The 111,306-nt window shown below is 60.4% G+C and carries 109 protein-coding genes, 1 tRNA gene, 2 pseudogenes and 1 riboswitch (2 of these 113 running past the window's edge); of the genes and pseudogenes, 65 read left to right on the top strand and 47 right to left on the bottom strand.

Annotated features, from left to right (window positions below; all coding sequences use genetic code 11):
- The 18 genes from aroE to ACSQ8V_RS15345 all read left to right on the top strand — a co-directional run.
- On the top strand, positions 1–385 hold the 3' end of the coding sequence (gene aroE, locus ACSQ8V_RS15430) for a shikimate dehydrogenase (protein WP_436206257.1). 476 nt of this gene lie to the left of the window's left edge; the window shows 385 of its 861 coding nt (coding positions 477–861); its start codon lies beyond the left edge, outside the window; its stop codon occupies positions 383–385.
- Between the two features lie 59 nt (positions 386–444).
- Positions 445–1,167 carry a monofunctional biosynthetic peptidoglycan transglycosylase gene (gene mtgA / locus ACSQ8V_RS15425; protein WP_213767180.1) on the top strand — a complete coding sequence of 241 codons (723 nt, stop codon included), beginning with the start codon at positions 445–447 and terminating at the stop codon, positions 1,165–1,167.
- 277 nt (positions 1,168–1,444) lie between these two features.
- Positions 1,445–1,768 (top strand): helix-turn-helix domain-containing protein, encoded by a 324-nt coding sequence (locus ACSQ8V_RS15420; protein ID WP_436206256.1) that lies wholly within the window; start codon positions 1,445–1,447, stop codon positions 1,766–1,768.
- Positions 1,768–3,168, top strand: coding sequence for a HipA domain-containing protein (locus ACSQ8V_RS15415; protein ID WP_436206255.1), 1,401 nt, complete (start codon positions 1,768–1,770; stop codon positions 3,166–3,168). The genes ACSQ8V_RS15420 and ACSQ8V_RS15415 overlap by 1 nt, the downstream gene beginning before the upstream one ends.
- Before the next feature lie 9 nt (positions 3,169–3,177).
- Positions 3,178–3,528 carry a hypothetical protein gene (locus ACSQ8V_RS15410; protein WP_436206254.1) on the top strand — a complete coding sequence of 117 codons (351 nt, stop codon included), beginning with the start codon at positions 3,178–3,180 and terminating at the stop codon, positions 3,526–3,528.
- A gap of 343 nt (positions 3,529–3,871) precedes the next feature.
- Positions 3,872–4,783: an IclR family transcriptional regulator gene (locus ACSQ8V_RS15405; protein WP_436206667.1), complete on the top strand. Its 912-nt coding sequence runs from the start codon at positions 3,872–3,874 to the stop codon at positions 4,781–4,783.
- The gene (locus ACSQ8V_RS15400; protein ID WP_436206253.1) at positions 4,780–5,808 is read left to right on the top strand and encodes a 2-dehydro-3-deoxygalactonokinase; all 1,029 of its coding nucleotides are present in this window, start codon (positions 4,780–4,782) and stop codon (positions 5,806–5,808) included. Before ACSQ8V_RS15405 ends, ACSQ8V_RS15400 begins: the two co-directional genes overlap by 4 nt.
- Before the next feature lie 10 nt (positions 5,809–5,818).
- Positions 5,819–6,496 (top strand): 2-dehydro-3-deoxy-6-phosphogalactonate aldolase, encoded by a 678-nt coding sequence (locus tag ACSQ8V_RS15395; RefSeq protein ID WP_436206252.1) that lies wholly within the window; start codon positions 5,819–5,821, stop codon positions 6,494–6,496.
- Positions 6,493–7,263 carry an SDR family oxidoreductase gene (locus ACSQ8V_RS15390; RefSeq protein ID WP_436206251.1) on the top strand — a complete coding sequence of 257 codons (771 nt, stop codon included), beginning with the start codon at positions 6,493–6,495 and terminating at the stop codon, positions 7,261–7,263. Before ACSQ8V_RS15395 ends, ACSQ8V_RS15390 begins: the two co-directional genes overlap by 4 nt.
- A gap of 122 nt (positions 7,264–7,385) precedes the next feature.
- Entirely contained in the window at positions 7,386–8,396 is a 1,011-nt protein-coding gene (locus ACSQ8V_RS15385; protein WP_213767187.1) for an arabinose ABC transporter substrate-binding protein, read from the top strand.
- 91 nt (positions 8,397–8,487) lie between these two features.
- Positions 8,488–10,005, top strand: a complete 1,518-nt coding sequence (araG, locus tag ACSQ8V_RS15380) for an L-arabinose ABC transporter ATP-binding protein AraG (RefSeq protein ID WP_213767188.1) — start codon at positions 8,488–8,490, stop codon at positions 10,003–10,005.
- Positions 10,006–10,032: 27 nt separating this feature from the next.
- The gene (gene araH, locus ACSQ8V_RS15375) at positions 10,033–11,025 is read left to right on the top strand and encodes an L-arabinose ABC transporter permease AraH (protein WP_213767189.1); all 993 of its coding nucleotides are present in this window, start codon (positions 10,033–10,035) and stop codon (positions 11,023–11,025) included.
- Positions 11,026–11,056: 31 nt separating this feature from the next.
- Entirely contained in the window at positions 11,057–11,848 is a 792-nt protein-coding gene (locus ACSQ8V_RS15370) for an SDR family NAD(P)-dependent oxidoreductase (RefSeq protein ID WP_436206250.1), read from the top strand.
- Entirely contained in the window at positions 11,845–12,723 is an 879-nt protein-coding gene (locus ACSQ8V_RS15365) for an SMP-30/gluconolactonase/LRE family protein (protein WP_436206249.1), read from the top strand. The genes ACSQ8V_RS15370 and ACSQ8V_RS15365 overlap by 4 nt, the downstream gene beginning before the upstream one ends.
- A gap of 170 nt (positions 12,724–12,893) precedes the next feature.
- Positions 12,894–14,003, top strand: a complete 1,110-nt coding sequence (locus ACSQ8V_RS15360) for an aldose 1-epimerase (RefSeq protein ID WP_436206248.1) — start codon at positions 12,894–12,896, stop codon at positions 14,001–14,003.
- A gap of 151 nt (positions 14,004–14,154) precedes the next feature.
- A complete protein-coding gene (pyrF, locus tag ACSQ8V_RS15355; protein ID WP_436206247.1) occupies positions 14,155–14,970 on the top strand; it encodes an orotidine-5'-phosphate decarboxylase in 816 nt (271 codons plus the stop codon).
- A 504-nt stretch (positions 14,971–15,474) separates the two neighbouring features.
- A complete protein-coding gene (locus ACSQ8V_RS15350) occupies positions 15,475–15,828 on the top strand; it encodes a hypothetical protein (protein ID WP_436206246.1) in 354 nt (117 codons plus the stop codon).
- Positions 15,829–16,090: 262 nt separating this feature from the next.
- Positions 16,091–16,966: a hypothetical protein gene (locus ACSQ8V_RS15345; protein ID WP_436206245.1), complete on the top strand. Its 876-nt coding sequence runs from the start codon at positions 16,091–16,093 to the stop codon at positions 16,964–16,966.
- A gap of 148 nt (positions 16,967–17,114) precedes the next feature.
- On the opposite strand, the gene miaA is transcribed toward ACSQ8V_RS15345, so the two are convergent.
- Positions 17,115–18,065, bottom strand: coding sequence for a tRNA (adenosine(37)-N6)-dimethylallyltransferase MiaA (gene miaA, locus ACSQ8V_RS15340; protein WP_436206244.1), 951 nt, complete (start codon positions 18,063–18,065; stop codon positions 17,115–17,117).
- Positions 18,062–20,083, bottom strand: coding sequence for a DNA mismatch repair endonuclease MutL (gene mutL, locus ACSQ8V_RS15335; protein ID WP_436206243.1), 2,022 nt, complete (start codon positions 20,081–20,083; stop codon positions 18,062–18,064). The genes miaA and mutL overlap by 4 nt, the downstream gene beginning before the upstream one ends.
- 279 nt (positions 20,084–20,362) lie before the next feature.
- Here mutL and ACSQ8V_RS15330 point away from each other — a divergent pair, with 279 nt between their 5' ends.
- The 4 genes from ACSQ8V_RS15330 (at position 20,363) to ACSQ8V_RS15315 (ending at position 23,462) form a co-directional block, all read left to right on the top strand.
- Positions 20,363–21,022: a VTT domain-containing protein gene (locus tag ACSQ8V_RS15330; RefSeq protein ID WP_436206242.1), complete on the top strand. Its 660-nt coding sequence runs from the start codon at positions 20,363–20,365 to the stop codon at positions 21,020–21,022.
- 480 nt (positions 21,023–21,502) lie between these two features.
- Complete coding sequence (locus tag ACSQ8V_RS15325; RefSeq protein WP_436206241.1) at positions 21,503–22,420, top strand: peptidoglycan DD-metalloendopeptidase family protein; 918 nt, start codon at positions 21,503–21,505, stop codon at positions 22,418–22,420.
- Positions 22,421–22,463: 43 nt separating this feature from the next.
- Positions 22,464–23,018 (top strand): outer membrane protein assembly factor BamE domain-containing protein, encoded by a 555-nt coding sequence (gene bamE, locus ACSQ8V_RS15320; RefSeq protein ID WP_213767199.1) that lies wholly within the window; start codon positions 22,464–22,466, stop codon positions 23,016–23,018.
- Between the two features lie 39 nt (positions 23,019–23,057).
- A complete protein-coding gene (locus ACSQ8V_RS15315) occupies positions 23,058–23,462 on the top strand; it encodes a hypothetical protein (RefSeq protein ID WP_255631629.1) in 405 nt (134 codons plus the stop codon).
- Positions 23,463–23,583: 121 nt separating this feature from the next.
- Here the strand turns inward: ACSQ8V_RS15315 and ACSQ8V_RS15310 are convergent.
- Positions 23,584–23,883: pseudogene (locus tag ACSQ8V_RS15310) on the bottom strand (FadR/GntR family transcriptional regulator); the annotation flags it as partial.
- A 241-nt stretch (positions 23,884–24,124) separates the two neighbouring features.
- On the opposite strand from ACSQ8V_RS15310, the gene ACSQ8V_RS15305 reads away from it, so the two are divergent.
- Complete coding sequence (locus ACSQ8V_RS15305) at positions 24,125–24,457, top strand: DUF4148 domain-containing protein (RefSeq protein WP_436206240.1); 333 nt, start codon at positions 24,125–24,127, stop codon at positions 24,455–24,457.
- Positions 24,458–24,555: 98 nt separating this feature from the next.
- Here the strand turns inward: ACSQ8V_RS15305 and ACSQ8V_RS15300 are convergent, their stop codons facing one another.
- Positions 24,556–24,984 (bottom strand): DUF3293 domain-containing protein, encoded by a 429-nt coding sequence (locus ACSQ8V_RS15300; RefSeq protein WP_436206239.1) that lies wholly within the window; start codon positions 24,982–24,984, stop codon positions 24,556–24,558.
- A gap of 221 nt (positions 24,985–25,205) precedes the next feature.
- On the opposite strand from ACSQ8V_RS15300, the gene ACSQ8V_RS15295 reads away from it, so the two are divergent.
- From ACSQ8V_RS15295 to ACSQ8V_RS15240, 12 genes are all read left to right on the top strand, one after another.
- Positions 25,206–26,351: a glycosyltransferase gene (locus ACSQ8V_RS15295; RefSeq protein WP_436206238.1), complete on the top strand. Its 1,146-nt coding sequence runs from the start codon at positions 25,206–25,208 to the stop codon at positions 26,349–26,351.
- Between the two features lie 261 nt (positions 26,352–26,612).
- Positions 26,613–29,147, top strand: a complete 2,535-nt coding sequence (gene aceB / locus ACSQ8V_RS15290) for a malate synthase A (protein WP_436206237.1) — start codon at positions 26,613–26,615, stop codon at positions 29,145–29,147.
- Positions 29,148–29,172: 25 nt separating this feature from the next.
- Entirely contained in the window at positions 29,173–29,436 is a 264-nt protein-coding gene (locus ACSQ8V_RS15285) for a MoaD/ThiS family protein (protein WP_436206236.1), read from the top strand.
- Positions 29,437–29,477: 41 nt separating this feature from the next.
- A complete protein-coding gene (locus tag ACSQ8V_RS15280) occupies positions 29,478–29,717 on the top strand; it encodes an acyl carrier protein (RefSeq protein WP_436206235.1) in 240 nt (79 codons plus the stop codon).
- A 13-nt stretch (positions 29,718–29,730) separates the two neighbouring features.
- Positions 29,731–30,789, top strand: a complete 1,059-nt coding sequence (locus tag ACSQ8V_RS15275) for an acyl-protein synthetase (protein WP_436206234.1) — start codon at positions 29,731–29,733, stop codon at positions 30,787–30,789.
- Positions 30,786–31,553, top strand: a complete 768-nt coding sequence (gene fabI, locus ACSQ8V_RS15270; protein ID WP_436206233.1) for an enoyl-ACP reductase FabI — start codon at positions 30,786–30,788, stop codon at positions 31,551–31,553. Before ACSQ8V_RS15275 ends, fabI begins: the two co-directional genes overlap by 4 nt.
- 24 nt (positions 31,554–31,577) lie before the next feature.
- Positions 31,578–32,333 carry an SDR family NAD(P)-dependent oxidoreductase gene (locus ACSQ8V_RS15265; protein WP_436206232.1) on the top strand — a complete coding sequence of 252 codons (756 nt, stop codon included), beginning with the start codon at positions 31,578–31,580 and terminating at the stop codon, positions 32,331–32,333.
- Positions 32,330–33,751 (top strand): AMP-binding protein, encoded by a 1,422-nt coding sequence (locus ACSQ8V_RS15260; RefSeq protein ID WP_436206231.1) that lies wholly within the window; start codon positions 32,330–32,332, stop codon positions 33,749–33,751. Before ACSQ8V_RS15265 ends, ACSQ8V_RS15260 begins: the two co-directional genes overlap by 4 nt.
- Positions 33,748–34,974 carry an acyl-CoA reductase gene (locus tag ACSQ8V_RS15255; RefSeq protein WP_436206230.1) on the top strand — a complete coding sequence of 409 codons (1,227 nt, stop codon included), beginning with the start codon at positions 33,748–33,750 and terminating at the stop codon, positions 34,972–34,974. The genes ACSQ8V_RS15260 and ACSQ8V_RS15255 overlap by 4 nt, the downstream gene beginning before the upstream one ends.
- Positions 34,975–35,002: 28 nt before the next feature.
- On the top strand, positions 35,003–36,130 hold the full coding sequence (moeB, locus tag ACSQ8V_RS15250) for a molybdopterin-synthase adenylyltransferase MoeB (RefSeq protein ID WP_436206229.1): 1,128 nt from the start codon (positions 35,003–35,005) through the stop codon (positions 36,128–36,130).
- A 133-nt stretch (positions 36,131–36,263) separates the two neighbouring features.
- Positions 36,264–36,743, top strand: coding sequence for a helix-turn-helix transcriptional regulator (locus tag ACSQ8V_RS15245; protein WP_436206228.1), 480 nt, complete (start codon positions 36,264–36,266; stop codon positions 36,741–36,743).
- Entirely contained in the window at positions 36,740–37,300 is a 561-nt protein-coding gene (locus ACSQ8V_RS15240; RefSeq protein WP_436206227.1) for a nucleotidyl transferase AbiEii/AbiGii toxin family protein, read from the top strand. Before ACSQ8V_RS15245 ends, ACSQ8V_RS15240 begins: the two co-directional genes overlap by 4 nt.
- Positions 37,301–37,724: 424 nt before the next feature.
- Here ACSQ8V_RS15240 and ACSQ8V_RS15235 read toward each other — a convergent pair.
- The 9 genes from ACSQ8V_RS15235 to ydfG form a co-directional block, all read right to left on the bottom strand.
- Positions 37,725–37,800, bottom strand: a tRNA-Lys gene (locus ACSQ8V_RS15235).
- A gap of 160 nt (positions 37,801–37,960) precedes the next feature.
- Positions 37,961–38,710, bottom strand: coding sequence for a tol-pal system protein YbgF (ybgF, locus tag ACSQ8V_RS15230; protein WP_213767215.1), 750 nt, complete (start codon positions 38,708–38,710; stop codon positions 37,961–37,963).
- Positions 38,711–38,737: 27 nt separating this feature from the next.
- Positions 38,738–39,244: a peptidoglycan-associated lipoprotein Pal gene (pal, locus tag ACSQ8V_RS15225; RefSeq protein ID WP_031361343.1), complete on the bottom strand. Its 507-nt coding sequence runs from the start codon at positions 39,242–39,244 to the stop codon at positions 38,738–38,740.
- A 44-nt stretch (positions 39,245–39,288) separates the two neighbouring features.
- Positions 39,289–40,581 (bottom strand): Tol-Pal system beta propeller repeat protein TolB, encoded by a 1,293-nt coding sequence (gene tolB, locus ACSQ8V_RS15220; protein ID WP_158936052.1) that lies wholly within the window; start codon positions 40,579–40,581, stop codon positions 39,289–39,291.
- A 116-nt stretch (positions 40,582–40,697) separates the two neighbouring features.
- Positions 40,698–41,792 (bottom strand): cell envelope integrity protein TolA, encoded by a 1,095-nt coding sequence (tolA, locus tag ACSQ8V_RS15215; RefSeq protein WP_436206666.1) that lies wholly within the window; start codon positions 41,790–41,792, stop codon positions 40,698–40,700.
- Complete coding sequence (gene tolR, locus ACSQ8V_RS15210) at positions 41,792–42,238, bottom strand: protein TolR (RefSeq protein ID WP_213767216.1); 447 nt, start codon at positions 42,236–42,238, stop codon at positions 41,792–41,794. The genes tolA and tolR overlap by 1 nt, the downstream gene beginning before the upstream one ends.
- A 10-nt stretch (positions 42,239–42,248) precedes the next feature.
- Entirely contained in the window at positions 42,249–42,926 is a 678-nt protein-coding gene (gene tolQ / locus ACSQ8V_RS15205; protein ID WP_213767217.1) for a protein TolQ, read from the bottom strand.
- Between the two features lie 193 nt (positions 42,927–43,119).
- On the bottom strand, positions 43,120–43,635 hold the full coding sequence (ybgC, locus tag ACSQ8V_RS15200; protein ID WP_436206226.1) for a tol-pal system-associated acyl-CoA thioesterase: 516 nt from the start codon (positions 43,633–43,635) through the stop codon (positions 43,120–43,122).
- A 110-nt stretch (positions 43,636–43,745) separates the two neighbouring features.
- The gene (ydfG, locus tag ACSQ8V_RS15195) at positions 43,746–44,492 is read right to left on the bottom strand and encodes a bifunctional NADP-dependent 3-hydroxy acid dehydrogenase/3-hydroxypropionate dehydrogenase YdfG (RefSeq protein ID WP_436206225.1); all 747 of its coding nucleotides are present in this window, start codon (positions 44,490–44,492) and stop codon (positions 43,746–43,748) included.
- 320 nt (positions 44,493–44,812) lie between these two features.
- A riboswitch (ZMP/ZTP riboswitch) is annotated at positions 44,813–44,912 on the top strand.
- A 161-nt stretch (positions 44,913–45,073) separates the two neighbouring features.
- Here ydfG and glyA point away from each other — a divergent pair.
- From glyA to ACSQ8V_RS15160, 7 genes are all read left to right on the top strand, one after another.
- Positions 45,074–46,321: a serine hydroxymethyltransferase gene (glyA, locus tag ACSQ8V_RS15190; protein ID WP_436206224.1), complete on the top strand. Its 1,248-nt coding sequence runs from the start codon at positions 45,074–45,076 to the stop codon at positions 46,319–46,321.
- A gap of 3 nt (positions 46,322–46,324) precedes the next feature.
- Positions 46,325–46,807: a transcriptional regulator NrdR gene (gene nrdR, locus ACSQ8V_RS15185; protein WP_047845188.1), complete on the top strand. Its 483-nt coding sequence runs from the start codon at positions 46,325–46,327 to the stop codon at positions 46,805–46,807.
- A 156-nt stretch (positions 46,808–46,963) separates the two neighbouring features.
- A complete protein-coding gene (locus ACSQ8V_RS15180) occupies positions 46,964–47,515 on the top strand; it encodes a GspH/FimT family pseudopilin (RefSeq protein WP_436206223.1) in 552 nt (183 codons plus the stop codon).
- Positions 47,512–47,916, top strand: coding sequence for a type IV pilus modification PilV family protein (locus ACSQ8V_RS15175; protein WP_436206222.1), 405 nt, complete (start codon positions 47,512–47,514; stop codon positions 47,914–47,916). Before ACSQ8V_RS15180 ends, ACSQ8V_RS15175 begins: the two co-directional genes overlap by 4 nt.
- Positions 47,913–48,722, top strand: a complete 810-nt coding sequence (locus ACSQ8V_RS15170) for a PilW family protein (RefSeq protein WP_436206221.1) — start codon at positions 47,913–47,915, stop codon at positions 48,720–48,722. The genes ACSQ8V_RS15175 and ACSQ8V_RS15170 overlap by 4 nt, the downstream gene beginning before the upstream one ends.
- Positions 48,719–49,258 (top strand): pilus assembly PilX family protein, encoded by a 540-nt coding sequence (locus ACSQ8V_RS15165; protein ID WP_436206220.1) that lies wholly within the window; start codon positions 48,719–48,721, stop codon positions 49,256–49,258. The genes ACSQ8V_RS15170 and ACSQ8V_RS15165 overlap by 4 nt, the downstream gene beginning before the upstream one ends.
- Positions 49,255–49,683 (top strand): type IV pilin protein, encoded by a 429-nt coding sequence (locus tag ACSQ8V_RS15160; RefSeq protein ID WP_436206219.1) that lies wholly within the window; start codon positions 49,255–49,257, stop codon positions 49,681–49,683. The genes ACSQ8V_RS15165 and ACSQ8V_RS15160 overlap by 4 nt, the downstream gene beginning before the upstream one ends.
- A 40-nt stretch (positions 49,684–49,723) precedes the next feature.
- Here ACSQ8V_RS15160 and ACSQ8V_RS15155 read toward each other — a convergent pair whose 3' ends face one another.
- The 3 genes from ACSQ8V_RS15155 to ACSQ8V_RS15145 all read right to left on the bottom strand — a co-directional run bounded on the left by ACSQ8V_RS15155 (position 49,724) and on the right by ACSQ8V_RS15145 (position 51,230).
- On the bottom strand, positions 49,724–50,227 hold the full coding sequence (locus ACSQ8V_RS15155; protein ID WP_436206665.1) for a DUF3318 domain-containing protein: 504 nt from the start codon (positions 50,225–50,227) through the stop codon (positions 49,724–49,726).
- A gap of 87 nt (positions 50,228–50,314) precedes the next feature.
- Complete coding sequence (locus tag ACSQ8V_RS15150) at positions 50,315–50,695, bottom strand: phage holin family protein (RefSeq protein ID WP_213767226.1); 381 nt, start codon at positions 50,693–50,695, stop codon at positions 50,315–50,317.
- 232 nt (positions 50,696–50,927) lie between these two features.
- Positions 50,928–51,230, bottom strand: a complete 303-nt coding sequence (locus tag ACSQ8V_RS15145) for a DUF883 family protein (RefSeq protein ID WP_047845181.1) — start codon at positions 51,228–51,230, stop codon at positions 50,928–50,930.
- A gap of 456 nt (positions 51,231–51,686) precedes the next feature.
- On the opposite strand from ACSQ8V_RS15145, the gene ACSQ8V_RS15140 reads away from it, so the two are divergent.
- Complete coding sequence (locus ACSQ8V_RS15140) at positions 51,687–52,325, top strand: peroxiredoxin (RefSeq protein ID WP_213767227.1); 639 nt, start codon at positions 51,687–51,689, stop codon at positions 52,323–52,325.
- Between the two features lie 96 nt (positions 52,326–52,421).
- Here ACSQ8V_RS15140 and ACSQ8V_RS15135 read toward each other — a convergent pair whose 3' ends face one another.
- A complete protein-coding gene (locus tag ACSQ8V_RS15135; RefSeq protein ID WP_213767228.1) occupies positions 52,422–53,612 on the bottom strand; it encodes an acyl-CoA dehydrogenase in 1,191 nt (396 codons plus the stop codon).
- Positions 53,613–53,711: 99 nt separating this feature from the next.
- Between ACSQ8V_RS15135 and ACSQ8V_RS15130 the strand changes: the two genes are divergently transcribed.
- Both ACSQ8V_RS15130 and ACSQ8V_RS15125 read left to right on the top strand, forming a co-directional pair.
- Entirely contained in the window at positions 53,712–54,536 is an 825-nt protein-coding gene (locus tag ACSQ8V_RS15130) for an IclR family transcriptional regulator (protein WP_436206218.1), read from the top strand.
- A 141-nt stretch (positions 54,537–54,677) separates the two neighbouring features.
- Positions 54,678–55,175 (top strand): Lrp/AsnC family transcriptional regulator, encoded by a 498-nt coding sequence (locus ACSQ8V_RS15125; protein WP_213767230.1) that lies wholly within the window; start codon positions 54,678–54,680, stop codon positions 55,173–55,175.
- Positions 55,176–55,206: 31 nt separating this feature from the next.
- Here the strand turns inward: ACSQ8V_RS15125 and ACSQ8V_RS15120 are convergent, their stop codons facing one another.
- Positions 55,207–55,716: a flavin reductase family protein gene (locus tag ACSQ8V_RS15120; protein ID WP_436182654.1), complete on the bottom strand. Its 510-nt coding sequence runs from the start codon at positions 55,714–55,716 to the stop codon at positions 55,207–55,209.
- 255 nt (positions 55,717–55,971) lie between these two features.
- On the opposite strand from ACSQ8V_RS15120, the gene msrA reads away from it, so the two are divergent.
- On the top strand, positions 55,972–56,532 hold the full coding sequence (gene msrA / locus ACSQ8V_RS15115) for a peptide-methionine (S)-S-oxide reductase MsrA (protein WP_436206217.1): 561 nt from the start codon (positions 55,972–55,974) through the stop codon (positions 56,530–56,532).
- 53 nt (positions 56,533–56,585) lie between these two features.
- Here the strand turns inward: msrA and ACSQ8V_RS15110 are convergent, their stop codons facing one another.
- The 3 genes from ACSQ8V_RS15110 to pdxH form a co-directional block, all read right to left on the bottom strand.
- Complete coding sequence (locus ACSQ8V_RS15110; RefSeq protein WP_436206216.1) at positions 56,586–57,815, bottom strand: DUF72 domain-containing protein; 1,230 nt, start codon at positions 57,813–57,815, stop codon at positions 56,586–56,588.
- Complete coding sequence (locus tag ACSQ8V_RS15105) at positions 57,743–58,957, bottom strand: SAM-dependent methyltransferase (RefSeq protein ID WP_213767233.1); 1,215 nt, start codon at positions 58,955–58,957, stop codon at positions 57,743–57,745. The genes ACSQ8V_RS15110 and ACSQ8V_RS15105 overlap by 73 nt, the downstream gene beginning before the upstream one ends.
- A 210-nt stretch (positions 58,958–59,167) precedes the next feature.
- Positions 59,168–59,824 carry a pyridoxamine 5'-phosphate oxidase gene (gene pdxH / locus ACSQ8V_RS15100; protein WP_213767234.1) on the bottom strand — a complete coding sequence of 219 codons (657 nt, stop codon included), beginning with the start codon at positions 59,822–59,824 and terminating at the stop codon, positions 59,168–59,170.
- A 341-nt stretch (positions 59,825–60,165) separates the two neighbouring features.
- Between pdxH and ACSQ8V_RS15095 the strand changes: the two genes are divergently transcribed.
- A complete protein-coding gene (locus ACSQ8V_RS15095) occupies positions 60,166–61,026 on the top strand; it encodes a tRNA threonylcarbamoyladenosine dehydratase (RefSeq protein WP_436206215.1) in 861 nt (286 codons plus the stop codon).
- Positions 61,027–61,149: 123 nt separating this feature from the next.
- On the opposite strand, the gene trxA is transcribed toward ACSQ8V_RS15095, so the two are convergent.
- Positions 61,150–61,998 (bottom strand): thioredoxin, encoded by an 849-nt coding sequence (gene trxA / locus ACSQ8V_RS15090; RefSeq protein WP_436206214.1) that lies wholly within the window; start codon positions 61,996–61,998, stop codon positions 61,150–61,152.
- Positions 61,999–62,111: 113 nt separating this feature from the next.
- Positions 62,112–63,011, bottom strand: a complete 900-nt coding sequence (locus ACSQ8V_RS15085) for a pirin family protein (protein WP_436206213.1) — start codon at positions 63,009–63,011, stop codon at positions 62,112–62,114.
- Between the two features lie 240 nt (positions 63,012–63,251).
- On the opposite strand from ACSQ8V_RS15085, the gene ACSQ8V_RS15080 reads away from it, so the two are divergent.
- Entirely contained in the window at positions 63,252–63,479 is a 228-nt protein-coding gene (locus ACSQ8V_RS15080) for a hypothetical protein (protein ID WP_436206212.1), read from the top strand.
- A gap of 254 nt (positions 63,480–63,733) precedes the next feature.
- A complete protein-coding gene (locus tag ACSQ8V_RS15075) occupies positions 63,734–64,618 on the top strand; it encodes an EamA family transporter (RefSeq protein WP_436206211.1) in 885 nt (294 codons plus the stop codon).
- Between the two features lie 88 nt (positions 64,619–64,706).
- On the opposite strand, the gene ACSQ8V_RS15070 is transcribed toward ACSQ8V_RS15075, so the two are convergent.
- Complete coding sequence (locus ACSQ8V_RS15070; protein ID WP_436206210.1) at positions 64,707–66,263, bottom strand: N-acetylmuramoyl-L-alanine amidase; 1,557 nt, start codon at positions 66,261–66,263, stop codon at positions 64,707–64,709.
- On the bottom strand, positions 66,245–66,808 hold the full coding sequence (gene tsaE, locus ACSQ8V_RS15065; RefSeq protein ID WP_436206209.1) for a tRNA (adenosine(37)-N6)-threonylcarbamoyltransferase complex ATPase subunit type 1 TsaE: 564 nt from the start codon (positions 66,806–66,808) through the stop codon (positions 66,245–66,247). The genes ACSQ8V_RS15070 and tsaE overlap by 19 nt, the downstream gene beginning before the upstream one ends.
- Before the next feature lie 17 nt (positions 66,809–66,825).
- On the opposite strand from tsaE, the gene queG reads away from it, so the two are divergent.
- Together queG and xerD are read left to right on the top strand one after the other, a co-directional pair.
- Positions 66,826–68,070, top strand: coding sequence for a tRNA epoxyqueuosine(34) reductase QueG (queG, locus tag ACSQ8V_RS15060; protein WP_436206208.1), 1,245 nt, complete (start codon positions 66,826–66,828; stop codon positions 68,068–68,070).
- Between the two features lie 35 nt (positions 68,071–68,105).
- Positions 68,106–69,029 (top strand): site-specific tyrosine recombinase XerD, encoded by a 924-nt coding sequence (gene xerD, locus ACSQ8V_RS15055; protein ID WP_436206207.1) that lies wholly within the window; start codon positions 68,106–68,108, stop codon positions 69,027–69,029.
- 39 nt (positions 69,030–69,068) lie between these two features.
- Here the strand turns inward: xerD and ACSQ8V_RS15050 are convergent, their stop codons facing one another.
- Positions 69,069–70,604, bottom strand: coding sequence for a class I adenylate-forming enzyme family protein (locus ACSQ8V_RS15050; RefSeq protein WP_436206206.1), 1,536 nt, complete (start codon positions 70,602–70,604; stop codon positions 69,069–69,071).
- Between the two features lies 1 nt (position 70,605).
- Positions 70,606–71,757, bottom strand: coding sequence for an acyl-CoA dehydrogenase family protein (locus ACSQ8V_RS15045; RefSeq protein ID WP_436206205.1), 1,152 nt, complete (start codon positions 71,755–71,757; stop codon positions 70,606–70,608).
- Between the two features lie 257 nt (positions 71,758–72,014).
- Between ACSQ8V_RS15045 and ACSQ8V_RS15040 the strand changes: the two genes are divergently transcribed.
- Together ACSQ8V_RS15040 and plsY are read left to right on the top strand one after the other, a co-directional pair.
- Positions 72,015–72,506, top strand: a complete 492-nt coding sequence (locus tag ACSQ8V_RS15040; RefSeq protein ID WP_213767246.1) for an aminoacyl-tRNA deacylase — start codon at positions 72,015–72,017, stop codon at positions 72,504–72,506.
- A gap of 82 nt (positions 72,507–72,588) precedes the next feature.
- Positions 72,589–73,212, top strand: coding sequence for a glycerol-3-phosphate 1-O-acyltransferase PlsY (plsY, locus tag ACSQ8V_RS15035; RefSeq protein WP_436206204.1), 624 nt, complete (start codon positions 72,589–72,591; stop codon positions 73,210–73,212).
- A 209-nt stretch (positions 73,213–73,421) separates the two neighbouring features.
- On the opposite strand, the gene ACSQ8V_RS15030 is transcribed toward plsY, so the two are convergent.
- Positions 73,422–73,907 carry a YajQ family cyclic di-GMP-binding protein gene (locus ACSQ8V_RS15030; protein WP_213767248.1) on the bottom strand — a complete coding sequence of 162 codons (486 nt, stop codon included), beginning with the start codon at positions 73,905–73,907 and terminating at the stop codon, positions 73,422–73,424.
- 136 nt (positions 73,908–74,043) lie between these two features.
- Between ACSQ8V_RS15030 and murB the strand changes: the two genes are divergently transcribed.
- Positions 74,044–75,063 carry a UDP-N-acetylmuramate dehydrogenase gene (murB, locus tag ACSQ8V_RS15025; RefSeq protein ID WP_436206203.1) on the top strand — a complete coding sequence of 340 codons (1,020 nt, stop codon included), beginning with the start codon at positions 74,044–74,046 and terminating at the stop codon, positions 75,061–75,063.
- 119 nt (positions 75,064–75,182) lie between these two features.
- Here murB and ACSQ8V_RS15020 read toward each other — a convergent pair whose 3' ends face one another.
- Positions 75,183–76,412 carry an argininosuccinate synthase gene (locus ACSQ8V_RS15020; protein WP_213767250.1) on the bottom strand — a complete coding sequence of 410 codons (1,230 nt, stop codon included), beginning with the start codon at positions 76,410–76,412 and terminating at the stop codon, positions 75,183–75,185.
- A 179-nt stretch (positions 76,413–76,591) separates the two neighbouring features.
- On the bottom strand, positions 76,592–77,521 hold the full coding sequence (gene argF, locus ACSQ8V_RS15015) for an ornithine carbamoyltransferase (RefSeq protein WP_436206202.1): 930 nt from the start codon (positions 77,519–77,521) through the stop codon (positions 76,592–76,594).
- A gap of 675 nt (positions 77,522–78,196) precedes the next feature.
- Between argF and ACSQ8V_RS15010 the strand changes: the two genes are divergently transcribed.
- Positions 78,197–78,529, top strand: coding sequence for a DUF3579 domain-containing protein (locus ACSQ8V_RS15010; RefSeq protein ID WP_213767252.1), 333 nt, complete (start codon positions 78,197–78,199; stop codon positions 78,527–78,529).
- Positions 78,530–78,727: 198 nt separating this feature from the next.
- Here ACSQ8V_RS15010 and rpsT read toward each other — a convergent pair whose 3' ends face one another.
- Positions 78,728–79,003 carry a 30S ribosomal protein S20 gene (rpsT, locus tag ACSQ8V_RS15005; RefSeq protein WP_089166413.1) on the bottom strand — a complete coding sequence of 92 codons (276 nt, stop codon included), beginning with the start codon at positions 79,001–79,003 and terminating at the stop codon, positions 78,728–78,730.
- A 482-nt stretch (positions 79,004–79,485) separates the two neighbouring features.
- Between rpsT and murJ the strand changes: the two genes are divergently transcribed.
- Positions 79,486–81,039, top strand: coding sequence for a murein biosynthesis integral membrane protein MurJ (gene murJ / locus ACSQ8V_RS15000; protein WP_213767254.1), 1,554 nt, complete (start codon positions 79,486–79,488; stop codon positions 81,037–81,039).
- Positions 81,036–81,881, top strand: coding sequence for a SirB1 family protein (locus ACSQ8V_RS14995; RefSeq protein WP_213767255.1), 846 nt, complete (start codon positions 81,036–81,038; stop codon positions 81,879–81,881). Before murJ ends, ACSQ8V_RS14995 begins: the two co-directional genes overlap by 4 nt.
- A 128-nt stretch (positions 81,882–82,009) precedes the next feature.
- Here ACSQ8V_RS14995 and ACSQ8V_RS14990 read toward each other — a convergent pair whose 3' ends face one another.
- The 5 genes from ACSQ8V_RS14990 to lpxK all read right to left on the bottom strand — a co-directional run bounded on the left by ACSQ8V_RS14990 (position 82,010) and on the right by lpxK (position 86,170).
- On the bottom strand, positions 82,010–82,768 hold the full coding sequence (locus ACSQ8V_RS14990) for a 3-hydroxyacyl-CoA dehydrogenase (protein WP_213767256.1): 759 nt from the start codon (positions 82,766–82,768) through the stop codon (positions 82,010–82,012).
- 152 nt (positions 82,769–82,920) lie between these two features.
- The gene (gene adk / locus ACSQ8V_RS14985) at positions 82,921–83,583 is read right to left on the bottom strand and encodes an adenylate kinase (RefSeq protein WP_436182633.1); all 663 of its coding nucleotides are present in this window, start codon (positions 83,581–83,583) and stop codon (positions 82,921–82,923) included.
- Between the two features lie 566 nt (positions 83,584–84,149).
- Complete coding sequence (gene kdsB, locus ACSQ8V_RS14980) at positions 84,150–84,959, bottom strand: 3-deoxy-manno-octulosonate cytidylyltransferase (protein WP_436206201.1); 810 nt, start codon at positions 84,957–84,959, stop codon at positions 84,150–84,152.
- 7 nt (positions 84,960–84,966) lie between these two features.
- Complete coding sequence (locus tag ACSQ8V_RS14975) at positions 84,967–85,173, bottom strand: Trm112 family protein (protein WP_089166407.1); 207 nt, start codon at positions 85,171–85,173, stop codon at positions 84,967–84,969.
- Entirely contained in the window at positions 85,154–86,170 is a 1,017-nt protein-coding gene (lpxK, locus tag ACSQ8V_RS14970; protein ID WP_436206200.1) for a tetraacyldisaccharide 4'-kinase, read from the bottom strand. Before lpxK ends, ACSQ8V_RS14975 begins: the two co-directional genes overlap by 20 nt.
- Before the next feature lie 715 nt (positions 86,171–86,885).
- Between lpxK and xseA the strand changes: the two genes are divergently transcribed.
- The 3 genes and pseudogenes from xseA to ACSQ8V_RS14955 all read left to right on the top strand — a co-directional run.
- Positions 86,886–88,256: an exodeoxyribonuclease VII large subunit gene (gene xseA, locus ACSQ8V_RS14965; protein WP_436206199.1), complete on the top strand. Its 1,371-nt coding sequence runs from the start codon at positions 86,886–86,888 to the stop codon at positions 88,254–88,256.
- A gap of 266 nt (positions 88,257–88,522) precedes the next feature.
- The gene (locus tag ACSQ8V_RS14960; protein ID WP_213767261.1) at positions 88,523–89,104 is read left to right on the top strand and encodes a superoxide dismutase; all 582 of its coding nucleotides are present in this window, start codon (positions 88,523–88,525) and stop codon (positions 89,102–89,104) included.
- A gap of 124 nt (positions 89,105–89,228) precedes the next feature.
- Positions 89,229–89,369: pseudogene (locus ACSQ8V_RS14955) on the top strand (integrase); the annotation flags it as partial.
- Positions 89,370–89,577: 208 nt separating this feature from the next.
- Here ACSQ8V_RS14955 and ACSQ8V_RS14950 read toward each other — a convergent pair.
- Together ACSQ8V_RS14950 and ACSQ8V_RS14945 are read right to left on the bottom strand one after the other, a co-directional pair.
- The gene (locus tag ACSQ8V_RS14950) at positions 89,578–89,982 is read right to left on the bottom strand and encodes a DUF2471 domain-containing protein (protein WP_436206198.1); all 405 of its coding nucleotides are present in this window, start codon (positions 89,980–89,982) and stop codon (positions 89,578–89,580) included.
- Between the two features lie 38 nt (positions 89,983–90,020).
- On the bottom strand, positions 90,021–90,683 hold the full coding sequence (locus ACSQ8V_RS14945; protein ID WP_436206197.1) for a hypothetical protein: 663 nt from the start codon (positions 90,681–90,683) through the stop codon (positions 90,021–90,023).
- Between ACSQ8V_RS14945 and ACSQ8V_RS14940 the strand changes: the two genes are divergently transcribed.
- Both ACSQ8V_RS14940 and ACSQ8V_RS14935 read left to right on the top strand, forming a co-directional pair.
- A complete protein-coding gene (locus ACSQ8V_RS14940; RefSeq protein WP_436206196.1) occupies positions 90,676–91,188 on the top strand; it encodes a DUF6622 family protein in 513 nt (170 codons plus the stop codon). The two genes, ACSQ8V_RS14945 and ACSQ8V_RS14940, sit on opposite strands and share 8 nt — an antisense overlap.
- Before the next feature lie 386 nt (positions 91,189–91,574).
- Positions 91,575–92,681 (top strand): sensor histidine kinase, encoded by a 1,107-nt coding sequence (locus ACSQ8V_RS14935; protein ID WP_436206195.1) that lies wholly within the window; start codon positions 91,575–91,577, stop codon positions 92,679–92,681.
- 196 nt (positions 92,682–92,877) lie between these two features.
- Here the strand turns inward: ACSQ8V_RS14935 and serC are convergent, their stop codons facing one another.
- The 3 genes from serC to ACSQ8V_RS14920 all read right to left on the bottom strand — a co-directional run bounded on the left by serC (position 92,878) and on the right by ACSQ8V_RS14920 (position 97,363).
- Positions 92,878–93,969 (bottom strand): 3-phosphoserine/phosphohydroxythreonine transaminase, encoded by a 1,092-nt coding sequence (serC, locus tag ACSQ8V_RS14930; protein ID WP_436206194.1) that lies wholly within the window; start codon positions 93,967–93,969, stop codon positions 92,878–92,880.
- The gene (locus ACSQ8V_RS14925; RefSeq protein WP_436206193.1) at positions 93,970–95,343 is read right to left on the bottom strand and encodes a hypothetical protein; all 1,374 of its coding nucleotides are present in this window, start codon (positions 95,341–95,343) and stop codon (positions 93,970–93,972) included. It lies immediately after the preceding gene.
- Positions 95,344–95,473: 130 nt separating this feature from the next.
- Positions 95,474–97,363 (bottom strand): DUF3857 domain-containing transglutaminase family protein, encoded by a 1,890-nt coding sequence (locus ACSQ8V_RS14920; protein WP_436206192.1) that lies wholly within the window; start codon positions 97,361–97,363, stop codon positions 95,474–95,476.
- 1,261 nt (positions 97,364–98,624) lie between these two features.
- Here ACSQ8V_RS14920 and ACSQ8V_RS14915 point away from each other — a divergent pair.
- Positions 98,625–98,786, top strand: coding sequence for a hypothetical protein (locus ACSQ8V_RS14915; RefSeq protein ID WP_436206191.1), 162 nt, complete (start codon positions 98,625–98,627; stop codon positions 98,784–98,786).
- Positions 98,787–98,840: 54 nt separating this feature from the next.
- On the opposite strand, the gene ACSQ8V_RS14910 is transcribed toward ACSQ8V_RS14915, so the two are convergent.
- From ACSQ8V_RS14910 to ACSQ8V_RS14885, 6 genes are all read right to left on the bottom strand, one after another.
- A complete protein-coding gene (locus tag ACSQ8V_RS14910; protein WP_436182617.1) occupies positions 98,841–100,115 on the bottom strand; it encodes an EAL domain-containing protein in 1,275 nt (424 codons plus the stop codon).
- Between the two features lie 1,344 nt (positions 100,116–101,459).
- The gene (gene mdtD / locus ACSQ8V_RS14905; RefSeq protein WP_436206190.1) at positions 101,460–102,908 is read right to left on the bottom strand and encodes a multidrug transporter subunit MdtD; all 1,449 of its coding nucleotides are present in this window, start codon (positions 102,906–102,908) and stop codon (positions 101,460–101,462) included.
- A gap of 279 nt (positions 102,909–103,187) precedes the next feature.
- Positions 103,188–103,847, bottom strand: a complete 660-nt coding sequence (locus ACSQ8V_RS14900) for a hypothetical protein (protein ID WP_436206189.1) — start codon at positions 103,845–103,847, stop codon at positions 103,188–103,190.
- Positions 103,848–104,236: 389 nt separating this feature from the next.
- A complete protein-coding gene (locus ACSQ8V_RS14895; RefSeq protein ID WP_436206188.1) occupies positions 104,237–105,688 on the bottom strand; it encodes a mannose-1-phosphate guanylyltransferase/mannose-6-phosphate isomerase in 1,452 nt (483 codons plus the stop codon).
- Positions 105,689–105,714: 26 nt separating this feature from the next.
- The gene (locus ACSQ8V_RS14890; RefSeq protein WP_436206187.1) at positions 105,715–107,640 is read right to left on the bottom strand and encodes a capsular polysaccharide export protein, LipB/KpsS family; all 1,926 of its coding nucleotides are present in this window, start codon (positions 107,638–107,640) and stop codon (positions 105,715–105,717) included.
- 20 nt (positions 107,641–107,660) lie between these two features.
- Positions 107,661–108,815 (bottom strand): glycosyltransferase family 4 protein, encoded by a 1,155-nt coding sequence (locus ACSQ8V_RS14885; RefSeq protein ID WP_436206186.1) that lies wholly within the window; start codon positions 108,813–108,815, stop codon positions 107,661–107,663.
- A gap of 146 nt (positions 108,816–108,961) precedes the next feature.
- Here ACSQ8V_RS14885 and ACSQ8V_RS14880 point away from each other — a divergent pair, with 146 nt between their 5' ends.
- Positions 108,962–110,128, top strand: a complete 1,167-nt coding sequence (locus ACSQ8V_RS14880; RefSeq protein WP_436206185.1) for a polysaccharide biosynthesis/export family protein — start codon at positions 108,962–108,964, stop codon at positions 110,126–110,128.
- 401 nt (positions 110,129–110,529) lie between these two features.
- On the top strand, positions 110,530–111,306 hold the 5' portion of the coding sequence (locus ACSQ8V_RS14875; RefSeq protein WP_436206184.1) for a glycosyltransferase family 4 protein. 309 nt of this gene lie beyond the right edge of the window; only the first 777 of its 1,086 coding nucleotides appear in the window; the start codon lies at positions 110,530–110,532; the stop codon falls past the right edge of the window.

Here is a 111,306-nt window from a genome sequence, read left to right as displayed (position 1 = left end):
GGCATCGAAGGCGCAGCAACTCGTCGATCATTTCTCCGATGCCGCACACGCCGCGCATGTGCGTTTCTCCGGCGGCGGTGCGGATAGCGTAGAAGCGGGCCCGTACGATGTGATCGTCAACGCGACGGCCGGCAGTCTCGACGACTCGCTGCCCGATTGCGATAACGATTCGTTCGGCCCCGGCACGCTCGCCTACGACATGATGTACAGCGCCCAGCCGACCGTGTTCATGCGTCACGCCGATAGCCTCGGCGCGCGTTCGGCCGACGGCCTCGGGATGCTCGTCGAGCAAGCGGCGGAATCGTTTTTCCTGTGGCGCGGGGTGCGTCCCGATAGCGGCGCGGTGCTGCGTGCGTTGCGGCTGGAGTTATCGACGAAGGGTTAGTTCAGCGCGTGGATCAGCGCGGCGTTATGTTCCGATTCGTTCCAAACAGAAGAAGCACGATGACAAGAACAAAATCGCCCGTTCGTCTCGGGCCGGCTCGGTGGATTGTCTACGGCATCTCGGTCATGGCGATTGCCGCCATTGCCACGCAGGTCTACTTCTTCGCGATGGTCGGGATTTATACGTTCGTCAATCCTTCATCGACGGCGTTCATGCGCTCGGATGCGTGGCGGCTTGCGCAAGACCGTCCCGATCTCGCCATTCAGCGCACCTGGGTTCCGTACGACCAGATTTCGCGCAACCTTAAGCGCGCGATCATTGCGTCCGAGGACGCGAACTTCGTCAACAACAACGGTTACGAAACCGATGCCATCCTGCAAGCCTGGGAGAAGAACAAGGCGCGCGGCAAGATTGTCGCGGGCGGCTCGACCATCTCGCAGCAATTGGCGCGCAACCTGTTTTTATCGCGGGAAAAGAGCTACGTGAGGAAGGCGCAGGAACTGGTCATCACGTCGATGCTCGAGCTCTGGATGGACAAGGAACGCATCTTCGAGATCTACCTGAATTCGGTGGAGTGGGGCAATGGCGTTTATGGCGCTGAAGCGGCGGCGCATTACTACTACAAGACGTCGGCGTCGAAGCTGAGCGCGTGGCAATCGGCGCGGCTCGCGGTGATGTTGCCGAGACCGAAATACTTCGATGAACACAGAGGGTCCGCGTATTTGTCGCAGCGGGCAGGGGTGATTACGCGGCGCATGGGGGCGGCGGAATTGCCGCATTGAGGGGGAGGCTCAACCGCTTCCAGAGGCTTCCGGAATCAGCCACGATGGGGGCGAGCGTCCTGTCGCCATCCTCCCACATCGGGCCAGTCGGCGGGCTCAAGCAGGCAATCGGTCCAAGTGATCTGCAATAATTGTGCGGATATGGAAACTATGGGTATCATGTTTACATATAACGCAACTATTTAGCCGACGTGGCTCAATGCCCGATAATTTCCCTAAAGAGAAACTATCGGACTAAACGCTCAAGCCACGCCCATTGTTTCCCTATGGCGCAACTATGGCTCGAACCCTGTCACCACCTAATCCCCACACCAACCCCCTTGCGCGCGACATGGGCGCGCTCGGTGCGCTTGTGCGCAATCGCCGGCTGGAGCAGTCGATGCGTATCGACGACGCAGCCGACTTGCTCGGCGTGTCCTCTAACGTGCTTTCGCGGCTTGAAAATGGCCATCCTGTCGGCTCCGACCGGCTATTGCGCGTGCTCGAGGGCCTCGGGCTGACCATGCTGGTGCTCCCAAAGAGCGAGTCAGCGAACGCGCTGCGGGCGCTGGGCATAACGACGAGCCATCCGAAGGCGCCGCTCTCGACGGGGCAATCCTGATGGCGCACGTGCTCAATGTTTCGACCCAGGACGGTTCGGTAGGGCAGCTCGGGTTCGAGTCCCAGCAGGACATCTACAGCTTTACGTACGATGAAACCTGGCAGACCAGAGAAACCGCTTTCGCGCTTTCGCCACACATCCCGCTATCGGGTGAGCAGCCGAAACTTGGCACGGTGCATCGCTTCCTCGCGAACCTGCTTCCCGAAGGGCGCGCGCTTGAGGTCGCCTCGGTCATGTACCAGATGTCGAAGGACAACACTTTCGGTCTGGTGCACATCCTGGGAAAAGAACCCGTCGGCGCATTGAGTTTTACGGCCACAGCGAAAAAGGCGGTCCCCGTCGCGGACGGCGTCGAACCCGCGGAAGCGGAGTACACGGCCGCCGAAGAGGAAGACGCGCCGCCCGTGCGCCGAATCGTGCCCAATGAAGAGCTGAGCGAGCGTATCCGTCGCCGCGATGAGATTCCCTTTCCGGTCTGGGACCGCAAGCTCCGGCTGTCAGTCGCGGGCTTCCAGGACAAACTGCAGGTGCTTGTCGAGGGAGAGTCACTCTCGCTCGTAGACGGCGGACCCGTCAGCTCGACGCACATCCTTAAGCCGGAGTCTCTCAATCCCGCATCCGCTTTCATGGTTGCGAACGAGCACTACTGCATGACGCTGGCCGCAAGCATCGGGCTGCCCACGGCAGCGGTGGAAATTCGCCGGATTCCGGAGCCGATACTGCTCATCAAGCGATTTGACCGTGAGGTAGAGCTTGATCCTGCCGACAGTCTCACCGCGCTTCGGGTCCGCCGCACGCACGTCATTGACGGCTGCCAGGCGCTGGACCTGCCTGTGAGCCTCAAGTACGAGCGCAACTTCGGTAACGCTCAGGCTGTTCGCGACATCAGGGAGGGCGCGAGCTTCGAAAAGCTGTTCGCGCTTGAGCCGTACCTTGAGAACCCTGCACATGCCCGTCAGATCATGCTGCGGTGGGCGTTGTTTCAGCTTTTCATCGGCAACAGTGATGCGCACGGCAAAAATCTGTCTTTCCATGGGCGTCCTGCCGGCCTGTCGCCCGCACCCTTTTACGATCTTGTGTCCGTCAATGTCTACGGAGACGCCGTCGAGCAGGACATGGCACTGGCCTACGGCGACGCATTCCGTCTGGAAGAGCTCACCGCGTTTGAACTCGCTTGCTTCGCCCAGTGTACGGGCACGCCCAGACCTCTCCTTGCACGCGAACTGACGCGCATGGCGCACGCGATAACGCGCGTCGCGGGGGCCCTGGCGCAATCCGAGGTGTACGTGGGCGAGGAACGGGCCCTTGTGGAACGCATCCGTGATTTCGTGACCGTCCAGGTTGGCAAGCTGATGCAACTGGCGCGAGAGGTGCCCAGAATCGACCGGTCGTTGCTGTAGAACAAAATAGTGGATCTCCAGTCCGTCTGTTCGTTGATGTTCGCGACGAACCCGCCGCTCGGCGGCGGCATTCGCGTGTATCCCGACGACCTATGCAAGCTCATTGACGACGCACTCGAAGCGCTGGGTCCAACCGTCGAGTACACGGCCCACAACGGTGGCTCGCCCGACCGGGCGCTCGCGCTGATGATTTCGGCTCAGACCGCCTGGACTTCGATCGGTTGGCCCGTGCGGATAACGGGTCCGAGCCGCCGTGTTCGGACCCATACGCACGGTAGCGTGGGCGGGTTGGGCCGCAAGACTCCTCTGTTCAAAGTCTATTCAATCTCCCAATATGTGAACACATCAATCACATATTGAATAATTGAGACACCCGGCTCTAAAATCCGATCACAGCCAAAACGGCAGTTACACGCGGCATCGGGGTTTTCCCGGAGACCGTGTGAAACAAAAAAAGCACTCGGAGACACGTCATGCCAACGTCAGCGACATCAGCGCAACCCGCGCGCTCGCATCTGTACCCGCCTCCATGCGTCTCGCACTCCTTATCGATGATTCCCCGCGCCGTATCCCGCGTGATGCTTCGCCGCGTGACATCGGCCCGGTAACTCGCGTCGTGAACGAACGCTCAATCATTCTCAAGCCGCGAACATCGAGTGCCATGACCAAGACCCTGAACCCCACCGTCGAGCATGAATTGTCGATGGACCGCACGGCCGGCAAACCGGCAGCGCCCGAGGCAGATGCAGCGAACGAAGCGAACGACGCAACCGAGCCGAGCGAAGCGCAGGCGTCGGCGGCTGCATTGCTCGACCTCACGCCGCAGCAAGCCGGCACGCAAACCCTGCTGCGCGGCCTCGCGATTCTCGAAGCCGCAGCAGGCGGCGCGCGCGATCTGCGCAGCATCGGCGCGGCGCTCGGCACCACCCGCAGCACGACGCATCGCCTGGTGAGCTCGCTGGTGCAGGCGCGCTATCTGCGCCAGGTCGGCGGTGGTTATCTGCTCGGCCCGAAGCTGATCGAACTCGGCACGATCGCGCTCGAACAAATGCCGCTCACCGCGGTAGCGCGTCCGCATCTGCAAGTGCTGGCCGAGCATACGCACGACACCATTCATCTCGGCGTACGCGACGGCGACGACGTGCTTTATATCGACAAGATTCCCGGCACGCGCGGCCTCGAAATGCGCTCGCGCGTAGGGCACCGGATGCCGCTGGCATCGACGGGAATTGGCAAGGCGATGATGCTCGACCTGCCACCCGAGACTTGGTCGAAGCTGCTGGAAGCGTCGCATCGCGTGCTCGCGAAGGTGAGTTTCAAGCCCGATCATCAGCCCGATACCGATACCTTCGTGCAGCGCATGACGCGCTATTCGCAAGGCGGTTTCACCTTCGATCTCGAGGAGAACGAAGCATCGATCCGCTGCGTCGCGGCGCCGGTGCGCGACGCGTCGGGCGCGATTGTCGCGGCGTTGTCGGTGGCAAGCACGATCCCCTACATGCCGCCTGAGCGCATGGAAGAACTGATTCCAGTCGTGCAGCGCGAAGCGCGCGCGATCTCGCAAGAACTCGGCTGGCGCGTTCCGCAGCCCGCAACACGCAGGATCAAACGATGACGCGGATCGACACATCGGCCGAGACGCAATCAGCCCGCGCTGAAGAGCCGCCGGTCCTGATCGCACTCGACTGGGGCACAACCGCGCTGCGCGCCTATCTGCTCGACGCACACGGCGCGGTGCTGGATACGCGGGCATCGTCGGCGGGCATCATGAATCTGCCGAAACCCGCAGCGCAAGGCGGTTTCGACGCCGTATTCGATGCAACCTGTGGCGCATGGCTCTCCAGCGGCGCGCCGCTGCCGGTGATTGCTGCGGGCATGGTCGGCAGCGCGCAAGGCTGGCTGGAAGCGCCGTACGTGTCCACGCCCGCCGATCCGGCTGCGCTGGTCGCGGGCATCGTGCGCGTGAAAACGCTCAAGGGCATTACGGTTCACATCGTTCCGGGCGTGCTTGAAGACGGTGCGTTGCCCAACGTGATGCGCGGTGAAGAAACGCAGATCTTCGGGGCGCTCGCCAGCGACGCCACGCTGGACCAGGAACCGCACGGCGGACTGATCGGCTTGCCGGGAACGCATGCCAAGTGGGCGGTTGTGTCGAAGGGACGGATCGAACGGTTCTACACCTTCATGACCGGCGAGACTTTCGGCGCGCTGCGCGATCACACCATCCTTGGCCGCACGATGCGCGCGACCGATCACCACGATCTGGGTGCGTTCATTCGCGGCGTCGATACGGCCAAGGACGCCGGCCACGCGGGTTTGCTCGCGACCATTTTCAGCACCCGGACGCTGGGACTGACCGGGCAACTGAAGCCCGAGCAACAAGCGGATTACCTGTCGGGCCTGTTGATCGGCCACGAATTACGCGGTCTCAATGAAGTGCTGGCGCGTGAGCAAGCGGATCTCGCGGGCAAGGCGTTAAGGCTGATCGGTAACGACGCGCTTTGCGAACGTTATCGCCACGCGCTCGCGCGCTTCGGTTGCCACGATGCGCGGACGGTCGCGCACGCGACCGAGCGCGGGTTGCATCGGATCGCGCTGCAGGCCGGCCTGATCCAGTCGACGGCGAGCGCATCTAATTAGGAGCAGGACCATGCAAATCGATATCAACCTCCCCGCGCCTTACGCGCCGCACGCTGGCCTGGCCGCTGCGTTCGGCCTGTGTCCGCTGATCGCGATCCTGCGCGGCGTGACGCCGGCGGACGCCGCTGACCACGGCCGCGCGTTGTATGAAGCGGGTTTCCGGATCGTGGAAGTGCCGCTGAATTCGCCGCAGCCATTCGACAGCATCGCGGCGATTCGCCAGGCGCTGCCCGCCGATGCCATCGTCGGCGCGGGTACGGTCCTGCATCCGGATTACGTCGCGCAAGTGAAAAACGCCGGCGGCGAGCTGATCGTGATGCCGCACAGCGACGGCGATGTCGTGCGCGCCGCGAAAGCGCAAGGTCTCGCGTGTTCACCGGGCGTTGCGACGCCGAACGAAGCGTTTATCGCGCTGAAGAACGGGGCGGACGTGTTGAAGATGTTCCCCGCCGAGCAGCTCGGCGTGCATGTGGTGAAGGCATGGCGCGCGGTGATCGCAGCGCGTGTGCCGCTGGTGCCGGTCGGTGGAATCGCGCCGGACAACATGGGGCCGTTCCTGAGCGCGGGCGCGAATGGCTTCGGTCTCGGCTCGGCGCTGTACAAGCCAGGCCAGAGCGCGGCGACGACGGCCTCGCACGCGAAGGCGTTCATCAACGGATTAGCCGTGGCGCGAGGCCAGAAGAAATGACCCGGCTCGCAGGCAAGGTCGCGGTCATCACCGGCGCCGGACGTGGCATCGGCGCGGCGATTGCCAGCGCGTTCGTGCGCGAAGGCGCGGCGGTGGTGCTGGCGGAACTGGATATTGCGTTAGCGCGTGAAACGGCGGCGCGGATCGGATCGGCGGACAAGGTGCTCGCCGTACAAACGGACGTGACGCAAAGCGCGTCGGTGCAAAACGCCGTGAGCGAAGCAGAAGCGAAGTTCGGGCCGGTCGATGTGCTGGTGAACAACGCGGGCATCAACGTGTTTTGCGATCCGCTGACCATGACCGACGACGACTGGCGCCGCTGTTTCGCCGTCGATCTCGACGGCGTCTGGAACGGTTGCCGCGCGGTGTTGCCGGGCATGGTTGAACGCGGGCGCGGCAGTATCGTGAATATTGCTTCTACGCACTCGTTCAAGATCATCCCGGGTTGTTTTCCGTATCCGGTGGCGAAACACGGCGTGATCGGATTGACGCGGGCGCTGGGTATCGAATACGCGGGGCGGCAGGTGCGGGTGAACGCGATTGCGCCGGGTTACATCGAGACGCAACTCACGCACGACTGGTGGAACGAACAAGCAGATCCGGCCAAAGCGAAACAGGCAACGCTCGATCTGCAACCGATGAAGCGCATCGGCCAGCCGGAGGAAGTGGCGATGACCGCCGTGTTCCTCGCGTCCGACGAAGCGCCGTTTATCAACGCGAGTTGCATTACGGTCGATGGCGGGCGCTCGGCGCTGTACCACGACTGAAGCCCTATGAATACGTAGAAAAGCAGCAAAGGATGACGCACTGGCCGCGGTGCGACGTCATGACAACAAGACGCGGCCAACACCTTCGTACCAACTAGACAGCTCAAGTCAGGAGACAGACCATGAAACGCAGAATGTTCCTCACACTGGTTGCAACGGCCACCGCTGCCAGCGCTACTTTGTTCACGGCGCCGGTGGCGCAAGCCGCCGATGAGGTCAAGATCGGCTTCCTGGTGAAGCAGCCGGAAGAACCCTGGTTCCAGGATGAGTGGAAGTTCGCCGAAATCGCGGCGAAGGAGAAGGGTTTCACGCTGGTGAAGATCGGCGCGCCGTCGGGTGAAAAGGTGATGAGCGCGATCGACAACCTCGCCGCGCAAAAGGCCCAGGGTTTCGTGATCTGCACGCCTGACGTCAAGCTCGGACCGGGCATTGTCGCCAAGGCTAAAGCCGCCGGACTGAAGATGATGACGGTCGATGACCGCCTGGTTGATGGTTCGGGCAAGCCGATCGCTTCGGTGCCGTACATGGGCATCTCGGCTTACAACATCGGCAAGCAGGTGGGTGACGGCATTGCTGACGAGATCAAGAAGCGCGGCTGGAACATGGCTGAAACCGGCGCTATCGACGTGACCTATGAGCAACTGCCGACCGCGCACGACCGTACGAGCGGCGCTGCTGACGCATTGGTCGCAGCGGGCTTTCCGAAGGCGAACATCGTGATGGCGGCGCAAGCCAAGACCGACACGGAGAACGCGTTCAATGCTGCGAACATCGCGCTCACGAAGAATCCGCAGTTCAAGCACTGGGTAGCGTTCGGCCTGAACGACGAAGCCGTGCTCGGCGCGGTGCGCGCAGCGGAAGGCCGTGGTTTCAAGGCGGACAACATGATCGGCGTGGGGATCGGCGGCTCGGATTCGGCCTTGAGCGAGTTCAAGAAGCCGAACCCGACGGGCTTCTATGCGACCGTCATCATCAGCCCGAAGCGTCACGGCGAGGAAACGTCGTCACTCATGTACACGTGGATCAAGGACGGCAAGGAACCGCCGCTCGTGACGCTGACCACCGGCATGCTGGCAACGCGTGACAACGTGGGCGAAGTGCGCGAGAAGATGGGCCTGGCATCGGCCAAGTAAGCTCTTTTCGTATCAGGTATCGGTAGAGCAATACGGACCGTCGCGTTTCAAAATGAAGCGTGACGGTCCGCATGAAACATAAGGAGGCGATGTGTCAGCGACGCTGCGTTTTGACAATATCGGTAAGGTTTTTCCAGGCGTGCGCGCGCTCGACGGCGTGTCGTTCGACGTCAACGCCGGCGAAGTGCACGGCCTGATGGGCGAGAACGGCGCGGGCAAATCGACTTTGCTGAAAGTGCTGGGCGGTGAATATCAGCCGGATTCCGGGCGTGTCCTGATCGATGGCAACGAGGTGAAGTTCACGAGCGCGGCTGTATCGATTGCGGCGGGTGTCGCGGTGATTCACCAGGAATTGCAGTACGTGCCCGATCTCACAGTCGCAGAAAACCTGCTGCTCGGTTCCTTGCCGAATACGCTGGGCTGGGTGCACAAGCGCGAAGCGAAAAAGCATGTGCGCGAACGGCTGCTGCAAATGGGGGTCGATCTCGATCCGAACGCAAAGCTCAAGAAGCTTTCCATCGCGCAACGGCAGATGGTGGAAATCTGCAAGGCGCTGATGCGTAACGCACGCGTGATTGCGCTCGACGAACCCACGTCGTCGCTGTCGCATCGCGAGACGGAAGTGCTGTTCAAGCTCGTGCGTGATTTGAAAGCGGACAACCGCGCGCTGATCTACATCTCGCACCGCATGGACGAGATTTACGAGCTGTGCAACACATGCACGATTTTCCGCGATGGCCGCAAGATCGCGTCGCACGCGAATCTGGCCGAGGTTCCGCGCGATATGCTCGTACAGGAAATGGTCGGTCGCGAGATTGCCGATATCTACGATTACAAGCCACGTGCGCTCGGCGACGTGCGCTTCTCCGTCAGTAATATTGAAGGCCATGCGCTGCGTGAACCGACAAGTTTTGAAGTGCGCCGCGGCGAGATTGTCGGCTTCTTCGGGCTGGTGGGCGCGGGGCGCAGCGAACTGATGCACCTGGTCTATGGCGCGGACCGCAAGAAGGCCGGCACGATCATGCTCGATGGCGAGTCGATCAAGATCCGCAGCGCGGGCGAAGCGATCAAACACGGCATTGTGCTGTGTCCTGAGGACCGCAAGGAAGAAGGCATCGTGGCAATGGCTTCGGTGTCCGAGAACATCAACATTTCGTGCCGCCGGCATTATCTGCGCGCCGGGCTGTTCCTGGATCGCAAGAAAGAGGCCGCGACCGCCGAGCGTTTTATACAGTTGCTGAAGATCAAGACGCCAAGCCGCAAGCAGAAAATCCGCTTTCTCTCCGGCGGCAACCAGCAGAAAACCATTCTGTCGCGCTGGCTCGCTGAGCCGGAACTGAAAGTCGTGATCCTCGATGAACCCACGCGCGGCATTGACGTGGGCGCGAAGCACGAGATCTATAACGTGATCTATCAACTGGCCGAACGCGGCTGCGCGATCGTGATGATTTCGTCTGAATTGCCGGAAGTGCTGGGGGTATCGGACAGGATCGTGGTGATGCGGCAAGGGCGCATTGCGGGCGAATTGCCGCGTGGAATAGCGAACGAACAATCAGTGCTCAATCTTGCGCTGCCTGTGCAATCGGAACCGACTGCGAAGGCAGCCTGAAGCAAAAAAGTGGAGATGGAGGACATCATGGAAGTCAGGGAAAACATTACCAACACGCTGGTGCCAGCGAAAAACGACAAGCAGAAGTGGTGGCAACAGATCACCGAATACAGCCTGGTCGTGATCTTTATCGTGATGTTCATCACGATGTCGCTCTCGGTCGATCACTTCTTCTCCATCGAGAACATGCTCGGCCTGGCGTTGTCGATTTCGCAGATCGGCATGGTCGCGTGCACGATGATGTTCTGCCTCGCCTCGCGCGATTTCGACTTGTCGGTCGGGTCCACGGTGGCGTTCGCCGGCGTGCTCTGCGCGATGGTGCTGAACGCCACGGGCAACACGTTTATCGCGATTATCGCGGCGGTGGCGGCGGGTTCGGCTATCGGCTTCGTGAACGGCGCGGTGATTGCGTACTTGCGTATCAACGCGCTGATTACTACGCTGGCTACGATGGAAGTGGTGCGCGGGCTTGGGTTTATCGTGTCGCATGGGCAGGCGGTGGGCGTGTCGTCGGATACGTTTATCGCGCTTGGGGGCCTGACCATGTTCGGCGTCTCGCTGCCGATCTGGGTCACGCTGGCGTGTTTCATCGTGTTCGGCGTGCTGCTGAATCAGACCGTGTACGGGCGTAATACACTCGCGATTGGCGGTAACGCAGAAGCGTCACGTTTGGCGGGTATCAATGTGGAACGCACGCGCGTCTGGATCTTCCTGATCCAGGGCGCGGTGGCGGCACTGGCCGGGGTGATCCTGGCGTCGCGGATCACGTCGGGACAACCGAACGCCGCTGACGGCTTCGAGCTCAACGTAATTTCCGCGTGCGTGCTCGGCGGCGTGTCGCTGCTCGGTGGCCGCGCGACCATTTCGGGCGTGGTGATCGGCGTGCTGATCATGGGTACGGTCGAGAACGTGATGAACCTGATGAACATCGACGCGTTCTATCAGTACCTCGTGCGCGGCGCGATCCTGCTTGCCGCGGTGCTGCTCGACCAGTTGAAGAATCGTGGCTCACGCGACTAAATTCGACGACTAAATGAGAGGTTAGGAAAAGATGGCCAGTTCAGTCGATAAAACCCTCGCCCGCTATCCAAGCCTTGCCGGCAAAGTGGTGCTGATTACCGGCGGCGCGACGGGCATTGGTGCGGCGTTCGTCGAGCATTTCTTCGATCAGGGCGCGAAGGTCGCGTTCTTCGATGTCGATACCAATGCCGGCGAAGCGCTCGCGGATCAGCTCGGCGCGGATCTGGCCGAGGGCCAATTCCGGCCGATGTTCCTGCGCGTGGACCTGACGAATATCGACGCGTTGCGACAAGGCATTGCCGATGTTCGCAGCACGCTGGGGCTTATCGGCGTGCTGGTGAACAACGCGGCGAACGACAAGCGCCACAAGATCGAGGACGTGACGCCCGAGTCCTACGACGCGGGAATCGCGGTGAATCTGCGTCATCAGTTTTTCGCGGCCCAGGCGGTGATCGACGATATGAAGCAGCTCGGCGGCGGGTCGATCGTGAACCTCGGCTCTATTAGCTGGATGCTTAAGCAAGGTGGTTTTCCGGTTTACGTGAGCGCGAAGGCGGCCGTGCAGGGTATGACGAATGGCCTCGCCCGCGATCTGGGCCCGTTCAATATCCGGGTCAATACGCTCGTGCCGGGCTGGGTGATGACCGACAAACAACGTCGCTTATGGCTCGACGAAGCGGGCAAGCGCGCGATCAAGGAAGGCCAGTGTATTGATGCGGAATTGTTGCCCGTGCATCTTGCGCGTGCCGCGTTGTTCCTGGCGTCGGAGGACAGCAGCATGATGACCGCGCAAGAGGTCGTGATCGACGGAGGCTGGGCATGAAAGCCGATCTGTTGATCGACAGCCAATGCGCGCTGGGCGAAGGCGCGACGTGGTGCGCCGCGACCGGGCGTTTTTACTGGACCGATATTGAAGGCGAGCGTTTGTGGCGCTACGATCCGCGCGACGCCAGCCGCGTTTCGTTCGATATGCCGGAACGGCTTGCATGCTTCGCGTTATGCGCCGATGCTGACGTGCTGCTGCTCGGCCTGGCTTCCCGGCTGGCGTTTTTCGACTTGAAGACCGGCTCGATCGAAACGATCATGCCGGTGGAAGCCGATCTGCCGACGCGTATCAACGACGGCAAATGCGACCGCCAGGGCCGCTTCGTGTTCGGGACAAAACACGACGTGGCGAAGGCGGAGAAGATTGGCGGGTTTTATCGGCTGAACCTGGATTTGTCGCTTGAGCGTTTGCCGCTCGGCGAGTGCGCGATTTCGAACAGCATCGCGTTCAGTCCGGACGGATCGCGCATGTATTTCTGCGATTCCCCGGAGCGCTTGATTCGCGTGTGTGATTACGATTCGTTTGCCAACCAGCGCGTGTTTGTCGAACTGGCGGATGCGAGCGGCGAGCCGGATGGCTCTGCCGTCGATAGCGATGGCGGCTTGTGGAACGCGCAGTGGGGCGGCAGGCGCGTGGTGCGTTATGACGCCGATGGCCGCGAAACAGCGCGCATCGACGTGCCGACGGCGCAGCCGAGCTGCGTCGCGTTTGGCGGTCCACAACTCGACACGGTGTACATCACGAGTGCTCGGGTTGGATTGGATGCGGGCGCGTTGCTGGACGATCCGCACGCGGGCGCGGTTTTTATCGCGACGCCGTCGGCCAGGGGTATCGCCGAGCCGGTGTTTCGCGGGCATAGTCACGCGCAGTGAGCGGGTGAATGCGGCAGGCGTTTTACGCGTCGCGCAGCAAACCTGCGGTATCACGTTGCACGCACAACATGAGGCGGCGCGCACGACGCGCTGCCCGCAATTTCCCGGGCACGCTGGCGCTTCACGCCAGGACCACGGGATCGATCGCCTCTCGTTCGGAGACAGCCACCATGACCGTTGCCCGCCCAGCAGGAAGCTCCACGCCCCCACCGGCGTCGTCCCGTCCTGCCGCGAATACCCGCCGCTCGAAGCTTGCCGCCGCCACGGAGCCGCCGATTCGTCCGGGCCCCGCCACGTCGGTCGTCGCGATGGGCGGCGCGGGTGTCAACGGTTGCATCACGCTCGCCAACGCACAACTACGCCTCGATATCGCGCCGGCGCTCGGCGGCGGCATTACGCGCTTTGACTGGCGCAGCGACGGCGCGCTCGTGCCGATCTTCCGGCCGTGCCTCGCGCCAAGTGCGGCTACGGATCCTAATGAGCTCGCGTGTTATCCGCTGCTGCCGTATTCGAATCGCATCGGCGGCGGGCGGTTTCAGTTTCTCGGCCGCGGTGTCGATGTGCCGTGCAACCGGCCCGGCGAGCCGCTGCCCTTGCATGGCGACGGCTGGCTCGGCGCGTGGGACGTGGCGTCCGAGAGTTCGACGCACGTGCGGCTCACGCTCGATCGACGCAATGGTGCGCCGTATTCGTATCTGGCGAGCCAGTCGTTCATGCTCGAAGCGTCGACGCTGGTGGTGACGCTTTTTATCGAAAATACGGGCCGCGATGCGTTGCCGTTCGGGCTTGGATTGCATCCGTTCCTCACGCGTGAAGCCGATACCGAGTTGTCTGCCGCGGCCGACGGCTTGTGGCTTTGCGGCGACGATTTCCTGCCGATCCGGCACGTTCCGGCCCCGCCCGCATGGCAATTCGGCGTGGCTTATCCCATGCCCGCCGCGATGGTGAACAACGCGTTCACCGGATGGAGCGGGCGTACGAGCGTGATGTGGCCGAAGCGGCGGTTGTCGCTGACCATTTGCGCCGATACCGATTACTACGTGCTCTACGCGCCGGCTGGCCAGAATTTCTTCTGCTTCGAACCCGTCGATCACCCGATCAATGCGGTGAATCTGCCCGGTGGCGGTGCCGCGCACGGCATGACGGTGCTGGCGCCGGGCGAAAGCCTGACGCGCGAGTTCAGCTTTACTGTTGAACGGTCCGGGGAAGCCGAGCGGCGTGGGCGGCCGAAGCAGCCCGCGGGGCAGAAGGCGCGTAAGACGGCGGTGGCGGCGCGGTGAGGCGTTAGGTGTTGGTGGTTCGGCATTGGTGTTCGGCGTTAGCGTTTGGCGTTAGCGGTTCGCGAGTTAGCGCTTAGCCACGTGCCAAGAAACGCCCCTGCGGCGCGTTAAAATGCGGGATCGCTTATTTGCCCTCTCGCCCCGGATGCCCATGTCTTTCATCGAATCGCTCAATGCCGCGTGGTCGCGGACCCAGTCGTTACTCTGTGTCGGGCTTGATCCGGAGCCGTCACGGTTTCCGGGCGCATTCAACGGGCGCGCCGATTCGATCTTCGATTTTTGCCGCGACATTGTTGATGCTACGGCGCCGTTTGCCTGCTCGTTCAAACCGCAGATTGCGTATTTTTCTGCGCATCGGGCGGAGGATCAGCTTGAGCAGTTGATCGCGCATATTCATGCCGAGCATCCGGGATTGCCCGTGATCCTGGACGCCAAACGCGGCGATATTGGCAGCACCGCCGAGCAATATGCAATCGAAGCGTTTGATCGATACAAAGCCGATGCCGTTACGGTTAATCCGTATATGGGGTTTGATTCAGTTCAGCCGTATCTCGAGCATGAGGGGAAGGGCGTGATCGTCTTGTGCCGCACGTCCAATGCCGGCGGCTCGGATCTGCAGTTTCTTAACGTCGATGGAACGCCGCTTTATCAGATCGTCGCGCGGCTTGCGGCTGAGAAGTGGAATGCGAGCGGGCAGTTGGGGTTGGTGGTCGGGGCTACGTTTCCGAGGGAGATCGAAGTCGTGCGGTCTATCGTTGGCGATATGCCGCTTTTGATTCCGGGCATTGGCGCGCAGGGTGGAGATGTTGAAGCGACGGTTCGTGCCGGTCGCGATTCTTCGGGCAAAGGCGGAATGTTGATTAATTCTTCGCGCGCGATTATCTACGCCAGTAAAGGCGAGGATTTTGCCGATGCTGCCAGAGAGGCCGCCAAGCGCACGCGGGATGAGATTAATGCGGTGGGTTGATGTTGCCGCACGCTGAACAGCGCCGGTTTCGAATCATCGCGACCGGCAGCTACCGACCCGAAGCGGTCGGCTACGACGGCAGCGCCAATGTCGGTTGCTCATTCGTGAACAGACATCGAAAGTTTGGTCGACTTTCCGTGACATGAACGACCATTCAATGAGAGTCGCGGCAACGGGCCGTCCGCATAGATAGGGGCATCAGTGCACGGCTACGACTGCCTTGAGCGCGGCGGCCTGACAAGCTCAGATGCGCTCCCATGTTCATAGGAAGCTGCGATGCGAAAAGCCTCCAGCTCTGAGGCGACGTAAATGATGAACGGCAATTCCCCATCATATCGAGTGACCGTGATCCTCGCGAGTTCAGGCGCTGTGCGACGTCATCAACCTAACGGTGTCCGCATGCCCTAGGTTACAGGGGCAACTCCACCACCTATCTTTGTCCGGTCTCGGGAAAGGATAGAATCGCTGTAGCGGGGTCAGCAGAGTCCACAAAAAGGAGGCCAAATGGCGCGTAAATGTCCGAAGTGCGGAAGCGAGAGAGTCGATAGTCGAAGCTACGGTGCGGCAACAGGTACGTCTGTCGGGGCAGTCGCCGGCGGAACGCTGGGCTATATTGGTGCAACGACGGGCGCTGGCAGCGGTGCAAGCATTGGTGCAGCCGTTGGTGTCGTTGGCGGTCCAATTGGTGTCGCAGTTGGAGCGACGATTGGCGGCGTCGCCGGCGCAGTCATGGGTGCACTGACAGGCGGGAGTGGCGGCGCTGCTATCGGCAACAAGCTGGGCGAACTGGTCGACAGGAACGTGCTTGGCAACTACAGGTGCCTTGAAGACGATTGCGGACACACGTTCTCGCAGTAAAAAAATACCGTGTCCGTACTTGCTTTGTGGAAAAGGCAGCAATCACGGACGAGGGACCTCAATCCCACCTTAGCCTTGACCACCGATGCTTTAAAGCAATCTATACGCCGATAGCCGTTACCGACGATAGCGTAGGTCCGAGATCGACCCCAACTCGGATTGTCGATGCATTTGCGCTAATGTCCGCTACGCGTTTAGATACAGCCGCTCGTTACCGGCTATACGAAAGTAAAATACCTGCTTTTACTATCCCAACGCGCCTATGCATTCGACGTTCGCCTTCGCGAAGATTGTCATTATTCAGTCGCTCGAAGAGTGCGAACATCCGACTGGCGAGCGACTGCGAGATGCCCTGGCGGCCCTAAATGGCGAGCTGGGTCAAAGCGTACCCGTTGAACTTCGGACCTGCGAAAGCGCCGTCGGTTTTCGAGCAATCGTCGACGAACTTACCGAGGCGGCGAGCGTTGGTCAGATTCCCCTCCTCCATGTCGAGTGCCACGGAGACGAGCAAGCTGGCCTCATTTTTGAGAACGCGAGCGAGCTACCGTGGCAAGATCTTGCCGCTATGCTGAGCCGCCTGAACGATGCGTGTCAGTACAATCTCTTCGCAGTGTTCGCGGCCTGCTTTGGTGCGCACTTCTTGGGTCAGATCAACGCTTTTACCACCTCCCCGTGCTTCGCAATTGTTGCTCCGACGGAGTTCGTGTTTCCGGACGAGATCGAGGCCGCGTTTAGGCAGTTCTATCGGGACCTGTTCAATGGTTGGGATGCGGCGCTGGCTGTCAAGAAGCTTCGCAGCCGAAGATTGACGCAAGGCCACTGGTTCGCTGAAACGGCTGAAAGATGGTTTGAGCGCGTTGTGATGGCTTATGTGGAGACGAAGTGCACCCGAAAGGAAATGAAACCACGCGTCCGAGCGCTATATCGTCGACTCCTCGCGGAAGGTAACCGACAAAGCATCGGGAGGCTCAAGCGTTGGATTAAAAATAGAAACCAACGGGCATTTCTCGATGAATACTTTGATCGATTTTTCGGGACGAAAAAGTTTCCCGACAACCGGCAGCGCTTTTCCGGCGTGCACGAACGTATGAAGAGGCGCCTGAGCGATATTTGGTGCAAGCGTGAATATAGGCCGTAACAGAATTGAAGGACATCCATCGGCAGTCGAATCCGCGCCCCTAAGGAGACATTCGCCCCCGACATGTCGATGGCTGCTCAATGGCCGATACGCGTCACACGAAGTTCGTCGACTAGTATCGCGCCACCTCGGCTTCGCTTACCACGCACTAAATACGAACCACCCGCTCAATTTCCCCCACCGTCATTTCCATCGCATCGTCGCGGGCGCAATCTACCACTCGCCGCTCCTTGATCCCCCTCAACCATGTCAACTGCCTTTTACACAACTGACGCGTCGCGAAAATGCCTTTATCGCGCATGGTCTTATAGTCGATTTCTCGATCCAGATATTCCCAAGCCTGCCGATACCCCACGCATCGCATCGATGGCATCGCCGGCGATAAATCTCCGCGCGCCCGTAGCCGTTCCACTTCCTCCAGCAATCCAGCTTCAAGCATCAAATCAAACCGCTTCTCGATCCGCTTATGCAGCACGCTTCTATCGGATGGTTCTAGCGCAATCGGCACAAATTCCGGTTCGCCATCCTGGCTCTTCTTCGGGTCTTTCAATATCGCCGATAAAGCCCTGCCGCTCAGCATAAACACTTCCAGTGCGCGCTGAATTCGCTGCGAGTCATTAGGTGCCAACCGCGCCGCGGTTTCAGGATCAACCATAGCCAATCGCGCGTGCATTGCCGGCCAGCCATCTCGTGCAGCTTCTTCATCAAGCGCCGCGCGCATTTCCGGATTCGCCTCCGGCAACTCATTCAATCCGCGCGTCAGGGCCATGTAATACAACATCGTCCCGCCGACCAATAACGGGATTCGGCCACGACCTTCAATGTCGGCCACCAGTTTCAGAGCGTCATTCCGGAATTGAGCGGCCGAATACGATTCGGTCGGATCGATGATATCGATTAAATGATGCGGCGCCAGTGCGCGTTCTTCGTGACTAGGTTTCGCCGTGCCTATATCCATGCCGCGATAAACCAGCGCCGAATCCACGCTGATGATTTCCACCGGCCGTCGTTGCGCGAACGCCAGCGCCGCCGCCGTTTTTCCCGATGCCGTCGGCCCCAATAAACACGCAACCCGACACGCAATCCGCCGCGCGCTCATTGGCCGCGCATGAAAAGTCGATCGAGATCGCCGAGCGTCAACTGGAACCAGGTCGGACGGCCGTGGTTGCACTGGTCGCCGCGCTCGGTGGCTTCCATCTGGCGCAACAGGCCGTTCATCTCGTCCAGCGTCAGCCGGCGATTCGCACGCACCGCGTGATGGCACGCGAGCGTGCCCAGCAATTCGTGCTGACGCTCGGTCAACACCCGTGAGCCGCCATAAGCCTGCAAATCCGAAATCACCGCACGCGCCAAAGACTGCAAATCGGCATCTTTCAGCAGGGCAGGGACTGCGCGAATCGCAATCGAGCCCGGCGACAGAATCGCCAGATCGAATCCCAACGCGTCCAGCACTTCACGCTCTTCCTCGACCACGCCCATTTCCACGGCATCGACGGTCATCGTCACCGGAATCAGCAACGGCTGCACCGCGATTGCCCGGTCAGCCAGCGAGTTCTTGAACTGCTCGTAAAGGATGCGCTCGTGGGCCGCATGCATGTCGACGATGATCAACCCCTGCGCGTTCTGCGCCAGCACGTAGATGCCGTGAATCTGGCCCAGCGCGAAGCCCAATGGCTGCTCGTTGGTACCGATATCCGGTGCACCCGGCATCGCGGCGTAGAGCGGTGCGCTGGGCTGGTTCGGCGAGTAAGCCTCGGAGGAATTCACGCCCTCGGCAAGCGTCGAGCCCTGCGGCGTGCCGGCGTTTACATCGCGGCGACCGAACAACGCGTCGTACAGCGCCAGCGGCTGAGCGACCGGCAGATTGCCCTGCGTCATCCTCGATTGCCGCAGCCAGTTCGTGGCGTTGTCGTTTTTTTGCCCTGAACCCAGCGTGGAATCGTTCAGTGAGCTTGTACCCATACCCGCCATACCCGCCACACCCGCGCCCGCGTAAGGCCGGGCGCTGAACGAAGCGATTCCCGTCGGCTCCAATTGCGCGGCGTGGCCACCGGCCGTCGTTTCCGGCGACGCCCCCGCGTGACGCGCCAACGCACGCTGCACGGCATGGAACACGTACTGATGGATCGAGCGTGAATCGCGGAAACGCACTTCGATCTTCGACGGATGCACGTTCACATCCACCGATTCTGGCGGCAGATCGAGGAACAGCACATACGATGGATAGCGGTTGCCGTGCAGCACGTCCTCGTACGCGGCGCGCACGGCGTGCGTCAGCAGCTTGTCGCGCACGAAGCGCCCGTTGACGAAGAAGTATTGCTGGTCGGCGCGGCCGCGGCTCGCGGTCGGCAAGCCGGCGCAGCCATACACGGCCAGCGGCCCGGCGCGTTCGTCGAGCGGCAGATGCGCGGTGGCGAAGACCTCGCCGAGAATTTTGGCCACGCGCGTGGAAGGGTCCGACGCGTTCCAATGCTCGACGGCTTTGCCGTTATGAATCACCGATATCGCGATGTCCGGCCGCGCCAGCGCCACGCGCCGGATCACTTCCAGGCAATGCCCGAGTTCGGTCTGCTCGCTTTTCAGGAATTTGCGGCGTGCGGGCGTGTTGAAGTACAGCTCGCGCACTTCCATCGTCGTGCCGATAGTCCCGGCCGCCGGCGAGATCGCGCCGGTCTGGGCGTCGATCCGCGTGGCATGCGCGCACGCCGCCGTCCGGCTGGTGATGAAAAGCTCCGCCACCGACGCAATCGACGCCAGCGCTTCACCGCGAAACCCCAGCGACGCCACGGCTTCCAGCTCGGCAAGCGAGCGGATCTTGCTGGTGGCGTGGCGCAACAACGCCAAAGAGAGTTCGGCGGGGGGAATGCCGCAGCCATCGTCGACGATCATGATTCGCTTCACGCCGCCTTCGTCGAGCGTGATCCGCAAGCTCGACGCGCCGGCATCCAGCGCGTTTTCGAGCAATTCCTTCACCACCGACGCCGGCCGTTCGACCACTTCGCCCGCCGCGATCTGGCTGATCAGCTGGTCGGGCAACGGCTGAATGGCGCGCGTCAAGCGCCCGGCGGGGGCGGAGGCGTTGGAAATCGTGTCGGATGAATCGATGAGATCGGGCATGCCGAAATTATAAAGCTTCGCGCCCGTGAACGATTTCGCCGCCGTTCAGTCTGCCACTACGCGTTTGCCCGTCACCGGCTGGCGTACTGTTCTACGTGCTCCAGAGCCGCGAAAACGGGCCGATTAGCGTTAAAACCCGCCGATGAACACGCGCTTCGCGAATTTTCCAGCGTCGAGTTCGGTATCATGGCGCGACTGTTTTTATCGCAACGATATGCCCGCGCATGCTCGCTGCTATTGCTGGTTTCCCGCTCATTTCATCCTGGTCGAGGCCCCCTTTTGGATACGCTGCTGTCATTCCTGAGTCTTATTCTCCACATCGACAAATCGCTCGGTTTTTTCATCCAGCATTACGGCGGCTGGGTGTACGCGGTGCTGTTCCTGATCGTTTTCTGCGAAACGGGGCTCGTGGTGTTTCCGTTCCTGCCGGGCGACTCGCTGCTGTTCATCGGCGGCGCATTTGCGGCGAGCGGGTCAATGGATCTCGGTGCGCTGATCGTCCTGCTGCTGATCGCGGCCATCCTCGGGAATACGGTGAATTACTGGATTGGCCGCGCGATCGGCCCCAAGGTATTCGATACCCACATTCCCGTGCTCGAACGTTTCCTCGATCGCGAAGCGCTCCGCAAGACGCAAGGTTTCTACGAAAGGCACGGCGGCAAAACCATCGTGCTCGCGCGTTTTGTGCCGATCGTGCGGACGTTTGCGCCCTTCGTGGCAGGCGCATCGGCGATGAAAGCCTCGCGGTTTCAGTTGTTCAACATACTGGGCGCGCTGATCTGGGTATTGCTGCTCGTGTTGCTCGGTTATTTCTTCGGCAATATCCCGTTTATTCGCCAGTATCTGAACGTGATCGCGCTGGTCGGCGTGTGTGCGGCGATCGTGCCGATCGCGCTGGGCACAGTGTGGAAAGTCATGCGGCGCAAAGCGGGTAATTGAGTCGGATTGATTGGTTCGATTGATTGGTTCGACAAGCGCTTTCGAAGTCGCCGGGCCGGCACTTTGAAAGCGCGCATATCACGGGCAGGCTACTCGGTCCGCTGGCGTCTTCGCCGCCAAAACGTAAAAGGTTAGAATGCCGAATTGTCGGCTCGGTGGTTCGAATATCGAGACGAACGATTCCGGCGTTTCGTGAACAAACGTTAAATGTTTTATGCTGGCGAAGGTTGGCGAGGTCTTATAGCTGATGTTGGAACGAACAAGAAGTGAAGCGGGAGCGGCGTGTAACTGGCGCCGTCTCAGGCTGGCGGTGGCAGTGCTGGGTGTAACGGCGCTACTCGCCGGCTGCGGGATTTTTGGTTGCGGCGGCAGTGCAACGAACGGCGGGGCTTTCGGCGGATGTGGCGCCGGCATGCGGTTCTGAGCGCCTGGACGCAGCCCGGAAATATCGATAACAGGAAGTCAGGGAAAACGGCAAGCATGGCGGTATCGCGTTCAGGTAATTCAGGATGGGCCGTCAACGGCCGCGGGGGAGTGCTCGGTGCGCTCGTTTCTATTGGCGTAGCTGTCTCGATCGCCGGTTGCTCGACGGCGCTGACGCCCGCGCCTATCGTCGAGCAGTCGACGGGCGGCACGAGCTCGCCAGCACTGATCCCCACGACGCCTCCGGGCACCGGGTCCGCCGGGCCGGCCGCCATTGCGCCGCCGGTGCAGGCGGATGCCGGGCCAGGGTTTTATCGGGTGAAACCGGGCGATACGCTCTATGGCATCGCGCGCGCGCAAAAGCAGCGTCCGTCCGATCTCATCAAGTGGAACAACCTGCCTGAAAGCAAGCAGGTCAACATCGACCAGTTGTTGCGCGTGGCGCCGCCGGGCAGCACGGGCACGACCGCCAACGGTGACGACTGGAGCAAACAGGCTGCATCGTCGGCGTCGAAGGCGGGGCCGCCGATCATCGGCGCACCGGCCGCGACGGCGAGCAATAACAGCGCCCCGGCCGACACCAGCACGCCTGCGATCAATTCGAAGGGCGCGTGGCTCACGTGGCCGGCACAAGGCGACGTGATCACGAAGTTCGGCGAAGGCGGCAGCAAGGGTATCGATATTGGTGGCAAGCTCGGCGAACCGGTGAAAGCGGCGGCGGCGGGCAGGGTCGTGTATGCGGGCAGCGGTCTGCGCGCTTACGGGCAGATGATCATCGTCAAGCACGGCAACGACTTCCTGACCGCGTACGCGCACAACGGCAAGCTGCTGGTGAAGGAAGGCGACACCGTCCGCCAGGGCGCGACCATCGCGGAAATGGGAACCGGGCCGAGCAACAAGCCGTTGCTTCACTTCGAGCTTCGCAAGTCGGGACAGGCCGTGGATCCGTTGCCGTCACTGAAGAAGGCCGGATGATGAACACGGTGCGCAGCGCGCGTGCGACGGGAGCCTGGCTCGTATGAAAAGGCTTTTGCTCGCTGCCACGTGCGTGTCCGCTGTGCTGCTTGCCGGCTGCAACGACCAGCAAAACGCGGATGCCATGAACAAGCTCAAGGCGTTTTTCAACGCCGTCAAACCCGACACGTTGCTATTGAAGGACCTGACGCCGGGCGTGACGACCGAGGCGCAGATTCGCGACCAGATGGGAGAGCCGGAAACGGCGCGAACCTACACCGACGGCTCGAAGCGCCTGGAATATCCGCGTGGTCCGGCGGGCACGAATACCTATTTCGTCGATATCGATGCAAATGGCAAATTCGTCTCGGTCACGCAAGTGCTGACAGCGGAGAACATCGCCAAGGTACGTCCGGGCATGACGCAGGACGAAGTGCGCCGCTTGCTGGGCAAGCCGACTACCATCGCCGAATATCCGCTCAAAAAAGAGCGCGTGTGGAGCTGGCATTGGGAGGAGGGCGGCGTGACCCGCGACGCCATGTTCAACGCGCATTTCGGCCCCGATGGCATAGTGACGACCACATCGCGATCGGAAGCATCAGGCGGCGGCCAGCATTGAGTTGCGCGGCGGGGCGTTTCAATATCGGCACCCATACTCATGGATCACCAAAAATCAAAACACGCGCTTGGGCGCGAGACATTGATGGCGCTGGCGGCGCGTCATCGCGACGACCGGGCGTTAACGTTCGAAACGGCTGACGCGGGCTGGCAATGCGGCCGCGGGCACGCGTGGGACGACGGCCTGAGCGCCGCGCAGAACGTGCGTTGCATGAACTGTGCGACGCAGCGCCGCGAGCAGCACACCGAGCGGCTGAAGGCCCTTGCCGAGGAGCGGGGCGGGAGACTGTTGTCGGCGAGTTACGTCGATGCCACCACGCCTTTGCGATGGGAATGCTCGTTCGGGCATAGCTGGGAGGCGCAAGCGGAGGTTGCCACGCGATGCTGGTGTGCGGAGTGCATGCGTCGAGGCGTGTACGACATGGCGATAGCGTCCCGAAAGTAAGGCCGGGCGGAAACGCTTTTTCTCTTGTATAAAAAGTTGCGCCTAACACCCGGCATCCAGTGAAAGCGGCGCGCGCCGCTTTCGCATCCTGTTTCTCGATTGCCCGCAGAATCTTTTGATGGCCTTTCCAGGAGCGTTCCGGCGCCCCCGGCAACTCTTCGGTCAGGACGTATCCGTCGCGGATCACCTCACGCACGGGATCCAGCATTGTCCGCAGCAATCGATTATTAGCCGCTTCACCGATCACATCGTGAAACTCCACATCGAGTTCCGTATAGGCGCCGTGTTGATCCAGGACGCTGCCCATCTGCGTCACCAGCTCCATCAGCCGCCCGAGTTGTTCCGTCGTCCGGCGCGTGGCCGCCAGCGAGGCCAGTTCTTCTTCGGCGCAACGCTGTACTTCCAAAATCTCTTCCAGCATTCGCTGGCCGCGCGGTGACGCCACGTGCGCAAACAGCACCATCGACACGCGGGCAACGCTGGCCGACGCGCTCGATCCGCCGTGGCAACGCCGTTCATGTGCTTGCCGATTGGCTCATCAAATAGGCGCTTCCAAAATCCTTACCACGCACGCGCGCAAATTATTTTCGACTTATCGGGAATAGGCGGGAAAAAAATGGGTTCGCCCTAGTACCAACCCGTTAAACACTCTGGAGTCGAAAATGAAAAAGATTGCCCTGTTCGTGATGTCCGCCGCTGTCCTCGCATCGTCAAGCGCATTTGCCCAGGCTCAGGGCCTGACCCGCGCCGAAGTCCGCCAACAACTCGTTGAAGCGCAGCAAGACGGGTCACAATTCGTCAGTAACACGTCGTATCCCGATGTGGCTCGCATCTATACGAATCAAGTCACACAAGCCAGGCAGGGCACGTCGGCCTATGGCGGCGTGGCAGCCGGTTCGAGCGCCAGTTCCTCGCGTGTTGCGAATGTCGGCAGCCCGAGTCATGAGGCTTGTGTCGGGCCGTACAGCTTCTGCAACATCTATGCGGGTTCTTGATGACCGCACGGACGACTCGTTCATGGTTAGATCGAGTCGCGAGTCGTCCTGTCGTGATTGCATGGGCTTAAGCGGTTAGCGTTAGCTGCTTGAACGAATTATCGGAGCAGGATCAGTTGAGGCACAGTGTCCGCGCCGCACCATACAATTGCATTTTGGTCGTGTTTCACACCGAGTTGTTTCGCATCACTAAGGATAAGGCCAAGAACCAGGAAGCTCGGTTCACCCGGCCATGAGCCTGACGGATGCTCGCCTGTCCCTTCGATAAAGCGCAGACCCATGCGGCGAAGCTGCTCTTCAAGCGCGGCTTGCCGCAGAGTGTTGGCCGTGGCGCTGGTCAATGCGCTGAATGGATTCGCCGCGGTGATAAACGCGCTGCAGTCAACGCCAAAGGCACGGTGAAGTTTGGCGAGATCAGGATTGGCGTGGCCTATGCGCAGCGTCGTGGGGGCATTGCCCAGGACGCGATAATGGGTTTCATCGTAAGCCCGGAGCGTGTCCGGATCGATGGTCGAATTGAACTGCAAAGCAATCTCCTTGCGATAAAAGCGCCGGACATATCAGAGTTTCGCCCTCTATTGTGCGCGTTGCCGAACACACGGTATCAATGTGATAAAGGCCGTTGTGTTAGCTACCTCTCGCTCAGCGTGAATGTCCTGACTCGCGGTGTTCACCGCGCCGCCCAGCACCTGTACGATGCTTTTTTAGCATATAAAGCGCTCGCACAGGCGCCATTATCGAGGGGCATATGGATTCACCTATCCTGGCAAACGAGGACATGAAGGGCAGGCCGACCAGCGTTCATGTTCATCTTTACTATGGCGTTGATCCAAGCCGGTATCGCAAAGACGAGAACGTTGGGTGCCTGTACGGTTATCACCACGCCGAGTCGGAATCGATGACCCTTTCGTATTCCCACGATCATCCCGAAGGACGTTTTCTCCGCACTATTCGACGCGGCTTGAAAGCGCTTCTCGGTTGCGATCTCATTCATACATTTCGCAATCGCGCAGCGCTGCTTGAAGCGGACGTGATCTGGACGCATACGGAGCGCGAGTATCTATCGGCAGCGTTATTCCTGATGCTCAAACGTGGTCCGCGTAAGCCGCTTCTGCTTGCACAAAGTGTGTGGCTGCTCGACATATGGGAATCGCTTAGCGTGTTCAAGCGCGTGATCTTCAAGAGGCTGCTAAGCCAGGCGAGCTTGCTGACGACCCTGACTCACGACAATGCAGCGCTCACGAAAAAATTCTGGAATCGCGAAGCAACGGTGGTGCTCTACGGTGTCAGTACCGACGATTTTCCTTTGCAGCCAGTGTCCGAGTGGCGTCCTCACGAACCATTGCGCGTGGCGGCCATTGGTAACGATCGCGACCGCGATTGGCAGACCTTCATGGCCGCGTTTGAAAACGATCCGCGCTTCAACGCGAGGCTGGCGACCCAGCGCAAAGTCACGCGTTCTGATCGGGCGGATAACGTTGTTGTCGCGCCGGTGTCGGGGTTAGCGGAGCAACGCGCGCTCTATGAATGGGCCGATGTAATCGTCGTGCCGCTTCATCCCAATCACCATGCATCGGGCATTACGGTTTTGCTCGAAGCGGTGACGGCCGGCAAGGCGGTAGTTGCAACGGGCATAGGCGGTCTGTCCGACTATTTCTCCGATGACGCCGTCTCATACGTACCGGTCCACGATGCACAAAGCCTGCGCGAGACTGTCGCCGCGCTAGGTGCAGACCCTGAAGGCACGACGAAGCGAATTCGTCGCGCGCAGCAGGAGTTGGTATCGAAGGATTTGACGACGCGCGGTTTCGCCCGGCAACACGTCATGCTGACTCATCAAATGTTGCAAGACGCAGAGTCGGACGAACGAGTCGAGCCACTTGTGCGCGCTTAGCGGAGCAGGCGCGTGGGCTTCACAGGTTCAGCGGCACATACGGAAACAGGTTGCTTGTCTCACGACACGCAGCCTGTTTTTTATTGGACAAATAAGGCAAGCCCGTCAATGAAACCTGAACGCACTCATTGTGCGGAAATCGGCAACGTGACGTTTCCTTTTCGCGGTTGAACAATTCCGCTATAGCGTCGATAGTGAAACCCAACCGCCGCACGCTGAGCCAGCCGGCCGGGAACACACAAACACTTTGTGGAGTTCAGGTTGGCCAAGACAACTCGCGCGAGCTGCGCCATCGAAAGCGATGCGGCGGATCTATTTCCGGATGTGTGGTCCGTTGACGCCACGGAGTTTATCGCGGCGCTGGATCGCGAATTTGCGCAGCCGCGCCAGCACCTTCTCCACTACCGTAAAGAATGCTCGGGCCATCGCCTGAACGGCGGTAACTTCGAATTCTTATCCAGCACAGCCGGCATCCGCAATGATCCGGATTGGCGCGTTCCCGCACCTCCCAAAGATTTGATCGATAGACGTGTGGAGATTGCCGGTCCGGCGGAGAACCGGAAGATCGTCATCAATGCACTCAATGCTCATGCGCAAGTATGGGTGGCCGACCTGGAAGATGCGATGTCGCCCACCTGGCACAACGCCATGGCGAGTCAGCGAAACCTGAAAGAAGCGGTCATGGGCGATATCACCTACCGCGACCCTCGGGGCAAGCAATACAGGCTCGAGGGCGGCACGACGGCGATCGTGGTCAGGCCGCGCGGCTGGCATTTGCCCGAGCAGCATGTGACGGTTGATGGACAAGCTGCATCGGCCAGCCTGGTCGATTTCGGCCTGTACTTCTTTCATTGCGCGCGCAGGCAACTTGAGCGCGGAAGCGGGCCTTACTTCTACTTGCCGAAGCTTGAAAACCACCTCGAAGCAAAGCTGTGGAACGATGTATTCGAATTTGCGCAGGACTGGATTGGCGTTCCCCGTGGCAGCATCCGCGCTACTTTGCTTATCGAGCACATTGGCGCGGCGTACGAAATGGACGAGATCCTGCATGCTCTCGGTCCTCACGCCGCTGGGCTAACCGCTGGCCGGTGGGATTATCTGTTCAGTATTGCGAAGGAATTCAGGAATCGACGGGATTTTGTCTTGCCCGACCGCGCGGAATTGACGATGGGGCTGCCGTTCATGCGCGCTTACACCGAGCTCCTGGTCCGCACGTGTCATCGGCGTGGCACGCATGCGTTGGGCGGTGTCGCCACGCAGATTCCGGATCGACACGATCCCGAGGCGCAACGCCGCGCGGTCGAAGTCGTGCGCCGCGACAAGGAACGCGAGGCGATCGAGGGGTTCGACGGCACCTGGGTCGTTCACCCGGATCTGGTTCCGGTCTGTCACGCCGCCTTCGAGCACGTACTGGGCGGGCGCCCGCATCAGATCGGCCGCTCGCATGGCGAGGTCGAGGTCGAGGTCAAGACAACGGCCGCGGACCTGATGGCGGCCGATCGCCTGGACGGCTCGGTCACCGAGCATGGCTTGCGATCCAACATCGCGGTGTCTATCCGATATCTGGAGGCGTGGTTGCGCGGTCATGGATCGGTCAGGCTGTTCGGTCTCATGGAAGGCGCGGCGACCGTCGAGATTGCCCGGTCGCAGGTCTGGCAATGGCTGCGCCACGGCATGCGTCTGCGGGATGGGCGTCAGGTGACGCGCGAGCTGGTTCGCGCAATGGTCACAGAGGAGATCGATCGGTATCGCGCGGAATCGACTGAAACCCTGACCGACCGCGAGATAGAACAAGCCAGGGCTTTGTTCGAAGAAGTCGCCATGCGGGAGGACTTCCCCGAGTTCCTGACCCTGCCCGGGTACGCTCGATTGAACCGGTCATCCGAACATGACTCGGTCGCGACCGGGTATGGATGGAGCGCGGCATCTGCATCTGCATCTGCATCCGCATCGGCCTCGGTCCGGGAAAGCACCTTGGCGCTCACCTGCAGCAGCGGCATGTTCACGCATTTGCAACTCAAGCCGCGCGTTGCGTTTTCCTTCGGGTTCATGGGGTGGTCGGCGTGGCTGATCGAGCATGCCGTCTCGCATGCGGCGCTGATCCGCGATCATGCCACCGGGTTCGTTCCCATCGGGCTCGAGATTGCCTATGTAAAGCCGTCGACGTTCTTCGATTGCGAGTCGCTCAGTGTCACTACGCGGGTCAGGACCTGGAACCCGAAACGCTTCCATACCCTTCAGGACGTGGAAGTGCTGCTCGCGAATGAACACGGCGTACCGGTCGCTCGCGTAGTCATGCAGGAGGTGTGCGTTCGCATCGAGTCGATAGAAACACTTGCGGCAGCGCCGGGACGCGTGCCCGATGATCTGGCGAAGCTGTTGCTCGACTGTCCCGACGATATCGACGAGCGGCCCGTGCTGCTCAATCGCGGTGCCGCGCGAGTGCCGGCGAATGCCGAGGCCATTGCTGAACACCGGCACGAATTCGTGGTGCATCGCCATGCTTGCGAGGTAGCGGACCAATGGTATTCCGAGCACGTGTGCGATTTCATAGGCGATAGTCGCGAGGCCATGGTGCTCCTCCTCGTCGATAAACATCCGGAACTGCTCGCGGGTCTGGCCCAGCGTATAGAGCGCCTGAGCATCGGTTTGCGCAGGCCTTTCATGCTCTTCGACCGAGGCGAGATCCTGACCACGGCTTATCGCGTGGGCGCCGACATTCATTTCGTCCATCGGTTGCTGACCGCATCCGGGGCCGACGCCGGCGACGCGGTCGAAGTGTTCCGGTCGGCGTGACAGTCAAGCTAAAAAGGGATTGACCATGACGTTCCTGTTCTCTGGATCGTTGCTGCGGTACGTGGGTTATCGGCGGCAGATTGTTTATGAACAAAACACGCTCGACGAGGCCCTTCAAGCGCTATTTTCAGAATTCCCGGAACTGGAAGGATTACTGATGAATGGCGAGATGACGCTGAAACGAACGATGCGTCTGGCGATCAACAATGAAGTGATTCGCAGCGATCTGACCCGGCCGCTTGCATCGGGTGATCTGGTCGAGATCATGACCGCCATTTCCGGCGGTTGAGCAGTCTGCCGCAGCGACGGCTATCCGAAGGAGAACATGCAATGTCCCTCGACACCCGACTACGATCGGTATTCGATACGGTGCTGGAACTAGACAGAACGCTGCCCGATTCGGCGCTGCGTTATCAGGAGACGCCGGGCTGGGATTCGCTCGGCGCGGTGTTGCTGATCTCATCCATTGAAGATGAATTCAAGGTTGAGATCGACACCGAGCGGGCGTTGAAGATGGATACCTTCAAAGGTGCTTCGCAGTTGCTCCGTGAGCTTGGGGTGCGGGATTGATCTGGCAATCGTCATGACCGGCTTGCCGATAAACCAGAGCGTGCGGGAGACCGCGCTGCTACCGCAGATGGTCGAGTTGATCGAGCATCATCGGCGTGCTTGTCCTGCCTATGCGCGTGTGCTCGATGCCATCGGTCATTCGTCCGGTCGCCGCTATGCGCAAACTCGCGAACTGCCGTGGCTGCCCGTGCGCCTGTTCAAGGAGCACGCGCTGATCAGCACCGGCCGCGAACAGGTGGCTGTGCTGACGTCGTCCGGTACGACCAGCACGAACGTCAGCCGGATTGCACTGGACCGGGACGCCGCCGAGCGCCAGCGACATCTGCTCACCGCGACGCTGGCGACGGTGACGGGTCCACGGCGTCTGCCGTTGCTCATTATCGATTCGCCCTCGGCGGTACGTGGGGAACGCTCGTCGATCCGTGGCGCCACCGTGCTGGGCGTGATGAATGTCGGGCGGGAGCACGTCTTTGCGTTGGATGACGAGCAAGGTATCGATGCCACCGCCGTCGCGAATTTCCTGCAACGCCACGGCCATGCAACGTTCCTGATCTTCGGCTTCACATCGCTGGTCTGGACACAGTTTTACGCCTTCGCGCGATCACACGGATTCGACCTGGCCCACGCGATCCTGCTGCACACCGGCGGCTGGAAAAAGCTCGCCGATCAAGCCGTATCGCCGCAAGAATTTCGCGCTGGCTTTCTCGCTGCGACCGGCCTTCATCGATGCCACAACTTCTACGGGATGGTCGAGCAGGGCGGCACGATCCACATCGAATCAGCATCCGGCGATGGTTTGTATTGCCCGGATTTCGCCGATGTCATCATCCGTGATCCTGAGACCTGGGAGGAGGCTCCCGTCGGCACGGAAGGCGTTATCGAAGTGTTGAGCGCCGTGCCGCGCGCGCATCCGGGTCACGTGCTGCTCACCGAAGACCGGGGCGTGGTGCATGGCATCGACGATGGCGAGTGGCCGGGCAAACGCTTCTCCGTGCTCGGTCGGCTCGCGCGCGCCGAACCTCGCGGATGCGCGGACACGTTGCCCGAAACCGCCAACGGGGCGCGGCCATGAGCGGCCTGCTCGAAGGCCGGCGGCTGCTTATCACCGGCGTCATCAACCATGCGTCGATCGCCTTCGCGGTGGCGAAGCTGGCGCAGGAGCAGGGCGCGGAGATTGTGCTCACCGGCCATGGCCGGCTGCATATGGTCGAGGACGCTGCAAGGCGGTTGCCGCGACCGCCGCCGATTGTCGAACTCGATGTCACCCAAAGCGAGCAACTTGCCACGCTGGCCGAGCGCGTGCGGGTTCACCTGCCGCGACTGGATGGCGTCCTGCACTCGATCGCCTTTGCGCCGCGTGGGGCTATCGGCGGGGATTTTCTTGCTACGGCCTGGGCCGATGTATCGACGACCTTGCAGGTATCGACCTATTCGCTGCAGGCGCTCGCCGTCGCGGTGCTGCCGTTGATGGACGCGGGCGGCTCAATTGTGGGCCTCGATTTCGATGCCTCCGTCACATGGCCCGGCTACGACTGGATGGGTGTGGCCAAAGCCGGCCTGGAGTCGAGCGCGCGTTACCTCGCCCGCGATCTGGGCGCTCGCGGGATACGCGTCAATCTGGTCGCGGCCGGCCCTTTGCGCACCGCCGCCTCTCACGGCGAGCCGAGTTTCGGCGATATCGCCGCGGCCTGGAAAGCCCGAGCGCCGCTCGGCTGGAATCCCGCCGACGCCAACGGCGTCGCTCGCACCTGCGTGGCGTTGCTATCGGACTGGTTTCCTGTCACCACCGGTGAAATCGTGCATGCCGATGGCGGCTTTCACACGGTCGGCGTCTGACATGGCGCGCTCCTGGGGGTATCGATGAATACGGTGCGTAGTTTCACCAATCGTATTGCCGTGGTGATCGGCGGCACGCGTGGCATCGGACAGGCGAGCGCGCGGTTGCTGGCTGCAGCGGGAGCGACCGTGATATTGACCGGTACGGATCAAACGAAAGCCGAACGCGAAGCAAAGCAACTTGCCGCCGAATATGGCGTTAATGCGACTGGCCGGGCGCTGGATCTGAGCGACTACGCGTCGATCGGCGCGACCATCAAGTCGATTGCCGCCGAGCATGGCGCTATCGACGCGCTGGTGCTCAGTGCGGGCGTGATGCAGAGCACGCCGCTGGGCATGACGCAGGAATCGGTCGCGCGCCATCTGCTCGACGTCAATCTGCTGGGCGCGATCGAAGTGTTGCAGGTCACGGCGAAAGTGATGATGCGGCGTCGTCGCGGCGCCGTTGTATTGCTTGCATCGATAGCCGGCGAACGCGGCGCCGCGGGCCAGGCGGTGTATGCGGCAACCAAGGCCGGCATTGCCGCAATGGCGCGCTCGGCGGCGAAAGAACTGGGACCACTCGGTATTCGGGTGAATGCGGTGGCGCCCGGTTTGATCGATACCGATCTGCTGGCGAATCTCCCTACCGATGTCATCGCCGCACGTCGCGCTCAAACTGCGTTGCGCAGGCTTGGCACGGCGACTGAAGTGGCGGCGACGATCCGCTTCCTGCTCAGCGACGAAGCGTCTTTTATCACCGGACAAGTACTCGGTGTCGACGGAGGCCTGACCTTATGAACACATTCGGCGCCCATGCTTGCCTGATCGATGCGGCTCGCAATTTGAGCTTGAGAGGCAGCGAGCTCGCAGCGCGGATCCAGACGATGGAAAACGAACTGCACACGATGCCGGCCGGGTTGCTCCTGCTGAGCGCGCCATGGACCGTCGATACCGTGTGCCGCTATCTCGCCGCGTTTCGCCAGGGCCGAGCGCTTGCGTTGCTTGACCCGGGAATCGAACTCGACACACTCACCGAGTTGATCGCGCGATTCGAGCCGGCGGGTCTGTGGCAGCCGGGGATCGAAACGGCTGCGCCTGCGGGTTATCGACGGGTCGATCATGGTTGGATCAGGCAGACGGACGGGGCCGTCGTCCATCCCGATCTGGCCTTGCTGCTGACCACCTCCGGCTCGACAGGCGCCGCGCGCATGGTGCGCCTTTCGCGTGAAGGCGTACTCGCCAACGCGCAAGCAATCGTGCGTGCGCTTGACATCACCGACGCTGACATCGCGCCGACCAGCTTGCCGTTTTACCTGGGCTACGGCTTGTCGGTGCTGAACAGCCACCTTGTGGCTGGCGCGACCGTTGTGGTGAATTCGCATCCGGTTATCGGCGCGGACTTCTGGGCGTGCGTCGATACTTATGGCGCCACCTCCTTCGCGGCGGTGTCGCATACGTATGAGTTGCTTGCGCGCTTACGATGGACGCCATTGGCGCATCCCAGCCTGCGCACGATGACTCAATCCGGCAGCCGCATGCGGCCTGAACTCATTGCTCAATTAGCCGATGACATCGGCCGGTCGGGCGGCCGGTTCTTTCTCATGTACGGGCAAACGGAAGCAACGGCGCGGATGGCGGTTCTGCCGGCTCACCGCGTTCTCGAGAAGTGCGCTTCGGTCGGCTTGGCCGTGCCCGATGCAGAGTTATCGATTAGCGTTGAGTCCGGTGCGGAGACGTGTCAACCGGACGTCCCTGGCGAAGTCATCTTCCGCGGACCCAGCGTCATGATGGGTTACGCCGATACGGCAGTCGATCTCGCCAGCGGCGACGGTCATGGCGGCGTGCTGTACACGGGTGACATCGGCCGCTTCGACCAGGAGGGTTATCTCTATCTCGAAGGCCGTCTCAAGCGGATCGCCAAGCTGTTTGGACAGCGAATCAATCTTGATGCCGTTGAACTCATGGCCGCCGACGCCGGCGCTGAAGGCGCGACAGCCGCTGTCTCGCGCAACGACGAAGCGATCGTGCTGTGGTGCGAGGGTGAGGCCGAGCCGGCGCGGCTGGAACGCATCTCGCGGAGCGTTGCAGAACGGTTAGGCGTGAACCGGCATGGCGTTCTCGCACGCGCCATCGACAAATTGCCGCTGCTGCGTAACGGCAAGATCGATTACCGGTCGCTGATTCGTGCGGCTATCGAAGACAAGGCGCCGACATGATCCGGCCGCTGTTCCCGTCGGGTGCGCCGCTGGAAGCATCGGCGTTGCTTGAGTCGATGAATGAGCCAGCGTCGGCCCCGGCCCTTCAGGTCGGCGATGAACGTATGCTCGATTTCCTCGATGGCGTCGGCCAGCGCCTGCGTGTACCCGCGCTGGCCCGGCGCCATCCGGAACTGGGGCCACTCGGCGCTTACCTTCGTCGTGGACATCTGGGCTCGGAGCTGGCTCGGCTCTATACCGAGAATTGCACGCTGCGTTTCCCCCAGGGACTGGTCTTTCACATCGCGCCAGGTAATGCCGATACGGTGTTCGTCTACTCCTGGGCATTGTCCGCGCTGGCTGGAAACCGCAACGTGGTGCGGGTATCCGATCGTGGCGGAGAGGCCACCGAGGCCGTGCTCGCCGCGTTGGCGCAAGGTCTGGAGACAGCCGATTCCGTGGTTGCGCGGACGCAGCGGATCGTGAGCTACGACCATCGCGACGAGGCTGCGACGTCGGTTCTGTCCGCCGCTTGTGACTTGCGTGTGTTGTGGGGCGGCGATCGAGCTATCGACGACATTCGTCGCGCGCCGCTGCGGCCATCGGCGCGGGATCTCACCTTTCCCAACCGGTCCTCTTTCGCTGCGATCTGCGCTAGGGCTTTTCTCTCGACCGACACACCTGAGCGCAAGCACGTGGTCGAATCGTTTCATTCGGATGCCTACTTATTTGGTCAGGCTGCATGCGCTTCGCCTGGAACGATTTTCTGGATTGGCACGGCCGAGGATGTGGCGGACGCGCAAGTCGTGTTCACGGCCTTGTTAACGCGAACGGTGGAGGCTCGGGGGCCGCGCGCGGATGCAGCGATGGCGATCCAGAAACAGGTAGCAACCTATGGTCTGGCTGCAGAGGGAATAGCCGATGACGTTCGCTTTATCGGCAACGAGATCGCTATGGTGCGGCTCGCGACGCCGGTTCGCTTGCCGCGTCGCTGGCTTGGCACGGGTACGTTTCCTTATCTGCGGCTGGACGCGCTCGACGCGCTTTTGCCTCTATTGCTACGGCAAGATCAGACGCTGACGTATTTCGGCTTCACGGCCGACGAGATGGTTTCGTTTGCGCAGCGAGCAGGCGGGCGAGGCATCGATCGCATCGTGCCGATGGGGCGTGCGCTCGAATTCTCCACGGTCTGGGACGGCTACGACCTCCTGCGGGAATTCACCCGCCTTGTCACCGTGAGTTGACGTCGATTCGCTCATAAGGAGCACGATCATGAATGAGGCGATTATCGAATTGTCCCCGGAGCAGGCTTACGAACGCCGGCAATCGGGCGCATTACTGGTGGACGTTCGTGAAGATGGAGAGCGCGCGGCCGGCATGGCGGAGGGTGCGATGGGTGTCAGCAAGTCGCGCCTGGAAGCGGAGCCAGGCGACTGGTTGCCGGACCTCACGGCGGAGATCGGGCTGATCTGCGCGGTGGGCGGACGCTCGATGCAGTGCGCGCGGCTGCTTCAATTGCGGGGTTACACGCACCTTTTCTCGGTTGCCGGCGGCACTACACGCTGGAAAGCAGTCGGCTTGCCGATGACCGAACCCACCGCCGATGCCGATTTTCTCGAACGATATTCGCGCCACTTGCGGCTTTCCGAAGTTGGACTGGACGGTCAACGCAAGCTTGCCGCCGCGCGGGTGGCGCTGATCGGCGCGGGTGGGCTGGGTTCGCCTGTGGCGCTGTACCTGGCCGCAGCCGGGATCGGCCATATCACGCTGATTGATGATGATCTCGTCGATCGCAGCAATCTGCAGCGCCAGGTGCTGCATCGCGATGCCGACATCGGTACGCCCAAGGTCGAATCCGGTTGCAGGACCTTGGCGGCGCTCAATCCTCATGTGGTCGTCGAACCGCAGCGCACGCGGCTGCTGGCGGGGAATGTCGAGGCGTTGCTGAGCGGTCACGATGTGGTGATTGACGGCTCCGACAACTTTTCAACGCGCTATCTGGCCAACGATGCCTGCGTACGCCTTGGCCTGCCGATGATCTACGGCGCGGTGCAAGGTTTCGATGGTCAGGTCAGCGTGTTCTGGCCGGCGCGAGAGGGCGGGAGTTGTTATCGATGCCTGTTTCCGGAACCGCCGCCACCTGAATTTGCGCCTAACTGCGCCGAAGCGGGTGTGCTCGGCGTGCTGCCGGGGGTGATCGGGTTGTTGCAGGCGACCGAGGCGATCAAGCTGATTTTGGGTATTGGTGAGCCGCTGTCCGGTACCTTGCTTCAGTTCGATGCGCTGGGAATGCGATTTAATCGATTGCGGTTGCTGCGAGACCCCGGGTGTCCGCGTTGCGGCGATGGCGTGAAGGCCGGTGATTACGTGGATTTGCCGGCGGCTTGCGGGGTGGGGTGAAGTCGTTCGCCGGCTGGTAGGCCATGGGACGGGTAGATCAACCGGTCGCGGCGCCGGAAATATTTCCATAAATATGTAGGATATACTTTACATACGAGGTGTCACGTTTTTCCGTTCCGCCGCAGGGGTAATCATGCAACTCTACGAGATTGGTCAGTCAGTCGCGAAACGGCGGGCGGAACTCGACCTGACGCAGGCGCAACTTGCGAAGCTTAGCGGGCTCTCCCGGTTCACGGTCAACCAGCTTGAGACCGGCAAGGTGAAGGACCTGGGGATCAACAAACTTATTCCGCTTCTCAGCGTACTCGGGATCGAACTGACGGCCAATCCGAGGCCCGAGCAGAGGGGGCTGTTCAAGGCATCCGTGAGCGCCAACGTGAGCTACAAGGGAAAGTTGACGGAAGCCCAGCTCGCTCGCGCGCTCGCGACGGGAAAGATACCCGCTGGCTACGAGCCGCAGGTCTCCGTCATTCTTGATGAAGTGCCTGTGCCCGTTGTTGTCAAAGCCGTTGAGGAAGCGGCCCGATCATCGGGCGTCGCGCCCAAGAAGATCTGGAAAAACCTCGCGACGTGGTCGAAAGACCTGCATCTTTACAGGCGGGTGTGGGAATGACGACAGCTCATTCGCCTCATTCGCTACCGGACGGGCCGTGGCAGAGTCTGCTTGGCCACGCGCTTACGCTTATCGATGAAATCGCTGAACATGGACGATCCGATCCCTTCTGGACGTTCGGTGGCGGCACTGTACTTATGCTTCGATACGGCCATCGGCTCAGCAAGGACATCGATATTTTTGTCCCCGATCCGCAGTATCTGGGTTTCGTTAATCCACGCATCAGCGATGTCGCCTCGGATATCACGACAGAGTATGAGGAGCACGCGCAATTCGTGAAGCTGCTTCTGCCTGAAGGCGAGATTGACTTCGTTGTTTCTCCGAATCTGACCGACCCCGGATACGATCAATGGACCCTGCTCGATCGCCCGGTAAAAGTGGAGACGGCGGCTGAAATCGTGGCGAAGAAAATGTGGCATCGAGGTGATCGTGCGACCGCGCGTGATCTCTTCGATCTCAGCCTTGTGATTGAGCGTGACCCTGCTGCATTGCTGGTGGCTGGCGAATTCCTGATCCGCTACCGAGATACTTTTCTTGAACAGTTAAACTCCGCGTGACGTGTTCATCCGTCAGGGGTTCTCGGACATTCAGACTTTGGACTACACGCCCACCTTCGATCACGCCGTTACTCTCGCGACTGAATTTTTGCGAGAGATTCCCGAGAGGGAGCCGCTGCACAAACCGCGATTGCGCCGACCTTGATTGATCGTTTTCTTGCGCTGAGAGCCGTAAAAAAGGGCCGGCGATCGTCACTGATAGCACTGACGGCGCCACCTGACTTGCTCATTGCGCTACAACAGCAAACGGTTTGCTGGCGACGAAACCTGATGCAACGAGTGCGCCGTGCGTGTGGAGTTACACCCAAAAGAGTCGGACGGCGGAAGCGAATCCAAGTAGCTGTAGCCCGGACGAAATCCCGAACCTTCGTTTAGCTTCTCCAACGAGAAAAGGGCTCAGCTTGCGCTGAGCCCTTCATGTCTTTGGTAGGCCGTACGGGATTCGAACCTGTGACCAACGGATTAAAAGTCCGCTGCTCTACCAGCTGAGCTAACGACCCAAAGAGCCGAAATTATAGTCACATGGACTACAAGTTGTCAACGGAGCGTAAAAATGCTCCGCATCGTGGAACGAAGGCGGAACGAAGAAAAACCAAAGAAAAAGCCCGCAGCAACTACGCTACGGGCTCTTTCAACGAGAGGCGCGAAGACCAGCTTCGCTTACTTCACCTGCGACATCTTGGTTTCAGCCGACTGCGCGGCTTCCGTTCCGCCGTACTGCGAGATGACCTGATCCAGCGTCTTTTTCGCAGCGGCTTTCTGACCTTGTTCGATCTGGTTGTTCGCGATTGCAAGCAGCGCGTCGGGCGCTCGCGGATGCGTTGGATATTTCGTCACCAGATTTTGCCAAGTCGCGGTGGATCCCTTGTAATCACGCAGAGCATACAGCGCATTGCCCAGCCAATATTGCGCGGTGGGCTGGTACGGACTGTCCGGATACTTGGCGACAAACGTCTTGAACGACGCAGCAGCGTTCTTGAAGTCGCCATTACGGAACTGTGTCGATGCCGCGTTGAACGACTCAGTCTCGCCGGGCTGCACCGTCCCTTGCACGCCATCCACCGTCTGCTGCTGCGGTTCGAACTTCTTCAGCCGGCCATCGAGGTCGGCGTAGTAGTCCTTTTGCTGCTTTTGCAGCGTCGTCAATTGGTTGGCCAGGTCCTCGTTCTGGCCTCGAAGCGTAGCGACCTGCTGATTCAACTGGTCGAGACGATTCGATTGATCGAGGATCGTGCGCTGAGCGGCGGACAGCTGGCTAGCCAGACTGTCCGTTTTCGTGCGCAAATCGAGCACGGCTTTACGCGCTTCATTGTCGTCGAACAACGCCGCGTGCGCTGACCCGCCGACCACGGCCGAACCTAACAAACAAGCAACTGCGACCGCGCGCAGCGAGGGGAAGCGATACAACATACGGCGACTCACCCGTGACTGGTTACGTTACTGTTGATAAGCGAGGTCAGCGCGGCGATTCTGCGCCCACGACGACTCGTCATGCCCGGTTGCCTGCGGCTTTTCCTTACCCAGGCTCACGGCTTCCATCTGCGAATCGGCCACGCCCAGCAGCGACATCGCGCGACGCACAGCTTCAGCACGCTTCTGGCCCAGCGCCAGGTTGTACTCGCTCGTGCCGCGTTCGTCGGTGTTGCCCTGGATCAGCACGTGACGGTCCGGATGGCTCTTCAGATACTGCGCGTGTTGTTGCAGCAGCGGCTGATAGTCGTCACGAACAGCGTAGCTGTCGAAGTCGAAGTAAATGCTGCGCTTGGCCAGCGGGCTGTTCGGATCGTTCAGCGGATCGACATTGACCTGTTGAACTGCGTTCGCGTCGGGTTGCGTGCCGATCGCGCCTTTGTTTGCACCTTCATCAAGCTTCACGCCTGAATGACATGCGGCCAATGCACCGACCATCGCCACTGCAAAGCCGATACGAATTTTAGACATCATGGTTACTCTCCTTGTGTGTTGCTGCTTAAGTTATTGCGTGAGGTTTATTGCATGAACGGACCCCAGGACGGCTCGCGTACGCTGCCCCCCTGAAGCGACAAGACTTGCCGCGTACGACCATCGGTCGACACAGCCGCCAACACGCCACGCCCGCTCACCTGGGTGGCGTAGAGGATGTACTGACCATTCGCCGCAAAACTGGGCGATTCGTCATTCGTGGTGTCGGTCAGGCCAGTCGCCGTGCCGGACGCGAGGTCCAGCAAATACAACTTGAAGCCGCCGCCAACACGCGAAATGTACGCAATCTGCTTGCCGTCCGGGCTCACTCGCGGGCTTGTATTGTAGTTACCCGTGAATGTGACGCGCTGTGCCTGGCCGGCGCTTTCGCCATTCGCCGACATCTTGTAGATCTGAGGCTGGCCGCCGCGGTCGCTCGTGAAATAAATCGTATTGCCATCGGGAGAGTAAGCCGGCTCGGTGTCAATCGAGCTGCCGAGTGTCAGGCGACGCAAACCGCTACCGTCCGCGTTCACCTGGAAAATCTGCGTGTTGCCGGTAGTCGACAGGGCGACTGCAAGCTTGCGGCCGTCCGGCGACCACGCCGGTGCACTGTTATTGCCTTTCTGATTCGATACGATCACACGCTTGCCTGTCGGCAGGTCGTGGATATAAACAACAGGTTTTTTCTTTTCGAACGAGACGTACGCGACCTTGGTGCCGTCAGGCGACCACGCCGGCGAGATGATCGGCTCGGGGCTGGACAGCGCAATGCGCGCGTCCTGACCATCGGAGTCCGAAATCTGCAACTGATAGCGGCCGCCGGTCTTGATCACGTACGAGAGGCGCGTCGCGAAAACGCCACGATCGCCCAGCAATTTTGCGTAGATATAGTCCGCGACCTTGTGCGCGCTCATCCGCAGACCGCTTTCCGGGCTGACGAGCGACAGGCCGCCCAGGCTTTGCTGCTTGACTGTGTCGTAGAGACGGAAGCGCACTTCGTACTGGCCGTTCGGCAGGCGATTCACGCTGCCGGAGACAAACGCGTCCGCGCCTTTCGCTTTCCAGCTGCCAAGATCGACGGAATCCGTTTCCGACACTGGCGTGGCGCCCGCATCGATATTCGTAAACTTGCCGCTGCGCGCGAGATCCTGACGGACGATCGCGCTAATCTGCTGCGGCGAATTCGCTTCGTTGGCAAACGTGGCGGTGGCAATGGGAAATTGGGTAGAACCCACGCCTGTCACGAGCACATTCAACTGCGCGTGTGCGGCGGTACCCGCGGCGATCAGGCAGGATGCAACAAGCGTTTTCAGGCCAAGCTTCGTCATCAAACTCATGTATCTGATTCCAGAAAAAGCGATTTTTAAACTACCGGCGGCTGCACAACAGACCACCGAATGCACAATTCGTTCCCATCAGGGCTTATTGTGCACCGTCGTTTTACCATGTCCGTTCAACCGCCCGCCGGACGCAATGTGATCGTAAACGTGCTGGGCGCCTGGCCGTTCGTGTCCAAAGGCATCGGATCCGAGCGCTGAACAGCACGGAGCGCAGCCTGATCCCACTGTTCGTTGCCGCTCGAACGTTGGATCGACGCCGACAACAGCGTGCCCGTCGCCGGCGAAACGTGTACCGAGACCACGGTCTCAAGCCCCGCCGTTTCCCCCGCCCACACAATGTTCGGACGCACGCGCCGTTGGACCTTCTCCGCGTATCCCGACGAAGTTGCCGTTCCACCCGCGCCGCTGCCGGTGCCGCTCTTGGCCAGTCCTTCGCCGCTGGAGCTCGTGCCGCCACCAGCCTGACCCTGCAAAGCTGCGAGCCGGGCGCTACGTTCCTTATCAAGCTTGGCCTTCGCCTGTGCGTCGGCCTGGGCCTTGGCTTTCGCCTTGGCATCCGCCTGAGCCTTGGCCTTGGCGTCTGCCTGTTCTTGCGCCTTCGTTTCGTCTTCCTTCTGCTGTTCCGCGGCTTTCGCTGCGTCAGCTTCCTTTTCTTTAGCCTGTTGCGTTTTCTGCTGCTCGAGCTTTTGCTGAGCAAGCTGCTTTTGCTTATCGGCCTGTTTCTGCTTGTCCTGAGCCGCTTTTTGCGCCGCTAAAGCAGCTTGTTGCGCGGCTTGTTGTGCCGCGAGCTGCTGCTGGCGCTTGGCCTCGGCTTCCTGATCGGCCAGTTGTTGCGCACGCTGCTGTTCAGCGAGTTGAGCGGCACGCGCCACCGCTTCCTGCTGCTTTCGCTTCTTTTCCTGCAACGCGATGTCAGCATCCTCGTCCTTGGCCGGCGGCGGCGCCGGCTGCACCTTGATTGGCGGCGCGGGCGGCGGAACAGGGCGGGGCGTAGGCGCCGACAGATCCGGGATATCGGTCCACAACTCTGCCTCGGCGCCCGCCGGGGTGTTGTTCTGCCAGTTGACGCCGTGATACAGGAGGATGCCAAGCAACACGTGCATCAGCGCGGCCAGCGCGAACGCCTTCCATGTCCCGCGTTCACGCGGCGGACGGATGGGGCGCGCGCTGGTCCGCGCGCCAGGGTGCCCGCTGGGCTGCTGATTCATCATTGCGATTTGACTAACAATCCTACTCGTTTGACGCCCCGCGCCTTCATATCGGACATCACGTTCATGACGACTTCATATTTAACGGTCTTGTCGGCGGCAATCACGACGGGCTGGTCGGGATGCGACTCCTGCCGATTCAGCACGAAGGTCTTGAGATCGCTCTCCGTCATGCTCTGCTGTTGCGAGGCGCCGCCGTCGTCCTTGTAGCGCACAGTCATGCTGCCGTCGGCCTTGATATTGACCACGACCGGGGGCGTTTGCTCCTGCGGCGCCGCATTGCCGACCGTTGGCAGGTTGATGATGGAAGGCGAGACGAGCGGGGCGGTCACCATGAAAATGACGAGCAGCACGAGCATCACGTCGATGTACGGCACGACGTTAATGTCGGACATGGCGCGCCGTGAACTGCCACGCATGCTGGAACGCATTGGACCTCCGGCCATTCTGAACTCCTTAGTGAGCCTGACGCTGCAAGATGTTCGAGAACTCTTCGATAAACGTTTCGAAGCGGATGGCGAGGCGGTCGATATCGTGTGCGTAGCGGTTGTACGCCACCACCGCCGGAATCGCGGCGAACAGGCCGATTGCCGTCGCCACAAGCGCCTCGGCAATACCCGGCGCCACGTTCGCAAGCGTTGCCTGCTGTACGTTAGCCAAGCCGCGGAACGAATTCATGATCCCCCAGACCGTACCGAACAAACCAATATACGGACTGACCGAACCCACCGACGCGAGAAACGCGAGGTTCACTTCGAGCACATCCATTTCACGTTGGAACGCGGCGCGCATCGCGCGGCGGGAGCCGTCGAGAGTGGCCGCCGGATCATTCATGCGGCGTTCCTTGCCCTTCAGGAACTCACGCATGCCCGATTCGAAGATCCGCTCCAGCGCACCGATGGTATGGCGGTTGTTGGCCGCGCTTTGATAAAGCGCCTGCAGGTCGCCGCCCGACCAGAAATCGCGTTCGAAGCGTTCGGTCTGAATCCGTGCGCGCCGAATGGCAAACCACTTGCGAATGATGTAAGTCCACGACAGCAACGACAGTATCAGCAACAGCGCCATGACGGCCTGCGCCAACAGGCTGGCATGGATGACGAGAGAAATGATCGACAGGTCTTGTGTAGTGTTCATAAAAGTCCGCTGTTACGTCCCAAAGGGGCGTCCGAGGTACAACTGGCCGGGAATTGTCAGGCTTTCGACAAGCAACTGAAAGCGTGGAAAGGCCCTGCCAGCACATGCTCGGTACTTCTGTGCCTGCATGCCCGATGGCACGCCGGCTCGATTCAGTTCGGTTCAGATCCTGATGGAGTCAAAGGATCTTTGTCTACATGGGTTTTTCTGAACAAGATGATTTAAACGGTGCTGGCATCGCCATGGTTGACGCGTTGCTTGACACAGTTTTTTGCGATCCGCGGCGTAATCCGTCGAGAACCGCTGCGGGGATCCCGACCGGACGGATGGCGCCGAGACTGACCGACGCTACCTTGATGTCGCCGGAAGCCAGCAAGACGCCGTCCCGCCACGCTTCCTGGTGGAAATCCACCGACGCCCGGCCAATACGCTCGATCCGGCTCACTACATGAATGAGGTCATCAAGCCGCGCGGGCGCCGAGTATTCCAGCGCCGTGCGCTTGACGACGAACAATACGCCGTCCGACTCGGCCAGTACACGCTGGTCGATGCCGCACGCGCGCAGCCATTCAGTGCGCGCCCGCTCGAAAAACTTCAGGTAGTTCGCGTAGAAGACGATGCCGCCGGCGTCGGTGTCTTCGTAATAGACCCGGAGCGGCCAATCGAAGGTCAAGAGGCCGTTCGCCTGCTGAGGCTCGCTGGTAGACATGTTCATCCGCGCATTTTACCGGAAGCCGCAAACCGTCCGTCGAATCGTGCTGCCGGCCGCTGCTTTCCGGCAACTATCGGCTGGATGCCTGGCGTAATCACTGGCCTGGATCAGCCGCGATACACGGTCAACGGCGAAAACGACTGCGCGACCGGCATCAACTCGATGGTGTTGATATTCACGTGCGCCGGGCGCGTAGCGATCCAGTAGATGGAGTCGGCAATGTCCTCGGGGGTCAGCGGCTGCATGTCCTTATAGACATTCGAGGCCTTCGAGTCGTCACCTTTGAAGCGAACGTTCGAGAATTCGGTACCGCCGCACAGGCCCGGTTCTATGTCGGTTACGCGCAACGCCGTGCCGATCAGATCCGCGCGCAGGTTCAGGCTGAACTGGCGTACGAACGCCTTGGTCGCGCCATAAACGTTGCCGCCCGCGTAGGGATATGTGGCTGCGACCGAACTCAGATTGAATACGTGCCCGCGATTGCGTTCGACCATGCCAGGCAATAACGCGTGCGTGACCGTGACGAGCCCCTTGCAGTTGGTATCGATCATGTTGTTCCAGTCGTCGAGGTTCGCGCGCTGTGCCGGTTCCAGGCCGAGCGCCAGGCCGGCATTGTTGACGAGCACGTCGATCTGCGAAAAAGCGTCCGGGAGCGCCGCGATAGCCGCTTTGATCGCTGATTCGTCGCGAACGTCGAGTTCGACGGGCAGCAGCGCGTCGCCGAGTTCTTGCGACAGCGCCAGCAGGCGGTCTTTACGGCGTGCGGTTGCAATCACGCGATGGCCGCCTTTTACAAACGTGCGGGCAATGGCTGCGCCGAAGCCGGCGGAAGCGCCAGTGACAAATACGATCATGTGCGGGTTCCGGTTGTAATGTTGCTTGTCAGGTTGCAGAAAGGGGTTCGCGGGGCGGCGCCCGGGCGCTTGCGGCAAAGCCGGACAGCGTACTTCCATTGCTGCGACGCGGCAAGTTGTCAGTTTTATGTCAGCGAATAATTCAATTCGACCGGACAAGACCCGCCAAGTAGCGCAAATTCTGCTCCCGCCCGGCAATTTTAGCTCCCGGTCGATGCTTGCACGCACAGGCCAGCGGTACTTTTTGGCCTTGAAAGCACCTGTTTAAGCCGTTTTCCGGCAGTTGCCTATTCTCAGGCGGCCCATTAAACTAGGGCGCTCCAGCCCTGCGTAACTGGCGACAAGGATCTTCGGATCCAAGGTGGATTAACCCACCGGGAAGCGCAGGGTGTCGTTTTGCCGTTCGCCTGGGCAGCTGAGATCCGCACGCGCTCGTTGCGTTGCCGGTGGCTGTCCGTCTCGCGTAAACGGAGCTTCTCTCTTCCGCCTCGCTTGGGACCTATCGTGCTTCGCGCTCTTGTGGCGCAGTGCACATGTGCACGCGCGATCCGGTCAACTGGCACCCATTCAACGGAAAACGTATGTTTGATAAAGCCCAAAGTACCATCGCCCAAGTCGATCCGGAATTGTTTGCGGCGATCGAGCAGGAAAACCGCCGGCAGGAAGATCACATCGAGCTGATCGCGTCGGAAAACTACACGAGCCCGGCTGTCATGGCCGCTCAAGGCTCGCAACTCACGAATAAATACGCGGAAGGCTACCCGGGCAAGCGCTATTACGGCGGCTGCGAGTACGTCGATATTGTCGAGCAACTGGCGATCGACCGCGTGAAGCAGCTGTTTGGCGCTGAAGCCGCCAACGTGCAGCCGAATTCCGGCTCGCAAGCCAATCAGGGCGTGTTCTTCGCCATGCTTAAACCCGGCGACACCATCATGGGCATGAGCCTGGCCGAAGGCGGCCACCTCACGCACGGCTCGCCGGTGAACATGTCGGGCAAGTGGTTCAACGTGGTCAGCTACGGCCTGAACGAAGCCGAAGATATTGACTACGACAAGACCGAAGAGCTTGCTAAAGCGCACAAGCCGAAGCTGATCGTGGCGGGTGCGTCGGCGTTCGCACTGAAGATCGATTTCGAGCGGTTGTCGAAGATCGCCAAGAGCGTCGGCGCGTATTTCATGGTCGACATGGCGCATTACGCCGGCCTGATCGCGGCCGGTGTTTATCCGAACCCGGTGCCGTTCGCGGACTTCGTCACGACCACGACCCACAAGAGTTTGCGCGGCCCGCGCGGCGGCGTGATCCTGATGAAAGCCGAGTTCGAAAAGCAAATCAACTCGGCCATTTTCCCGGGCATTCAGGGTGGTCCGCTCATGCACGTGATTGCCGGTAAGGCTGTTGCGTTCAAGGAAGCGTTGTCGCCGGAATTCAAGGTTTATCAGCAACAGGTCGCGGACAACGCACGCGTGCTGGCTGAAACGCTGGTAAAGCGCGGCTTGCGGATTGTCTCGGGCCGTACTGAGAGCCACGTGATGCTGGTCGACCTGCGCGCCAAGCACATCACCGGCAAGGCAGCGGAAGCCGCACTCGGCAAGGCTCATATCACGGTGAACAAGAACGCGATTCCGAACGATCCGGAAAAGCCGTTCGTCACCAGCGGCGTGCGTCTCGGCTCGCCGGCCATGACCACGCGCGGTTTCGGCGTGGCTGAAGCCGAGCAGGTGGGTAACCTGATTGCCGACGTGCTCGATGCGCCGGAAGACGAAGCCAACCTCGAGCGTGTACGCGCGAAGGTCGCCGTGTTGACCAAGCAATTCCCGGTCTACGGCTAAGCCATGCGCTGCCCCTTCTGCCGGCACGAGGACACGCAAGTGGCGGATTCGCGCGTGTCGGAAGATGGGGCGGCGATTCGCCGGCGGCGGCGTTGCCCCGCCTGTGACAAGCGTTTCACCACCTATGAGCGCGTGGAACTTGCATTGCCGTCGGTCGTCAAGAAGGATGGCAGCCGCACCGAGTTCGATCGCGCGAAGATTGTAGCGAGCATGCAACTGGCGCTGCGCAAGCGTCCGGTTGCGGCAGACGCCATTGACGCCGCCGTTGCACGGATCGAATACCAGTTGCTTGGCAGCGGCGAACGCGAAGTTCGGAGCGACCGTCTGGGCGAACTCGTGATGAACGAGCTGCGCCAGTTGGACACCATTGCCTACGTGCGTTTTGCATCGGTCTACAAACGCTTTGAAGACGTGTCCGAATTCGAAGACGTGCTCGAGGAATTCCGGCGCGCCGCGCCGCGCAAATCCAGTCCCCGCAAACGCTGAGCGTTTCTGCATTTTCTTTCCTTTCTCGCTTGAACCCGGTGATCGTTTCGATAGTATGTCGAAGCTTTCGCACGTCCGATACTCGACCGATCGGCTAATGGCGGACATCGAAAATTCTCTTTAGATTGAGCGTTGGCCCAGCTCAACCGATAAGGGATGCAGATGAATTTCCGATGTTTGTCAGGCTTCACGCTGGTCGAGCTCGCGGTCGTGCTTGCAGTGATCGCTGTCGTTGCCACGTTCGCTACGCCGTCCGTTGTTGTCTGGCATAAGCGCGATCAGATCGATGCACGGGCGCGCATGATGATGTCCACCCTCACGCTGGCGCGCTCGGAAGCAATCCGGCGCGGCGCACGCGTGACCTTGTGCCGGATCGATGCCGCACATGCGTGTCTTGCGGCGAGCAAGGCCTGCGACGGCGGCTTGACGGACTGGTCATGCGGATGGGCGCTATTCGCCGATCGAGGCGGCGCGCGCGTGCTGTTGAGAATGCAGCCGGCGGCGAGCGGCATTGCTATTGGCGGCACGGGGAGTGAGTTGTCGTTCACGCCGCCCTCGGGTCAGGTGATCGGCGGCTTTCGCAGCTTCGACTTCAGTGCGCGCGACAACGCGTTGGCTTCACTTGGAGCACGCGGTCGCCGCTGTATCCGGCTCGCGGCCGGCGGCCGGCCCCGGTTGACGCAAGGCGCGTGCGGAGCGGCAGCATGACCCGTTCATTACGCAGGCCGGCCCGGGGCGATTCACTGATCGAAGTCCTGATCGCGATGTCACTGACGGCTATTACGGCCCTCGGGATTATCGGCGCGCAAATGTGGCTGGCTCGCAACGAACGCTCGTTGACGGCGCGCGAGCTGGCCACATCGATTGCGGATTCCGTTGCAGAGGGAATACGCGGTGACTCCGACCGCGATCCGGTCGTGACGCAATGGCGCACGCGAGCTGCGGCGCTTTTGCCCGATGGCGATGTCGACGTGCTGGACCGTGGCGACGGTTTGCACATCGCGGTCGTGAAATGGCGAGCGCAGGCATCGAGAGGCGGCGAAGCGATGTGTGCGGAGCCGGGCGTAGGCGCAACGCTCGCCTGCGTGACCGTGGCCTTCGCACGATGAGCGCTTCCAGACATGGGCAGTGTGGCCATACGCTGCTCGAGCTATCAATCTCGGTGGCGCTCGGCTTGCTGATCGTTCTCGCGACTATTTCGCTGTATCGGGGGCAGCGGTTTGCCTACGACCATGCAACGGAAACAACGCGCCTGCGCGACGCAGCAAGCACCGCCCTCGACCTGATTGGCCAGCAAGTGCAGATGGCGGGTTTCGTCCCGGCTGGCGCCGGCGAGGCAGACAAGAGCCCGCCGCTGTTCGGATGCTCTCCAGGCCGCCCGACCGGTAGCGACGCTGCGCCCGTATGCGAGACACTCGCGAGCCGTTCCGACGGCATAGTTGTCCGCTACGCCGCCGATACCATTTCCACGTGGCCGTCGTCGTCCGGCTCGCCGACAGACTGTCTTGGGCAGATATCGGCGGGTGAGTGGATCGTCAACCGCTATTACGCGAAGGCGAGCTCGTCCACGGTCGAGCCCGAGCTGTATTGCGAAGGAAGTGGCAAGCCCGGTACCGGGCAGCCGCTGGTCGAGGGGATCGAACGGATCAAGTTCGGCTATTGGCTGAAAGATGCATCGTTCGCCGTTGACGCCGCCGCGATCTCGCGGGACCGCTGGCCGCTGGTCGTCGCCGTGGACCTGTGTGTGCTCGTGCGAGGAGACACTCCGAGCGCGACGGCTCGCCCGCGTTATGCCGATTGTGATGGTGCGTCGGTCGTGTCCACGGATGGTCGAATCCGGCAAGTTTTCCGGCGCCGCATCGCGCTGCGCAATGTAACGAACACATCGGACAATCCAGGAGCGGCGTCGTCATGAAAAAACGTATCCGCTTAGGTAGACGCTCGCGGGGTATCGCGTTGCCGGTCGTCCTGCTGATGTCATCGATGCTACTGGTCACCGCCGCCGCATGGCTTGAGGCGGCGCTCGTCAGCGCGCGAACAACAACCAATCTGGGTGAGCGCGTGCAGGCGTTTCACAGTGCCGACAGCGCGTTGATCCGCTGCACCCGCATCGCGCTTGACGCTCTGCCCGAGCCGAAAAGCCTCACCGGTCCGCTTGCCGCTGAACCGAATAAATGGCGGCTGAAGGCTTCGTTCGAAGGTGCATCGGCGAGTGCTGTGATGCCGTTTGCATCGTGGCCATACGCGATACGACCGCCCCAATGCCTGATCGAAACGTGGCCGGCGCGGGCTAACGATCAAGCCGGCGCGGTTTTGATCACCGCACGCGGTTTCGGCCGGATGGCGGACAACGAGTCGTGGTTACAGCAGGAGATCGAGGTGGGTGAAAGCGGCGTCGTGCTGCACTGGCGACGCATTGTCGCAAGGCCGTTTCAACAGGGTTCGCCATGACCACGATAGACAAGGGCTTCACGCTGCTCGAACTGATGATCACGCTCGGCGTGGCGGCGATCATCGCGACATTCGCCATGCCGGTTTATCGGGAACAGGTGGCAAGAGGGCATCGGCTGGACGCGGTGACGGCGCTTTATCGCGCGGCTCAATACGTGGAGAGCGCACGAACGGTTTCGAGCGATGACGCGGCTGCCAAGCTGCCGCCTGGCTTCGATCAAGCGCCCGCGTTGGGCACGGCGGTGTACGTATTGCGTATGCTCGGCGAGTCGGAGCAGAACGGCGGGTATTCGATTGAAGCGCAGCCAGTCGACGCCGACGACGCGTGCGGCATCTATTCGCTGGACGCGACGGGCGTCAGGTCAAACCGGTCGACGGAAAAACTCACGCCGCCCAAAGTGGCGGCGTGCTGGAGCGGAAAATGAGCGAATTGAAGGAACGAAATAAACGCCAGGAACTATCCGCTTACGCGTCCGGATCGACGGTAACGTCGGGCGTCAACGGTTCATCCGGACTCGACTTGATCTGCTGCCACACCCTATACGCCTCCCAACCCAGCAAGCCCAGACCGCCCCACTTGAGTATTGGTTTCGCGCTCGCGATCAGGCGGGAGCGTACGGGTTTCGTGAGCACCAGCGAAGCAAGAGAACTCACAACGGGATATTGCTTGAGCAGCAGGCCCAGGCCACCGCCGCCACCGAACAGGCCAGTCAGCCCGCCAAGCCGGCTCATGAACCCGTTACCACCCGACGCCCGACCGCGCTTGCGGCGCCCCGGCATCAGCAAACTAAGGACGCTGAAATGCGAGACCTTGTAACGCAGATCGGCGCTGGCCTGCGCGAGTTCCATGCGCTCGACGTCCGCCCGCGCGATCAGCAATTCCTTGCGCAACGCGCGCATGTGGGGCGTGCTCAGCTTGTGCGCGGTCGCTCGCTTCTGAGCTTTGAAGGTGTCGTCGAAGTGACTCATGGCGTGGCGGGCTCTTGGAAAGTCGTCGATGAATACTGTTTTGTCGTACTGCCCGGGCGTCGCCATGAGGTGAGCCCCTGGCGTGCATCAGTTGAACGTGTCGCGGTCCTTCTTGAACTCGGCGAGCGTGCTGTCGAAGACGTTAGGGGCATTGATCAGCCCGGCGCGCGCGCGAACCGCGCAAAATACCGCAAACAGCGCATACGCAACCGTGATCGCCGCGAGCGATTGCCATCGGTAAGTATCCCAGAACGCAATCGCGATCAGCACCGTGAGCGTAATGAGCGCCATCATGGTGAGCATCATGGCGGCAAGACCGAGGAAGAGCACGCCGATCAGCCGCTCCTTTTCCTCAGCGAACTCGATGCCAATCAGTTCCAGGCGCGTTTCGAAAATGGCGAACACGGAACTGACAATACGGCGCAACGGCCCTTGCGTATCGTGCTGAGATTGCCTTTCTGTCGTCATGGCTTGAGCGCGAGGAGCGCGTTATTTTTGGCGCGAAGGGTGTCCGGCCGGGTCGCGGAGCCGCGCCGGCCGGTCTATTAATCAGAACGACGCCGGTCAGAAAAACTCCGGCGGTTCCAGGCGGTCACGGTTTTCACCGGCCAGGTTAGCTCGGCATACGTAGCAAATGGCAAGCCGCATAACAACCTACGGCAAGACCACGGTCTAACCCGGCCTCCGGGATGGGTGAGGATTAGCGACGATTGATCAACAAACCGACGACGACGCCTAAACCAGCAGCAATCCCGATTGATGCCCACGGGCGTTCGTGAACGAAGTCGTCGGTTGCGCGAGCGGCTTTTTTGCCTTTTTCGATCACCACGACTTGTGCGTCGGCAGCCTTCTCCTTCGCTTGCTTCAAGCGGGTCAGAGCGGTCTCGCGCAACTCGGATGCACGCTCGCCTGTGGCGCTTGCGGCCTGTTTCAACAGGTCTTCGGCGTCTGCGAGAACGGTTTTGATATCCGACATGAATCGCTCCTTATTGATTTCTGACATTGATGGCTCCACACAGATGAGGCTACGCCAATCGTACCAAAGAAGCGGTCGCTAATTGGCGTCCATCCGGCCCCCAGATCAACGCTTGCAGTTTTTGTTCCTGCTGTCACAAAGCTCGCCACGTGGGGCCCTCAGAAAAAGGGTATCGCGCCAGCGCGTAAAGGCGGCCATTCAACGCACAGGGTGCACAATCGTAATCGGGCATCGAACGAATGGCGCTTCAGCCTGCGAAACTTCCAGCCAAGGCCGAAAAATTACAAAAATGCATGACGATGTGACGGAATGTTCGTTCGTTGTGCAGGCCGAGTCCCTTATGCTTTAATTTTTATTGGGCCGGACGAAGTCGAACCGGAGCCCGGGCTGAAACCCGGACAAGACCCAGTACCTGCTACCAACCCGCACCAGACCTGCACTGTGTGACGAATCACGCGGTGCATCACTTCGAGGAGACACATCATGAGCTTGCGTCTAGGCGACACGGCACCCGATTTCGAACAGGATTCCAGCGTTGGCCGTATCAAGTTTCACGAATGGCTAGGCGACAGCTGGGGCGTGCTGTTTTCACATCCGGCGGATTTCACGCCCGTCTGCACGACTGAACTCGGCCTGACCGCGAAGCTGGCGGGCGAGTTCGAGAAACGCAATGTGAAGGCCATTGCGTTGTCGGTCGATACCGTGGAGTCGCATAAGGAGTGGATCAAGGACATCAACGAGACGCAGGCGGCGAATGTCGGTTTTCCGATCCTGGCCGACGGCGACCGGAAGGTGTCCGAGTTGTACGACATGATTCATCCGAACGCGAATGCCACGTTGACGGTGCGCTCGCTTTTTGTCATCGATCCGAAGAAGAAGGTTCGCCTGACCATCACGTACCCGGCGAGCACGGGTCGAAACTTCGATGAAGTCCTGCGCGTGATCGATTCCCTGCAACTGACCGATAGCCATTCGGTCGCAACGCCAGGTAACTGGAAGCAGGGCGACGACGTGATCATCGTTCCGTCGCTGCAAGACCCGGAGGAGATCAAGCGCAAGTTCCCGAAGGGCTATAAGGCTGTGCGCCCGTATCTGCGCTTGACGCCGCAGCCGGACAAGTAAGCGCTTGCCGGAATCACCGGTGAAGTAAAAAACAAAAAGCCAACGCATCAAACACGTTGGTTTTTTGTTTTCCGGACAACCCGGCAAGTACCTGACTCAGAAAAACGCCTGAATCCCGGTCTGAGCGCGCCCGAGGATCAGCGCGTGGATGTCGTGCGTGCCTTCGTACGTGTTCACCACTTCCAGATTCACCAAATGACGCGCCACGCCGAATTCGTCTGAAATACCGTTGCCGCCGAGCATGTCACGCGCCAGTCGCGCGATATCCAGCGCCTTGCCGCACGAATTGCGTTTCATGATCGACGTGATTTCCACGGCCGCCGTGCCTTCGTCCTTCATGCGGCCCAGCCGCAGGACGCCTTGCAGCCCGAGGGTGATTTCCGTCTGCATATCGGCGAGTTTCTTTTGAATCAACTGGTTAGCGGCAAGCGGACGGCCGAACTGCTTGCGATCCAGCGTGTATTGCCGTGCCATGTGCCAGCACGCTTCGGCCGCACCGAGCGCACCCCACGCAATCCCGTAGCGCGCCGAATTCAGGCAGGTGAACGGGCCTTTGAGCCCGCTCACGTTCGGCATCAGGTTTTCTTCCGGCACGAAGACTTCGTCCATCACGATCTCGCCGGTAATCGATGCCCGCAAACCGACCTTGCCGTGAATGGCGGGCGCAGTCAGCCCTTTCCAGCCCTTTTCCAGGATGAAACCGCGGATCAGATCGCGGCCATCTTCTTCCAGCTTCGCCCACACGACAAACACATCGGCGATAGGTGAATTCGAAATCCACATCTTCTGGCCGGAGATCGAAAAGCCGCCGTCCACCTTTTTGGCGCGCGTCGTCATGCTGGCGGGATCGGAGCCGGCGTTCGGCTCGGTGAGCCCGAAACAGCCGATCCATTCGCCGGTCGCCAGCTTCGGCAGGTACTTTTGCTTCTGCGCTTCGGTGCCGAATGCGTTGATCGGCACCATGACGAGCGACGATTGCACCGACATCATCGACCGATAACCCGAATCCACGCGTTCCACTTCGCGAGCGATCAGGCCATAGCTGACGTAGTTGAGACCGGGACCGCCGTACTGCTCCGGAATGGTCGGGCCGAGCAGGCCGAGTTCGCCCATCTCACGGAAGATCGCCACGTCCGTGTGTTCGTTACGGAACGCGTCGAGCACGCGCGGCTGCAGCTTGTCCTGCGCGTAAGCGTACGCAGCGTCGCGGATCATGCGTTCTTCGTCGCTGAGTTGCTGGTCGAGCAGCAACGGATCTTCCCAACTAAAACGGGCGTCATCGGCCATGTCGCTTCTCCTGTTTCCTCGATTCCTGATTTTCGGACTTGACTGATGTTCCGCTAAGCGGAACAATGTTTTGCAAATTAGAACCGAGTCTAGCATCCGATGCCAATAACTTCCATCCGGAATTCCGAGTCGTCGAAGCCGTCAGAGTCCTCTGATTCGTCAGAAGGAATCGATGAACGCAAGTTTGTCGTCGCGCTTGCCCGCGGCCTGGACATGCTGCGGGCGTTTCGTCCAGGCGAGACCTTGCTGGGCAATCGTGATTTCGTCGATAGAACCGGCCTGCCCAAAGCCACCGTCAACCGCCTTGCATACACGCTGACCACGCTCGGTTACCTGCGTTTCGACGAAACGGCCGGCAAATACGCGCTCGACACGGGCGTGCTGTCGCTGGGGTTTGCGTTGCTGGCAGGGGCCGACGCGCTCGAACTCGCGCGCCCGCACATGCGGGTGCTCGCGCGGGAAATTGGCGCGGCGGTGTCGTTGGGATGCCGTGACGGGCTCGACATGATCTATCTGGAAACCATTCGCAGCGAGACCGCGCTGACGCTTGGCCTGGCTCCCGGCTCACGGCTGTCCATGCTGACCAGCTCGATGGGCCGTGCCTATCTGGCGGTGCAGGAGCCGGATCAGCGGGAGACTTTGCTCGAAGAACTCGGCGCGGCGGCGGTGAACAATGGCGAAGACGGCGAGCGGCTGGTGAAGGCGGCGCGGGAGGCTATCGACGATTACGCGCGCGATGGCTGTTGTTATTCGTTTCGCGACTGGCACGCCGACGTCAATGCGATCGCCGCACCTTTACGCGATATCCGCAACGGGCGATGGCTGGTTCTGAGCAGCAGCGGGCCGGCATCGTCGATGGACGAGGCGTATTTCCGCACTATTGTTGCGCCCAAGCTACGGACGCTGGCCGCGCGACTGGCGTGAAGTCATGCCGATCAAGCCCGAATAGCGCCCGTCGATAGCCAAATAAGGTCGAAATAGGTCAAAACGTGATTTAGAAATAACATCCCAAAAATACGGCTCTTAGAACATAATTCGATGAAACAGCCGCAGGGAGACTAAAAAATGACTGGGTTCTCACTGGACGCAACGGATTGCCGTATTTTGTCGGTGCTGCAAGAAGATGGTCGCATCAGCAACCTTGATCTGGCCGAGCGGATTTCGCTTTCGCCGTCAGCGTGTCTGCGCCGTATGCGGCTGCTTGAGGAAGAAGGGGTAATAGCGAGCTATCGCGCGTGTCTGGACCGGGAACGGCTCGGCGTGGAGCTGGAGGCGTTCGTCCATGTTTCCATGCGCAACGACCAAGAAAATTGGCACGAGAAATTCGCGGCCGCCGTGCGGGAATGGCCGGAAGTGGTGGGCGCGTTTGTCGTGACCGGCGACACCCATTACGTGCTGCGCGTGCTTGCACACAATCTCAAGCACTACTCGGACTTCATCCTGAGCAAGCTTTACAAGGCACCGGGTGTGATCGATATCCGCTCGAACATCGTGCTTCAGACCATGAAGGACGAAGCGGGCGTGCCGGTCGCCTTGATCGATAGAACCGGCACCGTGACTTAACCCAAGCTCGTGACAAGCTGGACAAGCCCGGTCACAGCCCTCCAAGCGTATGAAACTGCCCCGCCTGAAATACCAGCGGGGCTATCTCCGCTGCATTCTCGTGCACGCCGCATCGCTCCACCTGACCCACGAAGATCACGTGATCGCCTTCCTGATAACGGCTGCGGTTGTGGCATTCGAACCACGCAAGCGCGCCGTCGAGGACCGGCATGCCGGTGTCGCCGGCGGCGTGTGACACGCCGGCAAAACGGTCGCCCTTGACCGTCGCAAAGCGTTTGCAAAGATCGACTTGCGTCGCGGCGAGCACGTTGACTACGTAGTGACTATTGGCCTGAAATACGGGCATCGATGCGGATTTGGTCGCGAGGCTCCACAACACGAGCGGCGGATCGAGTGAAACAGAGTTGAACGAACTGGCCGTAATGCCGATCAACTGGCCGGACTCGGCGCGCGTGGTGATGACGGTGACGCCGGTCGCAAACTGGCTGAGCGCATCGCGGAAAGCGGTAGCGTCGAAATTCGGTGGATTGGCGCGTTTCATCGGGATGGGTTCAGGTTCGACGGTATCGGCGAAATCCAGGCGGCGAACAATACCTAAACAATAAGCCGGATGAAGTTTTCGAAGTCATCGGAGGATTGGCGATTGTTACGATTCTATCGGAATCAGCCTGTTCGCCACGATGCTAAAGGCCGTACAGGCAACGCGGACACCCGAAAACCAGTAAGCTGGCAGGGTTGATTCTCAAGCTTCCGCACGCATTTGGTAGTGCTCGCGGAACACGAACCAGGAGCCAGCATGACGCAACATGACGAGCAGGCAAAGCGCGAAATCGCCACCATTGGCGGCGGGTGCTTTTGGTGTACCGAAGCGGTTTTTTTAGGCGTTGAAGGTGTGCTGTCGGTGGAATCGGGTTATGCCGGCGGCAAGGCGAAGGACCCAACGTACGAGCAGGTCTGCGATGGCACGACCGGTCACGCCGAAGTCATCAAGGTGGAATTCGATCCGGCGGTGATCGGGTATCGCAACGTGCTGGAGATTTTCTTTGCGACTCACGATCCGACGCAGCTTAACCGGCAAGGCAATGACGTTGGGACGCAGTACCGGTCGTCCATCTTCACGCACTCCGACGAACAACGGAAGATCGCGCTGGAAGTGATCGACGAGTTGCAGAAAGAGGGGATTTTCGACGGCAAGATCGTCACTGAAGTCACGCCGCTGAACGGCAATTATTTTCCGGCCGAGGACTATCACCAGAACTACTTCGAGCAGCATCCAAATCAAGGATATTGCGCGTTCGTGGTCGCGCCGAAGGTGGCGAAGTTCAGGCAGAAGTTCGCGCATCGGCTGAAACGCTGAGTGTTTGAAGGGTAATTGATCGGGACGGGCTTCGCGAAATCGAAGCCCGTTTTTTATTCCGGCAGCTTATTCGGCGGCAAGGCTGCCGCCATGTTCAGCGCGATCTTGAAACACGTCAGCGGCGCCGAACCCTCCGCCTTGTTGTTCACCGCGATCACCACCGGCTGCCCTGCGAGCGCGTAGCGCAGCGCGAGTTCGGCGAGTGCTTCGTGCGTGTCCGGATCTTCATCGACGAGTTTATCGAACGGTTCGTACTTCGCTTTCGCCTGCTCGTACTTAAAGCCGCCGTGCAGACTCCAGCGCACGATCAACGGCCCAAGTCCGCCTTCGTCCAATAGCGCGAGCGCCTTCGCCTGGCGCCGGGGATCGGGCATGCGCGCATGAATGCCGACGCAATAACGCACCTTCGCGTCACGCAGCACACGGATAAACCGCGGCGTCAGCATGATGGCGTCACGCAATTCCACCGCGTAGCAACTTTCGCCGGGCAATGGCGGCAACGCGTTGAGAAACGCCGACAAGCGCTCAAGGAACGCGGTTGGATCGACGATCAGCGCATCCGGCAACGGCGGAATCTGGAACACGAGCGCGCCGGCTTTTTCACCCAGGCCGGCGATACACGGCTGCACGAATTCATCGATGGCGATGCGCGCGTTCAGGAAGGCGGGGTTATCGTCGGCGGGGGCGCCTTTGTCGCCGCGGACCGTGGCATCGGTGACGGAAGCCGGCGCTTTCACAATGAAGCGGAAATGGGCCGGCACCTGGTTCGCGTAGCGCGCATAGTCCGCCACCGATAACGGACCGTAGAACGAACGGTCTATCGATACGCAGCGCAGCAACGGATGCGCGCCGAGCGCGTTAAGGCCATCGCGGGAAAGCTTCGCGGACGAATATTCGTCGCCATAGACAATGTCACGCCAGCCGGGAAACGACCACGTCGAGGTGCCGATGTGAACGGTGCCGGGAAGGCGTTGAGCGAGCGCGTGATGCTCGGGCGCGGCGAGCGCGGGCAAGACGCCGCCGCGTGATTTTGTTTTTGTTTTTGTGTCCAACGGAGTTGCGGGAGCAGGTTTGCCATCCGCCGTTTGCGGTTCTTCCAGCGCCCCGAACAGATCGACTTGGGGCGTGGATTTCGCGTGCGGCTCTGAACCCGCATCCGGTTCATCACCGGACGCGGGTTCGTGGGACGCGGCAGGATCAGGCGTTGAACTCAGAGCGGTTTGTCGTAGATATACCGGCGCGACCACGGCAGCGTTTTCGCGCTGCGCCCGGCCTTGCGACATACGATCTGATAAATCGACACATCGTCGTTTTCAAACGCGTATGCACAACCCGCAAGATACACGCGCCAGATGCGGAATTTTTCATCGTCGACAAGCGTCTTTGCCTTCTCCGCGTTTGCCTCGAAATTTTCCGCCCAGATGTCGAGCGTGCGCGCGTAGTGGCGGCGCAGGCTTTCTACGTCGACGGCTTCCAGACCGCCTTCCTGCAGCGCTTCGAGCGCAAAGCCGATGTGCGGCAACTCGCCGTCCGGGAACACATACCGGTCGATGAACTCGCCGCCGCCAAGCGCCGTCTCGCCGCTGTCGAAGTCGGTCGACGTAATGCCGTGGTTCATGGCAATGCCGTCGTCTACCAGCAGTTCGCGCACCTTGGCGAAGTAAGCGGGCAGGTTCTTGCGGCCGACGTGCTCGAACATGCCGACGCTCGTGATCCGGTCGAACTGGCCTTGCACGTCGCGATAATCCTGCAGGCGGATTTCGATCTGGCCTTCCAGCCCGGCGTCTTTCACGCGCTTCGTGGCGAGATCGAACTGGTTCTGCGAGAGCGTGACGCCCACGCATTTCGCCCCGAACTTCTGGGCGGCGCGCAAGACGAGCGCACCCCAGCCGCAGCCGATGTCGAGCAGACGCTGGCCCGGTTGCAACTGGATCTTCGTGAGAATGTGGTCGATCTTCTTGATCTGCGCGGTCGCGAGGTCTTCATCGCCGTTCTCGAAATACGCGCACGAGTAGACCATGTTCTTGTCGAGCCATAGCGCATAGAACTCGTTCGACACATCGTAGTGGTACTGAATGGCTTTCTTGTCCGACGCCTTCGTATGATTGAAGTAGCGCCGCACGCGCGCCAGCTTGCTCGCGCTCGTGACCGTGTTCTTGGCCAGCCCGTAGCCAATATTGATGATGTCCGATAGCTTGCCTTCGATGTCGATCTTGCCCTTCACATAGGCTTCACCGAGGTTGTCCAGACTCGGTTCGAGCAGATACGGAAGGGCGGTCGCGCTCTTCACATGCAGCGTGACTTGCGGCGCCGCGAAACTTCCGAAGTCATGTTGCTGTCCATCCCACAGTACCAGCCGGGCGGGCAGGTTCGCCCGGTCCCGAATGTCCTGCACCCACTGCGTCAGCTTTTTCTCCCAAAACATGCTCGTTCTCCGCGCTCAGATGAAAATGAAGCCAAACCGGGTCGATTGCACTGCACGTTTTCCACATTGTTCGCGATGCCTTATCGCTTGCTTTTCTCCCTTGCCCTTCACCGCCCGGACACGCCGCAACGAGACGCGTTTTAACGTGGGTCCAGTCAATGCGGGTCCACGAGGAACCCGGCGAAGGTCGAAGTCTTGCTAAGGCTAAGGCTAAGGCGACAGGCGGACGATTTGCCATTGCTGGCCGTTACCACCAGGCGTGTGTGCAGCACGTTTATAGACGACACGGTCATGCAACCGTGACGGACGGCCCTGCCAGAATTCGATGGTGTCGGGAACGAGCCGGTAGCCGCCCCAATGTGGCGGACGCGGCGGGTTGTCACCGTATTTCGCAATCAATTCGCGCTCGCGGGCTTCAAGCACCGCGCGGCTTTCGATCACTTCACTCTGCTCCGACGCCCACGCGCCTATTCGCGATCCAAGCGGGCGCGATGCGAAATACGCATCGCTATCTTCCGGACTTGTCTTGACGACGGAGCCCTCGATACGCACCTGGCGCTCGAGTTCGATCCAGTAAAACAGCAGGCTCGCGGCGGGATTACTCGCGAGTTCATGACCCTTGCGGCTGAGGTAGTTCGTGAAGAACACGAAGCCACGGTCATCGACGCCCTTGATTAGCACGATGCGTGCCGAAGGGCGGCCGCGCTCGTCGACAGTCGCGAGCGTCATGGTATTGGGTTCGGGTAATTGTGCGTCGAGCGCCTGCGCAAACCACGTTTCGAATTGTCGAATCGGGTTGGGATCCACGTCGGATGTTTCCAGCGATCCGATGGAATAATTCTTTCTAAGATCAGCGAGGGTCGTCATTTTTTATGCAAACGCTTCAATCGCATTAGTATAGCCAAGGTATTCAAATTCTGCGCTTTACCGCCAATGTCCCTTTGATCTTCCGTGATTTAGATCATGATCCCGGGCGACAAAATTTGACTCAATTCGGCAATTATTTTCATTTTGCTTTCAAAAACTGGCCGGTGATTTCTTACGGCCAATCTTCGATAAGGCAGAATACGCAATTCAGCGAATTCTTGCTGATCTCTGGTTCTATCGTTGCGATAGCGCGTCACCGCGAACCGGTGCTGCCAGGCGCTGTCTTGATGCCTCCTTGCCTTGTTTTTGCTTATTCTGCTTAACCTGCCGCCGACCTCACCATGACCGCTTTTGCTGACTCTGCCGATGCTTTAAATTTTACCTCCGCCGCGCCGGAGTTTGAAGCGGCGGACCGCGCCCGGCGCTTCGGCGGCGTGGCGCGTTTGTACGGTCCGGCTGGGCTCGCGGCATTCGAACGCGCGCATGTGGCGGTGATCGGGATTGGCGGCGTGGGCTCGTGGACGGTCGAAGCGCTGGCGCGCAATGCGATCGGGCGGCTGACGCTGATCGATCTCGACAACGTGGCCGAAAGCAATACGAACCGTCAGGTGCACGCGCTGGACGGCAACTACGGCAAGGCCAAGGTCAGCGCGATGGCCGAGCGCATTCACCTGATCGATCCGTCGTGCCGCGTGGAGCAGGTCGAGGATTTCATCGAGCCTGCCAACTTCGATTCGGTGCTGGGCGGCCGTTTCGATTTCGTGGTCGATGCCATTGACAGCGTGCGTACGAAAACGGCGCTAATTGCGTGGTGCGTCGAGCATGGACAGCCGTTGATCACCGTCGGCGGGGCGGGTGGTCAGCTCGATCCGACGCGGATTCGTATCGACGATCTGGCGCTCACGATCCAGGACCCGCTGCTCTCGAAAGTGCGCGGGCAACTGCGCAAATTGCACGGCTTTCCGCGTGGACCAAAAGCGAAGTTCAAGGTGAGCGCAGTCTATTCCGACGAGCCGCTGATTTATCCGGAAGCACCCGCTCGCGACGCCAGTGAGGTGGCCGAATCAGAAGAAACGGCAGCCGCTGCGGCGGGACCCGTCGGACTGAATTGCGCGGGGTTTGGATCGAGTGTCTGCGTGACAGCCAGTTTCGGATTTGCCGCCGCCGCCTATGTCTTGCGGGAAATCGCGAAGCGCGCTTAAACGCCGCGTGAGTCAGAAAATGGCCGCCTTCAGGCGGCCATTTTTCAAAATGCCCTTCTCGCAAATATCGATTTAAACGATTTGAAAGGTTTTGGCTCCGGGCATTTAATGCGTCAGTTTGCGTCAGTTAATTGCCGCGCTCAATTTGCGGCGCCATTGCGAAACCACCTCCGGCTGATGTGCGGCCAGGCCGAACACCGACAGCATGGTTTTGCGGCCCACGTCGTCCATGAACGTGCGGTCGCGCGTCACGATCGCGAACAAATGTTCGAGCGCACCGTTGTAGTCGCGGCCTGCAATCAGCCGGTTGGCCAATGCGAAACGGGCTTCCAGATCGTCTGGATTGGCGTTCACGGCGTCGATCAGCGCGTCGGCGGGCGGAAGGCTCTCGGCGGCATCGGCGGCGTCCAGTTCGGTCTTTAGCGCGTTGTAGCGGGCGTCGATTCCCTGCGTCGTTTTCGGCGACAACAGCTTCTCTTCATCGCGTGCTTCGTCGGTGCGGCCGGCGGCTAGCAGCCACTCGATCAGGTCCAGCCGCGCGTCGTCGTAACCGGGATCAAGTGCCAGCGTCGCCTTGATATGGTCAATGGCGAGGTCGGTGTCACCGGCTTCGTACGCCGCATGCGCGGCACGCCGCTCGGCTTCAGCACCGTCCGGAACCAGTTTGTCGATGAATTCGCGCAACTGACCTTCCGGCAACACGCCGATGAACTGGTCGACGGCATGGCCGTCCGCGAACGCGACCACGTGCGGAATGCTGCGCACCTGGAAGTGCTGCGCCAACTCCGGATTTTCATCGACATTCACCTTCACCAGCTTCCATTTGCCCGCGCCTTCCGCTTCCAGCCGTTCAAGCATCGGGCCGAGCGTCTTGCATGGACCGCACCACGGCGCCCAGAAATCGACGAGCACCGGCGCAAGCGTGGACGCGGCGATTACGTCCTGTTCGAACGTGGCGAGTGTTGTATCCATTGTGTTCCTCCAGAAACGCTTAAACGCGTTGAACAATTCGATAAACGATTATCTTGGGGCGAGCCGGCCGAGTTCAACCGGGTGCATGCCTGATTCAGCGGCGGCCCTGGACCTCAAGCCTCGGGCGGATTGGCGCGCTGGCGCGGTGGCGGCAACGGGATAAACTCCGTTTCGCCGGGGACCTGCCCCATCCGCTGTTCGCTCCACGCGAGTTTTGCGGCCTCGATTTTTTCCCTCGAACTCGAGACGAAATTCCATTCGATGAACCGCGGGCCGTCCAGCGGCGCGCCGCCGAGCAGCATGGCGATCGCGCCGTTCGTGCTGCGCAGATCGGCAGAATACCCCGTCTTCAGGACCGCCATCTGGCCAGCGGGCAGCACGTCTCCATCAATGGAAAGATCGCCTTCCACCAGATAGACACCGCGTTCGTCATGTTCCGTATCGAGCGTAACGGCGCTGTTCGCCGAAAATTGCGCCGCGACATACAGGGTGGGTGAGAACGTGGTGGTCGGCGCTGTTTCGCCAAAAGCGCTGCCTGCAATCACCCGCAACTTCACGCCGTTGCGTTCGACTTGTGGCAGCGTCGCGGCCGGATGATGCTCGAACGACGGCGCGCACTCCTCGTCCGCCACGGGCAGCGCGACCCATGTCTGGATGCCGTGCATGTCCTGACCGGCGGCGCGTTCCTCGTCCGGCGTGCGTTCCGAATGCACGATGCCGCCGCCGGCCGTCATCCAGTTCACGTCGCCGGGCGAAATCCTCTGGACTGAGCCGACGCTGTCGCGATGCATGATCGCTCCCTCGAACAGATACGTGACCGTCGCGAGACCTATGTGCGGATGGGGGCGCACGTCCAGCCCTACCCCAGGCACGAGCGTTGCAGGACCGATATGGTCGAAGAAAATGAACGGCCCGATGGTGCGGGCAGCCAGTGCAGGCAGTACCCGACGCACCATGAGACCACCGACGTCGTGCTGATGCGGCTTGAGAAACGCTTGGATTGTGGAAGACATAAGGACGTCCGGATTGCGTACTCGGAAATGCAATTCTACTGGGCGTCGTGTGGGAGCACGCAAGCGGTATCCGGGCGATAAGCCATTCGGCCGATCGTTCAAACCGGAGCATGGATCGCTAACGAGCTTGGCGACCGTGTGAACCGGCGAACTGTGCAACTTTCGATGGACCGTTTTGATAGCCCCTTTGATAGCCCGTTTCGATGGACCTTTCCGCCTGGCCTAGACAGGAGTTTAACAATGACCAAGAACACGCTTTTGATCACCGTTGCTGCCGGACTATTCGCCACTGCAGGCGCCTACGCCCAGACGTCGAACGGCAATTCGTCGAACGCGGCGTCCATGCCCACCGCATCGCCGATGCAAGGCGCCGACACGTCCGACGGTGCATCGGCGCCGATGAAAAAGCATCACAAGATGCGCAAGCCGGGCGCCAGTGCCGCGACGGAGAATGGTCAAGGCAAGTAGGTTAGGGCGCTGCGGGCGTTTCAGGAGGTAACGTTTCAAAGAAAAAGCGCTTGCGCCCTAACGGGCGCAAGCGCTTTTTCTTTGGGATGTGTGATGCGGGATTGCCTTGTCCGAATGGGCTATGGCGTGAGTTTGTACAACGTATTTGCAAAATCGTCCGCTACAGTGTCGAATTGCGTTCGATCTGAATTCGGGGCTTCCGGGCTCCGGTCTGATCCTGAGAGCAGCTTCGAATAAAACTCACGGAGACGGCGATGTCGCCCAAGGATTTGTTGTCCGCGCTGATTGTCATTCTCGCCTGGGGCGTGAACTTCGTCGTGATCAAGGTGGGCTTGCACGGTGTTCCGCCGATGCTGCTTGGCGCGTTGCGCTTCACGCTGGTCGCGTTCCCGGCCGTGTTTTTCGTCAAGCGCCCGGCCATTCCGTTTCGCTGGTTGTTCGCTTATGGCGCGACCATCTCGTTTGGGCAATTCGTACTGCTTTTCTACGCAATGTCCGTTGGCATGCCCGCCGGCCTTGCGTCGCTGGTGTTGCAGGCGCAAGCGTTTTTCACGCTGATCTTCGCGGCCATGATTCTGGGCGAAGGCTTTCGTGGGCCGAACGTCGCAGGTTTGCTGATCGCGGCATGCGGGCTGGCTGTGATCGGCGTTCAGGCCGGGCATGCCATGACCGTTGCCGGTTTCATGCTCACGCTCGCAGCAGCGTCCATGTGGGGCATGGGCAATGTCATCACGAAGCGCATGGGCAAGGTCGACCTGTTGTCGCTCGTGGTGTGGGCGAGCCTGGTGCCGCCGCTGCCGTTCCTCGCGCTCTCGCTGATGGTGGAGGGGCCGGCGCGCATCTCGGCCAGTCTGTCGGACATATCCCTCACGTCGGTCCTGGCGATCGTTTATCTCGCGTTTATTGCGACGATGCTCGGTTATACGTTGTGGGGAAAGCTGCTGGCGCGTTATCCAGCAAGTCAGGTCGCGCCGTTTTCGTTGCTCGTGCCCATTGTCGGGCTGGCTTCGGCGGCATTGCTGCTGGATGAAGGGCTAAGCCCGATGCAATTCGCGGGAGCCGTGCTGGTGATGGCCGGATTGATGGTGAACGTGTTCGGCGGATGGTTGAGAGAGCGGTTTTTATCGGCGGCGCGTTAGAAGGCGGGCGCGGTTCGCTCGCGCCGGGCTTGATCCGCTTGTGGCCGAGCGCGAGCGAATCGGGCTCAACCGCGCTCAATCCGGCCCTTTACGTCATCCGGCTCTTTGCGAGTGGTGGGTTGGCCGCAAAATACCGCTTGATGCCCTTCATGATCGCGTTAGCCATCTTGTCGCGATAAGCGTCGTCGTTCAGACGCTGCTCCTCTTCGGGGTTACTGATAAATGCGGTTTCCACCAGGATCGACGGAATATCCGGTGCTTTCAACACCGCAAAACCGGCTTGTTCCACCGATCCCTTGTGCAGCTTGTTGATATCGCCAATCTCGTTCAGCACGAAATTTCCATAGCGCATTGAGTCGCGAATCTGCGCGGTCGTCGACATGTCGAATAACGCCCGGTTGACGCTCGCGTCCTGCGTCGTCACATTGATGCCGCCGATGGAGTCCGACGAGTTTTCCTTGTTCGCCATCCAGCGGGCAGCCGCGCTCGAAGCGCCATGATCGGAGAGTGCGAATACCGACGAACCGCGCGCCGAGGGCGTGGTGAACGCATCGGCGTGAATGGAAACGAACAGGTCCGCGCCCACTCGACGCGCCTTCTGCACACGCACGTTGAGCGGCACGAAGAAGTCGGCGTCGCGCGTCATCATGGCGCGCATGTTCGGCTGCGCATCGATCTTGGCGCGTAGCTTTTTCGCGACATCGAGGGCAATGTGCTTCTCGTACGTTCCGCCGCTGCCGATCGCACCCGGATCTTCGCCGCCATGGCCCGGGTCGATGGCAACCGTGAGCAGGCGCGTTGTCCCGGACTTGTTGCTCTTCGGGTTGGCGAAGCCGTAATCGTCGCTAGTATCGCTATCGGACGAGTCGTCCTGGTTCGCCAAGGCTGTAGGCGGCGCGGCCTTGACCGTGGGCCGGGGCTTTGGAAGCGCTGCAATAGGCGGAACCGGTATCGATGGAGAAGACGGCACAGGTGCGCGCGGCAGATCGGACTGCGCGTACTTCTGAAAAAACTCGTCCGTGTTGTCCGGTGCGTTCGCTTTCGGCGGCGTGGCGGGGCCGCTCAGCGTGGCGGGCGGCGGCGCCGGATTAGGGTTGGTCTGGTCGAAGGTTTGTTGCTTGTGCTCGGACTGAGCGAGCAAATCCATCAACGGATCGGGGGCGACGGCCGGATACAAATCGAAGACCAGCCGATACTTGTAGCTGCCGATCGGCGTCAGCGTGAACACCTGCGGTTTCACGGACCCCTTCAGGTCGAACACCATCCGCACCACATGAGGCTGATATTGCCCGATACGCACCGACTGGATCTGCGGGTCGTTCGGCGTGATCTTCGAGACGAGATCCTTCAGTTCCTGATCGAGGTCGAGCCCATTCAGGTCGACCACGAGCCGGTCCGGACCCTGCAGCAGTTGCTGGGTGTTTTGCAGCGGCTGATCGGACTCGATCGTGACACGGGTGTAATCGCGGGCGGGCCACACGCGCACGCCGAGCACCGAGCTCGCGTACGCGAGCTTCGGTCCGAGCAGCGCGAGCGCGATAGTCGAAGCACCCGCGCGCAGCACCTGGCGCCGCCGCCAGTTGTGCGAGGCCGTGGCGGTCGATTCGATCGAATGAAACGGCTTGATCAACAGCTTTCGAGACATGACTTTCCTGTTTCGCTAAACGCGCGCGCTATCAGCACGCGGCCTTCGCCTTCCTGTTCCAGCGTGAATTCGAGGTCCGGCACACCCAGCAAACCGCCCGCGCGCTGCGGCCATTCGACCAGGCAGATCGCGCCTGCATCGAAGTATTCGCGAAAGCCGGCGTCGGCCCATTCGGCTGGATCGGCAAAACGATAAAGATCGAAGTGATAGAGCTCGAGCGGACCCGTTTCCGTAGCGAGCGAATAGGGTTCGACGAGCGTGTAAGTGGGACTGCGCACGCGGCCCGCGTGACCGAGGGCGCGCAGCGTCGCGCGCACCAGCGTGGTCTTGCCCGCGCCCAGGTCGCCGATCAACTGGACCTGCAAACCCGGAAAACGTTCGTTCGAAGTGTTCGAAGTGTTCAACCGCGCCAGACGAGCGGCGAGAATCGCCTTCGCGAAGCGGCCACCGAAGGCGAGTGTCGCGTCTTCGTCGGGCAGGTCGAAGCGGCGTTCGAGCAGCGCGGCGGGAGGGTTTGCAAACGATCGAGTGAGGCTGTCGGGCATTCTCGTAAAATGTCGTGATGAACCGTTTGCCGGAACACCCTGTGGAACGCGAGAGCGCGTCAGACGACGCCGTCGCGGACACGCGCCACTTCAGACTTGACGACGAAGCCGCGCTGGCTGAACTCGCGCTACGCATCAAGGCGTGGGGGCGCGAGCTGGGGTTCAGTGCAGTCGGCGTCAGCGACGCCGACTTGACGGAAGCCGAAGAAGGCCTGGCCTCATGGCTCGAAGCAGGCTATCACGGCGAGATGGATTATATGGCCAAACATGCGATGAAACGCGCAAGGCCAGCCGAGCTTGTGGCCGGCACGCGACGTGTTATTACAGTTCGGATGGCCTATCTGCCTGCATCGACGCTCGACGGCAAGGCGCGCGAAAGTACTGCGACAGCGGACGGTCAGGCAATCGACTGGCGCGCGGCCGAATGGGCGCGAATAGACGATCCTGCGGCTGCGGTCGTGTCGGTCTATGCTCGTGGCCGCGATTATCACAAGGTCATGCGCAGCCGCTTGCAGCAGTTGGCCGATCGCATAGAAGCCGAGATTGGCGCGTACGGGTATCGCGTATTTACGGATTCCGCGCCCGTTCTGGAGGTCGAGCTGGCGCAAAAGGCGGGTAACGGCTGGCGCGGAAAACATACGCTGCTGTTGGAAAGTGATGCCGGGTCGCTGTTTTTTATCGGCGAGATTCTGGTGGATATTCCGCTTCCACCCGACGCTTTGAGCAACCCCGATCAAGCGCCCGAACACGACGGCGCGCACTGCGGAAGCTGTACACGGTGCATCGATGTCTGCCCGACCGGGGCGATCATTGCGCCGTATCGCGTGGATGCGCGCCGTTGCATTTCGTACCTGACCATTGAGTTGAAGGGCAGCATTCCCGAAGAGATGCGACCGCTGATCGGCAATCGGGTTTATGGTTGCGACGATTGCCAGCTCGTCTGTCCGTGGAACAAGTTCGCGCAGGCCGCGCCGGTTGCGGATTTCGATGTACGCCACGGGCTCGATCGCGCGTCGCTCGTGATGCTGTTCGGCTGGAGCGCCCATGATTTCGATGAACGCATGCAGGGCAGCGCGATTCGCCGCATCGGGCATGAGCGATGGCTGCGTAATATTGCGGTAGCGATGGGCAACGCGTTACGCTCGCCGGCATTGGGCGCCGATGAGCGCTCGGCAATACGAAATGCACTGAACGCCCGCGCCACGGATGATTCAGAGTTGGTGCGCGAACACGTCGAATGGGCGCTGCGCCAGGAAGCATGACCTCAAGCATGACCTCACGCTTACAGGAAAAACCAATGGAAGTGACCGAGGCAGAACGCGCGCCGGAACTCGTGTCGAGCAGCGCATCGATCGATCTTTTTTGCGACGCGCTCTGGCTCGAACACGGTCTCGCCAAGAACTCGCTCGAAGCGTACCGGCGGGATTTGCGCTTGTTCTCCGAGTGGTTATCGAAGACGCGCGGCGGCACTGTGGACACCGCCACCGAAGCCGACATGAACGGCTATCTCGCCGCCCGCCGCGCGGACAAGGCAACGTCTGCCAACCGCCGGTTGTCGGTTTTTCGACGCTACTACGCGTGGGCATTGCGAGAGCATCGCGCGCCCGCCGATCCCACCCTGAAGCTGCGTTCGGCCAAACAGGCCCCGCGCTTTCCCAAGACCTTGAACGAAGCCCAGGTCGAGGCGTTGCTGAACGCGCCGGATGTGGAAACCGCACTTGGGCTACGCGACCGGACCATGCTTGAGTTGATGTACGCGAGTGGTTTGCGCGTGACCGAACTCGTGACGTTGAAAACGGTGGAGGTGGGTTTGAACGAAGGCGTGGTGCGCGTGATGGGCAAGGGGTCGAAGGAGCGCCTTATCCCGTTCGGGGCGGTCGCGCACGACTGGATCGAGCGATATTTGCGCGAGTCGCGGCCGGCCTTGCTTGGCGCGCGCGCCGCCGATGCGCTGTTCGTCACCACGCGCGGCGAAGGCATGACGCGCCAGCAATTCTGGAACATCATCAAGCGCCACGCGCTCACCGCCGACGTGCGCGCGCCGCTCTCACCGCACACCTTGCGGCATGCGTTCGCCACGCACTTGCTGAACCACGGCGCCGATTTGCGCGTGGTTCAAATGCTGCTCGGCCATACCGATATCTCCACCACGCAGATCTACACCCACGTCGCGCGTGAGCGGCTGAAGACGCTGCATCACGACCACCATCCGCGCGGCTGAGGGTGCAAGCGGGTCCAAGCAGGTCCAACGGCTCCGAGCTTAAAGCTGGTCCCTGAGCTTGTGCTTCAACACCTTCCCCGTCGATGCCGCCGGCAGCGCGGCCAGCACGCGGATCTCGGCGGGGCGCTTGTAAGGCGCAAGACGGTCCGCACACCACTGGACGATATCGTCGGGTAGCGCATGCACCGACGGCAGCAGTTCGACGAACGCAATCACTTCCTCGTTGCCCTCGACCGCGCGCCCGATCACCGCCGATTGCAGCACATCGGGATGTGAGTTCAGCACGTTCTCGACTTCAGCCGGATACACGTTGAAGCCTGAACGAATGATCAGCTCCTTGCTGCGCCCGACGATATACAGCGCGCCATCCCGGGCCTGACGCGCGAGGTCGCCGGTTTTGAGCCAGCCATCTTCCGTGACCGTCGCCCGCGTCTGCGCTTCATTGCGGTAATACCCGAGCATCACGTTCGGCCCGCGCACCCATAGTTCGCCGACTTCACCCGGCGCCACATCCACGCCATCCAGCGCGACGAATCTCAGTTCGATACCGGGTATGGGGTCTCCTGCCGAGCAGTCATCGCGTGGCGTGTCGAGCATGGTTTGCGATATGGTCGGGCTGCTTTCCGTCATGCCATAGCCGTTGTGCAGCGGCACCTTGTACAAGCCTTCGACACGCGCCTTCAGCGCGGCATCGAGCGCAGACCCGCCGGAATACGCGAAGCGCAACGCGGGTGCGCGCCACGGCGTACCGCTCGTCTGCACCTGTTCGACGAGCTTTGCGTGCATGGCCGGCACGCCCTGGAAGATCGAAACGTTCTCTTCGGCCAACGCCCGTCGCACGGCATCGGGCGCGAAGCGCGGCGCGAGCCGGAGCGTGGCTCCCGCGTACAGGCTGCCAAGACAGACCGACGCCAGCCCATAGATGTGCGTAATCGGCAGCACGGCGTACACCATGTCCTGAGGCGTCACGCGCCGCAATGTGCTGGACATGGCCGCGATAAACAACACGTTGCGATGCGACAGCATCACGCCCTTTGGTGCGCCCGTCGTGCCCGTGGTGTAGATCAGCGCGGCGCATTGACGGGCCGGATCGGTTTCAACAGGCTCCGGAGACGCGGTTTCATCGACGATAAAACGCCACGCGCCCACGTTTGTTGCCGCTGCCGCTTCAGCAGCATTCAACCGATCCGCATGATTCGCGGCATCCGTCGATGCATCGACGGTGAACGCTATCACTCGCGGCTTTGCGTGAGCGCGGATCGCGTCGACTTCGCTTGCCGAAAGCCGGGCGTTCGTGAGCAAACACCACGCGTCGAGTTTCGCCGCAGCGAACATCAGCACGACTTGCGCCACGCAATTCTCACTCACGATCATCACGCGATCGCCGCCTTGCACGCCGGCTTGCGTGAGCTGGCGGGCGGTGTCGTCGACGGCTCGCACGAGTTCCGCTGCGTTCAACCGCCGCTCGTCTTCGATCAATACAACGTGCTGCGGATCGCGGGCGGCGAGGCGCGCTGGAATATCGGAAATACGCGTGGGCAATGCGGCCAGCAAGGCGGCGACATCAACGTCCATTTCAAATCTCCGTGCCGCGCATGAGTCCGCGCGCGATGATCACTTGTTGAATCTGCGATGTGCCTTCGTAAAGCCTGAAGAGCCGCACGTCGCGATAAAAACGTTCGATACCGTACTCCGAGATATACCCCGCGCCACCGTGCACCTGCACCGCGCGATCGGCTACGCGGCCGCACATCTCGGTGGCGAAATATTTGGCGCACGACGCTTCTATGGACACGTCGCGGCCCTCGTCGCGGCGGCGGGCGGCATCGAGCACCATGCATTCGGCCGCGTAGATCTCGGTCTTGCTGTCGGCGAGCATGGCCTGAACCAGTTGGAATTCGACAATCGGCTGGCCGAATTGCTTGCGTTCCATGGCATAGGCGAGGGCGTCGCGCAGCATCCGTTTGGCCGCTCCAATAGCGATGGCCGCAATGTGCAAACGGCCTTTATCGAGCACTTTCATGGCCGTCTTGAAACCCACGCCCTCCACGCCGCCGATCAGTTGCGCGGCCGGAATGCGGCAATTCTCGAATATGACGTCGCACGTGTGCGCGCCGCGCTGGCCCATTTTCCTGTCGGGTTTGCCGAGCGACAACCCCGGCGATTCCCGCTCGACAATAAACGCGGAAATGCCGCTCGCGCCTTTGGCGTCGCTCGTGCGCGCCATCACGGTAAAGATGCCGGCTTCCGGCGCGTTCGTGATGAAGCGCTTCGTGCCGTTCAGCACGTAGTGGTCGCCGTCCCTGCGCGCCGTGGTTTTCAGCGACGCCGCGTCCGAACCCGCGTCCGGCTCGGTCAGGCAGAACGAGCCGATCAGATCGCCCGCGGCGAGCTTCGGCAGATAGTGCTGCTTCTGTTCCTCGCTGCCGTCGAGCAGAATGCCGATGGAGCCAATGCCGTTGTTCGTACCGATCACGGATCTGAATGCCGGCGATGTCTGGCCGAGTTCGAACGCCACGCGCACTTCCTCTTCCATTGTCAGGCCGAGTCCGCCGTAAGCCTCGGGAATGGTCAGCCCGAACAGGCCGATCTCGCGCATGGCGGCGAGCACGTCGGCGGGAATCTGATCGGTGTCGTCGACTTCCGCTTCACGCGGCATGAGCGTTTCGCGGACGAAACGGCGGATGGCGTCTTCAAGCAGCGTCTGGGTTTCTGAATCGCGAATCACGTTGAATCTCCTGTGTCGACCGGAGTTGGCGCTTTAGCGCCTTACTCCGGTCCCATGCAGTTTGTCCGCGGTCGGCGGGAGTTAGCGCTTTAGCGCTTACTCCGGCCCCATGCGTTACTCTGGTCCCATGCAATATGGTGGCTGGATCGTATAACGCCGGATGAGCAATTCCGAACGATCGTGCCACATGAAATCAGCTTGCACAATCAGCCGTTCGGCCGATGGTGGCCGTGCTTTCGCGCCGCTACAATGCCGTCATGTCCAAGGTAAAACACATTTCCGAGACCCCGGCGACGCAGTTTTTGCGTCGGCACAAGGTCGCGTTCGGCGAGCATCCTTATGAGTATGTCGAGCATGGTGGCACGGAAGAATCGGCGCGCCAGCTTGGTGTGGATGAACATTGCGTGGTCAAGACGCTCGTGATGGAGGATGAACATGCGAAGCCGCTGATCGTGCTCATGCACGGCGATAAAACGGTGTCGACCAAGAATCTTGCCCGGCAGATTGGCGCGAAGCGCGTTGAGCCGTGCAAGCCGGAAGTGGCCAATCGGCATTCAGGGTTCTTGATCGGCGGCACATCGCCATTTGGCACGAGGAAGGCGATGCCGGTGTACGTGGAATCGACCATCCTGGACCTGGACACCATCTATCTGAACGGCGGACGGCGCGGGTATCTGGTGAGCATCGCGCCGCCAGTTCTGACCGACCTGCTGAAGGCCACGCCCGTGAGTTGCGCGAGCGTCGATTAAAATGCGCGTCCTGAAGTCTTGCTCATGTCTCGCGGTCACATCCCCGTCTACGCTTGGCGTTCCCGAAGATAAGAAGAAATCAATGAACAATGTGATTGTCGCTGTGGTGGCTTACCTGATCGGCTCGATCTCGTTTGCGGTGGTTGTCAGTTCGGCCATGGGTCTTGCCGACCCGCGCTCGTACGGCTCCGGCAACCCGGGCGCAACGAACGTGCTGCGCACGGGCAACAAGCTGGCGGCCATCCTGACGCTCCTCGGCGATGCGTTCAAAGGCTGGCTGCCCGTATGGTTCGTCGTGCATTTCGGCGCCCGGTTCGGGCTGGATTCCACGGCTATCGCGCTGGCGGCCATCGCCGTGTTTCTCGGGCATGTGTTCCCGATATTCTTCAAGTTTCAGGGCGGCAAAGGTGTAGCGACGGCAGCAGGCGTGCTGCTCGCCATCAACCCGGTGTTGGGGCTGGCCACCTTGCTGACGTGGGTGATCATCGCGGTCTTCTTCCGGTATTCATCGCTGGCAGCGTTGGTGTCGGCGGTATTCGCGCCGTTCTTCGATGTCTTTCTTTTCGGCCCCAGCCGTATCTCGCTAGCCGTTGCCGCGATGAGCGCGCTGCTGATCTGGCGGCATCGCGGGAATATCAAGAAGCTGCTGGATGGGAAGGAGAGCCGGATTGGCGAGAAGAAGCGGGCGGCGGAAGCGGTTGAATAAAGCGCTGTAGAACTGCGCCGCGAAAGCAAGAAAGCCGCCCCGAAGGCGGCTTTCTTTCACTCAGAGTCCTGCAGTGATCCGACTGGCAGACGGAGTGGATCTTTCCGTCGTCATCGGTGTGTTCCAAAACGGAACCTACTGCAAAATAGCAACAACTCACCGCCCGAGTGCCGATTGGCCAAACTCAGGCGCCTGGCGAACACCACGACTCAATCGCGGAAATTATTGAAATCCAGCGGCGTGTCCGTCACGTCCTTCTTCAGCAAGGCAATAGCGCTTTGCAGGTCGTCGCGCTTCGTACCGTTGATGCGCACCGCGTCGCCTTGAATGCTCGCCTGGACCTTGATCTTGCTGTCCTTGATCATCTTGACGATTTTCTTCGCCAGATCGCCGGTCACACCCTTCTTGATCTCGACGACCTGTTTCAGCTTGTCGCCGCCAATCTTCTCGATCTTGCCGTAGTCGAGAAAACGCACGTCCACATTGCGTTTTGCGAGCTTCGACAACACCACGTCCTTGACTTGGCCGAGCTTGAAATCGTCGTCGGCAAAAAGCGTCAGATCACGATCCTTTTGCTCGACGCGCGCGTCCGAACCCTTGAAGTCGAAGCGCGTGGCAATTTCCTTGTTCGATTGTTCGATGGCGTTTTTCACCTCGATCATGTTTGCTTCGCTGACGACGTCAAACGATGGCATCTGCATTCCCCTTCGTTGAGGCGAGGCGTGACGTAAGGCTCGCACGCACTCGCTATAATCACGGACCACCGTCATTCTACCGATGCCGTCCCGGTTTGCCCAAGGCCGCCCCTGATCTGACCCAAGCGCTTCCTCAATGTCCGAGTTCCAACTTCTCTCCGATTACCCGCTGCTCGCGCATAACACGTTCGGTTTCGACGTCCGCGCCAAGTATGCCGTTCGGCTGACGGAAGAAGCGCAGATTCCGGCGCTTGCTCGCGACGCCCGACTGAACGGCCTGCCGCAGCTAGTGCTCGGCGGCGGCAGCAACGTCGTGCTGACGCGCAATTTTGACGGCGTCGCGTTGCTCGTCGAACTGCGCGGCCGCCGCGTGATCAATGAAGATAGCGAAGCCATTTTTGTAGAAGCCGGCGCGGGGGAAAACTGGCACGAATTCGTCGCGTGGACGTTGTCGCAAGGCTTGCCCGGGCTCGAAAATCTCGCGCTGATTCCCGGCACGGTGGGCGCGGCGCCGATTCAAAACATAGGCGCCTACGGGCTCGAAATGGGCGAGCGCTTCGAGCGTTTGCGGGCGATTGAATTGTCGACGGGAGAAACGCGGGAATTTGATCGCGATGCGTGCGCGTTCGGCTACCGCGACAGTTTTTTCAAGCAGGACGGGCGCGGGCGTTTTGTGATTGTATCGGTGACCTTTCGTCTGCCGAAAGCGTGGACGCCACGCGCGGATTACGCGGATATCGCGCGTGTGCTTGAGAAAAGTGGCGCGAACGATCCCCAAGTTATCTTCGATGCGGTCGTCGCCGTGCGTCAGACAAAGTTGCCCGACTGGCGGGTGCTTGGAAACGCGGGGAGTTTCTTCAAGAACCCGGTGATAAGCGCTACAGCTTTCGACGCACTGAAGGCGCTTGAACCCGATCTCGTGTCTTACAAGCAGCAGGATGGCCAGTTCAAACTGGCCGCAGGCTGGCTGATCGACCAATGCGGCTGGAAAGGCCGCGCGATCGGTGCGGCCGCTGTGCACGATCGGCAGGCGCTGGTTCTGGTGAACCGTGGCGGCGCGTCGGGTGCACAAATCCTGGAGCTCGCCGCAGCCATTAAACGCGACGTACACGCGCGTTTCGCGGTCGAGCTTGAAGCGGAGCCGGTGTGTCTTTGATTTAAAAAGCTGCTGCGAAAGATCTATTGTGGTCGTCGAGTGAGACATCAAGGCCCAACAACAAAAAACCCGCCAGGCAGGCGGGTTTTTCATTGCAGCACCAACAAATCCAGACTAACTCAACCACCACGCTTGCGACGTGCGTTCTCCGCAATCCGCATCCGCAACGCGTTCAACTTGATGAACCCGCCAGCATCGGCCTGATCGTACGCGCCGCCGTCGTCATCGAACGTTGCGATGTTCTTGTCGAACAGCGTTTCCTTCGAATCGCGCGCAACCACCGTCACGCTGCCCTTGTACAGCTTCACGCGCGTCCAGCCGTTGACCTTGTCCTGCGTATGGTCGATCAGCACTTGCAGCGCGCGGCGCTCCGGGCTCCACCAGTAGCCGTTGTAAATCAGCGCGGCGTAACGTGGCATCAGATCGTCCTTCAAGTGCGCCACTTCGCGATCCAGCGTGATCGACTCAATCCCACGATGCGCCTTGAGCATGATCGTGCCGCCCGGCGTTTCATAACAACCGCGCGACTTCATGCCGACATAGCGGTTCTCGACCAGATCCAGCCGGCCGATGCCATGCTTGCCACCAATTGCATTCAATTCCGTCAGCATATCCGCCGGCGACAAACGCTTGCCGTTCAGCGCAACCGGATCGCCCTTCTCGTATTCGATATCCAGATATTCCGGCTGATCCGGCGCGTCTTCGGGCGCGACCGTCCAGCGCCACATATCGGGTTCGGCTTCGGCCTTCGGATCTTCCAGATGACGGCCTTCGAACGAAATATGCAGCAGGTTCGCGTCCATGGAGTAGGGCGCGCCGCCTTGCTTGTGCTTCATTTCGATAGGAATGCCCGCCTTTTCCGCGTAAGCCAGCAGCTTTTCACGTGACAGCAGATCCCATTCACGCCACGGCGCGATTACCTTGATACCCGGTTCGAGCGAGTAATAACCCAACTCGAAACGCACCTGGTCGTTGCCCTTGCCGGTCGCGCCGTGCGACACGGATTGCGCGCCAACGGCACGGGCGATCTCGATCTGGCGTTTCGCGATCAGCGGACGCGCGATCGACGTGCCGAGCAAGTACTCGCCTTCATAAACGGTATTGGCGCGGAACATCGGGAACACGAAGTCGCGGACAAACTCCTCACGCAGATCTTCGATAAAAATGTTGTCCTGCTTGATGCCGAGCTGCAGCGCTTTCTTGCGCGCCGGTTCGAGTTCTTCGCCCTGACCGATGTCAGCGGTGAACGTCACGACTTCGGCGTCGTAGTTGTCCTGCAACCACTTCAGGATGACGGAGGTATCGAGGCCGCCTGAGTAGGCGAGCACGACTTTTTTGATATCGCTCATGGTGAACTCGTATGGCTGGAAAACGGTGTGCGCCGGGCTTTCAGCGCGCGGAAAACCGCTATTTTGACATCAAATGGCGGCTGTTCCGCATTTTCGGGGCGACACGGCGTTTCGATGGAAACGCCGCGCGGTTAGCTAAACGCTGCAATCGGCGCAATCAGGCAGCGCATTCAAGCCGCTCAATGATTGAGTTTGCCGAGCAGCAGATATTCCATCAACGCCTTCTGGACGTGCAGCCTGTTTTCGGCTTCGTCCCACACGACGCTCTGCGGGCCGTCGATCACCTCTGCGCTCACTTCCTCGCCGCGATGCGCCGGCAGGCAGTGCATGAAGAGGGCGTCCGGATTCGCGCGTGCCATCATGTCCGAGTCGACACACCAGTCGGCGAACGCTTTCTTGCGCACTTCGTTCTCGGCTTCGAAACCCATGCTGGTCCAGACGTCGGTGGTAACCAGGTCGGCGCCGGTGCAGGCGTCGTTCGGATCGGCGAATTCTTCATAGAACGGTGCGCTGTCGGGCAAAACCAGCGAATGGTCGAGCGTATAACCCGGCGGCGTGGACAGGCGCAATTTGAAGCCGAGAATCTGCGCGGCTTCGATCCACGTGTACAGCATGTTGTTCGCGTCGCCGACCCAGGCCACGGTTTTCCCCGCGATGGGGCCGCGCAGTTCGTAGTAGGTGAAGACGTCGGCCAGGACTTGACACGGGTGATATTCGTTCGTCAGACCGTTGATCACCGGCACGCGCGAATTTTCGGCGAAGCGCTGGATGATGTGCTGGCCGAACGTGCGGATCATAATGATGTCTACCATGCGCGACACCACTTGCGCCGCGTCCTCGATCGGTTCACCGCGGCCCAGCTGCGTGTCGCGTGTGCTGAGGAACACGGCATGGCCGCCAAGCTGGAAGATACCCGCTTCGAACGAGAGCCGCGTACGCGTTGAATTCTTCTCGAAGATCATCGCCAGCGTGCGGTCGTGCAGCGGATGGTAGGTCTCGTAGCTCTTGAACTTACGCTTGAGAATACGCGCGCGTTCGAGCACGTAGTCATAGTCGTCGAGAGAGAAATCCTTGAACTGCAAATAATGGCGAATTTTTTTTTCGGTCATGAAAAATGCGTACGGCGGCTTCAGCCGGCAATTACGCCGGACGGCGCCGCCGTCGTGGTGGTATCGAATTTCAGCATAAAGGAATTTCCGGCGTTTGACGAGGTCGCCAATTAGCCGATGCGCGCCGCCATACACCGTCTGGCGCGGTTTAGAGGCTTTGTGTGCAGTGCGGAAAAAGGGCCTCTGCTGTATAATCCGCCAGGTTTCTCCGGCAGTCCTGATACCTTTCGACTGCTTACGAAGCAGATCCATTCGCGGGCTTAAGCAGAGCCAACCCGCGCGGCTAAACACGCAGATTTAACGTTTGCTTTTCAACGTTGCATTGAGCGGGAGTCAGAGCAGTTCGCGGTCACGCGAGTTCGTCTCGCCGGCGCCTGCCTATGCGCCCGGCAGTCCGTCTGGCGGACCGCCGTGAACGGCGCATGATGAGTTGACTGCGCGAGTTGATAGCGCGCTCAAAGCGACTCGGGCGACGCCGTGATCTTGCCGATGAGTGGTCAATGAGCGGGTAGATGCAGGTCGAAGAAAGAGGCTGGGTCTTACCGGCCGCGACGCTGCCGGACGAGGCGGAGTTCAGCGCCGGGGGTTGCAGCCGATGACTTTCCGGTTCACCTTGCCAACCATGCATGCGCGTTCGCCGGCGTTCTCCGCCGATCGTCAAACAGGTATTCCTACATGGCCGAAACAATTCCAACCGAATACTTCATCCAGGGCATTACGTCGAACGGCAAGACTTTTCGGCCGAGTGACTGGTCGGAACGGCTTTGCGGCGTGATGTCAGGGTTCGGCCCGGGCAAGCGCGGTCCCAACGCCCGGTTGCAGTATTCCGTCTATGTGCGCCCGACCCTGCTCGGTAATGTGAAGACGGTGATCCTCGATTCCCGATTGCGTGACATCGAGCCTATGGCTTTCGATTTCGTGATGAACTTCGCCAAAGACAACGATCTTCTGGTGACGGAGGCGTGCGAGTTGCCGCCGCATCATGCCACGCAGCAACAACATGGTTGACCGCGTGACCAACTAAGCGGAAGGGGCCTTTGAGAAGAGAAGGCCCCCTTATTAATGCGCACGACAAAAAACCCGCTATTAGCGGGTTTTTTTATTGCTGCGTTCCGTTACCGAGGCGTCAGGACAACTCGGAACAAAAGCAGCAGCCTGTCACGCGCCCGTCAAACTGAGGCACGCAATGGGCGACTACCAGAATCCTTAAGCAGCAGTTGCTTGCAGACCCTTGATAGCAGCCGACAGACGGCTCTTATGGCGAGCAGCCTTGTTCTTGTGAACGATGCGCTTGTCCGCAATGATGTCGATGGTCTTGACCGACGTCTTGTAGATTTCCGCAGCCTTGGCTTGGTCGCCGGCGTCGATTGCCTTGCGAACGGCCTTGATGGCAGTGCGGAATTTCGAGCGCAGCGCCGAGTTGTGCGAGTTTGCCTTGGCGCCTTGACGGGCGCGCTTGCGGGCTTGTGCTGTATTTGCCATGACGGTTCCTTATCCTGTTCCAGCTATGTGTTTCAGCGCTTCCCGTTTTGCTTCTGGATCGGATCCAACTCAATGCTGGTCCGACTCCACACAAGATAAAACGAGGTCAATCCGATGCGCTGTTTATGATCAAACCCTCGGGATCGATTGCCCGAAAGCGCAAAAACGTCGAAAGAAGACGCGAAGCCGCCGTGCTTTGTACTTCGTCAGCAACGTACCTAAAAGTGCCGAAGGCAGATTCAGGAGCTTCGAAACCGGCGATTATAGCAACGAAATCATGGGGCTGGCAAGCGCAGCTGGTTTTTTGCCCGGCGTCGCAGGGAAGCAACCGCAGCGAACCCGGACGCAGCCTAGCGGGTACACGGGGGTACACGCGAGCAGCACACGAACTACCTGCGCGCGGCCCAAGTTGCAAATTCTAACGATTCCGCAAATGCTGCAACGCGTCGCGTTCATAATGCGGCCCGTATAATAAGCCCCCCATGAATCTATTCCGAGCCCTACTGACGGTCAGCGGCTTCACGCTGCTCTCCCGCGTGACCGGCCTGGTCCGCGAAACGCTGATCGCGCGAGCCTTCGGCGCCAGTCAATTCACCGACGCGTTCTACGTCGCGTTCCGCATACCGAACCTGTTGCGGCGCCTGTCCGCTGAAGGAGCGTTCTCGCAGGCGTTCGTGCCTATCCTCGCCGAGTTCAAGAACACGGAAGGCCACGACGCCACCAAGGCCCTCGTCGACGCCATGTCGACCGTGCTCGCCTGGGCGCTGGCAGTTGTATCGCTGGCAGGCGTGGCGGGCGCGTCCTGGGTCGTGTTCGCCGTGGCGTCCGGGCTGGAGCACGACGGCCGCGCGTTCGGCCTTGCGGTGACCATGACCCAGATCATGTTCCCGTACATCATCTTCATCTCGCTGACATCGCTGGCGTCCGGGGTACTCAACACCTACCGGCAGTTCTCCCTGCCCGCATTCGCGCCCGTGCTGCTCAACGTGTCGTTCATCGCGGCCGCCATCTTCCTCGCGCCGCATCTGAAAGTGCCGGTCTATGCGCTCGCCTATGCGGTGATCGTTGGCGGGATTTTGCAGTTTCTCGTGCAACTTCCCGGACTCAAGAAGATCGACATGATCCCGCGCATCGGCCTGAATTTCTTCCGTGCATTGCGGCATCCAGGCGTCAAGCGCGTGCTGATCAAGATGGTCCCCATGACGTTCGGCGTGTCGGTTGCCCAACTGAGCCTGATCATCAATACGAACATTGCATCGCGGCTCGGCCCGGGCGCTGTGTCGTGGATCAATTACTCCGATCGCCTGATGGAATTCCCCACCGCGCTGCTCGGCGCGGCGTTGGGCACCATCCTGCTGCCAAGCCTCTCGAAGGCGCACGTGGACGCCGATCCGGTCGAATATTCGGCGCTCCTCGACTGGGGGCTGCGCATCACGTTCCTGATGGCGGCGCCCAGTGGGGTCGCGCTGTTTTTCTTTGCTGTTCCGCTGACGGCGACGCTGTTCCACTACGGCAAATTCGATGCGCATTCCGTCGTCATGGTCGGCCGGGCGTTGTCGGCGTATGGAGTCGGGCTGGTCGGACTGATCCTGATCAAGATCCTCACGCCCGGTTTTTACGCGAAACAGGACATCAAGACGCCGGTGATCATCGGCATTATTGTTTTGATTGCCATTCAGCTCAGCAATCTGATTTTCGTGCCAATTTTCGCGCACGCTGGCTTGACGCTGTCGATCGGCCTGGGCGCCTGCGTGAACGCAACCCTATTGTTCATCGGCTTGAGGAAACGCGGAATTTACCAACCCTCGCCGGGATGGACGCGCTTCTTCGCGCAACTTGTCGGCGCGTGCCTCGTGCTCGCTGGCGTCATGCATTGGGTGGCGGGCAATTTCGACTGGATCGGCATGCGCGCCGCGCCTCTGGAGCGAATCATGCTGCTCGGTGCAAGCCTGGTCGTATTCGGTGCGCTATATTTCGGTATGCTCTCCGCGATGGGTTTTAAATACGCGTATTTCAGAAGGCGAACGCTGCAATGACGACGACGCGCATCCTCGACTATTTCACCTCGCTAGTGGCGGAGGACGACAGTCTGCCGCTCACCGAGGCGGCGTTGGCGCTCGCCCAGGATGCGTATCCGGATCTCGATTTGCAGGGCGTGCTGGCCGAGATCGACGAGCTGGTTTTGCGCGTGCGCCGCCGTATGCCCGATGACGCCGACATCAAGCAAAAAGTCGGCGTGCTGAATCGTTTCTTCTTCCGCGAGCTGGGTTTCACCAGCAATCTCAACGATTACTACGACCCCGATAACAGCCATCTGAACATGGTGCTGAAGCGGCGTCGCGGGATTCCAATTTCGCTGGCCGTCGTGTATCTGGAGATGAGCGAGCAGCTCGGTATTCCGGTGCGTGGCGTGTCGTTTCCGGCGCACTTCCTGCTGCGCGTGACCACGCCCGACGGCGACGTGATGCTCGATCCGACCACCGGCCATTCACTGTCCGAATCGGCGATGGTCGAGATGCTCGAGCCCTATGTGCAGCGAGTGGGCGAGTCCATTGGCAGCGCGCTACGGGTCTTGTTGCAGCCGGCCACGCGCCGGGAAATCATCGGACGAATGCTGCGTAACCTGAAGAGCATCTATCTTCAGACAGAGCGCTGGCAACGGCTGCTCGCCGTGCAGCAACGGCTGGTGATCCTGATGCCGGGAAGTATTGAAGAAGTGCGCGATCGGGGCTTCGCTTACGCGCGCCTGGATTACTTGCGCCCGGCGATGGAAGACCTGCGTCGATACCTCGACGATCGGCCCGAGGCCGAAGACGCGACCGTCGTGGAGACGGAGTTGCACGAGCTGCGTCAGCGTACGCAGCACGACGGCGAGTAAGTTGTTTCCGTATTGCTAAAACCCCATTAAAAAAACGGCGGCACATCATTTCGATGGCCGCCGTTTTGTCGTGGCGCGTGAGCCCGTGAGCTAGCCGCTACCCGTCGCGTCTCGCCGAGCCGCAAAACTTACTTCGGCTGCATCCGGATCGCGCCATCCAGGCGAATCACTTCGCCGTTGAGCATGGGGTTGTCGAAGATCTGCTTGACCAGCATGGCGTACTCGTTCGGTTTGCCGAGACGCGAGGGGAACGGCACCATCGCGCCGAGCGCATCCTGCACTTCCTGCGGCATGCCGAGCAGCATCGGCGTTTCGAAGATGCCCGGCGCAATCGTCATCACGCGAATGCCGTTGCGCGACAAATCACGTGCGATCGGCAGCGTCATGCCCACCACGCCGCCTTTCGATGCCGCATAAGCCGCCTGACCGATCTGGCCATCGTAAGCCGCCACCGATGCCGTGCTCACTATCACGCCTCGTTCGCCCGCGGCATTCGGTTCGTTCTTCGACATGGCCGCCGCCGCCAGCCGGATCATGTTGAACGTGCCGATCAGATTCACGCCGATAGTCTTGGCGAACAGATCGAGCGCATGCGGGCCATCCTTGCCCACCGTCTTCGCTGCCGGCGCGATGCCCGCGCAGTTGACCAGCCCGCGCAAACTGCCGAGTTGCGTCGCGGCTTCCACGGCGCGAAGGCCATCTTCCTCGCGGCTCACGTCGCATTTCACGAACACACCGCCAAGTTCCTTCGCCAGTTTCTCGCCGGCGGCTTCGTTCATGTCGGCGAGCACGACCTTGCCGCCATGGTCGCGGATAAGCTGGGCTGTCGCCGCGCCGAGGCCCGATGCGCCGCCGGTGACGAGAAAAACGTTGTCCTGGATGTCCATGCTGTGTGCTCCTTGATGAGGGTTATACGTAAAACGTGACTCCGCGTTCGTCCCGAGGATCGCTCAGAACGAAAAACCCGCTCGGCCGATGGAGCGCGAGCGGGTTTCGGAAGGCGTGCCCCGAGCGCCCGGGTATGAGCGCTCGGTGGCGATCAGGTCAATGCATCGAACACGCGCGTGCGGATTTCATCGACGGCGCCAAGACCCGAGATCCGCCGATACTCCGGCGCCTTCAGGCCATTGTTGTCGCCATGTTTGGACCAGGTGTTGTAGTACTCGATCAACGGCTTGGTCTGCGCAACGTACACGTCGAGCCGCTTCTTCACGGTCTCTTCCTTGTCGTCATCGCGCTGGATCAGCGGCTCGCCGGTGACGTCGTCCTTTCCTTCCTGCTTCGGCGGATTGAACTTGATGTGATAAGTACGGCCCGACGCCGCATGCACGCGACGCCCGCTCATGCGCTCGATGATGTCCTCGAACGGCACGTCGATCTCAAGCACGTAGTCGATAGCAACACCGGCTTGCTTCATGGCGTCGGCTTGGGGAAGCGTGCGCGGGAAACCGTCGAAGAGATAACCGTTCGCGCAGTCCGGTTCCTGCAGGCGTTCTTTCACGAGGTTGATGATGAGCGTGTCCGGCACGAGTTCGCCGGCGTCCATGAAGCGCTTGGCTTCCACGCCGAGCGGCGAACCCGCTTTCACGGCGGCGCGCAGCATGTCGCCCGTCGAGATCTGCGGGATGCCGAACTTTTCCTTGATGAAGGTGGCCTGGGTGCCCTTGCCGGCGCCGGGGGCGCCCAACAGGATCAAACGCATGGTGATATCTCCGAATCGAATAGAAACCGCTGCGCTGCGAGGCTTATTCTTGCATCCGGTCGCTGTGGCACATCGCCCGGTTGAAGCCGCAAACGAGGCGCGACGAGCCGAATTCGGGAGACGGCGCGGCACCAGTCGACACGGGCGCTCAGGAGCGTTGGCGCTGACCGGAAGGCTCGCGCTACTGGCCGATTATGCCATGCATCGTCACAATGGCGGCCCGAATCCGAGGCCCGAAAGCCCGGAAAGTCGCGCGCAGCGGGGGTTAACGCGAGTTGATCGACAGTGACGCACAGCGCTAGGACGACGTGAAAACGAGCTGATTTCGCGGGATGCTGCCGCTTCGGGGCGCGGCGAAAATGCCGGTGATCAGCAGACGTCCGGCGCAATGACAGTAGAACTGCCGGAAGGGTTGCTGCAGCATAAACATGGCTTATGCGAGGCTTATGTGTGGCTTGGTGGCCTTATGCGCAGCGATCCGCCGCAGGCCCCCCGGAAGTGGACTGCGGCCGGAACGCGGTCAACGGCCGCTTCCTGTCTCGCAGCCCGTCTCGATTCCCGCCCCGTTATGCCGACGCGCTAAACAGCGCGCGGACGCGGGCCAGATCAGCGGGGGTATCGACACCCGGCGGCGGCGCGTCGTTCGTCGTCAGCACTGCGATGCGCTCGCCGTGCCAGAGCGCACGCAGTTGTTCGAGCGCTTCCGCTTCTTCGATCGGCGCCACGGACAGCGTGGGATAAACCCGCAAGAACTTCACGCGATACGCATACAAGCCGATATGGCGCAACACATTGGCGGGAACGGACGGACGCGCGCCGAGCGCAGCGACATTCGGCCAGTCCTTCTGCCACGCGTCGCGCGACCACGGAATCGGCGCGCGCGAAAAATACAGCGCGACGCTCTTCGAATCCAGCACGACTTTCACCACGTTCGGATTGAAGACATCGGCCGGATCGTGGATGGGATGCGCAGCGGTCGCAATCGCGCACGACGGGTGCGCCGCGAGATGCGCCGCCACGTTGCGCACGAGCGCTGGGTCGATCAAGGGTTCGTCGCCTTGCACATTGACCACGATGGTGTCGTCGCTCCAGCCGAAATGCGTCGCGACTTCGGCGAGCCGGTCCGTACCGTTCGGATGATCGGCGCGAGTGAGCAGCGCTTCGAAACCATGTTCCTTCGCGACGTCGACCACGCGCGGGGAATCGGTGGCGATCAGCACTTGCAGCGCGCCCGATAAACGCGCGCGCTCGGCGACGCGCACGACCATCGGCTTGCCGCCGATATCCGCCAGCGGCTTGTCCGGCAGCCGCGTGGACGCGAGCCGCGCGGGGACGACGGCGATGAAGGGCGGCGCGACCGGAACGTGTGCGTTCATAAAACCCTCAATTGCCGCCGGCAGGGTTCAACGGCTCCACAGGCGTGCCTTCCACGGTCTGGCGGGCTTCATCGGGCAGCATGATGGGGATGCCGTCGCGGATGGGGTAGGCGAGTTTATCGACGTTGCAGATGAGTTCCTGCGCCGCGCGGTCATACGTGAGCTGGGTCTTGCAAATAGGGCAGACAAGGATTTCAAGCAGTCGTGCGTCCACGGAGTTTCTCCACAACTAATGCGATGAGGCGGGGGCTGAGCACGGCTTCCACTGGAACGACCCAGATGCGCGCGTCACGCCAGGCCCCGAATTTTACTGCATCCTTCTCGGTGATCAGGATCGAATCGGCATCGATGCCGGCGAACGGATTATCGCGATAATCGTAGTGGTCCGGGAACGCGCGCGTGCCCGGCGCGAGTCCGGCCGCGCGCAGCGACGCGAAGAAGCGTTCCGGTGAGCCGATGCCCGCCGCTGCCGCGATCCGTTCGCCCTTGAACGCGCTGAGCGGACGGCGCACGGCGGGGTCGTCGAGGCGCCAGGCGTCGCCGGTGGCCAGGTCCAGCGAAAACGTGTTCGGCCACGGCGGCAACGTGCGGTCGTACGGGCTGTTGATGAGCGTGGCGTCGCGGTGCCGCGACATCGATTCACGCAGCGGTCCCGCCGGCAGGAGGAAACCGTTGCCGCCCAGACGGTCGTCGAAGACCACGAGTTCGAACGTCCGCGCGAGGCGGTAATGTTGCAGGCCGTCATCGCTGACGATCACATCCACCGATGGATTCGCCTTCAGCAACGCCTGTGCCGCCGCGACGCGATCCGGCGACACCATCACCGGCGCGTGCGTGCGGCGGGCGATCAGCAGGGGTTCATCGCCGACGTCGGAGGGTTGGCTGTCGGGCGTCACCCGCGTGGCTTCGTGGATTTTCGCGCCATAACCGCGCGAGACGACGCCCGGATGAAAGCCGGCGGCACGCAATGCTTCGACGATCGCGATGACCGTCGGCGTCTTGCCGGTGCCGCCCACGGTCACGTTGCCGACCACGACAACCGGCACGCCCACGTCCACTTGCTTGATCCAGCCGAGCGCGAAGAAGGCGCGGCGACTGGCCGCGATCAGGCCGAACACGCACGCGAACGGCGTCAGCGACCACGCGACCCAGCCGCGCTTGCGCCATTCTCGGGCGAAGAAGTTTTCGATCGGCGGCTTGAAGTCAGACATGGCGCACCCTGGATTCAGGCGTTCCACGAGCGAACGATGCACACGCCTGGAACGACAGCAACGGCGGACGGTGTAACGGCGAGGGGAAGGGCAATGTTCGTGATAACGGCCGGCACCTTTGCATCGGGGCGGATCTCCAGAATGAGCGTATTAGACGAATTAGACGAATTTGGGCAGATGGTAAGCAGATGGTAAGCGGTCGCTGGACGACGCAGGGCAATTGTTGCGCCGGCCCTTGAACCCGGCACTCTAGCGCGGCATCGCCGGGGGCGCCAGTCGAAGGGCAAAACCAGGCCTCGCCGCGCTGCGTGGAAACATCCTCGGGCGTAGCTTGAAAACGAGGTAGATTTCATGCGTCATTTTGCCCACGAACTCTTCACAATTCGCCTGTGGATAACTCTGTGAACAACTTGGGCTCCGATGGCCTGAAATCGGCACCAGGAAAGACCTGCATCGGCTTCGTCATGTTTTGGAGATAGAAAACATTGTTAAAACAATGACTTAAAGTGCGTTCATCATTGTTTCATAAGCGTTCCTGTTAGCTTTCGGAAACTGGTGCATTGTGGACACTTGCTACACTACGGACGCTGATTGGTCTATGGTCCATGCCTTGTTCATAGGCCGTTCAGCATGACCGGAATGGCCCTTTTGTCCGCCTTCAGGCGAGCGTATTTTCAGCCTTGTTCTCAACCTCAACCCACCACCCTTTTCTTCGATGAGCTCTGATCCTTTCGCTTCATCCGGCAGTGCCGATGCCGTTATCCCCGTTTCAGCGCTGAACCGGGCGATCGGGTCGATGCTCGAACGTTCGTTCCCGCTGGTCTGGGTATCGGGTGAAGTATCGAATTTTACGAAAGCGGCGAGCGGTCACTGGTATTTCTCCATCAAGGACGCTCAGGCGCAGATGCGCTGCGTGATGTTCCGCGGCCGCGCGCAGTACGCCGAGTTCACGCCGCGCGAAGGCGACCGGATCGAGGTTCGTGGGCTCGTCACAATGTACGAACCGCGCGGCGAGTTGCAACTCGGCGTGGAAGCGGTTCGCCGCACGGGCCAAGGGCGGTTGTACGAAGCCTTTTTGAAGCTGAAGGCGAAACTGGAAGCCGAGGGGTTGTTTGCGGCAGAGCGCAAGCGTGCGCTGCCGCAGCATCCGCGCGCGATCGGTATTGTGACGTCGCTGCAGGCGGCGGCGTTGCGCGACGTGCTCACCACGCTCTCCCGGCGCGCGCCGCACGTGCCGGTGATCGTGTATCCGGCGCCAGTGCAGGGCGCGGGCGTGGCCGCGAAGCTCGCCGCGATGGTCGACGAAGCCAGCGCACGTCGCGAGGTCGATGTGTTGATCGTGTGTCGCGGGGGCGGTTCGATTGAGGATCTGTGGGCGTTCAACGAGGAAGTGCTCGCCCGCGCGATAGCCGAAAGTGCGATGCCGGTTGTCAGCGGCGTAGGCCATGAGACCGATTTCACCATCGCCGATTTCGCCGCCGATGTCCGCGCGCCCACGCCCACGGCAGCGGCCGAACTTGTCAGTCCGCAGCGCGTGTTGTTGCTGCGCGATCTCGATCACCGTCATGCGGCGCTGGCGCGCGGTTTCGGCCGGATGATGGAACGGCGCGCGCAGCAACTCGACTGGCTGGCGCGCCGGCTGGTCAGTCCGGCCGAGCGGCTGGAACGTCAGCGCACGCACTTGCGGCAACTGGCGGTGCGGCTGTCGTCGGCCGGCGCGCGTCCGGTTCGCGATGCCCGCGCCCGTTTTGCGCTCGTGCAAATGCGCTGGCAACGCTGGCGTCCTGATCTCGCCGCGGAGCGGGAACATCTGATGCGTCTTGCACAACGCCTGAGTGTTTCGCAAGGGCGCCGGCATGAACGGGCGGCCGCCCGGGTGTCGGAGTTATCGGCGAGGTTGCAGGTGTTGAGCCCGCAACGCACGCTTGAGCGCGGCTACGCGGCTTTGATCGATACGCAATCCGGACGCGCCGTGCGCGCGCCGAACGCGTTGAAGCCGAAACGGCCGTTGACCGTGCATCTGGCGGAGGGATCGGCGGATATTGTGCTGGCCGATATCCAGCCCCGCCTCTCCGATGAATTCTGACGCCGGCGGCGGTGTGTATCGGATGCTGCTTTGACACGGTGCGCACACGCGTTTTTACAAGACTCGCACGGGCACTTGAAACCCCGTATTTTTGACGGCTTAGAAGGAACGTTCGAGCATTTTTTACGCCGCTGTTAAAGCTTCGTAATCGATACTGCTCATAAAAACCCGCAATTTGCGGGGTTATCCCAACTCGCCTACAATCGAGTGCTCCATTGCTTCACTCCTCACGTCCCCCATAATCATCATAGAAGGAAGCTCGCACCATGGAACATACCCTCCCGCCGCTGCCGTTCGACAAGAACGCACTCGTCCCGAACATGTCGGAAGAAACGCTTGAGTATCACTATGGCAAGCATCACCAAACCTATGTGACGAACCTGAACAAGCTGATTCCGGGTACCGAATTCGAAAACCTCTCGCTTGAAGAAATCGTCAAGAAGGCATCGGGCGGCGTGTTCAACAACGCAGCCCAGGTCTGGAACCACACGTTCTTCTGGAACAGCCTGTCGCCCAAGGGTGGCGGCGCTCCGGCCGGCGCACTCGCCGACGCAATCAACGCCAAGTACGGCTCCTTCGACAAGTTCAAGGAAGAGTTCGCGAAGGTCGCAACCGGCACGTTCGGTTCGGGCTGGACGTGGCTCGTGAAGAAGACGGACGGTTCGCTTGATATCGTGTCAACAAGCAATGCCGCTACGCCGCTGACCACCGACGCTAAGGCGTTGCTGACCATCGACGTGTGGGAACACGCGTATTACATCGACTATCGCAATGCGCGCCCGAAGTTCATTGAAGCGTACTGGAACATTGCGAACTGGGACTTTGCGTCGAAGAATTTCGGCGCTTGAAGTTTGTTTCGCGACACTAAACTTTGGAAACGGCAATAAAGTTGGGACACGCGTTAAGACGCGCCGCAATAAACTTTTGAAGCCGTAGGCAAAGAAAGCCCTCCATGTGAGGGCTTTTTTGAGCCTGTCTCTGATCTACCGCCGGACAAAAAACCTGCGGGCGGTACCGCTGTTATTCGGTCATACGAAATTGGCAAGTACAGTGCGATACCTCGGCACTAAATTCGACGATGCGCTCGAAATGGCAGAACAGACCGAGATTTGAGCCGCGGTCGGCCGGACTGTAATCCGTCGCTGTCCGGCTACTTTCCGTCATTATCGAGCGGCGATTGGATCATTTATAGCGGGCACGGCGTTGCGCCGCTAGCCGCGCCTTGGCAATGGGTCAGACTCCCGAATGGCGGACGATGAGGCTTAGCGCTCCACGGCAATGGACGATTCAGACGGCCAAATTCGAATGCGCTGCCGGCACATTAATCCTGAGTGGCCACATCGGCAGCGTCGGCCTGTACCAGTTCGCGCACGAGCAGGTACACGGCTGGCAAGTTGTCGTCGTCACGTCGCCAGTCGACGGGTTCGTCGAGATCCATCCCGGACAAACGACTGTCGCCAAACCGGACAAACGTCGAGCGTATTGTCTCGTTGTGCTTCGCCGTGAAGCCCCGATTCTCAAAGACCTGTTCGTCGATTGTCAGCAGCGTGCGCCAGGTCGGCACTCGCGCGCCACTTGAATAACGGCGACGGCCACTGTCGAGGTGACGGCCTGCGATTGTGGCAATGACCTGCTGGAGGTCCAGCGACGCGCTGCGGAGTGCGCGTTCGAGGGCGACAGGATTGGTGTCGTGGACATCCCTATCAAGAGCTGAGTCGTTAATCATGCTGTTATTTTCCTGAGGACTCGCGGCAACTCGCAGCATCAAACTTGATGCTTCGCCAACGCTTGGTTTCGCTGTGTCAACAACTGGCGGATCTGGGCAAGATAGTTGTCGCCAATAGTGCAGTCTTCAACAGGCCGGCTATGCTGATGAGGCGTTGGTGGACGTACGCTGAGATAGCGGCATACCGCGGACACGTACGGTTTGCCATTGCCTCCCAGATGTCGCGCAGCAGCAGCCACGCGTACGTCTCCGACATGCTTGCGCAACCATGCAAGCGTTTCGCGGTCACCGTCGTTCAAGATGCGGATGAGCTGGTCCATAATTGATCCTGTATAAAAATACAGTACTGTTAATTTATACAGTATTTGACCAAGATGCAAATCAATTCGCAGGATGTTTGGCCCTGGCGGAAAGCCCGGGTTTGCCGGATCAACCTTGGCCGCGTTTCGTCGGTTTAAGGACGGTTCAAACAGACGGCCCGCCAGGCTCATGCCCGCTAGGCCGTTGTCATTTGCAGGCATTTGTCCTGCCGCCAACCGGCGATTCGTGCGATCTGCACACATACCACTCGCGACGCGCTCCAAGCGTTTCGCGACGCAAGATGTCATCCCGTCGCAAACCGCTGGCGACGCGCAAGCTGAGCGCCGACCATGAGCATCATCGAAATCTCCTCTACGGATAAGGACGATCATCATGCTCATCAGCATTCTTCAGCACACACCGCACTGGGTCTGGTGGCTGCTTGCGGCCTTGATTTCCCTCGGCGTCTCGCAAATGCAGCCGCAACAGAGGACGCTGCGCGCCGCCACGGCGAATCCCGTCGCGATGACTGCGCTCTCTCTTTACGGCGTCGTGTCCGTCTTCGCCGCGCAGCCCATCGCGCTGGCCGCGTGGACGGCGGCGATGCTCGCGGCGTTTGCAATGTCCCACGCTGCCGGTATAGGCAGCAAGGCTCGCTGGCTTGTTGCCGAGCAGCGTCTGCTCGTGCCCGGAAGCTGGGTCCCGCTGATGCTGATGCTCGGCCTGTTCATCATCCGGTTCGGCGCTAACGTCGCGCTGGCGATCCATCCCGATCTAAGTGTCGACGGGCTGTTCGCGGGTTCGGTGAGCTTTGCGTATGGTGCCTTCAGCGGCATCTTCCTCGCGCGCGGTTTCGCAATGTGGCGCGCCAGCCGGCAGGCGCAGCCGGCCGGCATGGTGTATTGAGCGGCTGGTTGGGCGGCTTGGTAAGCGGCTTACCAAGCGGCTCAAGCGCACCGTATGCCGTGCGCCAGCTTCTTCGCATGACTGGCCAATCGGCGACCACGTCCGCGCCGGGAGCGCGACGATCTGCTTGGCCGCCATAGGCTGGCGTATCCGATCACCTGCCACAACCCGCACCGCGTAGAATCCGCGCAATGGATCGATCTGCTGCGTGATTTGGGCAGCGCGCAGCGTATCCGCGATCCTCGGATACTTGTTCAAGCCTTTCAACTGGGCGCCACACGGCGATGACAACAAGACTGCCGAGCTGCGTGCGCATACACGGGCTGCCGAACAACCAGTGGGCTCCAGCCGCGTCTGAATAACCGCACATCATCAACGCCCACCGCATGCGCCACGCTCGTCACATCCTGAAACAGCTATTGCGCGAACTGCGGATATTTATCCTGGTGTCGGCGGCGAGCACCGTATTTTTCTACGCGATGTATCGCGATTCGTTCGCCAGCAACCTGATCTATTCGCTTTGCAGCACGCTGTTTATCCAGAGTTTGATCGAAGCGGGCCGCTATGGTCTCGCCTCCCTGATTCGCAAGCGCTCCCCCGATAACCAGGGGGCCCGGCGCAACTGGCCCGGCTGGGAATTGATGGCTCCATGGGTCGTTGTGTCGGGTGTCGTGGGCTACGTCGTCGCGCACATGCTCGGCGATTGGCTGACCGGCGTGCAGCACGCGCCGGCTACGATCATGAACAATCCGCGGGCGATGCTGCTGAGCATGACCGGCGTGTTTGTGTTGTCGCTGGGCATCACGTATTTCTTTTATGCCCGGGGCCGGATGGCCGAGATGGAAACACGTACCGAGACCGCGCTGCGAAGTGCCGCCGAAAACCAGCTCAAGCTGCTGGAGTCGCAACTCGAACCGCACATGCTGTTCAACACGCTGGCCAACCTGCGGGTGCTGATCGCGCAAGACCCGCCGCGCGCCCAGGCCATGCTCGACCGGCTGATTGCGTTTCTGCGCGCGACGCTTGACGCCTCCCGCTCGGGATTGGGATCACATTCGTTGTCCGCGGAGTTTGCGCGTATTGGCGATTATCTTGAGCTGATGCAGACCCGAATGGGAAACCGCCTGATCACGCGGCTCGATTTACCCGATGACCTCGCAAGGTTGTCGGTGCCGCCGCTGCTGCTGCAACCTTTGGTCGAAAATGCCATCAAGCATGGGCTTGAACCCAAGGTTGCAGGCGGCTGGATCAGGGTGAGTGCGCAGCGCGAAGGCAGCACGCTCGTGCTTAGCGTCCGCGATACGGGGGCGGGTATCGACGGCGGGGGTGTTAGCGGCCTTGGTGTTTTACCACCCGCTGGCAGCCGTTTCGGCATCCAGCAGGTTCGTGATCGGCTTGCTGCGCTGTACGGTAAAACTGCTTCGCTTGAGCTCATTTCCGCAAGCGATGACGAGGGCGGTACCCTCGCTATCGTGCACCTTCCGGCATCTTGATTCCGTCCGCTCAGTTGATTCCGTCCGCTGAGCATTGTGTGCTGATCAGAAAAGGCATCGTGCTGATTGCCGAAGTCGAAGCTTTGCGGGAAGCACCGGACGACCGGGAACTCACGGTCTTTCGCGACTGGCTGTTCGCCGTCGCATGACGAGTGCGAACGACCGAGACAACCCCGGTGAGTCGAACCCGCGCCGCCTAGCCCCGCAGCCGACGAAACTCGCCCAGCCACTCCGACAACACCGCCACCGCTTCGGGCGTCACCGCGTTATATAGCGAAGCCCGCAGGCCGCCGATCGATCGATGTCCTTCCAGGCCATGCAAGCCTTCGCGGCGGGCGTCATCGAGAAACTGAGCTTCCGTGGCTGCATCGGGAAGACGGAAGGCGACGTTCATGGTCGACCGGCAAGCGCGCTCGCCATGCACGCGATAGAAATCCGGCTCGGCATCGAGCGCACGATACAGCCGCTCCGATTTGGCGCGGTTGATCGCCGCCATGTTTTCCACCCCGCCTATTTCATCGCGCAGCCAGCGTGTCACCAGCATCAACACATAGATGGCAAACACAGGCGGCGTGTTGTACAGCGAACGCGCTTGAATATGCGTCCGATAATCAAGCAAGGTCGGCAACGCATGGGTCGCCCGTTGAGCGAATTCATCGCGCAGGATCACCAGGGTGACACCGGCCGGCCCGAGGTTCTTCTGCGCATGCGCATAGATCATCGCGTAACGGTCAATATCGAGCGGCGCCGCCAGCAGATTGGAGGACATGTCGCAGACCAGCGGCACCTCACGCAGGCCTGGAATGTCCGTAAATTCCAGCCCCTCGACCGTTTCGTTGGACACGTAATGCAGGTAGGCCGCGTCTGGTGCGAGGTTCAACTCCTCCGGCGCAGGCAAGCGGCGATACCCCTCGGCGCCGCCGTCCCACACCACACGCATGTCGCCTTCGTGCAGCGCTTCGACCGGCGCCTTGGCGCTCCAGTAACCCGACACAATGTACTCGGCATGCTTGCCGCTGCGGCGCAGGAAGTTCATCGGCAGCATGGAGAACTGCAGGCTGCTGCCGCCCTGCATGAACAGCACGTGGTAGTTGCCGGGAATGTTGAGCAGAACGCGCAGGTTGCGCTCGGCTTCATCGAGTACTCCGCGGAACCAGTCGGATCGATGGCTCATTCCCAGCACCGACAGACCCGTCTCGGGCAACCCGTCGATGGCAACGCTCGTTTCGCGCAGCACCGACGCAGGTAACGCACCCGGTCCGCCGGAGAAGTTCATGGTCTTGTTCATTCAGCCCGCCGTCCGGTGCGCGAGCATCTGCTCGAACGCATCGACGATATGTTGCACATGTTGGTTCTTGTGAGCGAGCACGCCGCTATCGCGCTCGTAGTGCGCGAGCATGGTCGCGTTGGCTTCGAACACGAAGACCTGGCCGTCAGGCAGAAGCGTGAAATCGATACCGCCGTAGTCCAGATCGAGCCGCTGGCCGATAGCCGCAATGGCGTCCATTGCGCGCTCGCCGAGTGCTGCGCGCGGGTCTTGCAGGAAGCGCAGTTCCTCGGCGAGCTTCCAGGCGTGGCTCTCCATTTCGGCGGAAAAATAATGCGCGATCCAGTGCGGCGAGATCACGAGATGATAGGGAAGCGGCTGTCGATCGACGTAGATCACGCGGTACTTGCGGTAGAAGCCATCGACCGACTGGCAATCGCGAAACGCGGTCAGGTACTGGGCGCCTTCTTGCGTCGATAACCGGCTTTCAAGCGTTTCGATTGTGTCGCACAGAACCAGGCCGTCACCACCGTGAGCGGCAACGGGGCGGGCTAGTAGTGGAAATGTGACGGCGTGATCGGCGAGTAGCGAAGCGAGTGCTCCGACGTCCTGGGCTTCGCTCTCTATTTCGTATCGCAAGCACGGGGCGGTCTGTACGTCATCAAGGCCATCAAGCAGCGCCGCCAGCCTATGCCGCGAGGTCGGGGCGATTGCCGAGTTCGGATTGAGCAACGGGCGGGAACACTGCGCCTCGAAACGCGCGAGCCTCCCTTCAAGCGGCGCGGCAATATCCGGATCGCCGATCGCGTTGAACACGAGATCGAAGGCGGGCAGTTGAGCGTCTTCGTTATCGGCGGCGTAGTCGATTGCGTACTTGATACGACGGTTCCTGCTGCCCGGCAACAATGCGTCGAACGGTACGTTACCCGTCCTTTTACCCGCGCACAGGATCAGGACGGAGCGAGTCCAGCCCGGCGTTTCTTCGACGAAAACCCGCTGGATTCCATAAGCGCGCTCGCGATAAACCTCGGCAAGCGCCGTGTTTCCCTCACTCGCATAGATAGCGGCAAGGTTCTGGCACGCAACGGCGACGTTCGGATCGAGCGTCAGCACGAGCTGGTACCAGTGCGCGGCGATAGCGTGATCACCCTTCATGAAATAGCCCGTGGCGACGTCGCACAGGCTATTCGTGCGGGCGTCCGGCGAGCTGCTCGCGTACGCGTCGAGGGTATGGGCTGCGATCAGATGGGCGAGCGCGCCGAGTTCATCGCCGGCTTGGCGGCATGCATCGGCGAGCGTGCGGTGAACCGATGGATCTCGCGACGTAATCGCGCTCAAACGATCAATCGGCGCGGGCGAATGCTTGGGTGTGTCGTCGAATTCTTGGGTCATCATGGCCTGGCCGTGCGCATCGGGTCGCTCCATCAATGCGGGTTTCGCAGCATAACGGCCTCGCCCGACATTCCGGTTACAGGCATGCATGCCGTCATTACAAAAGCTTACGCGTCGATTTGAACGCGCTCCATCACGGCTCCATCGCCTTGACGATGATCTGGGCATCCGTGTCCCGTTCGATTCGCTTCAGCACCGGTTGCATGGCGGCGAAGTCCGCGGGCGTGCATACCTGCTTGCCGAAGTTCGCCTTCAAATGACGCTCTGCCTGAAACAGGTTCGTCGCGGGATCGAAGACATAACGCGATGAATAATCGAAAAACGCGTTCGTGAAATTCGCGTCGGTTGGCACATCGGTGACTCTGACCGTCTTCGGCAAGGTGACTTGCGCGACTTCATCGAACGTGCCTCCGGTACACATGAACGGCTGGGTTCGCACGCGCTCGGCGAGCAGGTTCTCAACCTGCGTGGCGATTCCGCCGGACAGGCTCGTCAGCGCGGGTAGGGCAGTCGTGCCGGTGGGCCAGACGACATTGTCGAGCGTTCCGTTGATGGTGGTGGTCAGCGGGCCGTTGCTTGCGTCCAGGTCGCTGGCGCTCAGCGTCGCGACACCGCGAAGGCCTGTCGCCCGAAGGCGGGCATCTGCGATCTGCTTGCGGCGCTCGGCGGTCGCGTGGAGCAGGTTCGCCCGCTCCGGCCCGGTGCTCCATCCGGCATCTTCCACCTGATCGGCGAACGCGGCCGAGCCGTCGGGCGATACCTCGATCTGCAAGCGCGCCGTGCGTGACAGCGGCTCGGTAGCGGGCGTTCGTGACAGCGTGCCGTCGCCGACCAGCAGCGTTGGACGGTCCATGTCCGCGAGCGGCAGAGCGCCGAACTCGATACTCAAGGCCGTCGAGTCGGCATACAGCCGCAACCCCGGCAGCCACGTAATGACGTGATTGATCGCGCTGCCGCCGTAGCCCGGGACGGACGGCAGCGTATAGACCGAGCCGAGGCTGATCAAGGCCGGCTCGTTCTCGATACCCACTGCAGCCAGCAACGCGCCGTAGAGCGCCACATAGTCCTTGCAGTCGCCATAGCGGTTGGCGAGGATATCGGCGGCGCGGTGGGGGATGGCGGGGCTCTGGCCAAGGAACAGCGACACGTAACGGATGTTGTGGCGTACCCAGTCGTAAAGCCTGGCTGCTTTGGCGCGTGGATCGGTTTCGTCGCGCGTGAGCGATTGTGCGAGGGCGCGTACGGCCGGATCGTCCGCGCTCGGATCGACGGCGCCGTCCCGATAGCTCGCGGCAAAGCTCCGGTAGTCGGGAAACGTCGACACCATCAGCCGGTCGCCGTACTGGGTATAACCGACCGAGCCCGCTTCCACCCGATCGTAATGGGCCCGGCTGTAGTCGAATTCGTAGCGCGTGCGGCCGCCCTGGGTTACGGGCGGCACGGCTGCGTAACCGCGTGCATCGGCATAAAGAGGTTTGTCGGCGGGCAGGTCGAAGATCAGGCGTTGGTTTTCCACGGGGCCACGCTCCGGTTCGACGAAATAATCGAACTGCCCGGCGATGACCGGCTTCGACTGGGTCTTGTGAAACCGCAGATGCACGATCGATTCCGCGCTCACCCCCGGAAAGACCACCGCTTTCAGGCGAGCGTCCTCGAAGGTGGGGGCGCCTGCCGAACGCGGCTCCTGGACCTCACGGATCTGGTCGGGCGCGACGATGTGTTTGATGCCGTCGGGGCCGAGCGAGTAGGCATCGGTTATGTCGATGGTTGATGTCGATTTGTCGAACCAGATGTAGCGTTGCGCGATGTCGCCGATACCCGCTGGCGTGTTTGCGCGCAAAGTGGTTTCGTCGTCTTCGGTCAAGGAGCCGTCTTTCGCTACCACGAAGGTGTGGATGTCGCTGACAAGGGTGGACGGCTGCGCGGTTTCGATGGTGTCTATGGCGAATGCCGACTGCGATCCTAACCACGCCAACGACGCAGCCAGCAGTAAGCGTTTTACATCCAGCGATCGAGGATTCATGGAGGGTGGTTTTGCTTGCAGGTTCAACGGGTTATCGTAGCGCAGGTGCTCAGGTAGTCGTGGATTAGGGGGCGGGGTTGGTGGTCCGGGTTGGTCGGTTCTGGGGTTAGCGGTCTGGGTCAGTGCCGGGTTGGTCGGTTCTGGGGGGTAGTGGTCGGAGTCTATGCCGGGTTGGTGCTTTCGGCCGTGGTGGTCTACGAGAGTCGGATTTTCTCTTTATCACTGTTAGCCACTGTGCGTGGCGGCACGTCATTTCTTTGTCCAAAGCGACAAAGAAACGAAGCAAAGAAAGCGCTTTCAACCACGCTACCCTAAGTGTCCACAGCGTGCAGTTTCTATTCATGGGTGCCCCAAAAGCACGGTGCTCGCCAGAGCCACGGATGTTTGAAACCCTCCTTCTCGCGAATCCTGACACGAACACGCTTCGCCCCGTACGCTCTCGGGCAAGCACACTTGCTAAGGAACCCGCACGGCCTTACAGATATTTACGGCTGCGGTTTTTTGACAGGTTAGCTACCTGGTCTGTGCGACCGTATCATAGGCCACAGCTTCATGCGTGTTTGTGTTTACTGCTTCAGTTTTTGTGAATTGGCTGCGCGTTCTGCACAGCTATTTTCGTTGGTTACGGCCACCCGCAGCTTTGCGGCTTCGTTTCCAGATGGGTTGGTTACGAGGTTCGAGGCGCGTACAAATTCGGTGGTCGGTCGTCCGCGGATAGCGCGGGGTGGTCCTTGGGCAGGTTCAATCACTGGTGGCGAAGCGTGTGGGTATCCGTGTTCGGAGAAGGAGGGTTTCACACATCGGTGGCTCTGGCGAGCACCGTGCTTTTGGGGCACCTATGAATAGAAACTGCACGCTGTGGACACTTAGGGTAGTGCGGTGAAAGCGTTTTCTTTGCTTCGTTTCTTTGTCGCTTTGGACAAAGAAATGACGTGCCGCCACGCACAGTGGCTAATAGTGATAAAGAGAAAATCCGACTCTTGCAGACCACTAACACTGAAAGCAGCAACCCGGCATTAACCCCGACCGCTAACCCCAGAACCGACCAACCCGGCATTAACCCCGACCGCTAACCCCAGAACCGACCAACCCGGCATCAACCCCGACCGCTAACCCCAGAACCGACCAACCCGGCATAGACCCCGACCACTAACCCCAAAAACCACCCCTCGACCATCGCCCCACGCTCACCAGAACCCCAAACCCATCGCATGGACGGACGTGGCCAAAGCGGCTGCCAGCCGACAACCCGGACATGCCGATGGTCGACCTCGCGATGCCCGGCATGAACAGCCTGGAAGTGATTGACCAAGCGAAGCGTTCACGCAGGAGGGACGTGGAGATATCGAAGGACCATGCAGAGCGCTACGCGGCGCTCACGAGACCGCTTCAAATCGGCGGCGATCTGGCGGGCGCGCCATAAAGGCTCCAATGACGCGCCCGCATGTGTGACGCAGAGTGCGCCTGCATTCGCGCCTCAACGCCGTTGCGACGTCACGTCCCAGTTGATATCGACACACAGGACCTGCAAGCCGCGCGGTGTTTGCGCCGCGATGGACGCCGTCACGCACAGGTGCGCCTCGTTGATCGACAGATACGGCGCGGTCAGATGAACCCGGTCCGGCGTGCGCAATGCTTCGATGAAATAAGGCCGGCGTTCCCAGCTTGCGCCTTCGGAATGCAACAAGGGCCGGAACCGCTTGGCACGCTGCGATGCACGCGCGACGGGCAGGACGTTGTCGCCGATCTGCCGGCCGGATGCATCGAGCAGGAAACAGCGCGCCGTTTCATGAAGCTGCAATAGCGTGCGGGTCGCATTGGCGAGCGTTTCGCCTTCGATCAGACGCGCCGCCGCCGTTTCCAGTGCCCCCACATAGGGCGCCAGCCTCGCCGACTGCGTACGTTCGCGCGCGGCCACGCGTTCGCGGGACGCCGCCGACAACGCGTCCAGCACCCCTTGCGCGGCTTGCGGTTTCACGGCCTCCACGCTGGGTCCGGCAAAATACGCGCCCTGGACGAAATCGACGTTACATTCGAGCGCGATCAGCGCGTCGCGCTCGGTGCTCAGGCCGCCCATCAATACCAGTTGACCGGACTCGTGCAGCAGGGAAACGAGGCCCGGCAACACCCGCTCGATATGCGAATGTTCGCTCGCCTGCTGAAGGATGCAGCGGTCGAGCGTCACGATATCGGGCCGCAGATGCCACACGCGATCGATGTTCGAATGCTTCACGCCGAAGCCATCCAGCGCGATCAGGAAGCCGGACTTGCGCAAGGAATCGATGATTTCAGCGAAGCGCGTGGTCTCGCCGCCCGCTTGCTCGGGCACTTCCAGCACCACGCGCTGCGGCGGCAGGCCGATGTTTTTCAGCGATGCCAGCAGCGCATCGCCGTAGCTCGTGTCCATCAACGCGGCCGGATGGAGGCTGAGGAACAGCCATTCGTCGTCGCTATCGAAGGAAAAGAAGTTGCCCAGATGCAGTGATTCGGCCAGCCGGCCGAGTTCGAGCAGATCGCCGCGCCGTGCTGCCTGCGTGAAGACTTCATGCGATGGAACTTGCCGGCCGGAGTCATCGCGGGCTCGCAGCGACGCGTGATAACCGATTGCGCGGCGATGAGACACCGAGAACACTGGCTGAAACACGCTGAACACCGTGTATTCGCCGTACAGGACAGTGCGCCGCGAGCCGTCATCACCCGCGACGGGGCGGGGGGGCTGAAAGCGGGGAGGGTCGAGATCAACCATGCTCATGGTGGTTTTGGCAGGCGTTCGAACGCGGCTCGAGTGGGAGTAAACATCGGGAAAGAACTAGTTTACAGGATAGGCCCACTCTCGGAAGAGCAAGAAATATGCGCATTTGCCGGACATTTGAGATATTCCCGCCGAAACCGGGCCCGGCTGGGGCTGGGCTGCGGCCCCGGTTTTTATCGCGGCCGGGCGGCGAAGCCGCGTGCACTTTCGTAGTGCAGTCCGCACGGGGAGATGATTCGCAATAGCGCGTTGTTGGTTTTCGCTCGCGCCGGTGGACGGGGGGTGGGGTTTTTGGGGGGGGCGGTTTTGGGGCGTTGGGTTCTGGGGTTAGCGGTCGGGGTCAATGCCGGGTTGGTGCTTTCGGCCGTGGTGGTCTGCGAGAGTCGGATTTTCTCTTTATCACTATTAGCCACTGTGCGTGGCGGCACGTCATTTCTTTGTCCAAAGCGACAAAGAAACGAAGCAAAGAAAGCGCTTTCAAACCACGCTACCCTAAGTGTCCACAGCGTGCAGTTTCTATTCATAGGTGCCCCAAAAGCACGGTGCTCGCCAGAGCGAAGGATATGTGAACCCCTCCTTCTCCGAACACCGATACCCACACGCTTCGCCACCAGTGATTGAACCTGCCCAAGGAGCACCCCGCGCTATCCGCGGATAACCCCCCCTCCGAATATGTACGCGCCTCGAACCACGTCGCCAACCCTGCTGGAAAACGAGGTCGCGAAGATGCGGGTGGCCGTAACCGACGAAAATAGCTGTACAGAACGCGCAGCCAATTCACAAAAACTGAAGCAGTAAACACGAACACGCATGAAGCTGAGGCCTATGAATACGGTCGCACAGACCAGGTAGGTAACCTGTCAAAAAACCGCAGCCGTAAATATCTGTAAGGCCGTGCGGGTTCATTGGCAATTGTGCTTGCCCGAGAGCGTACGGGGCGAAGCGTGTTCGTGTCAGGATTCGCGAGAAGGAGGGTTTCACACATCAGTGGCTCTGGCGAGCACCGTGCTTTTGGGGCACCTATGAATAGAAACTGCACGCTGTGGACACTTAGGGTAGAGCGGTTAAAGCGTTTTCTTTGCTTCGTTTCTTTGTCGCTTTGGACAAAGAAATGACGTGCCGCCACGCACAGTGGCTAATAGTGATAAAGAGAAAATCCGACTCTCGCAGGCCGCTAACACTGAAAGCAGCAACCCAGCATTAACCCCGACCGCTAACGCCGAAAGCACCAACCCGGCACTGACCCCGACCGCCAACCCCGGAACCTAACACCCCGACCACCAACCCCGACCACCAACCCCAAAACCCCCCAACCCGTCCACCGGCGCGAGCAAAAACCACCGTTCAATGCGCTTCCGACGGATCCGTTTTCTTGTTCTTCACGGCGCGAATCTCTGGCCCAAGCTGCGCAAAAATCCACGCTGACGCTGCAGTAATAATGCCGACGCAGAGGAACGTCGCGTGAAAGGCGGGCAACGAATTCGTCGCGGTGACGCGCGGCAGAATGCCGGTGAAGGTCGCAAGCACCGCGCCGGCGATCGTGACGCCGAGACTCATCGACAACATCTGCACGAGCGAGAACAAACTGTTGCCGCTGCTGGCACCGCCAGTGCCGAGGTCCTTCAGCGTGAGCGTGTTCATCGCGGTGAACTGAATGGAGTTGACGCCGCCGAAGAACGCCAGTTGCACGAGCCGCAACCAGAGAGGCTGATCGGCGCTGGTGAGCGAGAAACTGGCCATCGTGAGCCCGACGAGCACCGTGTTGACCACCAGTACGCTCCGATACCCGCGCTTCATGATCAGGCTCGTCACGATGCGCTTTGACAGCATCCCCGCAGCGGCCACGGGCAGCATCATGAGACCGGCTTCAAACGGCGAATAACCGAGACTGATCTGCAACAGCAGCGGCAGCAGATACGGCATCGCGCCGCTGCCGATCCGCGCGAACAGGTTGCCGAGCAAGCCGACGCTGAACGTATGGATCTTGAACAGATCGAGCGAAAAGATGGGCTGCGGCACGCGCACGGCGTGCAACCCGTAGGCCACGAAACACCCGAAGCTCAGCACGAGCAGCACCAGCACGACAGCGTGCTGGAGGCCGAGATCGGCGAGGCCATCGAGTGAGATGGTCAGGGCAACCATGCCGACCGCGAGCAGCAGATAACCCGCGAGATCGAAGGGCGCGGTGGCCGGGTTGCGGCTATCGGTCATAAAGAGCCGCGTGGCAATACAACCGATCACGCCGACCGGAACGTTGATCAGGAAGATCCAGTGCCATGAGGCAATCTGCACGATCCAGCCACCGAGCGTCGGTCCAATAAGCGGCCCGATCAACCCCGGAATGGCTACAAACGACATGGCGCTGAGATAACGTTCGGCCGGCACCACGCGCAGCAACGAGAGGCGTCCGACCGGCAGCAGCATGGCGCCCCCCACACCCTGCACCACGCGATAAATCACGAGTTGCATGAGCGAGTGGGCATCCGCGCAAAGCAATGAGCCGATGGTGAAGATCAGGATCGCGCTGAAGAACACGTGGCGCGTGCCGAGCTTGTCGGCCAGCCACCCGGAGAACGGAATGACCGTCGCCATGGTCAGGGAGTACGCAATGACCACGCCCTGCATGCGAAGGGGCGCTTCGCCGAGGCTTTTCGCCATGGCCGGCAGGGCCGTATTGACGATGGTCGAGTCGAGGGTCTGCATGAAAAAGCCCGTGGCGACCAGCCATAACATGACGGTGAGCGATTGGGGCGAGGGCGCGGGGGTAACGTTCGAGCGGATTGTGTCGGGCATGAAAGGAGCCGGCGGAGGGAGTGCCGTGATTTTACGTGGATGTGGCGGGATAGCGGGGCAATCGAGAAGACGACTATGCCGTGCGGACGGATCAGCAATAGACGTTCAAGGCACCCGCACGGTTTCTTCGAGTCGACAGAAAGTGAGACGGAATGTCAATTGGTTGATTCCGATCACCCTACACTTGGCGCTCGCTTTAGATCCCGGCGATCGAATACCGAATACCGAGAACGCATAGCGAACGATGGGCCTTTTCCCTGAGAGAGTGAGATGGACGTGTCAGAACCGATAAGACACGCCAATCTGAATTATCGGATACCAGCGATACCGCCGCGCTTTATCGCTGAGTTCCTGCGCGCCCGTACTGGCGATCTGCTGGGCGAATGCTGGGCCGGCATGCTGGGCCAGCGACGGAGACAACGTATAGCTTGTGCGCGGCACGCCGTACGCTACGCCCAGGTCCGCTATGAAGCCAAAACCTTTGGCCAAAGGCTGATGCCCGAAGCCAATGCCGAAATAAGGCATGACCGTGGGATATTCAGCCGTTGCCGTCGCAGTGTCTCCCGGCAAGGCGGGGTAATGCTTGCCGCCAAACACATACGTGCCGTTTGACGGCGTGGAGACGCCTGAGAGTTTGTCGTCGGTGAAGAGGACACCGCCCGTCATGCGAAAACCGAGGCCGGACCAGGGGAAGAAGTCCAGATAGAGACCGCCCTGGCGCACGTGGATATCGTCGTCGTAACGATTTCCACCTACTGTGAAGTTGTGCGAAAGGTTGATGGCGTTGAAATCCGCGTGAAGCCCGAAGTTCGAGCCAAGCCCGATTGCACCGCCGATGCCCGCGCCTTGCGTGCCGCCCTGTAAGTAGATCTCCTGTGCGTGTACCCCGCCAATCCAGACTGCACTACAAGCCGCCAAAATCATTGTCTTGGTGATCATTGTTGTCTCTCTGGTGTCATGCTTGATGCACGAGCCATCTGGGCGACAAGCATTGTTAGTGTTGGTCCCGGCGTCTCCCGACGCGCAACCTCAACGTATTCCCCTTAAAAGGGGCGGTATGTGGGGAGTCGCACGCCTTTTCGTACGATTCGGGCAAACCCGCGTGGCTGGAATGTGGCCTTCGCCTGGTGCGTGAACTGGTGATTGATCTGCGTTTTTCGTGCGGAAGGGACGGACGCGAGGAGGCGGATCTGCCGTGCAGTGGCACGGAGATCAGAGCAAATCAGCGCGATTCAGGGAGGGGAAAAACAGCGCGCCCGAGGGGTAAGCTCGGGCGCGGCGGAGTCATCAATGGTCAATAACGTCGATTAATCAGGACCCCGTGACGCTTACCGGACTACCACCGGCCGGTCTGGCGACGGTACGCGGCCATATGTATCTTCAAAGCGCACAATGTCGTCTTCACCCAGATATGCACCGGACTGGACTTCGATCAGCTCGAGCGGAATCTTCCCCGGATTCAAGAGCCGATGTGTGACGCCAAGCGGAATGTAGGTTGACTGATTTTCGGTCAACATAATTTGTTGATCGCCGTTCGTGACCATTGCCGTGCCTTTCACCACAATCCAGTGTTCCGCACGGTGGTGATGCATTTGGAGGCTCAACTGCGCGCCCGGGTTCACCTCAATGCGCTTCACCTGAAAGCGCGAACCCTGGTCGATACCTTCGTACGATCCCCACGGACGGACCACGCGCCGATGTGTGACCGACTCTGTTCGTCCCGAGGCCTTCAACCGTTCGACGATCTTTTTCACATCCTGCGTGCTGTCGCGATGCGTCACCAGGACCGCATCCGCCGTTTCCACGATCACGATGTTGTCGAGCCCGATGGCCGCCACCATGCGATGTTCCGCGCGAATATACGAGTTGGTTACGTTCTCGACCAGAACGTCGCCGAGTAGCGCGTTCCCTTCGGCATCACTCTCGGCGATCTCCGCCAGTGCTGTCCATGAACCGATGTCATTCCAGCCGAGATCGGCCGCGGCAATCACTGACGCGCGATCGGTCCTCTCCATCACGGCATAGTCAACGGACACGCTTGGACAGTCCTGGAAAGCGCCGGCGTCGAGACGTACGAAGTCTTCGTCGCGCTTTGCAAGTTCCAGCGAAAGCGTGGTTTGACGCGCGATTTCCGGCTCGTATTTGCGGAGCTCTTCTATGTAGGTGGAGGCTTTCAGCAAGAACATGCCGCTGTTCCAGTAGTACCCGCCTTCCTCGATAAAGCCCGCAGCTTTGGCTGCATCCGGTTTTTCGACGAACTCGGCAACCGAGAACGCGCCAGCGATATCGCCGATCCTCGGTCCGCGACGAATGTAGCCATAACCGGTATGCGGGCCCGTTGGATCGATACCGAACGTGACCAGATAATCATCCTTTGCCACGTCAGCCGCAGCTTGCGCGACGCGGGCGAACTCTGCCTCGTTGAGGATCACATGATCCGACGGCAGCACGAGCAAAAGCGCGTCAGGCGATGTGCGTAAAGCTAGCAACGCTGCCGCCGCGATAGCCGGCGCAGTGTTGCGGCCGACCGGTTCGAGCACGATGGCCGATGGGACGGTTCCTGCCTCGCGCAACTGCTCGGCGACAATGAAACGCTGCTCGTTGTTCGTCACTACGATAGGCGCGGCGGTACCCGCGATGGCGTTCACGCGTAGAGCGGTTTGCTGCAGCAGAGTTTTATCGCCGGTCAGCTTCAGGAACTGCTTCGGATAGCCGCCGCGCGACATGGGCCAAAGACGTGTGCCACTGCCGCCGCACAGGATGACCGGATGAATGTTCATGCAATTTCCCTCGGAAGTTTTTATGGTTACGCAATTTTGCTTGATTTCCGCGATAGACGTTTTTGCTGGTGCCGCCATAACGCATGACGCAGCGCGTTACGTGTCCATCGCACGGCCTTAAGGAAAGGACGTTGGCGGTTGCCGCGAATGCGGCCCAGCGGTCTTGCGGCGCCGCGCGCGAGCTGGCGCACGACCGCCTCGGGCGTAGTGTATAGACGCAAGCGCCAGTCCCAGTAGATTGGATAGCGCAACAGCACGCCTGCCGTGAGCATATCCAGCGACAAGGTACGCTCGCGCCACGGCAATGGGCCGAGCGCGTCGTGTGTCAGGCCCCAGCCCGCATAGAACGGCAGGCCGTAGGTGAAAACGGCTGTGTCGCGCATTAGGGCATCAAAGCCCGCCAGCGACGAAAGCGTGTGCACCTCGTCGGCAATATCTATCAGGGAAAGCAGGTCGGCAGTTGTATCGACAATATCAGCGAGCCGTTGTGCGTCGATCAGGCCCGAGCGGTTTCCCGACAGTACATCTGGATGCGGTCTGTACACGATAAACGCATCCGGCCGGCGCGCGCGTACTTCGCGCAGCAGAGCATCCGCAGTGCTGATTGCGCTGGTACCCAGCCGGATGGATGCGTCGTCGGCCACTTGGCCGGGGACCAGAACGACGCGCTTTCCACTGGGCGCAGTCCATCCCGGTGCGCGTCGGCCGAGGTTGTACTTTGTCACGCCGAGCTCAGTGATCAGCTTGCGCAACGTGGCGGCGCGTGCGAGTTCGGCAGAACTGAATTCGGTTTCGTTGAGCAGCACCGACAAATCACTCGGGCGGCTCGCGTCGAAGTACAGGCCTCGGCGGTCGATTACCTGACTGCGCGGCGCGATCATGTCCGAGCCCAGGCCGCACGAATGAAAAAAGCCGTCTTCTATGCGCACGTGGGTCGTGTCCCGCGGCAGTTCGTCCGCGCTGCGTGCGCCCCAGAGTGCGCCGCATTCGTTGTCGGCGAGCGCAGCCGGTTCGCGAGTCCAGCGCAGTCGCCCGCCGCCTGCCGTAAGAAAGGGCGTGGCGAAAGGGCGCTTCCACCACTGAAAGCGAATACCCGCGATGTCCCGAAGGTCGGCGAAACGCTCGCGGACTTCGCGCTGCAAGTCGATGCTGTCCAGCAACTGGTCCAACGTTCCGGGGGTGTGCGTTGCGGGATCGAGATAGCGCGCCCACTGGATGAACATCACGTTGAACAAAGCGGACAATGTTGGGCGGGCGGTGCGATTGGCGAGCGGTGTAGCGTCGTGCGTGAGGCCCCAGCCCGCGTAATACGGTGCACCGTGCACGTGTAACGGCACCTTGGCCAGCAACGCCAACATTCCTTCGGACGCGCCGACGGTGTATGCGTGGTCCACTTGCTGGAGAGCGTCGCGGGCGTTATCGGAGAGGTGAATGCCGGGCGGTAGTGCGGGCACTGTCGAAGAAAGCCAGCAACCCGAACCTTTATCGGATGACCGGAGCAGCCAGAACTCTGCCTCAGGATGGGCGGCGCGTGCTGTGTCCAACATGCGCAAAAAGTCGATTCGCTTGTGGCGTATGACGACGCCATTGATGCCACGCGACGACTCGCGCTCATCGATCAATAAAACGCGCAGCAGCGCCTGTTCGATGCTGCGTCGAGGCGGCATCACCCGCTGCATTAATTGTGCGATATGCGGAGGCGACTCGGCGTTGTTTGAGAGTTTCGCATTCAGGGCATCGATCAGATCGCCCTCTGGAAGCCGCCACCACGACATCATTGGAGCGCCCAACGGCACGCGCGATAAAAAGGGGCCGGGTGCTGCAGCGATGGCGTTCCAACGCATCGCGCGCACTATGCGCAACGCGGCCCGTCCGCTCCAGTGGTCTGTCCACAGGGTGTCTGAGCGTCCGCTGAGCCATGCAGCGAGTCGCAAGCCGCGTGTGATGCTCATCAGCGATCCAGCCAGCATTGTCATGCGCCCAAGCTGCCGATGAAGTTATCGACTTGCTCGAAGTGTCTCGCCCAGGTTGGTTCACGAAAGCGTGTCACGCGTTCGAGCTGCGCCGCGCGTGCCGGGCTTTCCGGCTGCGCGTATTCCTTGATGTGCGCGAGCCATCCCAGTCCGTCGAGCGGGTCGATATATTCGGGGATGTCGTCTGCTATCTCGTGGAATACGTCGATATCGCTGGCGAGAACGGGCACTTGCAACGCAAGTGCTTCGGCGAGCGGCATGCCATAGCCTTCTACGAATGAGGGAAACAGCAGCGCCTGCGCGTGCTGGAGATAGTTGCGCAGACGCTCGTCTGAACAACTGGCTTCTTCGATAACCACTCCTTTTAGCGCTGCGCATCGCTCCAACATATCGACTACGTTTTCGCATTCCCATCCGCGACGGCCAATCACGACAAGCTTCGGGGCAGCGCTGCCGAGCTGTTCGACGAGGCGCCGCCAGACGTGGAGTAGGAACCAGTGGTTTTTGCGCGGCTCGATAGTGCCGAGAAGAACGAAGTAGGGCGTGGGAATGATTCGAGCGCTTTCTTTATAAGGCTTGATGCCCGATGCAAGATGGGCCACGACGCTAGGCAGCATTGGCAAATTGACACGCCGCGCCTCCTCCGTGAGCGAGTCCAGTGTGACCTGGGAATTTGCGATCACACCTTTAGCGTGGGCGAGCGCTGTATGCATGCGCGTGGCGTGGGCCTTATCGACTAGCGGACGACAATATTCGGCATGCGTAAGCGGTATCAGGTCATGCACCATGAATACAACATCGACATTCCGCTTTTGTAGCGCTTGGTAAAAGCGCGGAAATTCGATGCCGTTGTGACTTGTATGCAACAGAAAGCCACTCGCAATTTTTGATTGTCTTAAGGCGTCTAGGCAAGAAATCGCTACGAGTTTTTTTATGTTTTTTTTACTTCGTTGAGAGGTCCTAAGCCACTCAAATGCCATTTGCGAATGACGCTCCGACAGAACGGTGCAATAGCCACGCTCGCTCAGAACGGCGCGCGCGCGGGCACCGTAGTGGTCGATGTACGCAAGGCCGACGCGATCCACACCCGTTGGCAACAGGCCATCGTAGAGGCGGCTTAGGAGGCGGGTGACGTCCAGAAAAAGGTTTGGCACTCGGATGCAAGGCTCTTAGTGTTGGCTTAGCCGGTAATTTACTTACCTTGCTTACTATTTCGCGGTCAAAGTTTCGATTCGGCGTGCCATTTTAGCTTACGTCGTGAGACAATTCGCGCCAAATTCATATCCATAAAGTCCAATAGATGTCGCGTCTGCCGGTTAGTTTTTTTTTGATCGCGTGCGTTTCAGGCGCGGCAGTGCTTAGTAGTTGCTCCACCATTCCCACGTCTGGACCAAGCCGGTCCCAAGTAGATGGAGCGGCTGCTAGCCCGAATTCCGGGGGCATCCAGATCGTTGACGTTACTGATGACATTGCCCGCACACTGTTCGCGGAGCGGCATATAGGTGACTTCTCGGCTACGCTAGGAAACAGCACCACGTTTCAACAGGAACTGGGTGTCGGAGATACGATCGAGGTTTCAATTTGGGAAGCGCCGCCTGCCACGCTTTTTGGCGCTGGTCAGCTTGATGCCAAGGCCGGTTCCAGTAATGCGCGGGTCACCGTGCTCCCCGATCAGACGATCGACGGCGAGGGCACTATCGACGTGCCATTCGCCGGCCAACTAAAAGCAGTGGGGCGGACGCCGTCGCAATTGCAGCGTGATATCACTGCACGGCTTAAAAATATTGCGCACGATCCCCAAGTGCTGGTCAAGCTATCGCTTAACGCTACGTCTTATGTCACTGTCGTGGGCGATGTGTCCACCAGCAACCGAATGCCACTCAGCGCTCGAGGCGAACGCTTGCTTGATGCGCTGGCTTTTGCCGGGGGCGTAAAACAACCCGTGGACAAGATTACCATCCAAGTGACAAGAGGGACCACGGTTGCGTCGCTTCCTCTCGAATCAGTAATTCGCGATCCGCGGCAGAACATTCCGCTGAGAGCCGGTGATGTCGTGACAGCGCTTTTCCAGCCATACAGCTTTACTGCCCTTGGCGCGACAGGCAAGAACGAAGAGATCAATTTCGAGGCGCAAGGAATCACCCTTGCGCAAGCACTGGCGCGCTCCGGCGGGTTGCTGGACTCGCGATCAGACGCGCAGGGTGTGTTCATCTTCCGTCTTGAAGATGCTAAGGCTTTGAAATGGCCGGTCTCTCCAGTTCGCACAACAGCGGATGGCAAAGTGCCAGTGGTCTACCGGATCAACTTGCGTGATCCCAACTCGTTTTTTGTAGCGCAGAGCTTCTGGATGGATAACAAAGATCTTTTGTACGTCTCGAACGCTCCCATTGCGGAATTGCAAAAATTCCTGAACGTGGTGTTTTCTGTGGCGTATCCCGTTGTCAATTCGGTTAACAGTTTTAAGTAGCAGGTTCGCCTTGCAAGCTACTTCTAAAGGCATCAGTTCGGTGAAAACCGCTGTTTTTTTGTCTGTCGGGCTAAGTCGAGCGTTCCTTTGGACCTCGATATTAGCCGGTGACGCCGCTTCGAATTACACGGTAACAATCGCTATCTGAGCTTCATCGAATCAGTGTCCTTTTACGTGCAGAGAGTATTTTGCGACGAATTTGCATAGATGGTCATAACCTCGCTCTCCAGCACGGCACTGGGGTTGCGACGTATGCTAAAAACTTAGCGAACAACCTTACTGATCTTGGGCATGAGGTGAGGACTCTTTACGGTGCTCCATTGCCCACGTCGTCACCAGATCTAATTCGTGAAATCCTGTTTTACGACTATTTGGGGGGGGCTAACCTTAACCGAGGTGGCGTGAAAGGCGCAATACGGCACGTTAAAGAAGCGGTGCAGGCCCCCTTTGGATTGAGCGCTACAAGTATCTCGGCGACCGGCTTGGTCGAAACAAGACGCTTTTCGCATCGGTTGCCACGTTCCGTAGAAGTATTCAATGCCCCTAACCTTTTCAATGTCGCTCGCGAACATTTCAGGCGGCATAATCGATTTTTGCGTGTTCAGTTTAAAGATCCACCTGATGTTATGCATTGGACCTATCCGGTTCCGATCGTCGTGCCTGGTATCCCAAACATCTATACGATTCACGATTTGGTGCCTCTGCGCTTGCCGTATACAACACTCGATAACAAGCGATACTATTTTCGGTTGATCAAAAAATGCATTGAAGTCGCAGCTCGGATTTGCACGGTCTCCGAACAATCTAAGATGGACATAGAAGCGTTCTTTCCGCCAGCCAAGGGAACGGTATTTAATACCTACCAGGCTGTGGACGTTTTCTCTTCTACCGAACTGAAAAGCGATGAACAAGCGTACGACGAGGTGATGGGGCTATATGGGTTGAAGCCGAAAAGCTATTTTCTTTTTTTTGGTGCAATTGAGCCCAAGAAAAATGTCGGGCGTTTGATTGAGGCTTTCATGTCGATTCCTCTTGATTCTACGTTGGTAATCGCAGGATCAATGGCTTGGAAGTCGGACGAAGAAATGAAGCTCTACAACAGCCTGATAAGTCAAGATCCACGGTTAAAGAGACGAATCAAGATTCTTGGCTATCTTCCGCATCCGTTTCTAGTTAGC

It is taken from the genome of Caballeronia sp. LjRoot31 (genome assembly GCF_964253885.1).
In the GTDB taxonomy this organism is placed as follows: domain Bacteria; phylum Pseudomonadota; class Gammaproteobacteria; order Burkholderiales; family Burkholderiaceae; genus Caballeronia.
This window is presented reverse-complemented; position numbering and strand designations above follow the sequence as displayed.

What these genes read in the sequence shown, in the direction of transcription:
- trxA (WP_436206214.1), bottom strand. Translation starts at nt 61,998, where the DNA reads ATGGATACAACACTCGCCACGTTCGAACAGGACGTAATCGCCGCGTCC.
- adk (WP_436182633.1), bottom strand. Translation starts at nt 83,583, where the DNA reads ATGCGTTTGATCCTGTTGGGCGCCCCCGGCGCCGGCAAGGGCACCCAG.
- tsaE (WP_436206209.1), bottom strand. Translation starts at nt 66,808, where the DNA reads ATGCCCGACAGCCTCACTCGATCGTTTGCAAACCCTCCCGCCGCGCTG.
- ACSQ8V_RS14920 (WP_436206192.1), bottom strand. Translation starts at nt 97,363, where the DNA reads ATGAATCCTCGATCGCTGGATGTAAAACGCTTACTGCTGGCTGCGTCG.
- ACSQ8V_RS15360 (WP_436206248.1), top strand. Translation starts at nt 12,894, where the DNA reads ATGACCGTTGCCCGCCCAGCAGGAAGCTCCACGCCCCCACCGGCGTCG.
- ACSQ8V_RS15085 (WP_436206213.1), bottom strand. Translation starts at nt 63,011, where the DNA reads ATGTCTTCCACAATCCAAGCGTTTCTCAAGCCGCATCAGCACGACGTC.
- argF (WP_436206202.1), bottom strand. Translation starts at nt 77,521, where the DNA reads ATGACCGAAAAAAAAATTCGCCATTATTTGCAGTTCAAGGATTTCTCT.
- ACSQ8V_RS14880 (WP_436206185.1), top strand. Translation starts at nt 108,962, where the DNA reads ATGTCGCGTCTGCCGGTTAGTTTTTTTTTGATCGCGTGCGTTTCAGGC.
- ACSQ8V_RS15170 (WP_436206221.1), top strand. Translation starts at nt 47,913, where the DNA reads ATGAGCGCTTCCAGACATGGGCAGTGTGGCCATACGCTGCTCGAGCTA.
- ACSQ8V_RS15325 (WP_436206241.1), top strand. Translation starts at nt 21,503, where the DNA reads ATGGCGGTATCGCGTTCAGGTAATTCAGGATGGGCCGTCAACGGCCGC.
- queG (WP_436206208.1), top strand. Translation starts at nt 66,826, where the DNA reads ATGAACCGTTTGCCGGAACACCCTGTGGAACGCGAGAGCGCGTCAGAC.
- tolR (WP_213767216.1), bottom strand. Translation starts at nt 42,238, where the DNA reads ATGGCCGGAGGTCCAATGCGTTCCAGCATGCGTGGCAGTTCACGGCGC.
- ACSQ8V_RS15315 (WP_255631629.1), top strand. Translation starts at nt 23,058, where the DNA reads ATGGATCACCAAAAATCAAAACACGCGCTTGGGCGCGAGACATTGATG.
- pdxH (WP_213767234.1), bottom strand. Translation starts at nt 59,824, where the DNA reads ATGACGACCCTCGCTGATCTTAGAAAGAATTATTCCATCGGATCGCTG.
- ACSQ8V_RS14895 (WP_436206188.1), bottom strand. Translation starts at nt 105,688, where the DNA reads ATGAACATTCATCCGGTCATCCTGTGCGGCGGCAGTGGCACACGTCTT.
- ACSQ8V_RS15420 (WP_436206256.1), top strand. Translation starts at nt 1,445, where the DNA reads ATGGCTCGAACCCTGTCACCACCTAATCCCCACACCAACCCCCTTGCG.
- ACSQ8V_RS15295 (WP_436206238.1), top strand. Translation starts at nt 25,206, where the DNA reads ATGGATTCACCTATCCTGGCAAACGAGGACATGAAGGGCAGGCCGACC.
- ACSQ8V_RS15080 (WP_436206212.1), top strand. Translation starts at nt 63,252, where the DNA reads ATGACCAAGAACACGCTTTTGATCACCGTTGCTGCCGGACTATTCGCC.
- xerD (WP_436206207.1), top strand. Translation starts at nt 68,106, where the DNA reads ATGGAAGTGACCGAGGCAGAACGCGCGCCGGAACTCGTGTCGAGCAGC.
- ACSQ8V_RS15280 (WP_436206235.1), top strand. Translation starts at nt 29,478, where the DNA reads ATGTCCCTCGACACCCGACTACGATCGGTATTCGATACGGTGCTGGAA.
- pal (WP_031361343.1), bottom strand. Translation starts at nt 39,244, where the DNA reads ATGATGTCTAAAATTCGTATCGGCTTTGCAGTGGCGATGGTCGGTGCA.
- ACSQ8V_RS15010 (WP_213767252.1), top strand. Translation starts at nt 78,197, where the DNA reads ATGGCCGAAACAATTCCAACCGAATACTTCATCCAGGGCATTACGTCG.
- ACSQ8V_RS15120 (WP_436182654.1), bottom strand. Translation starts at nt 55,716, where the DNA reads ATGAAACGCGCCAATCCACCGAATTTCGACGCTACCGCTTTCCGCGAT.
- ACSQ8V_RS15180 (WP_436206223.1), top strand. Translation starts at nt 46,964, where the DNA reads ATGCAGATGAATTTCCGATGTTTGTCAGGCTTCACGCTGGTCGAGCTC.
- ACSQ8V_RS14950 (WP_436206198.1), bottom strand. Translation starts at nt 89,982, where the DNA reads ATGATTAACGACTCAGCTCTTGATAGGGATGTCCACGACACCAATCCT.
- ACSQ8V_RS15050 (WP_436206206.1), bottom strand. Translation starts at nt 70,604, where the DNA reads ATGGACGTTGATGTCGCCGCCTTGCTGGCCGCATTGCCCACGCGTATT.
- ACSQ8V_RS14890 (WP_436206187.1), bottom strand. Translation starts at nt 107,640, where the DNA reads ATGAGCATCACACGCGGCTTGCGACTCGCTGCATGGCTCAGCGGACGC.
- ACSQ8V_RS14910 (WP_436182617.1), bottom strand. Translation starts at nt 100,115, where the DNA reads ATGAGCATGGTTGATCTCGACCCTCCCCGCTTTCAGCCCCCCCGCCCC.
- ACSQ8V_RS15265 (WP_436206232.1), top strand. Translation starts at nt 31,578, where the DNA reads ATGAATACGGTGCGTAGTTTCACCAATCGTATTGCCGTGGTGATCGGC.
- glyA (WP_436206224.1), top strand. Translation starts at nt 45,074, where the DNA reads ATGTTTGATAAAGCCCAAAGTACCATCGCCCAAGTCGATCCGGAATTG.
- ACSQ8V_RS15145 (WP_047845181.1), bottom strand. Translation starts at nt 51,230, where the DNA reads ATGTCAGAAATCAATAAGGAGCGATTCATGTCGGATATCAAAACCGTT.
- ACSQ8V_RS15125 (WP_213767230.1), top strand. Translation starts at nt 54,678, where the DNA reads ATGACTGGGTTCTCACTGGACGCAACGGATTGCCGTATTTTGTCGGTG.
- ACSQ8V_RS15245 (WP_436206228.1), top strand. Translation starts at nt 36,264, where the DNA reads ATGCAACTCTACGAGATTGGTCAGTCAGTCGCGAAACGGCGGGCGGAA.
- ACSQ8V_RS15240 (WP_436206227.1), top strand. Translation starts at nt 36,740, where the DNA reads ATGACGACAGCTCATTCGCCTCATTCGCTACCGGACGGGCCGTGGCAG.
- ACSQ8V_RS15305 (WP_436206240.1), top strand. Translation starts at nt 24,125, where the DNA reads ATGAAAAAGATTGCCCTGTTCGTGATGTCCGCCGCTGTCCTCGCATCG.
- ACSQ8V_RS14960 (WP_213767261.1), top strand. Translation starts at nt 88,523, where the DNA reads ATGGAACATACCCTCCCGCCGCTGCCGTTCGACAAGAACGCACTCGTC.
- tolA (WP_436206666.1), bottom strand. Translation starts at nt 41,792, where the DNA reads ATGAATCAGCAGCCCAGCGGGCACCCTGGCGCGCGGACCAGCGCGCGC.
- ACSQ8V_RS15130 (WP_436206218.1), top strand. Translation starts at nt 53,712, where the DNA reads ATGCCAATAACTTCCATCCGGAATTCCGAGTCGTCGAAGCCGTCAGAG.
- ACSQ8V_RS15110 (WP_436206216.1), bottom strand. Translation starts at nt 57,815, where the DNA reads ATGTCGCAAGGCCGGGCGCAGCGCGAAAACGCTGCCGTGGTCGCGCCG.
- ACSQ8V_RS15285 (WP_436206236.1), top strand. Translation starts at nt 29,173, where the DNA reads ATGACGTTCCTGTTCTCTGGATCGTTGCTGCGGTACGTGGGTTATCGG.
- ACSQ8V_RS14990 (WP_213767256.1), bottom strand. Translation starts at nt 82,768, where the DNA reads ATGGACATCCAGGACAACGTTTTTCTCGTCACCGGCGGCGCATCGGGC.
- pyrF (WP_436206247.1), top strand. Translation starts at nt 14,155, where the DNA reads ATGTCTTTCATCGAATCGCTCAATGCCGCGTGGTCGCGGACCCAGTCG.
- ybgC (WP_436206226.1), bottom strand. Translation starts at nt 43,635, where the DNA reads ATGTCTACCAGCGAGCCTCAGCAGGCGAACGGCCTCTTGACCTTCGAT.
- ACSQ8V_RS14995 (WP_213767255.1), top strand. Translation starts at nt 81,036, where the DNA reads ATGACGACGACGCGCATCCTCGACTATTTCACCTCGCTAGTGGCGGAG.
- murB (WP_436206203.1), top strand. Translation starts at nt 74,044, where the DNA reads ATGTCCGAGTTCCAACTTCTCTCCGATTACCCGCTGCTCGCGCATAAC.
- ACSQ8V_RS15150 (WP_213767226.1), bottom strand. Translation starts at nt 50,695, where the DNA reads ATGACGACAGAAAGGCAATCTCAGCACGATACGCAAGGGCCGTTGCGC.
- nrdR (WP_047845188.1), top strand. Translation starts at nt 46,325, where the DNA reads ATGCGCTGCCCCTTCTGCCGGCACGAGGACACGCAAGTGGCGGATTCG.
- ACSQ8V_RS15395 (WP_436206252.1), top strand. Translation starts at nt 5,819, where the DNA reads ATGCAAATCGATATCAACCTCCCCGCGCCTTACGCGCCGCACGCTGGC.
- ACSQ8V_RS15155 (WP_436206665.1), bottom strand. Translation starts at nt 50,227, where the DNA reads ATGAGTCACTTCGACGACACCTTCAAAGCTCAGAAGCGAGCGACCGCG.
- murJ (WP_213767254.1), top strand. Translation starts at nt 79,486, where the DNA reads ATGAATCTATTCCGAGCCCTACTGACGGTCAGCGGCTTCACGCTGCTC.
- ACSQ8V_RS15400 (WP_436206253.1), top strand. Translation starts at nt 4,780, where the DNA reads ATGACGCGGATCGACACATCGGCCGAGACGCAATCAGCCCGCGCTGAA.
- ACSQ8V_RS15140 (WP_213767227.1), top strand. Translation starts at nt 51,687, where the DNA reads ATGAGCTTGCGTCTAGGCGACACGGCACCCGATTTCGAACAGGATTCC.
- ACSQ8V_RS15030 (WP_213767248.1), bottom strand. Translation starts at nt 73,907, where the DNA reads ATGCCATCGTTTGACGTCGTCAGCGAAGCAAACATGATCGAGGTGAAA.
- xseA (WP_436206199.1), top strand. Translation starts at nt 86,886, where the DNA reads ATGAGCTCTGATCCTTTCGCTTCATCCGGCAGTGCCGATGCCGTTATC.
- kdsB (WP_436206201.1), bottom strand. Translation starts at nt 84,959, where the DNA reads ATGAACGCACACGTTCCGGTCGCGCCGCCCTTCATCGCCGTCGTCCCC.
- msrA (WP_436206217.1), top strand. Translation starts at nt 55,972, where the DNA reads ATGACGCAACATGACGAGCAGGCAAAGCGCGAAATCGCCACCATTGGC.
- mdtD (WP_436206190.1), bottom strand. Translation starts at nt 102,908, where the DNA reads ATGCCCGACACAATCCGCTCGAACGTTACCCCCGCGCCCTCGCCCCAA.
- ACSQ8V_RS14915 (WP_436206191.1), top strand. Translation starts at nt 98,625, where the DNA reads ATGGTCGACCTCGCGATGCCCGGCATGAACAGCCTGGAAGTGATTGAC.
- ACSQ8V_RS15175 (WP_436206222.1), top strand. Translation starts at nt 47,512, where the DNA reads ATGACCCGTTCATTACGCAGGCCGGCCCGGGGCGATTCACTGATCGAA.
- fabI (WP_436206233.1), top strand. Translation starts at nt 30,786, where the DNA reads ATGAGCGGCCTGCTCGAAGGCCGGCGGCTGCTTATCACCGGCGTCATC.
- ACSQ8V_RS15365 (WP_436206249.1), top strand. Translation starts at nt 11,845, where the DNA reads ATGAAAGCCGATCTGTTGATCGACAGCCAATGCGCGCTGGGCGAAGGC.
- ACSQ8V_RS15075 (WP_436206211.1), top strand. Translation starts at nt 63,734, where the DNA reads ATGTCGCCCAAGGATTTGTTGTCCGCGCTGATTGTCATTCTCGCCTGG.
- ACSQ8V_RS15390 (WP_436206251.1), top strand. Translation starts at nt 6,493, where the DNA reads ATGACCCGGCTCGCAGGCAAGGTCGCGGTCATCACCGGCGCCGGACGT.
- miaA (WP_436206244.1), bottom strand. Translation starts at nt 18,065, where the DNA reads ATGAGCGCGCGGCGGATTGCGTGTCGGGTTGCGTGTTTATTGGGGCCG.
- ACSQ8V_RS15275 (WP_436206234.1), top strand. Translation starts at nt 29,731, where the DNA reads ATGACCGGCTTGCCGATAAACCAGAGCGTGCGGGAGACCGCGCTGCTA.
- ACSQ8V_RS14940 (WP_436206196.1), top strand. Translation starts at nt 90,676, where the DNA reads ATGCTCATCAGCATTCTTCAGCACACACCGCACTGGGTCTGGTGGCTG.
- ACSQ8V_RS15405 (WP_436206667.1), top strand. Translation starts at nt 3,872, where the DNA reads ATGGACCGCACGGCCGGCAAACCGGCAGCGCCCGAGGCAGATGCAGCG.
- ACSQ8V_RS15160 (WP_436206219.1), top strand. Translation starts at nt 49,255, where the DNA reads ATGACCACGATAGACAAGGGCTTCACGCTGCTCGAACTGATGATCACG.
- tolB (WP_158936052.1), bottom strand. Translation starts at nt 40,581, where the DNA reads ATGAGTTTGATGACGAAGCTTGGCCTGAAAACGCTTGTTGCATCCTGC.
- araH (WP_213767189.1), top strand. Translation starts at nt 10,033, where the DNA reads ATGGAAGTCAGGGAAAACATTACCAACACGCTGGTGCCAGCGAAAAAC.
- mtgA (WP_213767180.1), top strand. Translation starts at nt 445, where the DNA reads ATGACAAGAACAAAATCGCCCGTTCGTCTCGGGCCGGCTCGGTGGATT.
- ACSQ8V_RS15040 (WP_213767246.1), top strand. Translation starts at nt 72,015, where the DNA reads ATGTCCAAGGTAAAACACATTTCCGAGACCCCGGCGACGCAGTTTTTG.
- ACSQ8V_RS15345 (WP_436206245.1), top strand. Translation starts at nt 16,091, where the DNA reads ATGCATTCGACGTTCGCCTTCGCGAAGATTGTCATTATTCAGTCGCTC.
- ybgF (WP_213767215.1), bottom strand. Translation starts at nt 38,710, where the DNA reads ATGTTGTATCGCTTCCCCTCGCTGCGCGCGGTCGCAGTTGCTTGTTTG.
- ACSQ8V_RS15385 (WP_213767187.1), top strand. Translation starts at nt 7,386, where the DNA reads ATGAAACGCAGAATGTTCCTCACACTGGTTGCAACGGCCACCGCTGCC.
- ACSQ8V_RS15260 (WP_436206231.1), top strand. Translation starts at nt 32,330, where the DNA reads ATGAACACATTCGGCGCCCATGCTTGCCTGATCGATGCGGCTCGCAAT.
- ACSQ8V_RS15165 (WP_436206220.1), top strand. Translation starts at nt 48,719, where the DNA reads ATGAAAAAACGTATCCGCTTAGGTAGACGCTCGCGGGGTATCGCGTTG.
- ACSQ8V_RS14900 (WP_436206189.1), bottom strand. Translation starts at nt 103,847, where the DNA reads ATGATCACCAAGACAATGATTTTGGCGGCTTGTAGTGCAGTCTGGATT.
- ACSQ8V_RS15135 (WP_213767228.1), bottom strand. Translation starts at nt 53,612, where the DNA reads ATGGCCGATGACGCCCGTTTTAGTTGGGAAGATCCGTTGCTGCTCGAC.
- bamE (WP_213767199.1), top strand. Translation starts at nt 22,464, where the DNA reads ATGAAAAGGCTTTTGCTCGCTGCCACGTGCGTGTCCGCTGTGCTGCTT.
- lpxK (WP_436206200.1), bottom strand. Translation starts at nt 86,170, where the DNA reads ATGTCTGACTTCAAGCCGCCGATCGAAAACTTCTTCGCCCGAGAATGG.
- ACSQ8V_RS14935 (WP_436206195.1), top strand. Translation starts at nt 91,575, where the DNA reads ATGCGCCACGCTCGTCACATCCTGAAACAGCTATTGCGCGAACTGCGG.
- ACSQ8V_RS15370 (WP_436206250.1), top strand. Translation starts at nt 11,057, where the DNA reads ATGGCCAGTTCAGTCGATAAAACCCTCGCCCGCTATCCAAGCCTTGCC.
- ACSQ8V_RS15350 (WP_436206246.1), top strand. Translation starts at nt 15,475, where the DNA reads ATGGCGCGTAAATGTCCGAAGTGCGGAAGCGAGAGAGTCGATAGTCGA.
- ACSQ8V_RS15070 (WP_436206210.1), bottom strand. Translation starts at nt 66,263, where the DNA reads ATGTCTCGAAAGCTGTTGATCAAGCCGTTTCATTCGATCGAATCGACC.
- ACSQ8V_RS15415 (WP_436206255.1), top strand. Translation starts at nt 1,768, where the DNA reads ATGGCGCACGTGCTCAATGTTTCGACCCAGGACGGTTCGGTAGGGCAG.
- ACSQ8V_RS15020 (WP_213767250.1), bottom strand. Translation starts at nt 76,412, where the DNA reads ATGAGCGATATCAAAAAAGTCGTGCTCGCCTACTCAGGCGGCCTCGAT.
- ACSQ8V_RS14925 (WP_436206193.1), bottom strand. Translation starts at nt 95,343, where the DNA reads ATGATGACCCAAGAATTCGACGACACACCCAAGCATTCGCCCGCGCCG.
- ACSQ8V_RS15105 (WP_213767233.1), bottom strand. Translation starts at nt 58,957, where the DNA reads ATGTTTTGGGAGAAAAAGCTGACGCAGTGGGTGCAGGACATTCGGGAC.
- mutL (WP_436206243.1), bottom strand. Translation starts at nt 20,083, where the DNA reads ATGCCCGATCTCATCGATTCATCCGACACGATTTCCAACGCCTCCGCC.
- rpsT (WP_089166413.1), bottom strand. Translation starts at nt 79,003, where the DNA reads ATGGCAAATACAGCACAAGCCCGCAAGCGCGCCCGTCAAGGCGCCAAG.
- tolQ (WP_213767217.1), bottom strand. Translation starts at nt 42,926, where the DNA reads ATGAACACTACACAAGACCTGTCGATCATTTCTCTCGTCATCCATGCC.
- moeB (WP_436206229.1), top strand. Translation starts at nt 35,003, where the DNA reads ATGAATGAGGCGATTATCGAATTGTCCCCGGAGCAGGCTTACGAACGC.
- ACSQ8V_RS15095 (WP_436206215.1), top strand. Translation starts at nt 60,166, where the DNA reads ATGACCGCTTTTGCTGACTCTGCCGATGCTTTAAATTTTACCTCCGCC.
- ACSQ8V_RS15255 (WP_436206230.1), top strand. Translation starts at nt 33,748, where the DNA reads ATGATCCGGCCGCTGTTCCCGTCGGGTGCGCCGCTGGAAGCATCGGCG.
- ACSQ8V_RS14945 (WP_436206197.1), bottom strand. Translation starts at nt 90,683, where the DNA reads ATGAGCATGATGATCGTCCTTATCCGTAGAGGAGATTTCGATGATGCT.
- serC (WP_436206194.1), bottom strand. Translation starts at nt 93,969, where the DNA reads ATGAACAAGACCATGAACTTCTCCGGCGGACCGGGTGCGTTACCTGCG.
- plsY (WP_436206204.1), top strand. Translation starts at nt 72,589, where the DNA reads ATGAACAATGTGATTGTCGCTGTGGTGGCTTACCTGATCGGCTCGATC.
- ydfG (WP_436206225.1), bottom strand. Translation starts at nt 44,492, where the DNA reads ATGATCGTATTTGTCACTGGCGCTTCCGCCGGCTTCGGCGCAGCCATT.